We start from the raw sequence: 115,343 nt of genomic DNA on the forward strand, positions 1-115,343 counted from the left end.
ACAAAATCCGCCTTGGCTGTCGCGGCTTTTCTCCACTCCGGTCCTCCTATTTCCCAGCTCCCGTGCGTAAAGCTCATCCAACGATTAGCGGTCTTTCCCGCCACCGGAAATACTTCCGCAGATGCGTTCCTTCCGGGCTTTTCTATGAAAACATGTCCAAGGTCATTTCCTGGAAAAAGCAAATTCTTCCTTGAAATATAGAGTCAAAATCCCCCTGATTTTACACTAGTGCGTCCCCCATAAAAGACGCTGGAAATAAAGCAAGATTAAATCATATCCAGGGCTTTCAAGTTCACCAATTGCTCACGGAATATCCTTGTGTATGCCATCCCAATTTAACAGAAACCACACAAGTTTTGCCTACAATGGGGGCAAATACATCAGAGGAGGGAACAGGCATGAACTTTCCTGTTGTGGAATTTCCCTGGCTGGGCAACGGTACAGTCATAGCCATTATTGCCATTGTTCACGTCATCGTCAGCCACGGAGTGGCCATTGGCATTACGACGCTGATGGTTTCCATGGAGCATCGTGCCATCCACACAAACAATGAACAATTGGAGCAAACTGCAAGAAAAATCAGCAAATGGGTTTTAATTTTCACCACTACAGTGGGCGCTATGACGGGGGTTGGAATTTGGTTTTCAACAACTGTTATTCAACCGGATTCAATCGGCTCATTGTTGCGCATCTTTTTCTGGGCATGGTTTGTGGAATGGATCGTTTTTGTCACCGAAGTTGTCCTTTTAATTATCTACTACTTCACATGGGATAAGTGGAAAGGAGCCAAAAAAGTCATTCATAACCGAATTGGAATTGCGCTCGCCATTTTTTCTTGGATTACGGCCGCTATCATTACAGGTATTTTATCCGCCAAACTCACACCCGGCCGCTGGACGGAAACATTGTCTTTCTGGAATGCGTTCTTTAATCCAACGTATATGCCGTCGCTCGCATTTCGGACATTTATCGCTATTATTCTCGGTGTCGCTTTGCTGTCATTTCCTATTAAAATATTTATTAAAAATAAAGAATTGCAACAAGAGATTTTCCGCGTTTTTTCCTTTTGGACCGCGATTTCATTGCCAGGCTTATTAATTACCGGCATATGGTATTTGCAAAGCATTCCGCAAGAAGCATACGACATGATCGTTTGGTCAACTGGTATGACTAAAAATACATTTACCATTATGAATGTCCTTGGGCTTGCCGCTTTTGTCATCTTTGCCTTCTGGATGGTGTTAAGACCGAAAAAACTGCCACTCCTATTATCACTGGCGATTTTTGGAACATCCATGGCCTTCATAGCAGAGTTTGAAGCGGTCCGTGAATCTGTACGAAAGCCATTTATCATTTACAACTATATGTATGCCAACGGCGTTCTCGCAAAAAATGAAGATTTGTACCGTGAAGAAGGCTATTTAAAGCACTCTACTTTTTCACCCGTCAAAGAGGTCACTTCAGACAATCGCGCACAAGCGGGGATGGAACTGTATAAAGGACAGTGTATGGCATGTCATACAGTGGACGGCTGGAGAGAAAAACGCGCTTTTTCCAATAGGCTGAATGGTTGGGATGAGGAAAGCATCGCTTCCTACATTGAAACCCTCCATGAGACAAGGCCGTTTATGCCGCCATTTGTCGGTACAGAGGAAGAAAAAAAAGCCCTTGCCCATTATTTGTCTAAAGTGACTAAAAAAGAGCCGGTGACGGCCGTTTCGGAGGGAAAATGACATGCTGAACCTGTTTTCCATCATACCCAAAGATATCGAGCTGGCGATTCCGGGAAACATTGGATTCTTTGAATTTTTAATCGTGCTCAGCTTCTTGCTGCATATATTATTTGTCAATATTACAGTCGGCTCTTCCGCACTTGCCGTATTTCAAGAAATAAAAGGAATCAAGAAAAAAGACAAGCTGTTTGATGATGCGGCTTTTCAACTGGCAAATCATACATCTGTTTTAAAAAGTATTGCTGTCGTATTGGGTGTAGCACCGCTTCTTCTCATAAGCGTCATCTATACACAATATTTCTACGCCTCAACGATTTTAATCGGAAAAGCGTGGCTCTCGCTAATCATCATTTTAATTGCCGCCTTCTTGATCCTTTATGCATACAAATTTTTGTGGGATCGTATGGCCACTGGTTTCAAAAAAGCGTTTCATATTGTCATAGGTGCCAGCGGCAGTCTATTACTGCTTTTCGTTCCGCTGATTTTCATCGTAAATGTCGTTTCCATGCTTTATCCGGAAATGTGGGAAGGGTCCAAAGGATTCTTTCACGGCCTGTTCTATTACCCGCAAATATGGCAAAGATATTTCCATTTTATTTTGGCCAGCTTTGGTGTGACAGGCATTTATCTATACTTTTGGAACGGCCGATTACAGAAAAAGTTGAACATGAAAGCAATGGATCAGACAGAAAGGCTACAGACGGGAAAGCTATACAAGCACGGGAAAAAACTGGGCTTGCAAGTGGCCATTTGGGCAACGCTGCTGCAATTGGTGTTTGGCACAATCCTTCTCCTGAGCTTTGAGCGTTCTATCATGCTGCTTTATATGGGAGACGATATGTTACTCACAACTCTATTGGTTTCATCCATTTTCCTGACGCTCGCCATGGCCTTTTTCTTATACAAGTTGCAAAAACACGATGTCAAACGCTATTTTGTGCTTGCACTATCGTCCTTCCTGCTTGTGCTCAGCATCATGGGTTGGATGCGCCATGAATTAAGAGAATCGTATTTGAAACCTTATATTGAAGAAAATCCGCGGACAGTACATCAAGCAGACCGTCCGTAACGGATTGCCGACATCATCAATGCAGGGTGGGGAAAAATATGTTATTTCTCCCCCTGTTCACAAAGATGAAGGCCGATTGTTTCCGTGAATCCCATAGTTCTCGGATTGTTTCATTTCAATCCGGGCGGAAGAGAATAACAATAGACCTGACGACATCCGTTAAAAATAAAATGGATAAAAGGCCGATGACCGTAAGGGTATCAGCTAAAGAACCCTCAAACAGAAAAGCCCCAAGAAAAACGAGAACGAGCCCAATATAAGCCCCCGGATCAGAAAACCTCTCAAAAAAAATATCTTCGTCAATCTGGATTTTTTCCTGCAAGTCCCTATCACTTTTTATCAATTCGTCTATGGTTACATCAAACAGCTCACTAATCCGAATCAGATTTTCAATATCGGGATACCCTTTATGATTTTCCCATTTATATACAGCCTGTCGAGACACATTCAATTCCTGAGCCAATTTTTCCTGGGACATGCCGAAGTCTTCTCGTAACTTCTTGAGTTTATCACCAAATTCCAAAAAATCACCTCCATAACATAAGCCTACACAAGTCAGAGGATAAATTGAATAAACGAAACGTTGCAAATGTCAACCAGCAGTTTACATACTGTCTCCTTATGGTAAAAACTCTTGCCCTCTGCTCATTATGAATGGAAAAAACCCTGGAAATAATCCAGGGATATGCAACCATTCATCAATCGCCAAGTATTCTATTGATAGCAATTTTCGGACGAAGTGCCCATACCGATAGCGGCTCATCCAACAAACATGCGTTATTTGCGCTTGTCCCCATCACCCCAAAAATTCGGTGGGGCGACAATGCCGAAACAACTCCAGCATTAAATCTTGGTCATCGTATTGGGAAGCTTCAAAGCGGCTCATGAGCCGCCCATTGCTCATGACGAAGATGATATCAGCGGTTTCGACGGCAACATCCAGCTGATGAGTGGAAAATAAAACGGAAGTTCCTGATTTTTTCACCTTTGAAATAATCTGGACGAACGTGGACATCCAACGGGGATCAAGTCCGTTTGTCGGCTCGTCAAACAACAACAAAGAAGGTTTGCCCATGATAGCTTGGGCGAGAAGAAGACGTTGTTTCATACCTTTTGACAAATTTCCGATCCGATTTTTTCGTTCGTCGATTAATCCGACCGTTTCCAGAGCGCTAGTTACATGGTCCTCGTTGAGGCGGCGGAGTTTGGCATGATATAACAGCCATTCATTGACTGTTGCCACAGCTTGAAAATGATAGTCATCAGGCATGTAACCAAGCGAAGCGGCGTAAGCATAACGGTGTTGGCGATGTTTGAGTCCATTTACCTCGATATGGCCGTCCGTCGGAGGTAAAATGCCGGCTATCATTTTAATCAGCGTGCTTTTTCCCGCACCGTTTCCTCCACATAAGGCGATTGCCTCCCCTTTTTTAATGGAAAAGGAAAGAGGTTTGACCACTTCCGTTTGTTTGTAGCGTTTAACGACGTTGGTGACATTGACGACGATGTCAGAGCCCATGTTTTCGCTTCCTTTCGGTCTTCATGATGGCAACGGTTAAATGGAAAGAGACAAAGATCAGGACATACAGGGCAAGCAAGACATGACCCATCCGGCTGTTGAGCGCGGTCATTAATTCATAGTACGGTTGGCCAAAAATGGCTCCCCCGCCCAGCCAGTTCGTAAACAAAATGCGCAACACTTCTGCGGGATTCAGCAGTGTAAACAATTGTAGTGCCGCCGAAACAACACCAAACGGCAAAAACCCAAGGACACCAATCAGCAAAGAGGGCCAAACCATGATCAATACAAACCAGACCGCAACAGCGGCCATCAGGGATTGCCAACGTGTAGCGGAAAAAGCGCCGATGGCGAAACCGAGTGCCAGAAAAACAGCGGCAAGCAAAACAGTAAATAGATACAGCAAAAGAAATTCGCGCAGCGACATCGCCACTCCCGCAAACAGCCCTATCATGTTGGCAAGTCCAAAGCTAAACGTAATGATGATCCACTGAGCCGCATATTGTCCGGCAAATTTCCCCACAATATAGGATGCTGTCGTTAAGGGGTACGCCATTACCAATTCAAAGCGCCTATCCTCTTTTTCTTGCGTTAAGGACAAAGCTCCCAAAAACAACGTCATTAAAGGCAGCAAATACAGAACAATGTTCATCATGGTTGCCGAAAGCTGTGTATAGCCCGCCATCCCATCAACTTGATGAAGTATGAGAAAGATCATTACACACGTAAAAGTAAATAAGAATAAAAAGGTATAAAAGGAACGCTGCTTTAATGCAGTACGCCATTCATGCGCGAAAACGGTCAACATATCCATCCTTTATTCTCCTTCAACATCAACACCCTGTTTTTTACAACAACAGCAACCTCCCTGCACATTCGGCAGCGAAGGTTGCCCCAATAAGGTTTATTCGTGCTGTTCCCCGTCATCTTGGCCATGAACCTCGTGTTCATGATCATCACCCTGCTCTTTTTCATCGCCGCCTTTATCATGACTGCCCCCGTTTCCATGATCTTGCTGGCCGTGATCCATCATTTCCTTATTTCGCTTCCAAGAATGACTTTTTAAATCTTCTGCCGTAAGCAATTGGCCTTTTCCTTCTTTTTCAATGAGCGCTTCCGCGTCTGCTTTATCCTTAAATGAGTACATGCCATACGCCATCGGTGTTTTGAAAGATGCGTCATATACATATGTCGCATCATCATATGAGATCCACTCTTTCGTGTCAAAATCACGGACAAACACGGCTTCGGTTTCTTTATCATCATTCTCCAACAGCCAGTCTTTCACCATACAGCCAATATCGTCAAACATTAACGTTTCCCCATCTTTCAGGGCTATTTGTGTCGCAAACTGATCATCGGCGACATTCATATGGCAGATGTCACACTTATCAACTCCTTCATCGACTTCTTTTGGCTCCACCGCTGCTTCTTTTTTCCCACATGCGGCCGCCACAATAGAGATGGACAGCAATAAAATAAATAAATACATCCGTTTTTGTTTCATTGTCATTTCCTCCCAATTATAAAAAAGGTCGTACTCGCGCACAAAAAGATCAGGCTCATCCATATTCTCCCGCTATAACGCGTTTCAGACGACTTTGTTTGCGCCATCACCGGTTTGGCCCGGGGCGCTTCATCAAAAACCAGCTGTTCCGGATCACCCTTGAACACTTGTTTTAACAATGTGATTCCCGGGGCATGGAACAACAACTGATAAGCAGGGTTTTTTTTCACAATCGTTAAAAAATAGGGATCGAGCGGATGGCTTAGCTCACTGCTTCCGTCCCCGTTTACATCTAGTACGGCGGCATCGTCCCAATAATTGTTGCGGACATCATTCGAAAAGATACCAAATGCCTGGCCGGGAACAATGTTGGCGATAAAGTCATTTCCGGTTAATGTATTTTGAGTGGCTTCTTTTACCTGCAAGCCAATAAAGTTCATCGCGATCTCATTCGATATGAACCGGTTCTGCTCACTGCTTTCCAAGTAAACTCCCACACGATTATGGTTTAAGCGGTTAGAGTCAAAGACCGAATCAAACACATTAAATACAAGCAACCCCTGGGCATGGACATGCCTATCATTATATGACGCATCGTTTCCCTTCACTTCAACACGCTCCGACTCCATGATCATCAATCCGGTTATATTATGACGGGCATTGTTTTGCAAAACTCGTGTTCCTTCGGTAAACATCAGGTGGATACCATAACGGGAATATGTAACCGTATTTTGCTGAATGACATTATAATGGCTGTGGTCGACATAAATGCCGTCTTGGACATTTTGAATAGTAGATGCCGTAATGGTGTTTCGATGAGCTTGATAAAGATCAATCCCATTAAAAGCGTGTAACTCGCCTTCCGCTTCCGGTTGCCCAGTCACTTGGATGTTTTCCAACACATTATCCGCGGCCTGGAAAAGTTGGATGCCAATAGAATTTGTTTCCACTTTCATATCGCGTAATTGGTGCTTCATCCCGGTCATTTTAACCGCAGTTTCCGCCTCTGAAGACAGGCTTTTCACATGGATATTTTCTAATTGAACCCCTTGTCCTTCTATCGTGATGGCTGGCTGTTTGCCCGATGCCTGAATGATGGCCGGTTCAGTCGCTTTGATCGTCAATGGCTTCGAAATGATGACTGGACCCTTATAGATACTACCATCCAATGAAATGGTGCCATATGGCGGAGACTCGTCAATCTGTTGTTGTAAAGAGGTCGAGGCATATCCGGAATGAACCGGCAATAGAAACAACCAAGCAAAACACGCCAAGATGAAAATCCGCATGAACCACTCCTTCCTTTCCAAACAGCCCTAGACAGTTTTGATGTCGTGGTTTATGAAGTACACTGTATCGCTAACATATGTTGCCAATGTGATAAACAAATGACAAAATAGCAACAAAGACATGATAGAGCGGCTTATGCTACTGTTCGTATACTCCGGAGACTTTTAAGCTTTTGGATTAAAAAATAGCATCGACTTGTTTGTCATACGTATTGTTAAACGATCATCATGAAGGTGAAATTCATTTCTCACTAACACGCAGTTTTGATTTCGGCCGCTATCCCACTTTTTCACGAAAAGCGCTTAAAGAAATGAACTGAAAGCTAAAAAGACAACAATATGAATAAAGATAATAGGAAGGTGATATTCGAAATGGAGGATAATTGGTTTCTAGTAAGCCTATTGTATAAATCAGTGAAGTCAGGTGAACAAAATGTGCCTCCTGAACTAGAAAAGGCTTGGACATAAGTTTGAAGAAATATATGAAGAAAGACATTATTTAATTAGAGCAAAAGATCGAGATCATGCCGAATGGAGTGGTAAGCAACTCGGAAGCCAACATGAACATTCCTATAAAAACATTTACGGTGAACAAGTTTTATGGAAATATGAGAGGTTATTAGAATGCTATGAGGTTGATGAAAAATTGGGAGATGGAGCAGAAATATACTCTCGTTACATTGTCAGCCCCAAGGGTACTACTCCTAATGAAATAGTCGAGAAATATTCCAGAGGAGTGAATAAGGTAATCATTCAAACCGCTGAATACAACGAAAAGATGGTGTGAAAGGAACTCGTATCGGATTAACCCCCGTATTTTGGACATGGTTACTCTTAATCTATCTTTTTCTTAAAATAGCTCTCTATTTCTTGATTTTGGATTCTGTGCTTCTTGTCCGCCACCATTGACCTTGCTTTTGTCCGTGTAGCGGTATCCATGCAGGTTAGCGAAAATAAAAGCCTAGAGGCTCGCCTGCAACAGATGGTAACACGGACAAGTCGATTCTAAGTATTCGTTGGCGGGGCCCCGACCCCTTCCACCGCCTACTAAGAATCGGGCGCTGCGGTAAATGGCAAGCAGCTGCGCTGTGGCTCCTTTCGTAGCCTGACTAGGATTCCTATCGGCCCTGACTCCCTCAAATCGATCACACGCGAACCTCTTTGATTTCCAATTTATGATGCTTATTTTGTTCGTAAAACTCCTGAGGTGATAGGTCCAAAATACTTGAATGCATCCGTCTTTCGTTGTAGAAGACCATAAAATCCGTGACAGCTTCATAGGCTTGCGCATAGGTTTCAAACTGCCACCTTGAGAGGCAATCATCTTCAAAAATTCGATGAAAAGATTCAATATGGGCATTCATATTCGGCGTTCTTGGCGGAATTCTTTCATGTTCCATATGGTATTTTTCGCAAAATTCCTCAAAAGTATGGGAAACAAACTGTGGCCCATTGTCTGTTCGGATCACTGGTTTGATCGCTGCGTTGAATTGTTGGCGTCTTAACAATGCTTGTTGAAGTGCCTGGACGGCATCTTTAGCTGTACAGCTTAATCCGTTATGATAGGCGACAATTCCACGGTCATATACATCGATAATGGACATGACGAAGAAAAACCGGTCTTCCCCTTCGATGTAGCCGTATTTGATATCCGCTTCCCATAGTTGGTTTGAGTCTGTTATCGTACGGTTTCGTGCCAGTTTCCTAGGGTGTTGGGTCTTCTTTTTGCGTTGTGGACGCAGGATACCCAGCTCTTTGCACAACCGGTAGACTTTCTTCTTGTTGATGACAAGGCTATATTCGCGGCGAAGCCTCTTAGTCAGTTTGCGGTAGCCATAGTTGAAGCCATCGCCTGCAATTTCCTCCAGAAGGAATTCTTTGATTTGTTCGTCTGATACTTTTCGTCCGTCTTCTGTGAAGGAATAACCTGGTGCTGGACGTCCCTCACTCACTTTTTTCTCTTCCACACGGTAGTTCTTTTGGTAATAATAGGTGGAACGAGCGATCCCTATGACCTTTAGCACCTTAGAAATAGAATAGCCTTTTTGAATCCAGTGGTCGGCTACTTCAATTTTTTCAGCAAGTGAGGGTTTTTCTTTTTTATAATGTCGCGTAAAATCGCGATTTCAAGGTCTTTTTCACCAAGCAATGTTTTAAGCTTTTCATTTTCCTTGGATACTTCTTTCGGGTCAAAATCTGGTAAAACAGCGACATCAACATCACCATATTTTCCGTCTTTATATTCCCGCACCCAACGGCATACCATGTTGGAATTCAGTTCATAACGGCGGGCAACAAGGCTGTTATTGCCTGTCTCCTGGGCCTCTTTGATGACTTGTAATTTAAACTCCTTGGAGTGTTTGTTTCGTGTCATGTTGTTAGCCTCCTTGGTACATTAAGCAGTATATTATTTTTTACCCTTATTGTCCAAGTTCATTTAGGGGCTAATTAGGTATCACCTTCTCCAAACAGGATAGCTCATTGGCTGAAGCAAACAGATTTAGATAGGGCAAGGTACATTCTGGATTGAATCAAGAGTTGACTCTAGATTATGCGGCAAGCCAACTCCATTTTATTGTACATCACTAGCCGAGCTTCTTGATGTGTAAGTCAAGTTCATAAAAACAAGCGAACGGCAACAAAGATTACTCTTTTTCGTAACGCTCCAGATAAAACGCCAGCGCCTGATTCAACCATTCCTCTTCTTCCTCTGAAAACGGCGTAATTGCCCATTTTTCCAATTCATCGTTCGGCATCTTTTCCATGGGTGGCAAACGCTTGAACGTCTCTTCCCCTATATATTCGAGAACCGATTCTACATACTCCTTGAGGAATTGCTGAACTTGCGCATCTTCTATCGGCCTGCCGTAAAGTTCCTTCACACCTTTACAAAATTCGATATACGCCTGATCAAGCGCAAGTTTCTCTTGCTTTGTTTTACTGAAAACCGAATCAAGGGCGTCTTTGGGAATAGATTTTTCTGCCCATTGCCGTTGTTCTTTCTCTGTTTGGAAGGCCCGAATCAAGCTCATCAACACCGCGCCATCCACCTCTTCCTGTTGTTCCAACAATTTCATTGTCCGATCAATCGTTGTTAACGTCGTTTCTATTCGTTCTTTTTCCGCTTTTAAGCTCTCTTTTTGTAACTGAAGCGTTTCTTTAAGCCCCAGATCAAATGATTTCTCCGTAAGCAACTTCTTGATTTCTTCCAATCGATAGCCGAGAGATTGAAACGTCACAATTTTTTGGAGCTCGCTTGCATCTTTATGACTGTACAGTCGATGACCTGAACTTTTATCTTTCCTGGGAGTCAACAAATTCATCTCATCATAATAATGGAGCGTCCGAACCGGAATACCCGTTTTTTCCGAAAACTCCCCGATACGATAAAACTTTTCCTGACTCATAAACGATCTCTCCTTTCCTTTTTTGGCATCTCATTCATTCACCATTATAAAACCTACGGTTACTGTAGGTTCAAGGGATAAATACCATAAAGAGAAGAAGAGTTGTACGTTGGTTCACTCTTTTTTTGTATGGCTCAGCTTTTATATTCCATTGAAAATAAAAACCCTTTGTTTTTCCGCTGAGTCGTACATTTTCTTATTACCAAAGATTTATTCAATCACCATGTACGATCATTTTCAGGTTAAAATAAGGCCATCTTTTATTCGAAAAGCTGCAAATACAATCGTTAACCGACAAAACTTCTGCATTCTCATAAAAGTCAAAAATGGTAGTAATATGTATAGCCAGTTTTAGAAAAAAAGAGTCTGCTAAATCTCAAAAAGCAGACTCTTTGGAATTTGAACATACTGGCCTAGGTGGTTATTTTTATTTTTCTATATGTCTTTTATTTATTGTTAATATCGTCGTTTCTTCCCATTCTTTCCGTTGACAAAATACAGTTTAGTGAAATAACCGTAATATGCTTGCTATTTCCTCAGGACGATGGAGTTTACATATTCAAGACTTTATTTGTGAAGCACTATATAACTTGGCAAAATGCTTAAAGTGTAATTTTTTTGACTCAGCTGCGTGCTTTCAATTGCGGTTACTCGAATATAATACTGACCTGAAATTAGATTTTCATACGTTACGTAACCTGAGGAATCCATAGGGACTTTCCTTAATTGGTTGTTGACCAGTCGATATAGCTCGACTTTATAACCTGCCTGTTGAGATATAGAATCTAATGTCAGTTGGATCCCTACATAACTCTTAGATTCGGGAACCGTAAAAGAAAACCAGTCATTATCCACTAAAGAATCCATGGACCGCATATTAATTTTGGTTGGTCCTTGGGGGATGGAAGGTATCGAGAACTTCAAAGCAGTTCTTACGTTTTCATCTGGCTCATAAATGTCCGAATTTTTATTGATACCTACATGCATCGTAAATGGTTGGTCGGTACTCGAACCTTTTTCAGAAACGACAAAAGCGGCATATTCTTTCTTCTCTGATGTGTTATAGTCACCTACGTTTTCAGGCGCTGTCCCTTCCGTGCCGTTTAGATAGGTACGATTTTGCGATACGTCCACCAATGTCATAGATAAATTATCAGGGTTTACTTCATAAAGGTATAAATCATAGTCTAACTCGTTTGAATTTGGTGAATCCAACTGTACATTCAAGACATGGCCTGGTTCAACAGTAATAGGATATAGATATTTATATTGTCCTTCTTCTGTCAAATAGTCAGTGAAGTTTAAGTACAATCCATTTTGATTCGCAGCGTCAGGCTCTGTTAATTGAAGTTGCTCCGCTCCCTCAATGCTGTTCGATTGCTCCATTTGAAAAGAACGATCTAAATCAGTTAAATCACGTGGTTGAGGAACAGAGAAAGATTCAATATAATTTTCAGACATTTCCCCATCTTTTTTTACTTGAGCGTAGGCTGATGAAGTATTCGCTAAAAACAAAAATAAACTGCAGACAATGAGCAAATAAAATAGTTTATTAAATCTGATTTTTGAAGTCAATTGTAATTCCTCCTCATTTTTTATAATAACCATGCAACACTAAACAACATTTTCCTCCTTTCTCCATTTGTAAAAACTTTTAAAATAAACTAATTTTAAAAGTATAAATCTATTATAAACTAAATTCCAAATAAAATTAATAACTTTTAATAATTTGTATTTTATTTATTTATAGAAAGTGGTATAAAAAGAGAATGCCCCCTACCATTTCTAGTATATAAAAAGCGCTAAAAAACCTCGGCCATAATGGAATAGACTTCATTATAGCAAGGACTTGTATTGATCATGTCCAGATGGAAATGGAGTTGGTTTTTGTCTATTAGACTGATCAAAAAAACCGGAGAGATGACTTTTGAAATATACAGACAAACTAATAATCGCATTGTATATTTCGGTTTTTTATTAGTTTTAGGGATTTTACATTTATCAAATGAGTGAATTTCAACATTGTTTTCTAAGTCTAAAATACTAATATTCTATATATTCATAATAATAGACAGATCCTGCCTCCGGGATTAGCTTGCGCCGAAGGTCCCGCAGAAGCGAAGCGGCGAGGAAAAAGCAGACTAGTGGAAACCGTCCGCCTGTAGAAATGCAAGTATGAAATCTGTAACATTGGCATGTTCGCTTTTTTAGGCATTACACAGAATGATGAAATAGGTTCAAATGTTAATGAACACTGCACTTTAGATCATTGTAAACTTTTACAAGATAAAAGAAGTCAATAAGCGCAAGAAATGAATTTGAAATTTGCTTTCTATTAGGTAAGCAGTGGATTTTTCGCCGCCTGATCATCTGAGCAGCAGCTTTTTCAAGTCATTCCTCTTAAAAGAAGACGGGGATTTGTACTCTATCACTCAGTGGTATATCATGGAAAGTGTTCTCCATTACGCTCTGTAGATGCTATACGGAGATTAAGCAAGGAGGAAAATGGTCGTATGAACCTTGATGCTTTTAGGTATTTTTTGGAAGTAGCCAAACAGAAAAACTTCAGCAATGCGGCACAAAAGCTATATATATCCCAACCTGCTTTGAGCCAGCAAATTGTGTCGCTTGAAAAGCAACTTGGTATAAAACTGCTGCGCAGAACAACAAGAAAGGTTACCTTGACGGAAGAAGGAGAATATTTATACAAAAAGCTTGCATCTTCTTTTGAAATGATCGAATCAACCATTCAATATATCAAAGAAAATAAAATCGTACCAAAAGCAAAAATGAATATTGCGACTGTCCCGACGGCTGCGAGCCTGTATATTCCCAATCTGTTTAAAAAGATGATTCTCGAATTCCCCGAAGTGGAATTTTATTTGCATGAAACGACCTCGTCCCAAGCGATTGAATTGGTCAGAAATGACAAATACCATCTCGCTCTTATTCGTACCCCCATCCAAAAAAACGAGATGTTGAAAGAGGGGATGAAGATGGTGGAGTTCAGCAGACAGCCCCTTCAACTTGTCGTGTCGGTGGAGCATCCGCTTGCCTCCAAACAATCAATTCATTTGGAAGAGGTAAGAGACGAAAATTTCATTCATTATGATAAAGAACAGGCCTCTTCTCTCCATCATCTTGTGGAAAGAGCCTGTACAATGGCCGACTTTACACCAAAAAGAATTTGCACGGTATCCGAGCTATTTACCGCCATCAACTTGGTGTCTAATAATGTTGGTGTAGCTTTCATTCCAAAAGAGATGGTCGATATTTTACAAACGGGAAAAATCCGGGCTCTGCCGATCAGCGATATGGAGTTATCAAGCTCCATTTCGGCCATATGGAAAGATGATGACTATTTGCCGTTACTCACCAGCCGTATCTTGGACATTCTGCAAAGTGATTTTACCATCTGATATTTTAGCTCTGCAAATGTACATACTGGCAGAATAATTCAGTTTATGTGGCAAGCCGCTTAAACAATGACATGTAGGCGCGCAGATATAGTCAATACAGTTCAGCTCAGTTCAGTTCAGCTCAGATTCAGTCAGCCCTCGCGATGATGCAAAGGGCGATTTTTCAACCCATTTCCCCTTGAGGCGGGCACGATCATTATGCCTTGATGACCTTTTATCTGTTTGGGCGGGGAACCACTTTTCCTTTGCAAAAATAGGAATTTGACGAACAACTTCATGCCAATAGAGCCCAATGTTAAAAAGGGAAAAATGCCATTCCAAATCAAAAAGCCGTTACTTCCCGAGTTTATGTCCAGGAAAGTAACGGCTTATTTAAAAATAAACAATCTTCGAGCTTACCAATCTATCCAACTTTCAATTACTGTTTCCGGGACTTTCTTCTCCCCAAATAGACAAATCCACCACCGACGGCGATCAATCCAATGCCAATGACAATCAAGTTCCCGATGGATGTAGCCGTATTAGGAAGCTTGTCCCCATCTTTTCCTTCGTTACTCGATCCTGTTGAATCTTCTGTTTGACTGTTTTTGTCTGCATCAGAAGAACCATCATTGTTACCATTCTCATTTCCGTCATTTCCTTTTGGTTGATTGCTGCCGTCATTGTCGTCTGGCTTTTGTCCATTACCTCCATCACCATCGTTATGATCTCCAGGTTTATCACCTTTTCCATCTCCAGGATCTTTCCCGTCTCCCGGACCTTCTCCGTCTCCCGGGCCTTTTCCGTCTCCAGGATCTTCTCCATCTCCCGGATCTTCTCCAGGGGTTGTTGGGTCTTTAGGATCTGTCGGGTCTGTCGGTTTTTCAGCTTCTGGATGATAAATGGTTTCATGCTCAATTTTTTTACCATCAGCAGCTAATGTTACAACAAAAGGAGCGTCTGGCGATAACGCCTCTTTTGTCGTAAATGTTAGGTTGTAGTTGCCTTTATCATCAGCAGTAAACTCATCGATATACATTAACGTGTTTGAAGATTGTTCTTTTCCTTCAAAAACGGATAATGTCATCGTTTTATTTGCACTATTGCTATCTTGACCGGTTATTGTAAATGTCCCGTCGTTATTATGAATCGTTTCTGCCTTTAAGGTTAAAGGAGTGATGAAACTAATGAGAACCATAACGACAAAGACATAGATCGTTTTCTTCATCGGAACCTCCATCTATTCATACTTGGCGAATCTAGTATTTTAATACAGGTAATTGTCGGTTTTCATCCCAGTGCCACACATGTTGGAAATCCCACTCCAACGTTTCCTCATAAATCGTTTTACTCGCAAGTCCTTCTCTATCAATGCTTTGACCTTTTTCATTTGTTGGAGACTCAGTTGTAACAGCTTCTTGATCAACAGTCATATCCGCTACGGCGAAATTGTTCGTTAACGTCGCTGTATGTCCTTTAAAAACTCTTCCAACGATTCGATTCGCGTGCGAGCCTGCCGTAACAGAAGGGTTTAAGGCAATGGCGCTTTTTACAACTGTGCCATTATAGCCATATCCTGTAATACCGCCGGCATTGCTTTTCTTTGCTGTAACAGAGCCTGCTGCATATACCTTTTCTGTTACACTGCCGGCATTCGTAATCCCGACAACTCCGCCTGCTTGACTGACATTCGCGGTTACATCAGCATGCGAGTAACTGTTTTTGATCACACCATTGGAATATCCTACTATCCCTCCAACCGTGTTATCACCAGTGATGGAACCAGTTGAAAAGACATTTTCAACTATTCCATTGTTTAAGTTGACGACCATTCCGGCTTGAGCCGCACCTTTTTCTCCAACAACTTTCGCATCTATCATTCCAATGTTTTTAATCGTTCCACCATTCAGTTGAAATAAACCGCCGACATTGGAATGGAAATGACGGATCGTTTTATTGTTTCCGTTCAACTCACCCATAAAAGGTTTTTCCACTGTGTACGATTGACCTGTAAAATCAAGATCATTATTTACGATATATTTCTCATTTGGAAACTGATTCAGTACTTGGAAATCAGCCGCAGTCTTGATCATATAGTATCCATCTTCATTCTGTTCCAGTGAAGGCCGTTGCGGATGACTATTTGGATCAATATACTCTTTATTGGCAACCAATAATGGGCGTTTCGCAACATCATCCCAAGTCCACGTTCCATTAAAATCCCAGCCAAGCTCGTTTTCATACAATGGTTGACTCGCTAATTGTTCTATGCTTTTTCCGAGACCTTTTTCATTATTCGCCGCTTCATTTGTAACGCCCTCTTTGCTAACGGTCATATGATGATTTGCCACATTATTGACTAGCGTTGCCGTATGGCCAGCTTTCACTCTGCCGACAATTCTGTTGGCATAAGATATCGTATTGACCATATCGTTTAAAGCAACACTGTTTTGCAGCGTTGTTTCTTTATACCCATATCCACTAATTCCGCCTGCATTTGAACTTCCCGCCGATACAGATCCGGCCGCATAACTATTTTCTGTTATACTTTCTGTGTTTGTAATACCGACAAGTCCTCCTGCCTGCTTAGATGTTGCTTTTACATGAGCCGTTGAATAGCTGTTTCTAATTTGACCGTTCGAATAGCCGACTAAGCCGCCGACATTTGAGTTGCCTGTCACTTCACCCGTTGTAAACGAATTTTCGATTACACCGTCATTTACATTGATTAATATTCCAATGTTATCACCAGCAGCCTCCACTTTAGCGTCAACAACACCCATGTTTTTAATGGTACCTTTGTTTTGATCCATAAACGCTCCTTGTTTAGATGTATAATGAAGAATTTTCTTCCCATTCCCATCGAATACACCTGTAAAAGCGTTCGAGCTATTTAATGGAGCCGCATTCGCTACATTCGAAAAATCAAGATCTTTGTTGAGCTTATACTGTTCATTTGGAAACTGATTGAGTTCCTGTAAATCTTCAATCGTTTCGATCATGTAGAATCCATTGTCATCTTTTTGAAGCGCTGGTCCCTCAGCTTCCTCTCCTGGCTCTTCCTCGACATCCTCTCCCGGTTGTTCTTCTGTTACTTCGTTGAATGCCAGCGCGGGCCTATTATTTTGTGGATCCCATTTCCATATTGACGCAAAATCCCAACCCAATGCCTGAATATACGTGTCTTTGTTTTCTATTTCTTCTTTCGTTTTACCTAATCCTCGTTCATTGGTTAATGAGTCTGTCGTCACGTACTCATTTTCCATTGATATTCCCTGATATGATAGATTATTTTCCAACACCGCTATATGTCCTTTATAGATTCTCCCGACAATTCGGTTCGCTCGAGAATTGGTAGTAATAGACTTATTTAACGCTGCTGTATTTCTGACAATCGTTCCATTATAGCCATAGCCCGTGATCCCGCCAGCATTACTCGTTCCGGCAGTTATGGCTCCTGTCGCAAACACGTTTTCTGTTAAGCTGCCGCCGTTTGTTATACCTACAATACCACCCGCTTGACTTACTTGGGCGGTTACATCCGCTGTTGAATAGCTATTTCGGATCGTAGCATTCGAATATCCTACGATGCCCCCAACTGTATTTTTTCCGACAACCTTTCCAGTCGTATACGTGTTTTCAACCGTTCCATTGTTCACATTGACTAGAATGCCCGTTTGCGGTGCTCCTTCTTCCCCGATAACATTTGCATTTTCAATTCCGACGTTTGTAATCGTTCCACCATTTAAATGGAATAAAGCGCCCGTTTTCGACTCCATATTTTTGATGATTTTACCGTTCCCGTCAAATGTGCCTAAAAACGGCGAATCTATATTTAAAGTAGTAAACGTATAGCCGGAAAAGTCCAAATCATTTTGTAAAATATAGTCTGCTTTCGGAAAAAGATTGATCATCTGTAAATCTTGTACAGAAGTGATAATATAGGATCCATTTTCATCTTTTTCAAGTGAAGGTTCTTCCGTATTTTCATTTACCTTTTCTTGATTGTTTTTCAGTAATGGACGTTGCGCACCTTCATCCCATATCCAAACGTGGTCAAAGTCCCAGCCTAATCCTTTCTCAAATGTGGCTTGATCGGCCATTTGCTCTCTTGACTTTCCAAGTCCTTTTTCATTATTGGCATCTTCTTTCGTTATGCCTTCTTTGCTCACCATCATGTTATCGTAGGCGTAGTTGTTTTCTAATACGGCTTGTTGATCACTTCTAATCCGGCCCACAATTCGGTTGGCCGCACTCGTCGTAATGACAGAAGTATTGAAAGCAAAGTTATTTTGAATCGTTGTATCATTGTAACCATAACCGCTTATTCCACCTGCATTGGAGCTTCCTGCCGTTACAGACCCCGTCGCATAACTATTTTCTGTCAAACTAAAGTAGTTTGTAATACCGACTAATCCGCCTGCTTGCTTCTCTTTTGCTTTTACAGTTGCAGTAGAATAGCTATTTCGAATCGTTCCATTAGAAAATCCTACTAAGCCGCCGACATTCGATTGACCCGTAATTTTTCCAGTCGTATAAGAATTTTCAACCGTTCCATTGTTCACGTCGACTAAAATGCCGATGTCATTGGAATGAATATCAATATTTGCTTTTAGTACAGCAACATTTTTAATCGTGCCGTTATTCACATTAAACAATCCTGCGCCTTGATCGCCACTCGGAGTCGTGATCTTCACATTTGTAATGGAATGCCCATTTCCATCAAATACTCCACTAAATGGGCTATCTCCTGATCCGATTGCTTGTAACGACTGCCCTTCGCCATCAATGTCAGCTGTCATCACATAATGGCGATCAGGGTAGTAGGCCATTTTCTTCATATCTTCTAAACTGTCAATCTTATACGGATTTTCTGCTGTACCCTCACCTTCCATTGCTTCCCTTACTACCATAGAAGGCACAACAGGTCGCTGATTTGAAAAATGATCCCAAACAAACAGCCTGACCGTATTCTGATCGGTAAATTTCATTGGTTCATCAAATCGTATGACTTGTTCCCGGCCTTTTTGTTCTAATTCTACCTCTTTGATTTGGGAATCGAGTAGTTTTTTACCGGATTGGTCATACTTGGCGGCAATCACCGTCACTTTATCTAGTGACCCGGGATGATTTAACAAGCCAACTCCTTTAAACATTCCGTTTTCCACATCAACACTTGATAATTCTATATGATTTTCAGCTTGTTGGATGGTAAATTCGTCAATTGTATCTCCAGCTTGGTTATACGCTTTAACCGTTAGCGATTCGGCGTTTGCTTCCAAAATCATCCCTGTCGGGACATTTTCATCATACACAATATGATCCCAGAAATAGGCTTCATTGTCATAATATTTCGGTCCGGAAGAACCCATCGTAATATGAGTCGTACCTAAATTCATCGCTTCCTGACTATTATCCATTTTGCCATCACGAATCGTGGAGCGTTTATATACATGATCATGCCCGCCAATATACAACTGCACGCCAAGCTGTTGCAATTTCTTCGACATAAGTGCGCGATCGGTACTCATACCAGGATCATCACTATGCGATCCGCCAAAATAAGAAAAGTGACCTGTCACAATTTTCCACTTTTTATCCGTGGAACGCATATCTTCTTCCAACCATTTTAGTTGTTCCTTGTTCAGATCCATGGAATTAATAACGGCAATATGAGCATCTCCATAATCAAAGGAATAATTTGTTTCTGGAAACGTCCCTTTTCCATTTTTGGGAGTATTAAAATAATGCGCAAATGAACTAGCATCGGCATCTTGCATGAATTCATGGTTTCCTGCCATGTTTGCTGATAATAAATCAAAATCTTTATAAACATGGTCAAAAACATCAGACCAAAAATCCGCTCTTCCACCTTTGTCAACAAGATCGCCAACTTGTAACATCAGCTTTCCATCGGGATTTTTGCCACGAATCATTTTCAGCGTGTCGGTAAACAAGGAGAAGCTTTCCGGATTTCTATCTGGCACTTGCAAGTCGCCCATCACATAAATTGTCGTATCATCAGAATCGGGTACCGTTTCAAACGAATTTACCGGCCCCCATGGACCGTTTTTCGACACACCATAACGATACTCATACTTTGTCCCTTTTTTCAGCTTGTCTATATTGGCTTCATGGGACGCTAAAATTCGGTAATTACTATTGTCGATATCTTTTCCATATGCCGATTCAAAATAAGAAACATCAGCTTGAACAACTTTTGCCTTTTTCCAATCTGTTTCAGATGCTTCTTTATATTGAACATAAGATTGTTTCACGACTTTATCTGTCACTAGATTAAGGCCAACAGCATCATCTGTTTCACCTACATGGACAACAGGTGAAAATTCCTGTAAAAGCTTGTCCGCATCTAGTTCTTTATCATCGACTACCATTCGCTCGATCTTTACTCGGGAATTGCCATTTGAATCGGTCGCATAGTAGCGAACAAAGTACTCTCCGTACTCTTTAATCGTAAAACGGTTATCGTTTACTTCAACGAACCCTTTTGAATCGAACACTTCCACTTTCACCGACGGGTTTTCACCACTGTCATCTGTCGCCGCCGCGTTAGGAATGGTTACTGTATCTCCAAGTTTAACAGTGCCGGGAAGCTCTTTCTCTACCGTAATCTCCGGAGCGTAATCCGTTCCTGCTGTTTCTTCCCCAATCCAGATTGGCGCACTGATAATCTCATCTTGATCTTTTTGAAATACCCGTACTAAAAAATATTCTCCATTTTTACTAGAAACCGTTTCATCGACAGTGAATGTATTGCTATTAATATCCGTATACTCTTTTACAATTTCACCATTATTTTTGTAAATCGTTACTTTCTCGATATGATCTTCTTTATCAGGATCCAATAGATCAATATGTATGTCTAATTCTTTTGTATCTTTCGGTAAAATCGATCCCATCATTTTCTTGTTGGCAGAATATTTCAAGTCAAAGTTTTCGTCAAATGAACTGTACGTTCTGCGATTTTTCAAGGCATCGTAAATGCCTTCCCTCGTTAATTCTTCTGTCCACAAACCGGTAAGGCCGGGGTGATGTGCTGCCCAATTGGCTTGATGTTCATCCCCTGAATAAGTTGGCGAAACATGCCAGCCATTATCTAATGCTTGTATATAAGTATTAAAATAACGCGACACTTTATATTCAAATAATGAGATTCGATCATCCACTTCTTTTGTTATATGTTTAAAGCCAAAAAAATCACCCTTTCTCATGGCATCAGGATGATTAAACTGGGCAATCGCATCCGGATCTTCACTTAATCTGCCATAAAATGTAGGCAAATCATAACGTAAAACGCCCATGCCAAATTGTCCTGTTGCCCCTTTTCCATACGTTCGCGGGAACCATTCCGTATTAAATAAATTAATATGCCCCGCATTATCATACCAAGTCACTTCGATCCCCGGAACAGTGACGAATTGATCGGTATTATAATCATCATGCTGTTTCCGTGTTAGCTTATACTCTTCCGAATAAGAGTCTTGATATCGTTTCAAGTAATCGTTTCCCGAACTGATATCAAACGTAACATCATGCTCTGTCGTACCAAAAAAGTCGTGGTTCGTGTGCTTCTGTACATATTCAAAAGCATCTTTTGGAAATTCTACCCCATCACTAATCGAGGTGTGGGCGTGAATTTCCCCCCGATATAATTTCATCCCTAAATATTCCGCACGACTATTCTCATTTTTGGCTGCATTTGCCTCATTTTGTTGGACGAACATTATCTGGGCAAATAATGAGAGGAGAATAGTGAAAAATACTATTTTATAAGTATTGTGCTTTTTCACCTTGTCATAGGTCATAATAATCTCCCTTCTTTAAATGAATTACAACTTCTTAATTTACCAAAACATGGTTAACTGACCGTAAACGAATTGTATTATTCCTGTAAAAAGGGTGTAACAAACAAGCCGGGATGTGGATGCTTTTATTCGATAGAGCACTTTTGGCTTGTATGGTGCCGCTAAAGCTACTTTTTCCTCTAAGTCCTTTTCAAAAAGCAAGCGCCCTCTGGCAAAGCATGCTAATTTGGGGAAATATGGTAAACATCTCTCTGCATACTCAAACCTTTTGATTTGGAGGGAATACCTATTCGTTTTTCCGATCTATAAGGGAACCTTATAACCATATAAGATATATGTATTTCCGTACCGTTAAAGGCGGTGCTACGATTGGTTAAAAGATATAGAAAGGGTGCATATAAAAGATGAACGTATTAGTATTTGGCTTGGGGCCAATCGGCATAGAAATCCTCCGCAATGCCTATCAACTCAATCCCCATTCGGTTATTGGGGCAGTGGATATAGATCCCAATAAAGTGGGGAAAGATATCGGAGAACTCAGCGGGGAAGCTGACAGCGGAATCAAAGTGGCCGACAATGTTCAAGACGTCGAAAAAAGAAAAGATAGTCAACCGGTGGCTATCCATGCCACAGGTTCCAATTTAAAACTTGTCTGGCCGCAAATCAAAGAGCTTTTGGACAATGGTTATTCCGTTGTCTCTACATGTGAGCAGCTTTCCTACCCTTGGCATGCCTATCCGGAGCTTGCCCAAGAAATCGATGAGTACGCCAAGTCGAAAAACTTGACTGTCATCGGCACCGGCATTAATCCGGGCTTCATTATGGACACAATGGCCGTCTGCTTTTCGACTGTTTTGACGAGTGTGAAAAAAATAACCGTCATCCGGAACGTCGATGTCGCGAAAAGACGCATACCTTTACAAAAAAAGGTCGGCATCGGCATGTCAGAGGAAGAATTCCTCTCTTTGGCCAAACAGGATAAAATCGGTCATGTCGGCTTGGAAGAATCGGTCAGATTGATCGCCTATGCACTGAACTGGAAGCTGACAGACGTGAACAATACGATCGAACCGACCATTGCAAAAGACCAGGTTCATACCCCGCTCACACCATTGAACACGGGAGATGTTAGCGGTCTTCACCAAGTATCGCGCGGCAGAACCGCTGAAGGCTTCGAGATACATCTTGATTTAACAATGTCTGCCGGTATTGAGCAAAAGGACGAAATCATCCTTGAAGGAAATACCACCCAACGGATCGTTGTGCCAGAGGGCATATTCGGCGACACATCCACCGCCGCCATGGCTATCAACACCGCCAAACGGATCGACGCTATTCGGCAACCGGGACTGCTCACCATGGCCGACATCGGTCTGCCAAGATTCACGTACCAGCCGTCATAAAACATGTAAAGCAGAAGGTTCTCATGCCGCCTCATCTTAGTGGCGAGAACCTCCTGCTTTTTGTTTTATCATTTGAGCATCATTTGGAAAAAAATGGACCCAATGCCGCCCTAGAATAAAAACAGCCAATCATTCAACAATAAACACATGGAGGTGGCACAATGAACAGAAGAGACCCGATCAAAAATGAAAAAAGAGTCGTAACAAGCGTCAATCCACAAGGATATTCAGAAGATAAAGCAAATCAGGCGCCCAAAACCAAACTGGAAGAACGCAGCAAAAAAAGCAACACGAAAATGTAACGAAGAAGGTGATTCCCATCGATCACACATTAGGCTATTTGCGTGAAACAATGTCCAACTATGATGACGAAGAGTTCGGACGGCAAATATACAAAAAACTTGTAAGCCAGCATTACAAAAATGAAAAAGAATTCGTCGAAAAGTTGGGAGAAGAAGAGACAGATTATTTAAATTCCGTCCTAAAAGAAGAACTGAAATATGCCAGGCAGGCGCAAGATGAAAAGCGCCTAAAAGAATTAAATGAAGTATATGAAAGATTAACGCCGTAACCGTGAAGGCGGCCAGCAGAAAAAACTTATCATATTAACTGTTAAAAAACTGCGTACAACATTGCTTTCGATCAGGACTATCGCCATCACATGGTGCTTTATGTAGAAAAGGGGTGCCCAATAAGCCGATTTTTCGGCCTGCGGACACCCCTGTTTCATTTCAACACTTCCGAGTTTGATCGATCATTTCCTGCTTTTGCATGAAGCTTTGTTCATTGAATATGTAAAAACAACTCTTGTATCGTATCATACGACTGTTTGAGCCGTTCCTCATATTGTGGCATATCCCAATTCTCCCAAGAGTACCCCTTCATCTTCAGGAGCCGGCCCTCTTGAACCGCTGGAAATGAATCAATGACATTGCCTCCATTTTCAACATATAATGCCCCCACGTTTATTTCATCCACGAAAGCACTGGCATTCATGCCATCTTTATAAAGATCTCCCACAAACTCTTTCTGACTGGGATCTTTTGCTTGGATCAACAGCCACGGAATTCTCAATTCCAGCATTCCTTCGTCATTCCGATAATAATCCGCCAACGAGTCGTAATCTTTGGATGATGGATTGCCATTGCCTTCCTTCAGCTTTCCGGTTTCATAGGCGCTGAAAGGTAAAACTGTATGTTGTTGGGGCAATGTTAATTCTTTGTTAAGCGCATATTGGATGATGGAAAACTCCCCGCTGTTGTTGACCGGTTTTGGACCTGCTTCAATCATGCCCAATTGATGGCCATACTGATAGGTAAAAAGATTATAATAGGCATCCACTTTCATTCTCGATTCTTTTTTCCTCAAGTCGATGATGAAATCAACGCCATTGGAAAAAGAAACGTTATCGATACCCTTGATCAAATCATTCCCTTGATTCGGAGCAACATCAAGCAGAATCACTGGATCACCTTGTTTGGTCAGATCATTATCCAACCGGATATATAAATACCTTTCATCATGATCGACATATAATGCCTTCAGGCCGCTGTATTTTTGATAAAGCGGCTTGGATTTCCAGTCTTCTGCCACCCCGTCCACCTGAATGCTGTGGCGGTCAAAGCTTAATAAACCAAATTGCTGTTCATTCGTTTGCGCATTCGACCAATAAGGCCGGCGATTCGGGTTGTCATAGTCCATCGTATTCCACGTTCGTTTAAACCACTCATCCTGCCACGTGAAAATAAGGCCTCCCAGTAACTTTTCCGCCATGATATCTTCAAACAAACGCCGAAGAATCGCTCCTTGCTCTTTCTCTGACAAATTGCCCTGATTCCAGCCAAATGGGTTAGCATGGGTCAGTCCCCGTGAACTGGGCACGCCAAACTCGGCAACCAAAATGGGCAGCCGGTGTGCATCATGCAGCTCCGATAAATAGGCCGCATAACTGTTTTTTTCACCCCGGTGATCTACGTAAGACAAATAAGATTCATCAAAATTAAAGAAATCAGGATAATAAGGATAAATATGATAAGACGCAAATTGCTGCGTTTTGTTCATTTCTTTTTTTGTATGAATCACATTTGGATTCACACTGACAAGATCTTCATCTTCATTCGGTTCCGCCGGATGCTCTAACAAATCGGTTGTTACCCAGTTCGTAAAGCTCATGGGCCGAATGTAGCGATATTTGTCCACCTCATATTGTGTGATGAAGTCCATTTGTTGCGCCAACCAATGTTCAAACGGCTGTGCATCCTTTGTTTGAAAATAGGTTCCGTCATAATCTCCTATGGAAGCATGAACGTTATTCGTATTTTGCACCATATGCGGATACCATTCGATACCCAGTATCCAGCCAATGACAAACTCGGAAATATCGGCCCGATAGACACCGGAAGCATGGCCGGGCCTTTCTTCGACGATTTTATTGCCATGAATGACATCAACGATCGTTTTCATTTCTTCTTGGAATTCACGCAGATTCTCTGTTTCAAACGCATCCAGTGATTCTTCTAATTTTTCCTCATTGATCCAAACACCGTGGAAAAGGTAGATTTTCTCTCGATGTTTGTCATTATAGCGCTTCAAAGCCCGATAAAATCCCGGAGGGTGGAGCGTGTATACGCGTAATGTATTGGCATTCATTTTCCCAATTTGTTCAAACCACCTATAATACTCCTCCTCTGTTATAGCAGCTTCCCCCGGAAAAGCACCAGGTTTCCCCATCCCCATGTTAACTCCCTTAATGACAAGGGGCTCCCACTTGTTGCCCTTCAGGATTTCAAAAGAATCTTTGTTTACCCGGGCATTGTATGTCAATTTGGCGGATTTTTTTCCCTGAATGACCTCTTCTTTCTCGGCAAACGACTTTAAAATAGACTCCATCATTGGAAAATAAGTAGACCAGTAAAAAGCTTGATCGGAAAACGTTTGTGCCATTTTATAAATTGACTGCAAACCTTTCATTTGGTAAAAGCGGGGAACATCCGCCATATCATTAAAATCTCCGGCAAAATAATAGCTGGAAGATGGGCCGTGTTCCCTAGATAACACCGCAGCAAATTCAGCCGGGATGTCATGCTTTTTCAACAACTTTTCACCTTCATCCGTCAGATTCCAATCATAATTGGCAAGCACTTTGGCGTCACTCTTCGGCTTGACAATATCAAACCAATATTCATAGTCGGGGCTGTCATCCAAATGGAATTGCTTCCTGCCTTCTTTGGTAAAAGAAACACGTATCCCTTTTTCCCGCAAATGTTTGTCCATTTCCAGCACGACAACTTGATTATCCGTGTCATTGACCAAAAGAAAACCCGCGCCGCTGTAATTCCATGCAGTCCCGTATTCTTCCAAAATCCACTGCGGAATTTCCTTGTTTTTTTGCGGATCCAATTCATCAAAATAGCGGCCATTCCAGCCTGACCAATCCAGCCCCAAATAATCGGTAACACTATTTTTTACAGCTTCATGGGTAGGCGACGCAAATGTATTATATTCCGCGATCAGCAAGCTTTTCTCTTTCTTGCTTAGGCGATCCACAATGGCAGCCCATTCTTCCGAATCGAGACCGCCGTATATTTCACCTGAACGGGAGCCTTCCCGTTCTTTTTCAATCCATGGCAAATCTTCATCATATACCCCATATGTATCTGCCAAATAAATGACGCCATATCGGTCATAATTGTCCGGAAGCGCACGTATATCATATGCTTTTTCTTCATTATTTGGCACAAAACCATAGTAATCGCTTGCCGATTGAAATGGTTGATTTTTATGGTCCGTATATTTTAGATGATTTAACAGCCAGGTGATGCCAAGATGTTCACGAAATGTTTCGTTTGGAACTGTTTTATCAATGATCGCTATATGCAGCTTCTTGCCCGGCTCTGCCAACCATAAAAGGATCGGCAATAGTAAACATATGATGATGACGAGCCCCAAGATGTAAAATCGCTTCATTTGGACTTCCCTTCCCCGGATAGACCTACTCGCTCCATATGCCCCCACTCTTTTTTCCCCAGTAAAAAGGTGATAAATCCTTCACATTTATAAAATAAAGTGATAGGTCGATACCAAAACATTTCCGTCAGGGATATAAATAGGAGGCGCATGAGGTCTTTGAACTTTGGATATGTATTCATCGTCCATGCTTCAAGCAAAATCGTTGCCACTGTAAACAATACGCCATATAAGACAAACAGCAAGATCAACAGGATAGCAAACTCGTAATAAATATCGCCTAAGAAAAAAGCAATCACGATATAAAAATAGCCTGCCAACTCAATCAAAGGCCCCAAACATTCGACAAACCAGAAATATGGAAAAGAAACCATGCCGATGGCTCCAAACTTGGGGTTTAAAGTCATTTTTCGATGTTTCCACAGACTTTCAATCAACCCCCTGTACCACCTTTTCCGCTGATTTCTTAAAGACTGGAAATCTTGCGGTGTTTCGGTCCAACAGACCGGATCCGGTACAAATTGAATTCTTTTCTTTACTTTCTCTTCCTTTAGACGCCGATGTAGCTTGACGACTAATTCCATGTCCTCTCCAATCATATCCGTGGAATAACCTCCAACCGCAACGACCCATTTTTTGGAAAATACACTGAAGGCGCCTGAAACGATCAACATTAAATTAAATGTGCTTAAAGCAATCCGGCCCATCAGGAAGGCTCTTACATATTCAACAACCTGCATAACAACAAGGGCATTTTTCGATAAATCCGTTTGGAATATGGCCCCCAATTGAACATCAAGCCCATTGGCAATCCGGATCGTTCCGCCTGCGGCTATAACTTCATCATTGGACTTAATGATGGGATTCATGACACGCAACAGGGCGTTTTCCTCCAAAATCGAATCGGCGTCAATTGTGCAAAAGTAGGGATATCTTGATGCGTTAATCCCTACATTTAAGGCGTCCGCCTTTCCCCCGTTTTCTTTTTCAATCAACCATACATTCGGATGAATGTCCGACTGATAAAAATGTCGAATCGGCTTCGTCGGAATATGGTTCGCTATCGTTCCCTGAACTTCCTTCATTCTAAATTGCTCTATTATTTTTCTCTGTGTATTATCAGTAGAACCATCATTTACGATGATCAGCTCTATTTGCGGATAGCGCAGACTGAGTATGGAATGGATGCTGTCGATAATACCCGCTTCTTCGTTGTACGCAGGAACGATAATGGACACCGGTTTTGAGTAAAACGCATCAATATCATCTTCATCCACTTCATTTTTATCAATTAAGTATTGCTTCCTTAGCTGGATAAATGCCAATATCAGCATACTGCCGTATGTGACAATGACAATCATCATATAAAAGATGATCGTTCCCGAAAAGAACTTCATTAACAATTCCAGTAAACTGCCCATGTATGGCGACAATCCCTTCCAAGGATTAATAAACCTGCTGTTCTCTTTCCAGCATGATAGTGTGAGGGTCCATTTTCAGCGTTTTGGCTGCCTCCTGACGCACCCGCCAAGCCTCGTCCGCCAACAATGTTTCCAAATAAGGAACAGAGTCACGGAGTGGCAAATTCCCAAGTACCTTCGCCGCCATGAGCCGCTCTTCCCATATCTCTGACGAGATAAAGGGTGTATACTTCTCTATTTGGTGAAGCGTGCCGATTTCATGAATCGCTTTTAAAGAGCGGATGCGGATTTCAGCGTCCTCTTCTTTTAGAAGGCTTTCTAAGAAAGGGACAGTGCCAATCTCCCGTTTCATTCCCAAGGTGTTAATGAAAGCGTATTTGCACGTTGAGGATAACTGATGAAAATTCTTGATAAGCTGCTTCAAGACAGAATCATCCGCAGTCTTGAATAGTTTCTTACATTCATATTCCGAAAATAAAGGCGGTTTCTCCAAAAATTTTTTTAAAAACAAATCCGGCTTGAATAGCGAATAGATTTTTAGCAGTTGAAACTGCTCATCTGGAGATAATTTCTTTTTTTCCATGCTGATACAATGATCAATTAAGCTGTCTATATGAAAATCAACGACCCTGTACAGAGCGTTCATGCGAATGCTCCATTTTCTGTTGGCAAGCAACTTCCCGTAGTGGTCTTTCATAGATTCATTGGAAAACAACTTGATTTTTTCACGAATCAACGGATCGGAGACATTTTTTATATAGGACAAAAAAATTTGTTCGACTCCGTATAGCTCATACGTATTTCTCGGCATCAGTGATTCCGGAAAGGGGCCGCTCCCTCTTACATAATGATACCAAGCGTCTTGATGCTCCTTTATGTAAGCTGCTTTTTTCCTTTCCCGCGCTACTTCCATTGCCCGGTTCGAGAGTAAATAAATGGAAAATACAAGCAAAAAGACGGAAACCACCAGCATAAACTGAATTAAAAGATCAATCGACACATCCATCATGACCATAGCCTTTCGAACGTTCTTTTGATTTGGGCTTCAAATAATCGCAAATGAAATGGTTTCATTACATATTGATCTACTCCATGTTCATAGGCATAGATCATGTCTTCCTCCGTTTTTCTTTTTGTCATCATATAAATGATGATTTTTTTATTATTGGGCAGATTGCGAAGCGTATACAGCACTTCTAACCCATTTTTTCTTGGCAAAATATCATTCATGATCACCAAATGTGTATGACTCGACAAATATCGTTTCGATTGCAGGAAAAGATATCCATCAGAAAACGTCTCAATTTCAATCTCAAAATGTTTTAAGGACAAACCCTCCAAAGAGTTCTTTAACACATTTCGAAAAATCTCATCTTCTTCCAATATGCTAATCTTTACTGTTTCTAGGTGCTTCGCCTTATAATGATTCACATAAACAATTTGCCATTCCTTGTTGGCGTGAACCAAGGCGTTTCTTCCATGTTCAATCAAATCCTCCAATTCCACGTCACTATTGCCAATTTCAGCGATGCTGGCCAAAAAAGCCGCATCATACTGATTAAATAAGGGAATCACTTTCAGTTGTACACGAGATTGGAGACGTTCAAGAAAAGCCTCTGCCTCTTTTTCTCCACTATGGGCAAGAATGATGCACCATTCAAATGGGGCGGCCAGTTTAAAAACAAGATCGGTCTGCCTGATTTCATGTTGTAAAAACAAGGTCATTTCTTGCTCCGCATACTCCAAATCCTCTGCAGCAAAAATCGACTGATCAAAAACGGAAAGGACGATGGCGGTGATCGTTGACCTCGTTCGCACAACATTGGCTTTATAAATATCAAAAAAAGATGTTATATCCAAAGAGGAACTCACATGATGAACGGCGGATGGATTCACTTTACTCTCCCTCAATTCCAAAGTTTGTTTCGTGTGGACTTCGTATATCGCTTTAACTGATAGTTTGCCCCATGGGGTATATACGATCTCATGCTGAATCATATAGAGCGCGACAATAAAAATGCCTAAAAAGTTATTGAAACTAATTATTTCAATCCAGACACTCATATAGAGTGCGACGTAAACAAGCGCATAGGCTGTAAAGAAAACTGCATTTCAATCCACGCACTCATAGCACTCGTTTTGTATGGACTGGCCATTCAACTATAAATGGACAGAACAAACTCCTGCAATAGTGTATCACCAATCAGACAACTGTGTCGATCATTATTTTTCATGGAGAATGGCAAAAAAATCTGCCGATGCAGACATGCTTTTTTATGGAAATCGAAAAACAAGTGACAAGTTGAGGCATTGAGGCTGATGTGTCAACAGGCCTCTCCAGCCGGCAAAAAGGTGATGGCAATTTTGCGTAATTTGGCTTATTATCCGAAATGCTCTTCACTTGGCGCTTCCTATCTGTTTGGATGATCAGTCCCCTTTTTATGAGCCAGCAATGATCTCTTTTATTATAAACGACAGTGTTATATTTCATATTATGGAAAATAATGCTAACCGCGACAGCGACAGCGACACTTCACTGCTAACAGAGAATATGTGAAACAGATCGAAGCTTCTTTGGGAAATGAAAGAGTGGGGATAACGAAACAATGAATGCTATTCATAAATTTTGAAAACCGTTGATCGTATAGCTTCACTGTTATGATAAAAAAAGCAGCACAGACTTTTTAGCCTGCGCCGCTTAAGTGAACATGCTTTTTGATCTTTCATTCTTAGATGACTTTTACCGGGCGAAGTTTGCACTGGTCTCCATGATTCCTTCTTTTTGCTACCTGAGTAGCACGGGATTCACTTTGTCGGCCTTCTCATCTGCATGTTTCTCAATTTAAAAAAGCAGGAAAAAATTCATTTTTTCCCATACAGCTAGAATGAACTTCGTAAGCTCACATTTACCGAAACCATCATTTTCTTTTGACCAAGAAGTAGAACTTCTCAATGGCCAATTTCATTGACACCGTTGGTATTCACACATACACATATCCTCATCTATTGGAAAAAAACTCTAAAGGAAAGAGAACAACCTCCGGAATATATGTGACGGCAAATAATACGGCAATTAATAACGCGATTTGTGGAAATAAATGCCGGAACATCTTGGGCACCTTGATTTTAGCTATTGATGCTGTAACAAATAAGCAAACTCCAAGAGGTGGCGTGACCATGCCAATTGTAAGGTTAACCGCCATGATAATGCCAAAATGGATTGGGTCGACTCCTGCCGCTAAAATCATCGGCAAAAATAACGGTGTAAAAATGGAAACAGCACTAATCGTATCTATAAATGTACCCGCAATTAATAAAACGATATTGATGATGAGCAATAGCAAGATGGGATTATCCGATATACCGCCCATCATTTCTATCAATTGATTGGGTATTCTCTTGAATGAAAGAAACCAAATAAACAAAGAAGCTGTCCCGATTAGAAACACGATCGCCGCCGTTGTTTTAGCTGTATTTAATAGAATTGGCCAAAAGTCTTCCATTCTTATTTCTTTATAGACGAACATTCCGATAAGTAACGCGTAAACGACAGCAACAACACCCGATTCTGTGGGAGAAAATATACCACTGACAATCCCGCCTATGATAATAATGGGCATTAATAAAGCCAGTACAGCATCTTTTGCTCCCCTCACAATTTCTTTTACCGTTGCCCGCTGTTCACTGGAGCGATAATTCTGTTTTCTCCCGACAACATAACTATACGCCATTAAAGCAATTCCCATTAAAATACCGGGTATGACTCCGGCGACAAACAGATCCCCTATCGAAACACTGGCTATAACACCAAATAGGATTAACACAATACTCGGTGGGATAATCGGGCCAATCGTTGCCGATGTGGCCACTAAGCTTGTTGAAAAACCGATATCGTACCCTTCTTTTTTCATGGCTGGTATCATCATTCCGCCTATTGCCGCAGCCGCTGCTATCGCTGTACCGGTCAAGGCAGAGAAAAACATGCTTGCTAAAACTACAACCATTGCCAAGCCCCCAGGTAATGGGCCAACAATTGTTTTAGAGAAATCAATCAGTCTTTTAGAGATCCCGCCTTTTGTCATTAATTCCCCCGCCAAAATAAACAATGGCACAGCTACTAGGGTAAAGTTATTGACTCCGCTAAATACCCTTCTCGGAAGGTTAATGAGAAGGCTTGGGTCGGTAAATAAAATCCCGATAATTGAAACAAACCCTAATGAAAAAGCAATCGGAATGCCTATCACTATAAGGATTAACAATAAAGGTATGAGCCAAATCATTTATACACCTTCTTAATCTGATAATATAGCATGAAAAGCGCACTAATGGGAATCGCCATATAAACATAAGCTTTTTTAATAGGCACCATACCCAAAACTTGTCCTGAATCAAAATTGTCCATCACAAGCCCGAACCCAAAATACAATAGACAAACGATGACCACAATAACAACCGTAAACTCTAACGCTTTAAATACCTTCTCAATCATTTTGGGCATATTTTCAAAAATGTTCACCTGTAGATGCTCACTGTTTTTAATGGCCAAAGCGGCACCGAATAGGACACTATATACAAAACAAACCATTAAAACTTCTTGAGACCATCCCAGTGGCTGCTTGAATACATACCTGAAAACAACTTGTAAAAAAGTAATGATGACAACCGCCGACAAACAAATGGTAATGATTATTTCAAGTGCCCGGCCAAGGTAATCATCTATTTTTTTAAAAGACATCCGATAACCTCCCAGCCAACAAAGGAGATTCCGGGAAGGAATCTCCCAAAAAATCACTTTGTCTTTTCAATCTTTTCGATCAGTTCTTCCGGCACTTCTTTTACCGCCTCTCTTACCTCTTTCGTGGCATCTTTAAAGAGCTCCCGATCAGGTTCGGTAATCGTTACACCATTATCCTCTAGCTTTTTGATAATCTCGCTTTCTTGTTCTTCCAGCGTTTTTCTTATAAAATTAGTTGTTTCATCCACTGCATCTTGCAGGATTTGTCGCTGCTCTTCGTTTAAGCTTTCCCAAACACCTTGGTTGATCACAACAATTGCCGGATTATAAGTATGTGCCGTTAACGATACATATTGTTGCACTTCATAAAACTTCATTGAGTCTATAGTTGGCAACGGATTCTCTTGACCATCCACCAAGCCCTGATCCAATGCGGAGTATAATTCATTAAAATCTACAGGAGTGGGACTGGCATTCAAGGATTTCATATGAACTTCCCAAACAGGTGAAGGTTGCACTCGTATTTTCAAACTTTTCATATCTTCCGGCGTTTTTATCTCTTTTTTATTATTTGTCAAATGTCTAAAGCCTACTTCCCACCAACCTAGTCCTTTCATTTGATGTTGATCTACATATGTAAATAACTGCTCTCCTATTTCTCCATCCAATACTGAATAAACATGCTCACGGTCTTGAAATAAATAAGGGATGCCAAAAATGTTCATTTCCGGTACAGTATTCGCGAAAGAACTATCAGGGGCAACAGTTGTTATTTCAATGGAGCCATCCATTACTTGCTCAATCGCGTCCGCTTCACTGCCTAAAGTGGCGTTTCCATGTATTTCGATATGAATAGAACCTTTTGATTGTTCCTCCACCAATTCTTTAAATTTTTCTGAAGCAATATTATATTGGTGTGAATCAGACCCTACATGGGCCAGTTTCAGCGAAATGCCTTCTTTGTCGTCACCGTCATTCCCACCGGTCTCATTTGTATTAGAGCATGCACTTCCCAATACGAATAACAATAATAATAAAGCAGTAATGATTACGTTTCTGATGCTCATGACTAACTCCTTTCAGCTTCTTTGCTTACCTTTATTTGTGGCGGACCTCAAACATGATGCACCCGTTAGGCGATTTCCAAGGCCCATGCCGCATACCGGGCGGCCTTGATGCCGCCATGCCTTTCGTAAATTCTTTCCTTAAAGTCAGGTCTATCACTGAACCTTCTATAATGTATATATGTTCCCAATATTCGTGATATTGCATCCCGTTTGGAGAAGTATCCACCCCCGGCTCAAACTCTAATACCCTAACCAGTTCTCTTTCCGAGTCCTTTGATAAGATTCTTTCCCATAAACCTTTTACCTTTCCCTCTATTTGTTTACGTGGGAACGCTTCATAAGTTGTAAATTCAAACTCTTGTCTACCCATTTACTTTTACATCCCTCCAAAGATCAATATAAGTCCGGCACCCGGCTTTTGAAGATAGGAACCTCCTTTCTCACTTGAACTACCTTTGATAGATTGACATCCTGTACTAAAGTCTCTTCTTGATTGTCTTGTCCTTGCTTTAAAATATCCCCCCAAGGGTCAATGATCATGGAGTTCCCAGCATAAGTAACATCATCTACATTCCCGACGGCATTACAAGAAATGACATACATTTGATTTTCTATCGCCCGGGCTATTTGTAACGCTGTCCAATGATACTTGCGTGGCGTTGGCCAGGCTGCCACCACAAACAATGCTTGTACCCCTTGTAATGCCAGAGATCTGGCTAACTCGGGAAACCTTAAATCATAACAAATAATGATCCCCATCTTGATTCCATCCAATTCAAATACCTCGACCGCCTTTTTCCCGCCCGTTACATATAAGTGTTCATGTAACATGGGGACTAAATGGATTTTACTGTATTCATAAACAACCTCTCCTTCCCTATTGAAAATGAAGCTTGCATTATAAATATTTGTCTCTACGTTATGAGGAATGGAACCGCCGATTATATTCACTTTATATTTTTTGGCAAGCTCGCTTAAAAAAGATTTCGTTGGTTCTCCATCGGGCTCTGCAAGGGCTTTCAATTGTTTGAGTTTAAATGAAGAAGTCCACATTTCCGGTAAAACAATCGTATCCGGATTTTCTTCTTTCATGACTTTTTCTAGCCAACTTTGTACTTTTAACCTGTTTTCAGCTGGTTTTCCACCAATCACTTCCATTTGGTATATGGCAATTTTCAAGTTTGAACACTCCCCAATAAATTTTTAATTGTATATTCCATTAAAATGTTACGTTTATGAATAGGATCGGTAATTGTCATTCTAAATTGTTCTCCATATTTAAACCCGCACTTTAATGGAACAGTTCCCGAGAAAAAAATCGAGTTCGCCAACGGCACGCCCTTTCTTTCGAGGAATTTCATAATATCTTCAAGTGAAAGGATCGATGATATTTTGTCTTTTTGATAAGGTATCCATCGATGATTGATGTAAATATCAGAGGATAGTTCCAGCAAATCCCAATGTTGAATAACATCTTTCAAATTCCAGGCTTTTGTTGCAAAAGGCTTTTGACAAACTTGCTTTGATTTATGAATATCTGTTGCCTCCAGCTCTCGATCCGTATGATCACTGCCGACAGTTACATAAATTTCATCTGTTCTCCCGCCAAATATGATCACAATTTCCGCTTCGCCGCTTGTTTTGTCCCCGACCACTTCAATCACTTTATTTTGAGTGACATTATTTAAACTGAGTGGATAAAGTGTCGGTATCTCTATCGGTCTTGGAACACCTATTTCTTCCAACTCTTTAATATGATCCATCGTTTTCTTCTTATCTCTTCCGGCATATCCAATGGCATAAACCCGGCTAATGGCCATTTCCTTTTTCTTGCCATTTAACGCCAATGAGAATATTTTTTTATCCATGGCTGTCTCCTTCTCTTTTTTGTATACGCTTTCACACAATTTAAAAAAATCATCAATCCGTAAAATTCCTCACACTATCTACAGTAGACAATAAGTGGTTCTCCATCACTTTGATGGCAAGCTCACCGTCTTTCGATTCCAAAGCTTTTACAATATCCAAATGTTCTTGAATAACCTCGGTAATCCTGCCTTCCTTCATTAAAGCTGTATGCCCCATTAATCTGGCCATATTGTATAGTTCGGATAAAAACTGCTCTAATAGCTCCTGACCTGCAAACTGCAATATTTTCCGGTGAAATAATTGATCCAATTCTATGAACTTAATACTGTCATTACTAGCAATCACTTTCTCTTGCCGTTCAACAATTTTATATAATTGCCGCACTTCTTCTTCAGTAATGATGTCAGATAAAATTTTTATGCCTTGTACTTCAATAGATGTTCGTAAAAAAATGATTTGATCCATTTCTTTTTCTGTAATCTCTCTTACTTTGAAACCTTTTCTAGGAATGTGAACCATCAATCCTTCATTGATGAGGTCAGCAACCGCTTCTCTGACAGGAGTTCTTGAAGTATTTAAGGAATTGGCCAACATTGTTTCTGTGAATATTTCCTTATGACTCAGTTCTCTGACAAGAATCGCTTTCTTTAGTTGCTCATAAACCATCTCTTTCGTTGTTTTTCTATGTATAGGTTCCATCCCCAACCCTCGTTTAACATCCATCAAAAACGCCCCATTTTTTTATTTTTTGTCTGCGTACTCTGTATGATGTGTTATGTATACATAATACATCAATAAATATAAAATTGTCAATATATTTATTGATTTCTAATTCAATCGCTTTTTTTGCGTAAAATAAAATACAAAGCTGCGCACTTCGCATGTGTGCAGCTTTGTATTGATTGCAGACATTCATCCATGGCTATACTTGGCAGAATTCATGAGAACGGACCAAAAGGATGACCTCTTTGCAGTCTTGTCAGACAACTTCTCCTATGTCCGGCACAATCGCTCTCACAGCTGCCCGCGCGTCCTTGTTTGTTCCCATTTCTTATCGCTTTAGAGTCGAGCGGCTATCATTCGGCGAAGTCTGATCCTTCGCTAAAAAATAAACGGGCCGCCCCGCATTCCGGATTTGGCTCAACTGACGAGGATTTCCTGCTACACTTCATCTTCCCGTATACCCAAGCTCCATGGATATGTTCCTTGCCGTTTCTTCCGTTTTGATTTGAGCATACTTTTTATGTTCACCAGACAGTCTGGTGACCGGCCCGCTTACACTTAACGCGGCGACAACACTTCCCTTCCGATTATATACAGGATAGGAAATTCCTACCGTACCGACATCCTGCTCCCCATAGCTGATGGAGAAGCCATTACTGCGTATTTCCTCTATTTTTTTTAATAACTCTTCGGCATCTACCACTGTATTGTCAGTAAACCGCTCGAAGCTCATTTGCGAAATCACTTTCTCCTGCTCCTGTTTGGGCATATAGGCAAGAAGCAGTTTGGGGCCGGAACCAAGTGACAACTCGGACCTTCTCCCGACTCTTGTATATAAACGCAATGCATGGTTGCTTTCTACCTTTTCAATATAGACAGCTTCATTTCCTTCGCGAACAACCAAATGGACCGTTTCATTAATATCGGCCTGCAACTTTTTCATAAGAGGCTTTGCGACTTTGCGAAGCTCCAATTGATCTGCGACAATTCCGCCCAACTCCAACAGTTTAAGCCCTAATCTATAGCGCACATCTTGGTCCGAATGCTTGTTTTTCGTTAAAAATCCCATATATTCAAGCGAAGAAAGCAAACGGTATGCTGTTGGTTTAGGCAAGCCCGACCGTTCCGATATTTCACGTAACGACAAGTCGGTTTCACCTTCCGTAAAATAATCCAATAACTGTAATGCTTTCACAACACTCTGATTCATAGTCCCCGCTCAACCTCCCCTAAAACCTGCCATATTCGTTCTCTCACATTGATGCGTAATATGTGACGGCTTCGTTAATTTACTGACGCTGATGATCACGATACACGCGGAAATCAATGTTGGTATCATCTGGGCAATTCCTTTTGAAAGTATGTCTGCCGCCTGTAAGATTCCTGCTAACCACAATGGCAATTCCGGTTACAAACCGCCCCAAGCCGCTTCTTTCGTTCCGAAAATACCATGCTCATTATCATAATAAGCCCTCCTGTACCGCCAGCCATTACATGGGCAATTCATCATTTCCATTATATAGGAAGGACGCCAAATTCCAATAGGAACAGACAAAGCCCCCAAAATGATGACAAGCAGTTTGGTTATAACGAGATTTGCCAGGGTATATGAAACCAATCTCAAAAGCGTCATCAGCTTCCTATCATGCCACATCACTCTCGCTGATCAACTATGCCGCACGGCGCATAAAAGTTAGCTCTCATTCCCGCCCGCAACCTTCGTGTTACGAGTGTTCGTTATTTTAGCGGAAAAAGCGGTTCCGGAATCAGTTATGCTGTTTACTCTTTTGCCTGATAGAGTGAATCGTGTCATTCAATGAGATTTGCTCGGGATTCGTCAGCACCTCAATCACGACGGGGCTGTCGGAGGCAAGCGCGTGTTCGATCGCTTTCGTAAATTCAACGTTTGTTTTAGCCCTAAAGGCTTTTACCCCGAGCGCTTCGCTCACTTTTGCAAAATCCACATGATTTAACTCTGTTCCGATCACCCTTTCAGGGTAGTGCATCTCCTGGTGCATCCGGATCGTTCCATACATACTGTTATTAAAGATAAGGGCAATAACCGGAACTCCGTATCGCACTGCTGTTTCAAGCTCTTGGATGGTCATCATAAATCCGCCATCCCCCGACAAGGAGACGACCACTTTATCTGGATGGGCCAATTTCGCCCCAATGGCCCCAGGCAAGCCATATCCCATTGCTCCAGATGTGGGTCCGATATAAGTGTTGGGCTTTTCAAAACAATAAAAGCTATGAAGCCATCCAGCAAAGTTCCCCGCATCATTTGTGATGATGGCACCTTTCGGAAGCTTCTCCTGCAAAGTTTGTATGACACCTCTCATCTTGATCCAATCTTCATCTTCATTCAAATCCTTCAGCATGTCTTGCTCATAATCCGACCTGCGGCTCTTCGTCCAATCTCCCCATAATGCGTCAATATTTATTGTTAGCAACTCTTTTAAAGCGGATGTGGCATCTGATACAATCCCTATCTGGGGGTTACGTACCTTTCCCAATGTGTCGTAGTCTATGTCAATATGAATTAATCTTTGCTCAGTGGTTGGAAAACGATAATCCTGAGTGGTGATTTCCGAAAGACGGGTTCCTATCGCTAAGACGACATCGGCTTCTTTCATTGTGTTTATAACGGAAGGAAATGTACCCAATCCCGCATGGCCGACATACAGTCTGTGGTTATTCGGAAAAACATCTTGGCGGCGAAATGATGCTACTACTGGAATATGAAGCTTTTCTGCAAATTCAACGAGCAACCGTTCCCCATGAGAGGCAATGACCCCGCCTCCCGCTATAATGACAGGGCGTTCTGCATCACCCAATAATCTTTCCACTTTCTCCACCTCTTCCGAAGTTGGACGCGGAGAAGGAACATCCACCGGAGGTCCGATATTCATAACCGCTTCTTCACGGAGCACATCTTCCGGAAGCGAAACGACTACAGGTCCCGGGCGTCCTGACTGGGCGATTCTGAAAGCGCGGTGTATAAGCTCTGGAGTCCTTTCGGCATCTTTAAGTTCAACTGTCCATTTAGCTATATGGCCAAAAAATTGATCTAAATCGACCTCCTGAAACCCTTCACGCCCGCGGAATTTACTATGCACTTGCCCCAGAAAAACGACCATTGGCGTAGAATCTTGGTAGGCAGTATGAATTCCAATCGCCAGATTGGCTCCGCCCACACCTCTTGTAGCCATGGCCACCCCCGGCTTTCTCATCGCCTTCCCATAGGCATCCGCCATAAACGCCGCTCCGCCCTCATGCCTCGCGGAAATCAGTTTAATGTGTTGCGAATCGTAAATACTGTCCATCAAGGGCAAATAACTTTCTCCCGGAACACAAAATACGTGTGAAATGGTTTCTAACTCCATGCATTTCACGATGGCATCAGCCACTGACATTAACTTGGTCATCATGCATAACCCCTTTTTAGTCTATTTCCTTTCAATACAGTACAACTCTCTCATCAATGAACAAGTTCATCCGCCGTTCCTAATGGCTGCATTTGCAAACGTCCGCAGTCCATGGAATGACTCCGCTTTCAAAATATCTGTTAGCGATCTTTTGGAAACGGCTTTCCAGCTACGGCTCCTTCATAAACTTGCATTCCCTTCTCGTACTCCATCTTTTCTGACTGACCTGTTTGATACGCCACCTTTTTTACTATTAGATTCCGAATGGACTTCTACTAATGCCGCTTATTATGTACATCTATTATTTCCTGTTATAGCAACCAAGGGGCAGCGCGGAGTCTTTAGCGCTTTAAAAATCCGGGTCCTGTCATAACTGTTTTTCTGTTCATAAAACCCAATGAAAAGACCTCCTTATGTCATGCAAACCCATAGTTTCATTTATTGAAATGATATTTCATTTTACGAGTCAAGTATAACAACTGATTGTATAAAACTCAATCATTTTTTTCTTCAAAGATTGTCTTTTACCTTTACAAAAAATTTGACCTTTGGTTAAACTCGTTTAATTTCAAATAATTCCAACTATTCCTCGTCCTCCTCATCTTCCTTAAATATGGCAAACCAGGTGAGGGCATAAATAGCCGCAACCAGCGGAGACAATAAGGCAAAAAATGCATATGGCAAATAAGCTAATGTCGAAACACCCAAAACCCCGGAAGCAAAAATGGCCCCAGACGACCATGGAATGACAAATGTAGTAATGGTTCCGGCATCTTCTAAAGTTCTTGAGAGAACCCGTTTTGAAATGTTTAATCCTTCATAAGCCGAACGGAACATTTCACCCGGTATCATGATGGCGACATATTGGCTGGCTGATAGCATATTGGTTAAAAAACAACTGAATATGGTAGTAAGAATCAATTTGGCCTGCGTATCTACAAAAGAACCCATTTTGCCTAAAATGACAGAAATAACACTTGCTCTCTGTAAAATTTCACTGAGGCTAAACACAAGGATGACTAATGTTGTGACAGTAAACATACCTGAAATACCGCCACGCTGAAGAAGCTTATCGACATCTTCTACACCTGTTTGATATACAAATCCGTCCATGAAAGAATTTAATATAACGCCGGCCCCAAAAGACGGCTGAAAAATAAAGGCCGTCAAAACCGCCGCTAATGAACCCATATTTAAGGCAATAACAGGCGGAAGTTTTTTTATGATGAGAAAGATTGTGAACAGCGGAACCAATAACAACACTGGATGAATCGTAAAGTGTTCCATTAATGTTTCCGTCATGAGTTCCGTTTTTCCCGAATTGTCATCACTCCCGTACCTTAACCCCAAAAGCCAATATAAAATACAAGAGATGAATACTGCGGGCAGAGTTGTATATAACATGGAATGAATATGTTTAAAAATATTGACTTCCGCTACTCCCGAGGCCAAGTTTGTCGTATCTGAAAAAGGCGTCATTTTGTCCCCGAAGATCGCACCTGAAATGACCATCCCGGCAATCATCGGTGCTTGTATCCCCATTCCAATACCAATCCCTATAAAAGCAATTCCCAACGTTCCAATCGTTGCATAAGAACTCCCGGTAAAATACGTAACGATGCAGCAAATGATAAAACCTGTAATGAAAAAATAAGAGGGACTTAATATATGCAAGCCATAATAGATAATTGCCGGTACAATGCCCGATACAACCCAAGTCCCTATAATCATCCCAACACTCATAAGAATCAAAATAATGAAAACAGAGTTTTTCGTTCCCTGTATGAGATAATCTTGAATTTCGACTAATGTGAATCCATTAAATCTCGCTAATAAAACGATGAAAAATAGGGCGATAACAAACACGCTGACGACAGAAAATTTAAACTAGGCCAATGCCACAATCAATACTATTGCAATGATAAAGATATGAGCTAATGCATAAGCAAATGAAGTATCTCTCCCATTCTTCATGATCATACTTCCCCTGACTTTTTTATGTAAGGCCGTTCATACAGAAAAAAGTTCCAAACTTCGTATCAATTGAATCTTAGTGTGGATCTAAAATAAAGTTCGATAATTTATAAAAAAGGCTGATCATTTATAATAAAGATTGATAAAAACATCTATTTTATTGAGTATTTCTTTGTTCAATAAACGCGCCCTTATAATAGAAGAAGATTTTCGAATAAAATTGGATTTATTATGTTATTATTGTTTTGAGATTTTGTAGAAAGTTGCCATCTAAAGAAGCAGAACAGAATAAATGGATTTTTGTGGTGATGTAGAGGCAGATTGATAAAGGATGATGCACAAATGAAAAATATTTTTAATCAATTGCATTCAGAGGAAATTTTAAACCGTATTGACAAATTAAGTCCAGATTCACAACCACAATGGGGAAAAATGAATGTTTCCCAAATGCTAGCGCATTGTTCATCTTTTCAAGACATTGCAATGGGAAATTCTTTTCCACCAAGGGGTTGGTTAGGAATAATAGTAGGGAGGTTTGCAAAACAAATCATGTACAATGACAAGACATTGCCCCATAACATGTCTACTATTCCAACCATTTTGATTACAAATGATAGAGATTTTGAGACAGAAAAAGAAAAGCTTAAACAAAAAATTACCATATTCCAAAATAACGGACCAGAGAAGTGCACAACTCATCCGCATCCTTTTTTTGGTAAACTCACTTCTGAGCAATGGGGTAAAGGAATATACAAGCACCTTGACCATCATCTTAAACAGTTTGGAGTTTAGTTAATCACAAAAATAATCAAACTTTTTTATAAAAGGATGCTTCAATTGAATATAGAAAAAGCGTGTTTTGATCAATCTTCTTTCAAAACATGCTTTTTCTATTTGCTCTTTTATCAAGGTTTATTAAGTTAAATTAATCAAACTTTATTCCAAGGCTATACTTAGCAAATCAAATACAAAAGAAAGGAGCACTGTAAAAGAACTTATTCTAAAGCGACAAATGCGGACCCCGTCACTCAAATCGAGTCCTCTCCCCCAATTGAAAAGGTTCTGATAATCGCGGCATAGGGAGCGACAAAGCATAAGTGGGGTTAAGTTTAGTTTCGATCCAATACTCATATAGGGAGCGATTGGCGGGGCTTTGGCGGACGCAAAAATTAAACTCTAAAATGAACTTTTTCTCTAAGCGTTCTTGTTATCCCCCAAAACAGAAAGCGATATAAAATTACAAAACCAACAAACAAATAAATAAATTCGAAAATAGAAAAAGGCTCATAATCTATGAAATAAGAATTAGCATATACCAAAATCAAAGATGAGAGCTCTGTTAAAGAATCTTTTAATCCATTTTTCTTATATAAACTTCTTAACGATTCTAAATTCAAAAAGTCATGAAGCTTCCCACTGCACCAACCTTTCATAAAGCCAAAAGCTAACAAATAAATTCCTAAAGCAGGTCCAAAAGACAGATCTATAAGTCGTGTCACCAAGCAATAAATGATGGTGAATAAAAATAAATACACGTTATATGCCCCCTTTATTTACTAGCAGTTTGTTCAAAAATGTAGACACACCTAAAAAAGAAAAAACGCCTTATAATAGACGGATAAGTGCTACCTTGTACAAATCCGTTACAAAAGGATAGCTCTACGGAAAGCATACACTTTTTACGCCACTTGGTATACGAAATCCCTTTTGGGAGAAGCTTTTTTTACAACATGTTTCTATATGCCCTGCTGCAAGAATACCAGGGAATAAAGGCAATAAGCGATGATGCTCATCAAAAGCTTCGTAAACAATGAGTACCGAGCCATATTCCAGAAAAAACAGTCTCGTTCATGCCAATTGTCTTTTGTACATCTGGCAATCACTTACACAGTATTCGCATGCTGGACTTTCCTTTGCAGAAAATGATACATGCAGAGTCCCCATTCAACCGACATACATTCCCATTCAATAGAGTCATATCCTTTATTACTAAATGACATTTTTGATGGCAAGTCTATAGTATCGAATCTTAAAAACATTAAAAAGGTGAGTGTGCACCTGCATTACTCACCTTAGTGTTCTTATGCTTTGGAAATAATCATGGAATATTCACATTATAAGTCAAACTCAATCCAGGAATATTCCTGCCTAGCCAAACTTTTCTTATATTTTTTTCAACTGCACGTTTTACAGCAGCTGCTGTACCAGCAGTAATAAGACCTGGTACACCAGCAGTAATGGGATTAACAGCAAACTTTTTAGCATACCACCCTACATAACCTGCCGCAAAAGCACCGGCAGCCCATCCATTCATCTTACGAACTTTAGGACCTAAGTTAATGGATATACCAACAAATCCATAAGGTTGAACTTTTGAAGTTTGTTCAGGTTGTAATTCATCAACCGCCAGTAACATTAGATGAGCATCTTCCTCTGACACTCCTAACTCATTAACTAACGTATCACGATCAGCCGCAAATGTAAGGTTCCCATCTTCTAATTGTTTAACGCATAATCATATACGGCTTTTCCGATCTCTCCCAACACATCCAATGCGGTTTTTGAAGAAACATTTTCTGATAAAACGGATATAATCATTGTCCGTTGTCCCGTATATAAAATACCAGCATCATGTTGGCGGTTCAGATCCCATCCAGTCTTATGAGCCAGTTCCCACTTCGGAATCTCTCCGGCGATTTTCCCGGATGGACTTGGAAGCTGTGATGGAAGACCATTTCTATATTGCTGCCATTTCATGATTTGAATCATTTGTTCACATGCATGCCGGGATACAAGTTGACCCGCGGCCATTTTTCTCAACATGAAAGACACATCAGCCGCCGTAACGATATTTTGCAAATGCTCATGTGCTGGATAGACCATCAGCTTCCGTTGAAAGCGGCTGTTTTTCATCCCCGCTTCCAATAAAGTTTGCTGTATCGCTTCCATTCCGACCAGATCAATGAGCATGTTTGTAGCTGTGTTATCGCTTTGAACGATCATAAGAACCAATAAATCATATATGGATAACTCAATGCCGGGTGTTACGTATTGCAAAGCACCCGCACCACCGACCTGATCCCCTTGATTCATGCTTACACAGTCGCTTAATCGCAGTTGCCGATTTTCCGCGGCGGAAAAAACGGCTGCCATTATCGGAATCTTAATAATACTTTCAGCAGGGAATGGTGTATGTGCCTCATATCCCCAACTGATATCGTTCTGTATATCTTCTATCATGATCCCCCAATCTCCGCCCGCTTGCTCCATGAGTTTTTTAACTCGTATTTCCACAGTTTTCATTTACCAGTCTCCTAATGATGGTTATGTGTTGATGGTATCAGATGATCTCTTCGAATGATTCGTCCTGCTGTTTCTCCCATGTATTTTCCATCTGATACAGTCCATTTTCCATTGACGAAAACGTGACGAATGCCTGATGGCAACTGATGTGGATTTTCAAATGTGGCACAATCCATCACTGTGGCCGGATCAAAAACAACGAGATCACCCCAGTACCCTTCTCGAATCATCCCTCTATCTTTTAAGCGCAGTAATTGGGCAGGCGCACTGGTCATCTTCCGAATAGCTTCCGGAATGGAGAAGATTTTTTCTTCCCGGCCATACTTGCCCAATACGCGTGCAAATGACCCATATAGTCTCGGATGCGGCTTTCCGCCGAACACACCGTCTGATCCGACCATCTGCAACGGATTTTTCATCACTTTCGTTACGTCTTCTTCAACGCCCCAGTGAATGATCATCGTAGCCGCAGCTTCCTCTGAGATCAGCAAATCCATTGCGGCGTCTGCTGGGTCCTTCTGCTGTATCTCTCCTATTTCTTGTAAGCTCTTGCCCTCAAATTTCTTGTTTTCATCCAAAACGACAGAGGCGATGACAATATGATCCCATCCATTATTTCTGACCGGATTATCGTACTCTCCATTATGGAGCATTTCTTCCTTGATTTTTTCACGTAGATGCGGTTCCCTTAACCTGTTTAAGATGGCCTTTGTACCGCCCGCTTGCGCCCAAGGAGGTATAATAGCCTGAAGCATCGTGGAAGCAGCCGTATATGGATATTGGTCAAACGTCACTTCGATTCCTTCCTGCCGTGCTTCTTCTAATTTGCGCAAAGCCTTTTCGAGCTTATCTCTATTGATTTTCCCGCAAACTTTAAAGTGGGAAATATGCAAGCGAATACCCGATATTCTCGCAGCCTCTATCACTTCATCAAGCGCTTCTAAAGACAAATTGCTTTCATTTCGAATATGAACAACAAAGCAGCCATCATACTTTGCGGCTCCCTTGCATATTTCAACCAGTTCCTCCAAGTTTGCATAGGCACAAGGAGGATATTGGATTCCCGAAGATATTCCAAAAGCGCCCTGACGCATTCCCGCTTCCACCCATTCACGCATTTCCCTGCACTCTTCTTTTGTTGCCTGGCGACCTTCAAATCCCATCACAAGCGTCCGAATATTGCCGTGCGGAATTAAATAAGCCGCGTTGCCAATCATATCGGCCGTCTCCAAAAAGGACAGATATTCTTCGATCGTTTCCCACGGCCAGTCCCCGATATCTCCGTTTAGGCCTTTTAACTGTTTCTGCCATTCTTGCTTTGTATGCTTCGATACAGGAGCAACAGATATGCCGTCTTGCCCAAATAATTCCGTTGTGATTCCTTGAAGCACCCTTATTTTATGGATCTCCGGATTGGTGCATAACAAATCGGAATGCACGTGCGGATCGATAAAGCCGGGAGAAACGATGCAGCCTGAAACATCAACTTCTATTTCCGCTTGTTCAAAGACGAGTTTAGCCAATCTGACGATTTTTCCTGAACGGATGCCCACATCCAGTTTTGTCCAAGGATTTCCGGTCCCGTCACATACCATCCCATTGCGGATAATCACATCATACATAGTTGGTGTCACCTTCCCATCATTCCTATCATCTTTAATCCTGCCTCAAGATATCCGATTTCCCGCCGCCAGATCAGATCTGGCGGAAACATCACTCTCGTATACAGGGGTGGGTATCGCGCTTTTCGCTCCCCAATAATAAGTGACAAGAGATATCAAGCTACAATAATTTGATCCCATGGAGCCGCAATCCAGCCATTGCCGCCAAAAGTACCGGCCCAACTCAGTATGATCATGATGACATTGTAAAAAACGAGCCATCATGCGGCAGTCATTTGTATCCTCAAGAGAGAACCCGGCTTTTTCTTTCGTTTCCATATAGCGATATATGCCACACTCCAATAATTGATGAGGAAAAAGACGATTAACAAAAATAACTGGTAAACCATCCAACCGCAGTTTGATTTTGGGAACCAAGAGACGGCCACCACACGTACATAGGGATTGACAAGTTTTTATATCCATTATTGGCTATTTGTGTGCATACTTCAAGCTTCATTATCCAGTATGTTTTGCTCATATGGAAGCCTTGAATATTCAGCAAAAAAAAGAGCCTGTCCCCTGTAAGGACAAGCTCATATGTTCCAATTACTTTTTAAACAACCTCGGCAACAATTCCTTCGGCACCACAATCCTCACTGTTACGAGCGGGTTTACGATCTGGCTGATCCGCACGTCACAGAGCATGCTCAGAAGCCTGTATGCTTCCTGGAATTCGAGCGACAGCTCTTGTTGCAAATGCCCGACAACGCGTTTCGATCCCTTGCGAATCGCTTCGTCCAACGTTTTTGCCGAGGCTAAAAACATGAAGGAATCCGCGGTTTCAACGACAGGAGCTTCAAGTGTCCCGCCTTTTACCGCTCGTACCGTTAATGTCGTCCTGCCGCCAATTTCAACACCGGTTCCATCCAATTCTCCATCTCCCATGGAGGCGTGAAGATCACCCAGGGCAAATAAAGCGCCATCTTGGAAAACCGGAAAATACAACTTGCTTCCTATCGTAATATCTTTCGTATCCAAGTTCCCGCCATGATCTCCGGGTGAAGCACAATGGACACTTCCGGAGGCTGGAGCCACTCCGATAACCCCAATCATGGGCCGCACGGGAAAAATAAAGTCTTCCTTAAAACAAATTCGCCCTTCTTTTACCGGCAAGATTTTGGTCGTCGGCTCCTCAATATGGTCACCCAAAACGCCCAAACCTTTGGATGTGACCATTATCCCACGGGGATCAAGCTCGATTTCCTCGATGTCAATTTGAAGCACGTCCCCCTTTTCCACGCCATTGACGTAGATTGGACCAGTCGCCTGATTCATCGTTTCCAAGTTAATATCCGGACGAAGCACAGTTTCACTGTCAATTTGGCCCCCATAACAATCATGGGTTTCAACGGTGATCGTCTCCTGAAGACGGACGTCTGTAATCGGCTCCATATTTGCAGAGAAATGAGTGATCGTTCTATTTTTGCTTATAAACCTCATATCCCGTTCCTACCAGCCTTTCGGAAGAACGTTAAAAATACCCAATAGCGTATAAATACCGGCACCGGTATATAAAGCAATGATCAAGGTTTGAATAGCAGGATGCGCTAGCTTACCGCATGTCCACTCCGGTTCCTTTTCTTGTATTTTCCTGGATTTATTCAACATCATGACTGGCACAATGGCCATGATGATTCCGGCAAAAGCGCCTGCAATAGACAAGGCATCTACAAACCCGACAAAACCGCTATAGGCCAAAATGAACGGTGGAACAGCAACAACCGCCAATACAATGGCACGATACTTCTTATTCGTTTCCGATGGAACTTTGAAACGGTCGATAATGTTTGTAAAATAACTTTGTCCCAACGCCCAGAAAGACGTCATCATCGCCATTAAAGCAAAGCCGTTCGCTGTAAAAAATGCCCAGTCTCCCAGCATTTCCGCCCAGGCGATCGTAACAACCTCTGTTACTTTATCAGGACCTGTCAAACCAAGCGCCGCCATTGGCACGAGCGTCAATAAAATACCTGTGATCGCCATACCGATGACAATGGCGCGCGGCAAGTTTTTAATCGTTTCTTTATCATAGCCGCGTGACAACTCAGGCACAATGTATTGCGCCAAAAAGGCAAATACGGTCAAACTGAAAACAGGGATGGCAAATTTTGGATTGGTATAAATAAGATATTCCGCTTTCAATCCCGGGCCAAAGACCGATGCCAAAATTAAAATAAGAACTAACACAAGCATCCCGAAGGTTATTACTTTTTCCGCAACCCCCGCAGCTTTTAACCCCAACCAAATAACACCGACAGCCGGAATAAAAAAGAGAAAGCTTCCCAATACATTCGGTATACCGAAAACTTCAGCCATTATTTGGCCGCTTCCAGCCGTATAAGCAATCAATGCTCCAAGCGAGTTGACGGCTACAGATAAAAAGATCAGCCAAGATCCCAGGTTCCCGACATATTTTTCCGCTAAACCACTTAGCTGCAAGTTTTTCTTTGTCCGAAGCGTCGTCTCCGCAACATAAAGCATTGATATTGTTGTAAGAATACCCGCCACAATCACCCAGAAAACGAGCACGGGCCATCCAGCATTTTTCGCACCGTACGCTAAACTCAAAATGCCCGCACCAATATTGGCACCGACAATTAATGCAATCCCTTCCAACAGGGTCAATTTCGTCCGGACAAGTGCGGACTTCCCATTACTATTTGACTCAGACAATAAAACCTCTCCTTTGCTTCTAAAAAAATTCTATGATGTCAATTTGTCTTTAAAAAAAGATACAAAGAACATTATATCAAAACAAAAAAAATGAGACCGATTACATTGAAAGGAATTTTTTTTCGTTTTTTTCCAACTCTCCCAAAACCCTTTCATATCAATAGTTTTATCATTTCCAACTGTATATAAAAAATGAATTCAAAAATTTTTCATCAATACATTTTCGCCTTTTCGCCAAAAATTTGGATCCTATTTTCCACAATTTCACAATTCAGTTCTATTTTTTAAAAGGAGACCGTTTAGTCCATCCTCCTTTTTAGCCACTACACAAAAACACCTCAAATTTAGCCTTAAACATTGGATACAGTTCGAAGAAGGAGAGGACGGTTATACGCGGACAGAAAAGATGATATAAAGTGAAACTTCATTCAGTAGGCGTTTTCTTCCATCTCTTACTGAATGTTAGTTGAACGAATCGAGGTGCCGCTTTCTCCCACTTTCAACTCAGGTCTTGAAGTGGTGTATATGGCACCTTACATGCGGGATAAAGTGAAACTTCATTCAGTAGGCCTCCTACTGAATGTTAGTTGAACCAATCGGGCATTTAGGTGCCGTTTTCTCCCACTTAGACCTTTTGTATTCACTCAAGATTTTGATGTGGGAGGCTTACGGCACCTTACATGCGGGATAAAGTGAAACTTCATTCAGTAGGGCTCCTACTGAATGTTAGTTGAACCAATCGGGCATGTAGGTGCCGTTTTCTCACACTTAGACCTTTTGTATTCACTCAAGATGTTGAAGTGGGAGTCTTACGGCACCTTACATGCCGGATAATTGGAATAATGAACACAATCGAAATGTCAGACGTGGGCGGAAGCGCTTCTACGGCGGAAGAATATTCATAACTACAGTCATTTATAAAATAGAAATGAGAAGAGAGAGTTTCAAAGCACGTTATTGCACAGCATACAGCGAAAGAAGATTTGCTGGAAAAATTTATAACGATTTCATATTTTAAAGAAAACAGAGGGCTTATTTGCTTAGGTTGTAAACAATTCTTCCAGGCCAGGGATTTTTATGGTGACATTTATTTGCACGCAACTCCAATCTTTCTTGTTTCTCGTCAATTCAAGCGTAAAAAATGGGATGTCCACGTGTGTTTTTTTGTGGTATCTACATTATGGGGGCAGGAATCCATTTTCATTCATGGGTTGAGAGCGAAAGATCATGAACGTTTTTTTATATGCAAATTGTGTGTCCCTTACATTTAGAATAGAGCCAACAGAAAAAACCCGGGACTATCAATCCGGAGCAAATGTAAAAAACCCCAGATTCAATCTGGGGAAGATATCCTTAATAGCCACTTCTATGAATCCACTTCACACCAATCCACAATCGTAGCCGCTATAATCTTAGCAGCTTCAAATATTTTTTCAATGTCAATCGCTTCATTTGGATAATGGGCAAGACCAGTCGTTCCGGGCCCAAACACAACGGTTGGCGTATCGCCCACTTGTGATAACAAGCCGCCGTCTGTCCCCCAAGGCGCCGCTTCGATCACAGGGTCTTCGTTCGTTATGGCTTTAAAGTTGCTGATCAAAGAATTCATGAGCGGATGATCCGTGGCAATCTCTCCCGGCACCCACCGTGCCCCGAACCATTCAATTTCCACGGGATGATCTTGAAACCATTCATCCTTCTCAGACAGCTTCTTCATCCATTGCTCCATTTCCGCTTGAACTTGTTCCATCGTTTCATGGGGAGCAATGCCAATTCGTCCCTCCAATTGCACAATGTCCGGAACAGAAGAAGGCCAGTCCCCGCCTTTTATGACTCCCATATTAATGGGAACAGGAATCGGGATATTGTTGTACAACGGATCGGTGATACGGTCGTTTCTGACTTTTTCCAATTCCTTTATATGTTCCGTCACGATGAATGTTTTATCAATCGCGCTAACGCCATGATATCTTGTGCCGCCATGGGCCGTTCTCCCCGTGATGATCAGGCGAAACCATTTGGAACCTTGCTGCTTAGGAAAAATTTTCATGTTGGTCGGCTCTGGAATAATGGCAGCATCTGCTTTATAGCCTTTCAAAATCGCGTCTAACGTTCCCGCGCCGCCGCTTTCCTCCTCCACGACACTCTGAAAAATGACGTCACCTTTCAAACGGATATCCAAAGATGTAACCGCATCCAGCGCAATCATCAATGATGCGTTGCCGCCCTTCATATCCGTGGCACCGCGACCATAGATTTTTCCGTCGACAATTTTGCCGCTGTACGGATCGTCGTCCCATTGTTCATGATCCCCTTCAGGGACAACATCCACATGGCCATTTAAAATAATGGATTTCCCGCCGCCCGTTCCTTTTAAAACACCCACCACATTGGGGCTGTTTTCAAATGTTTCCCGGTTTGAATAAAAATAAGGATGTTGTTTCAATCTGTCCCCATCCAACTCCCAAACGTCGACATCCGAATCAAGGCTGTTCAGAAAAAGGGCCACATTGTCTTGCACTTCCTTTTCATTCCCCTGCGTGCTCGCCAATTGAACTAATTTTTGTAAAAATTTAATATGGGCCTCTCTGTTTTCGTCGATCCATTGATTGATACGATGTTTCATCTCCATGATTTCCTCCCTAGAAAAAATCCTGTATAACTCAATGTTAAACTATAAAGTCATATTTTCATAGATCACTGTAATTCCCATACCTCCGGCCATGCACAAGGTCACCAAGCCATATTTCGTTTTTGAACGGATCATTTCATGGATAAGAGTGACGCTTAATTTGGCGCCAGTTGCACCTACTGGATGTCCAAGCGCAATGGCTCCTCCGTTCACATTTACCCGGCTTTCATCCAAGCCCAACTCTTTTATAACAGCAAGTGCCTGGGCGGCAAAAGCTTCATTTAACTCAATTAAACCGATATCATCAAGCGTTAAGCCCGCTTTTTCCAGTGCCTTTTTCGTTGCAGGAACAGGGCCGATTCCCATGACAGAATGGTTTACCCCGGCACTTGCATAAGCTTTTATTTTAACGAGCGGCCGCAGTCCCTCCTGCTCTGCGCGATCCATGGACATCATCAAAAGTGCTGCCGCCCCGTCGTTCATGGGGCAAGCATTTCCTGCTGTGACGAGACCACCCTTTTGAAAAACCGGGTTTAATGACGCCAGTTTTTCCAATTCAACGGATTCTCTTACACTTTCATCTGTTGAGAAAAATTGAATGCCTTTTTTTGTTTGTATTTCCACTGGCACGATTTCATCCGAAAATATATTTTCCTGAATCGCCCTGGCCGCCTTCAGATGACTGTTATAGGCAAAATAATCCTGCTCTTTGCGGGAAATTTGATATTCTTCCGCAAGCCGTTCGGCGGTAATTCCCATATGTTCATGTCCAAGTGAACATATAAGGCCGTCTGCCATCAGCGCATCTTCCATAATGATGTTGCCAAACTTGGAACCCCAGCGATTTTTCACTATATAAGGAACGTTACTCATACTTTCCGTTCCCCCGGCAACAATAACTTCATTTTGCCCGGCTTGAATGGAAGCCGCCGTATTTGTGATAGCCTTTAAGCTTGAACCACATGCTTTTATAACGATATATGCCGGCGTTTCTTCAGAAAACCCTGCTTTTTGGGACGCAATTCTAGCTGAATTCAACCCGCCGCCATGTACGTATCCATGTCCAAAGACCACTTCTTCCACACCGCTTTTGGGGAAAGCTGTTTTTTCCATTAATTTTTCTAAAACTTGCCTGCCAAGTTCAACTGCTCCCACGTTTTTTAACGATTTGCCAAAAGCGCCGGCTGCTGTTCTAACGCCTGCTACGATCACTGCATCTTGCATCGTGAAATCCCTCCACTATTTTACAAAGTCGGGATCAGGGAAATTCCCGCTATTTTACAAAGGATGAACCTGAAAAATTACTGCTACTTTACAAAGTATGGATCTGAAAAAATTATTGCTATTTCACAAAGTATGGATCTGAAAACTCCGCTACTTTACAAAATCGGCAACATGAAGTGCCGCCCCTGTAGCATTGATCACATCTTCCACTGTATAAGGTTCCTTAACTTCTATTAATTGCAGCCCTTGATCCGTAACCTCGATGACTGCCATATCTGTGATAATCAAATCTACACACTGTTCTGCAGTAAGCGGTAGCATACATTTGGGTACAATTTTTGGATTGCCATGTTTATCTGTATGATTCATCAATACAATGACTTTCTTCGCTTTTTGCGCTAAATCAACTGCGCCGCCCATACCGGACACAATTTTTCCAGGAACAATCCAATTCGCCAAATCCCCGTTTTCACTAACTTCAAACGCCCCTAAAATCGTAATATCCAGCAATCCGCGGCGGATAATACCGAATGCAATCGTACTATCAAAGTAAGATGCACCCGGTACAATAGTAATTGGAATTCCGCCGGCGTTACATAAGTTAGGATCTTCCTCACCTTTTATCGGAGCCGGCCCCGTACCCAGAACGCCATTTTCAGCATGAAACATCACGTTACTATTCGATGGAATATAATTGGCAACGAGAGTAGGTATCCCAATGCCCAAATTGACAACCATTCCATCTTTGATTTCTTGTGCGGCCCGCTTTGCGATCGCCTCGCGTACGCTTACTCCCATGCCCATGCCCAATTCACCCCTTCACTTTTTACGACCATATCGACAAACGCACCAGGTGTAACGACTTCCTCCGGATCCAGCCCGCCGACCGGTACAATTTCTTCCGCTTCCGCAATCGTAACCGTTCCAGCCATCGCCATGAGCGGATTTGTATTTCTTGCACTCTTATCAAAAACTAAATTGCCAAATGTATCCGCTTTTTTCGCATAAACGATTGCCACATCTGCGGTTATCGGCGGTTCAATCAAAAATGTTCTGCCATTGACCCCCACTTTTTCTTTCCCTTCCGCAACGAGTCCATTCACACCGATATCGACTAAAATGCCGCCCAAACCGACACCCCCGGCCCGGATTCGTTCCACTAACGTTCCCTGCGGAGAAAATTCAACATCTAATTTTTTCTCATGCATCAATTTTCCTGCATTCGGATTAGACCCGATATGTGATGCCACGAGCTTCTTTGCCCTGCCTTTTGTTATCAACTGGCCGATCCCAATATGCGGAAACCCGGCATCATTGCAAATTAAAGTCAATTCATCAATGCCGCTTTCTAAAATCGCTTTGATTACAGTCGGCGGATTTCCGATTCCCCCAAAGCCGCCAACCATCAGAGAGGAACCGCTTTTTATATGTTGAACCGCTTCCTGTATCGATTGTACTTTTGTCATCATCGACGCTCCTCTATTTATTAAAAGATATATGGATAACCTTGTAATCATCCTTATTCAACAATGCATTCGCTCACATTTGGCTTAAAAGAATCATTTACCGCGCGCACGGACCTTGTATCAACTTCCGGTAAATTCTGCTTTGTCGGGAATACTCGCCACTTCTCGGAAATATTATCAGTTTTTTGTGAATGCTAACAATTTTCACATAATACGATCAGCTTCCTGGGAATACTCGCACTTTTCCGTTAATACCATCAGTTTCTTGGAAACACTCACAACTTTCCGGGAATACGATCAGTTTTTTGGAAATACTCACCAATTTTCGGATTTACTCGCAACGTCCAGATTTACTAACGAATTTTCCATTTTACTCGCCAATTTCCAACTTACTCTCCACTTTCAGAATTTACTTCCGATTCCTAGAATGATCAGGACTTGCTTAATTTCTTGCAAAGGCCCCCAGAAGTTCCCTTTCTACCTTCCGAAGCGCCGCCGCAAATCTCGTGACCAACTCTTCCACTTCTTCTTTTCTAATGGTAAGAGGCGGTGATAAAATGATCGCGTCACCGGTAATCCCATCTACACCAGCGTTCGCTGGATAAACGAGGAGCCCCTCTTCGAAGTTGGCCCTTACGATACGATTAACGAGGTCACATTCTCGGGAAAAAGATTTTTTCGTTAGCTTGTCTTCCACAAACTCAATGCCGACAAATAATCCTTTCCCACGGACATCACCAATGATTTCACTCGTTTGCGCCAATTCAGTTATTCGCTTTTTTAAATAAGCACCCATACGGGCGGAATTTTCCACAACATTATATTTTTCCATATATTGCAAGACTGCCAGCGCGGTTGCCGCAGACTGCGGGTTGGCACTGAAAGTATGGCCGCTCATGATGCTTTTCGAACCGTTTAAAATCGGCTCCATTACTTTTTCACTCACGACAGCCGCAGCGATCGGCGTATATCCCGCCCCCATACCTTTTCCGGTCGCCATAATATCCGCCGTGATCCCGAAATGTTCCATTCCGAACATCTTTCCAGTTCTGCCTACACCTGTCATCACTTCATCGGCTATAAATAAAATGTCATATTCATCACAAACGGCTTTCATTTTCCGAAAGTATTGATCAGAAGGAGTCAAAGCACCGCCCGCAGCACCGACCAGCGGTTCAGCGATAAAAGCGGCGATATGTTCTTTGCCGACCCGCCATATTTCTTTCTCTAATTCCTCCGCATAATCGTCGTCACATTCCTCTATCGTTCTGCCATTGGCATCCCGATAATAGTAAGGCGCCGAAACAGATGGATAGTTTTCCAGCATAGGCTCAAAACGTTCTCTTCGCTGGATATGGCCAGACATGGACAAGGCTCCCATCGTAATGCCGTGATAGCTCATCCATCTCGAGATAATTTTATTTTTTGTGTTCCTTCCTTGTTCCTGCCAATATTGAATGGCAATTTTCATTGCCGTTTCCGTCGCTTCAGAGCCGCTGTTCACAAAAAAAGACCAGTTTAAATCTCCTGGTGATATATCGCTCATTTTTTTCGCTAACTGTTCCGCCACTTCCGTGGTAAATTGCGAACGGTAAACGAAAGAAACCTTTTTGGATTGCTCCGCCATAGCGTTAATCACTTCTTGTACACCATGTCCAATGCTGGCGGTGACAGCTCCCGAAGAACCGTCAATATATTGCTTCCCTTGATCATCATATAAATAAATCCCTTTTCCATGCGTAATGAAAGGGTATTCGTCATGTAAGACAGGCTTAATTAAATATGTTCGTTTCATATGTTTTCCACCTCAATCTTCAGTTCAATTTCACATATATTTTCATCATGTTAGAAAACGTTTACTTCGCAAAAGTGATAATATATGTATAATAAATTATAGCTAACGCCATCTGGACTATCCATTCGACTAAAATGTAAAAAACATCGGGCTTCATTGTACTTTGTGTATAAAAATGAAAAGTAGGAGTTGTCTAAAATAGCGATCAGCATTCATAAAGCGCTGCAACTGCCCGTTATGAAAAAGACAAGGTTAGTGGCAGGCCATAAGGGGATTGAAAATAATATCAAGTGGGTCACCATCGTTGAGGTGCTGGAAGATATCGGCAGGCTCCAGTACGGAGAATTTTTAATCACAACGGGCTTTGGACTATTGGAAAATGAGGAGCGGATGGAAGCTTTTCATCGTTTGCTCAAATCAAAATTACTGTCGGGAATCGCCATCTATACGAGTTTTTATATGAAAGAAATACCAGCCAGTTTTATTGATCTGGCCGATCAAAATGATTTGCCTTTAATTGAAATTCCCACAGATATAAACTTTTCCGAAATTACGAAAGCCATTTTGGAGCAAATCGTCAATAACCAAATGCACCTGCTCGAGCAATCGGAAAATATCCACCGGGAACTAACGAACCTTATCTTAAATGACCAAAGTTTGACCGATGTCACGCTCCGGCTGTCTCAATTAACCGCAGCAAGCATTCTTATATACAATGAGTTTTACGACATTATTTATGCCAATCAAAAGGATGAATTCCCTGCCAACAAAACCATCATTTCCCTGAATGGCCGACAGGTTAATATATCAAAACATTTATTAGCCAGTTTAGAAAAAGAAGCCACAGTGAACGAAACAATTGAACAGCATATTTTCACCATTTACCCCATCATAGCCAAACAGTCCTGTTACGGCTGGATCGTCATGATAAAGCTGGAAGAAAGCTGGCAAGAGCTTGACGATATTGCGATTGAACAAGCCGCACCGATTTATGCTATGGAATTTTTGAAAAAGCAAGCGATTGAAGAAACACATTTACGCATTCAAAGTAATTTTTTAGACGACATTTTTAGTCAAAATTATATAAGTGAAAGAAACATGATCGACCATGGATTGAAGCTGAATTACGACCTTTCGTTACAACAGGCTGTTTTTCATTTGGCATTCAAGAATTTTGAAACCATTGATGACAACTTAATAGACAGGCTATATCATTTAACCGAACAAATCCTTGTTCAGAAAAAGAAACAGCACTTGATCCAGTCAAAATTACATTCGATTATCTTTTTAACGAATGTAACGGGAGAAACGAAAGAAGACAAATATAAATATTGTATTTCTTTGGCAGACGACATATTGAAAAATTGGCATTACTATTTTCCAAATGTTGAATTGGTGATCGGGATTGGAACAGACTACAATCAAGTGGATGAATTAGAGAAAAGCGCACGGGAAGCACGGTATGCGTTCAGATTGTGTGATTTAATCGGTACGGAAGCGCAAATTGTCCATTATCAGGATTTGGGAATGTATGATCTGTTGTTGAAAATGAGGAGAAACGGGATCCATTTAACATCCATCTATAAAGACCATATTAGCGGGCTGCTCAGTGAAACGGATAAAGAAATTGATCTGATTGAGACGTTGGACAGCTATTTTAAAAATAACCAAAGCATTCAAAAAGCGGCGGCAGAACTGTATATTCACCGTCATACGTTAAGATACAGGCTCAATCAAATCGAAGTCAAAACCGGGCTTGATATAAAATCGACGGAAGATCTGATGAAATTAAAGCTTGGTATTATGGCATATAAGCTGGTTGCCATATTGGATAAATAAAAGCATTAAGGGAAATTTGACAGCCAAGCTCAAAGGCTTCACGATAAACCCCTTTATTTAGCGAAGTAAAGGACAATACATACCGTTAATGAAAGCATGTATTGTCCTTCTTGTCATTTTTGGGAAATATCTTCACCAAAGTATTTTTCACTGATTTCGCCATAGGTTCCGTTTTCTTGAATTGATTTTAAAGCCTCGTTTACTTTTTTCAATAATTCTTCATCATCTTTTTGAATGGCTATCCCCATTTGATCTAAATAAATGGGTTCACCAACTTGTTTAATTTTCAAGTTATTTTGGTTGACAGCATACATTCCAACAAGTCGATCCGTGATGACGGCATCAAGACGCCCCTTTACCAACAAATCCTGCAGCGCGGTAACATCACTGTCGTATGTTTTGACATCATCTGTATATTCTTTTGCATTTTCTTCAAAAGTACTGGAAACGACCACACCTATCGTCTTTCCTTTTAAATCATCCGCGTTTTTAATGGAATCATTGTCTTTACTGACGAAAATTTGAGCACCTGACTCATAATAAGGGTCTGTAAAATTCACTTCTTTCAATCTTTCATCTGTAATCGCCATACTTCCGATAATGGCGTCAAATTTATCTGTTTGCAAAGCGGCGATAATGGTTTGCCAGGGATTCGTCACCGGCTTGGGATTCATGCCCATTTCTTCTGCAATCGCCGTACCAATTTCCACATCAAACCCGACCAACTTATTGTTTTCGGTATAGTTGAAAGGCGGATATAGACCGCTCGATGCAAAGACAAAATCCTCTTTTTGCTTATTTTCGGTACCGCTTGCCGCTTTTTCGCCACTTTCCTTTGTACCGCAAGCAGCCAGTCCTACCAATAGAATTGCCATCATTATTACGAAAATTGATCTTTTCACGATTGTTCCCTCCCTAAAAAAATGAATGTATGTTACAATACTTTTCCTAAAAATTGTCTCGCTTTTTCGCTTTTTGGATTTGTAAAAAATTCTTCAGGAGTGCTTTCCTCTGCGATGACTCCTTGATCCAAAAATACAATTCGATCCGCCACTTCACGTGCAAAGCCCATTTCATGTGTGACAACAACCATCGTCATGCCATCTTGCGCCAATTCTTTCATGACGTGTAATACTTCTCCCACCAGTTCGGGATCAAGCGCTGATGTAGGTTCATCAAATAGCAGTACACGAGGATTCATGGCCAATGATCGCGCAATCGCGACCCTCTGTTTCTGTCCTCCCGACAGCTTATCAGGATAGACATGAGCCTTGTCCGCCAAGCCGACCTTTTCTAACAGTTCCATTCCCTGCACGGCGGCTTTTTCCTTTTCCATCTTACGGACAATAACAGGTGCTTCGATAATATTTTCAATAACTGTTTTGTGGGGAAAGAGATTAAAATGCTGAAAAACCATCCCAATTTCTTCGCGTATTTTATTTAAATTCATATTGGCCGAATCAACTTTACTATCTTTAAACCAAATTTCACCGTCATCTTTAACTTCCAAATAATTCAAGCATCGAAGGAGAGTACTTTTTCCTGATCCGCTTGCTCCGAGAATAACAACGACTTCCTGACTTTTAATTTCTAAATCAATTCCTTTGAGGACGTGTAAATCCTTAAAGTACTTATGCAAGTTTTCAACTTTTATCATACTTATACTCTCCCCGTGTCTAGGTGTTTTTCAATTTTGTTCGTAATGAGTGTGAAAATAACGATCAAAATTAAATAATAAATCCCTGCAATCGTGTAAAATTCAAGCTGTCTAAATGTGGTGGCCGCCTGGCTCATGGAAAGATTGAAGATTTCTGTAATTCCAATAAATGCTACAAGTGAAGAGTCTTTTAAACCGATAATAAATTGGTTCCCCAACGAAGGTATGGAACGCTTGAACGCCTGAGGAAAAATAACGCGCCTCATTGCTTGCTTTTTCGTCATGCCAAGAGATTCTGCAGCTTCCATTTGTCCCTTATCAATAGACTGGATGGCCCCCCTGAAAATCTCGGCAATATACGCGCCGCTGTGAATCGCCAGCGCAATCGCCCCGGCCCAAAATGCCGATAAAACCACAATTTGCGTAATTCCGAAATATAGCCACATGATTTGAACGATGAGCGGCGTTCCACGAATCAGACCAATGTAAATGTTTGCAAGCCACGACAGCATTTTCTTATGAGAGATTTTCATAAGTGCGACGAACAATCCAATTACGCTAGCCAACACTAACGAAACAACGGTAATTTGCAAAGTTACGAGAGCAGCCTGCATAAAGCCGCTAAATGTCGATATGAAACTATCCATAAATTGACCCATGATCACATACATCCTTTTTTGATTTCTTATAGGAAAACGATAGCGCATACATTACAGAGGGAAAAGTGAAGACGCTAGCATTCCAAAAACATATTTATATATTACCAACAAGATGATAACGATTTCATTATCCAATTCATCATAATGTAGAGAGTCTTTTTATACGTGCTGTATAAGTGGCATATGAAAAAAAGATATTTGTAGTATTTTGGAAATTTGGCGAGGATTTTTAAATTTGGGTGAGGATTTCCTTAATCTGGATAGTATACCGCTCAAAGTGAAGTGGACATAGCTTGGATGTGGATAGGATTTCTAATTTATGGAAAAACCACGTATGGCTGTAAGGTTTGGGAAGGATTTTCACTTTCTCGATAGTATCCATGCCAAGTCGGAGAGTATTTCTTCTGAAAAAATCACGCCGCTCAAGGTTCTAAATAAAAGAAGGTTCGGCCAAAAGCTGAACCTCCCACTCTGGGTTATGCTTAATATAAAAAGTAAATCAAAACACTTGTTACAGCTCCAACCAATATGCTCAGCAAGATACAATAGCCCATAATATCGCGAATATGAAGTCCCACAACTGATAGAATGGGCAATGCCCAAAATGGTTGGATCAAGTTTGTCCAGCCGTCTCCCCATGCGACCGCCATCGCCGTTTTGGAAGGATCTACTCCAAGTTCAATTGCAGCTGGGATCTGCAAAGGACCTTGCAATGCCCATTGTCCGCCTCCGGATGGTGCAAATATGTTTACCAAACCGGCCACCCAATAACTGAAAACATTGAACGTCTCGGGTGTTGCAACGGAAATCATCCCATTAATCAGCAGTTGCCCTAACCCAGAGCTTGTCAATATCGCAATAATACCAGCGTAGAAAGGGAATTGGAGAATAATAGGTGAAATCGACTTTGACACATCCATAAAAGCTTTTGCATATTGCCCCAATGAACGATGTAATAATAAGCCGAGTGATAAAAAGAACAGATTAATAATGTCCAAGTCCAAGTCTCGTCCGCCTGCAAAAGAAATAATTGTATAAAAAATGCCAATTGTTCCAATCAATATTCCCAAAATAGGAGTGTATTCCAGTTTCAAGGCTGGCGTTAATTTGCTTGTATCAGTTTCCTTACGAGTAGATGGCCGCTCTTCACCATCTTTGAGTTGATAACGAATCATATTTTTCTTTGGAGACATTAAGATAATAAAAATCGACATGGTCACCACAAGCGATAAAAAGATAATGATTGTGGAAGAGTGAAATAATGTCTCTGATGTGGGAATAACCCCCATCACTTCTTCCAAAAAGTGACCTTTTGTTGCAATTGTTAATCCAATTGAGCTGGAAATTCCTCCTGGAAACAATATAGTGGCTGAGTAAGCGGAAGCTACGAGCAATGGAAAATGAGCGTTTTCATTTCTTTTCCCAATTTCTCTAGCGATAATCGCGCCGACTACAACGGCCAAGCCCCAGTTAATGTAATAGGCACCTGCTGAAACAAGAAAAGTGATCAAGTAGGCTTTCCAAGGTTTGTTTGCCAATTTCGCAAGGTTAGCCAAGCCTCTGTTCATAATAGGTACTGAAGCTAAAGTCATTCCAGTCATTAATAACAGGGCCATTTGCATTGTAAAAGCCAAATAGGCCCAAAATCCATCTCCCCAAGCTGAAACAATCTTGCCGGATTCAGTTGGATTCATTAACAAAGCAATGAAAAAAACGAATACAGTCATAAGAACAGCAATCACAAAAGCATCCGGCAAATACCGTTGAACAACTTTTGCAAAACGATCAGCTACACCTGCTAACATATTTTTCCCCCTCCATTTTCTAGTTTAGATTACATCATAAGATAAACTTTTATAATGCGTAATTATCTGAAAGTATGAAAGGGAAAAGATTTCTTATACGCGATGTATAGAATGTGACTAAAACACATCCTCATCTCCAAAAAGTTCTTATTGCAATAATAAATAAGCTCCCCGGTATTTCAACTGATAAGAGGCCGGAACAGAACCCTAAAATGAGTAAACCGCATGGAATCAAGTTTAAAAACCTGAATTCCATGCGATTTTATTGTCACGATTTTTACGAATATCAATCAGCTTTCAACTTATGTCCCACCCCCTCCTTTTTGATGTATAACTGAATATTCTTCTTTATCTGAATCTATAGACATATCTATTTCCAGTTCCCTTTCCAATGGAAAGTTCGAGCGATTCCCGCTCAGTCCAACGTTTTATTCCATATTTCCAAGCCAATTGATTGATCCCATCTTGATTTGACACATATAGATGCAAGTCTTATTTACTTTAAAAAAACCACTTGCCAATTCCTCACAATCATTCAAGCCGACCACAGGTTATTAAGAAGATAGTAACAGCAGCTATGACAGGCAGTGCCTTTTCCAATGCAAGCTGAAACTCTGATCCACCTTTCACTGCGGACAGCTTTGAAACACGTTTACTGGCTAAGCGTTAAAAAGTAAACTTCAAGAGTGGGCATTTTTATGGTATCCATCCATTTTTTTCAAAACATGTTCTGAATTTTTCTTAGTCCTGAGAGATACAACATACATAATGATAAATGATAATGGTAACGAAATTAGAATCTCGGAGTTTTGCGGCAGTTCGAAAAGTGTAAATGCAACTAAAAAGCTAATTGCCCCTGAAAGCATTCCGGCGATGGCTCCCGATGTATTGGCTTCTTTCCACCATATTCCCAGCAATAATGGGACGAAAAAGGCAGAAACCATTAGCCCCAGAGCCGCTGTATAAAAGACCATTAAAAATGCCGGGGGATTTAGTGACAGTAACATGACAGCAATCCCAATGACCCATGTTAGTATGACGGAAACCTTTAATATTTTCTCCTTTCCTGCGTTGGGATTTATCACTCCACTGTATAAGTCATAAGCAACCGCGCTGCTTAGCGCCAATAATAATGAGTCTGTTGTTGACATAATCGCGGCTAATATGGCTGCAACGATGATTCCCATCATGACAGGCCCAAAAAACTTTTCCGCAATGAGAAGCATCCACATGTCTGAAGAATAATTCTCCATAACGGATTGTCCCAAATTTGCAACATGCGGAACGACTGTGTAAGCCGGAGCGATGACAACAAAAGCATACACGAGTGTTGTATAATTTAATGTTAATTTCGCAGACTCCGCATTATCAGATGTAAATATACGCATAATCAAGTGCGGGGTTACACTAATAGCGGCAGCCCATGTAACAAATGCCCCTATATAGGTTAAAACGGAAAATGATTCACCGAAGGTTCCCAATGTCGGATTTATTTCAGCCGCATGAGCTATAAAATCGGTCCACTTCATTGGTAAATGGGCAATTCCTGCTACAATAATGGCCAATGTTAACAGTAATGTTAAGCCTCCCTGAAGAACATTTGTCCAAGTGACAGCCAACATTCCTCCCAGCGAAACATAAAAAATAAAAACAAGTGCAATAATGACCAAGCCCCATTCGTAAGGCCAGCCCGTGATATATGATGTAACGAGACCTCCCGCTTTCATTTGTGACATTAAATACATTCCTGAACCAACAATGATGATCACTGGAATCAAAACTTTTAAAAAGACACTTCCTTCATATCGGTCAATGAGAAACTCGGAAATTGTAATTTTTCCGGAATTTCTCAATGGCTTTGCCACTAAAAGGCCAGCTAACATAAATCCTACGGAGCATCCAATTCCAAAAGAAGTAATATATGGAAGTCCCAGCTCCCATGTCGTTCCTACACTTGCCATAAAAGTTCCGCCGCTGCCGGCTGCCGAAAGCAGCGCTATCGAATTAACTACCGGCCCAATTCTTTTTCCAGCCGCATAATATTCATCAATTCCCGAATCAGAAGATGATACTTTTTTTTGCGTAATAAGACCGAGTACCACTAAAAAAATGAAATAAATCATAACAATAATCAATTCAGTCATTCTCATAAACCTTACCTCCCTTTCTAATCCTTCTCATTGGGAGAACCTTTTTTTAATAGAAAGAAAATAGGAATTCCAACCGCCGGTATGAGAAATTGTAAAAGTTGTGCTCCCCACACCCAAGATGAAATATTTAAAATTTTCTGGTGATAAGTCCATGGTAAAAATAAAATAATGATATATATAATCATCCCTATCAAAAAGATCTTTTCATAGGTTGGCAGCGAATACCAACTCCCTTTATTTTTCATATATGATTCACACTCCTTTTATTGACCAAAGTCATCAATCCGTTTCCATTTATACTTGGTAATGAGCTGTAACAAAACGGCAAACCGAAAACGGGGATGTGATGTAATGTGCCATGGATCACTTGGCGCATTGTGGACAAAGCTTTTCATTACTGAATAAAAGCTCCCTTTAGACTGCTTTTTAAACTTGCATGACAGTAATGTGATTCCACTGTGTTGCTTTGATATCCCCATCACATTTGTAAAAATCCTTGTTAAAGGATCCGCAGAAACATAAATAAATTGAATATGAAAATCCGGAGTGCGGATCAAGATTTTTTCATGTTGATCATCATACATAAAATGGGGATGAGATGTAGATATTTGATAGGAAATACCTCTACTTTCCAAAATTTCCTTAAAAAGGCGAACAGATTTTTCTTGGGAAAGTCCCATATACACTTCCCATCTTTTTACAGTTGATAGCATCACATCACATCCAAATTGGTTATTTGGTAAAAAACGCCACATTTAGTTTTAAACACAGGATCGCTCAAGTGTATAGAGCGTATCCTGTGCTTTTTATCCAAAGAACAAATGCTTTATTTCCAAACTTGCTTAATAACCCTTGCAAAATTTCCTCCGATAAATTTATCTACATCATCATCACTATATCCTCTTTTTTTCAATCCCATCATGACATGATCCAATTCTTTAGATCCTTTAAAATCCTTCGCATGCGCCAATGAAAAATCTTCACTTACACTTGAATAATATTTCCCTACTACTTCCGGATATAATGTAGCTTGTTCCAGCACACCAGGAGTATCAATCTTATCATCTGGAGGTGCATCGCTGCCGTACCCAACGTGATCGATTCCTGCCAAATCAATCACATATTCAACATGATCTAAATAATCATCGAGAGTCGGCTGTTGATTGATCTCGCCTTTCCAACAAAGTGGCGCCCAAGGGGTTAAACCCATCACACCGCCTTTTTCAGCAAGCAACTTTATTTCTTCATCGGTTTTATTTCGCGGAATATGACTGATTCTCTTAACATTGGCATGAGAAAACACTACCGGGCTTTCACTCTCCTGAATAGCGGAAAGTGTTGTTAATTTGCTCGAGTGAGATACATCTATTAACATACCTAACCGATTCATTTCATGAATCATCTCTCTGCCAAAATCGGTTAAACCACGGTCAATTGTTTCCGTGCAACCGGAACCAATATAATTTGCTTTATTATAAGTAAGTTGTACGACTCTTACACCCATTTCATAAAAAGCACGTAAATTATTTAAGGAATTACCTATGGGATAAGGTTCTTGAAAAGTTAAAATGATAGATTTTTTTCCGGCAGCGGCATTCTTTTGCAGTTCAGCATATGTTCTTGCCACACCTAATGTCTTTTCCTGCTGATCAACGACATTATATATGTTAGCAATAGAACGGATTGTTTCCGAAAATCCTTCAAATGAAAGCAATGTTAGAAAGAAAGCATTCATTTTAGACTTTTGGACCGATTCCGAACACCCCTCAAAATCACCTACTGGATACATGCATCCGTCAATAACCAATTGTTGATTGTCTGATTCCATCACCATTCCTCCTTCTCAACTTGAACAGAACACACTCTAGCTTTTGCTAATTTTGTTTATTATAGAATGCCATTATTAATATGTACAATATTCAAATAGTTTTGTTATGATATAAAATAAATATAGTTCAAAAGAAATGAGGCATCGTTATGGAACTTCGACATTTAAAATATTTTGTCACAGTTGCCGAAGAATTGAACTTTACAAAGGCGGCAAGCCGTTTAAATATGAGCCAGCCGCCTTTAAGTCAGCAAATTAAGCAATTGGAAAACAGTATTGGTGTAAAATTATTGGAACGCAGCAATCGAACAGTGGAATTAACGGATGCAGGAAGAGCTTTTTTGGAGAAAGCGTATAAAATACTCATAGATATAGAAAAAGCGCGTGAATACACAAGGAAGATTTACAAAGGGGAAAAAGGACAATTATCAATTGGATTCACCGATTCAGCACTCTATGACCTGATTCCCATTATCCAATCATATCAAAGCGTGAATACGGAAGTAGATATAACGATGCATCAAATGAGCACCGTTGATCAGCTTAAAGCATTACAAGAAGAGGAAATCCATATTGGATTCATTTGTACCCCTATTCAAAAAAGCAACCTTCATATCATTCCTATTCGCAAACAAAAATTCGTTGTAGTCCTTCCAAAGTCGCATAAGTTAGCCCAATCAGATTCACCCATTAACATTCAGGAATTAGTAGATGATACATTTATAGTTACCCCCAGAAAAGTGAGCCCTGTTTACTATGATACGGTTATGTCTATCTTTCATAAGATGAGTTTTGTTCCAAAGTTGACCATAACGGCACATATTTCAACGGCGGTTATTGCTTTAGTTTCATCAGGATTAGGAATTGCACTGATTCCTTCTTCCATGAAAAATCTCCAAATTGCAAGTGTCGTCTTTAAGGAACTGGATTTTAGTCCCACTATAGAAACATCTGTAGTATGGCGCTTCAATGAAAAGTCTCATATCGTCAACAGTATTGTCACATTGCTTAAGCAGTATATTGCAGAAAACACATCCAAACATAGGTGATAAAAACGTTTTTATTGGCAAGCTATTCCGGTATTTTTTTCTCAAATCGGCTCTGGTACTTTACCAAAAAGCCGACCAATGTGCCCAAAACGCGCCGACCAACTTTATTGAAAAGCCTCTGCCATCTTTTTTGCAACTACACACTTTCATTTATTCGTTTTGTAAAGTGAAAAGATATTTGATAGAAGGAGAAAAAGCCCTTGAATGCAAAGTGTATAACATACAATGAATTTGGCAATCCGAAAGACGTATTAAAAATCGAATATAAAAGCATTGATCCCCCCAAAAATGACGAAATCCTTGTTCGCATGCTCGTTCGGCCCATCAATCCTTCTGACTTAATCCCGATTAAAGGGGCATACGCCCATCGAATTTCACTGCCGGATATACCTGGCTATGAAGGAGTTGGCATTGTAAAAGATGTCGGGTCATTTGTATCCCGGCACCTCATCGGAAGGCGCGTGTTACCTTTACGGGGAGAAGGCACATGGCAGGAGTTTGTCAAAACATCGGCGGAATTGGCTGTTCCCGTTCCTGACTCCATTGATGATATGACCGCATCGCAAGTATATATTAATCCCGTTACGGCTTGGGTCGCATGTACCGAAGTTTTACGTTTAAAACCAAATGACATTTTACTTGTAAACGCCTGCGGTTCCGCCATCGGTCATATGTTTGCCCAGTTTGCAACCATATTGGGTTTTCGCTTAGTTGCGATCACCAGAAGCAACCAATATACCGAAGACCTTCTCCAGCTTGGGGTCTCCCATGTAATAGATACTTCCAGAGAACCGCTGTATGAGACAGTCATGGACATAACAAAGGGGATGGGGGCGAATGCGGCTATCGATTCAATCGGAGGCAAGGCTGGAGAGGAACTGGCATTTTGTGTTCGACCTAATGGCCTATTTTTAGCGATTGGCCTTTTATCAGGCATCCAAGTAAACTGGAAAAACATTTACAATGAAGCCAAATTGCAAGCAACAATGTTCCATTTACGAAACTGGAATAAAAAGGTGTCAATCGACAAATGGCAACAAACCTTCCAATTGTTATTCAAACTCTTGGAGGACCGGAAATTGCGCTTGGCAAAAGTGCATTCCCAACACGATTTATCGAATATAAAGCAGGCTATTGATGCTACGTTAGAACCTCGTAAAGGAAAAGTGTTTTTAACGAGTGATAAAAATTAACGGGCGCCCTCATGTTGGTCATGAACATTTTTCAAAGATGCTACTGGGTAACTGAAAACAATTATTCTAAGGAATCGGAGGAGGGCTTTATGAAAAAGGTATTGCTCATTGTAGCTGTTTCGGTAAGTGTAGTACTGCTTTCTTTATATGGAAGCTACCAGTATTTGGTACATAATCATGAAAAAAAGAACTGAAAATGAAGAAAAAAGCAGAACCGGCAGGTGTCCCCAGCGAAGAATTTATCGAGCAAACGCAACCAATTGGTGGTATAAGCTATAAGGTTTAGCTTGGTGAAAACCCAGCACAAGAGGCCGTCATTGCTGTGTTGCATAAAATGACTCACCTCAGCAAAGTAAGAGCCGAACAGAAGTGGGGGCTATCCCTGAAACGATTAACGATGTGCTTGCAATCGTCTCAAAGAGCCATTTTGTTAAGAAAAGAAGAATGTCTCGCCCTACTTGATGGAGACTTTTCAAGAGGCGACGAAGATCATAACTACCTTTGGAGTTATCAAGGTGGTACGATCGGTAAAGTATATCATTATGTCGGAAAATGAAGAACAAGAGTTTATGAGAGATTATGTTAAAGAGGCAGGAACTACAAAAAAGATTGACCATATGATGCAGGTAAAACAAAAAGGTTCTATGTCAAATGTTGGGGTGGAGTGAGATGGAATCTCACCTACCCAACATGACTTCCAATTTTTTTATACTTATGTAAAAGAAGTATTCTTGCCCTTGCCCTTAGGAAGTTCCTAAACAATAACTGGCTTCCCCAACGCCTTTCGGACAGCTGCTTTAAAAGAAGGGCTCATATCCATAATGACCACTTCCACATTGGTTCCATGTTTTTGGAGATAATCCTTGATGGTCTTCTTTTTTCGGTTTGGCAAGATATCAATCGGTTCCTTTGTCTCCCCGTCAGCAATAATCAATTGATATTTTCCTTCCTTTGTATCTCCCTTGTACTCATCGATGGCGATCACCCTGGGCAGTTCTTGAACCTCTGTCATTTCCTTTACGGCCAAACGATCAAACCTGCGCATGACAGTTGATACGGAGACACCAAACTGCTGGGCAGTTTCCTTAAATGTCTTCGCTTGCACGATCCGAACGGATACTGCCTGATTCCACTCGATAGAAAGCCGTTGATATCGATGAACAAAAGGATTGTCCTCCGCAAATCTCTTCCCGCACGAACAGGCATAGCGGCGCTTTTTGTAGAAGAGGTACGTCAACCGTTCAAACCACTTTAAATGTTTGATCTTTTGGATCCGGTAATCATGAATTTTCTTAGTCCTTTCCCCACAGCTGGGACACTTATGTACCTTGACAGCCATTTCTACATGAAGCGCAATACGATCTTCCATTTTCTCCACTTTTGTGATCCATACATCTTCAAGGCCGGGGATTTTTATGGTAAAATTCACTTGCACGCAACTCCAATCTTTTCTTGTTTCTAGGCAATTCAAGTATAAAAGAATTGGATGTTTGCGTGTATATTTTTATGTGCAAATTATGTGGAAACCCCAACATTTAGTATAGAGCCAACAAAAAACAGCATTTGCCCAAATAGAGACAACTGCTGTCTTTTATGTATAGCTTTTACACCGTGACTTTTCTCAACGGATTAAAGGGGGTAAGATCCAAGTCCAGTTCATTGCCAAGCACAAGATTAGCCGCTGTTAGTCCGACATACGGCCCCATCGTCAAGCCCGAAGCACCCAAACCATTGGCAATAACGAGCCCCTCCATAGAAGGAACAAGTCCAATCAAAGGTGAAAGTTCTTTGCCAAATGGCCTAAACCCGATTCTGATTTCCTTCAATGTGCCGTTGGCAAGACCGGGAGCGATTGACAATGCTTTATCAAGCACTTCTTTTACACCAGATGCCGTAACACGGTAATCGAATCCCGCTCCTGTTTCCCTTGTTGCTCCCACGACTACTCTGGAATGATCAAACGAAACGAGATAATGATCATTTTGCGGGAGAATGACGGGCCAATTGGAAGTGTCGTGTCCTGGAACTTCTAAATGGATGATTTGTCCCCGTTGCGGTACGATGGATACATCTATCCCCAAGGGCTCCAGCACTTTGGAAATCCACGCTCCTGCTGTCACGACAACAGCGTCGGCGGAAATGAATTGACCTTTCACACGGACACCAACCACTTTACCATCTTTTGCTTCCAGATCGGCTTCTCCTGATTGGTAAAGGGCACCATGCTTTTGGGCTGCTCTGTTCAGCGCGTCTCTCATCAACTTCCCGTCTACCCGTGCGGCGCCTGTAACATATACAGCCCCGAGACCGCTGTTTAAAGGCGGAAAAAGCGCTTGTGCCTCGGCAGGGGACAAACGGCGAATTTCACCCACTTCCGGAGTTTCCGATTGCCGTTTTCTAACCATTTGTTCGATTGCATCCAGTTTCGCTTCATCACTATTTACGGCCATCGCTCCCACTAAACGATAGCTGACATTTGTTTCACCATCTTGTCCCAGCATGGATATAAGTGAAGGATAGTAACACGCCCCCGCATTGGCAAGCGTATACAGATCCGGATGGTTGTCATCTCCGCTTGAAATCCAAGGGCAGACAATCCCGGCTCCCGCTGCTGTCGCCTGGCCTTCATGGAGATAGTCCACAACCACAACCTCCACGCCTTCCCGCGCTAAATGGTAGGCCGTGCTTGCTCCTACAATACCCGCGCCTACAACGATTACTTTCATTTGTTCACGCCCTTTCCCATTTCATGTTGCATACTCTAAGCCAGATCGTGCTTCAGCTACGACCTTACGGCTGAAACAAAGCGATTAATGTCAGATGCCTGACTAAAAAACCTGTTATTGCTTGACCAATAGATGCAATAATTCACTCGCATCTTTTAACAACTGGTTGAGTGAAGCGCCTTCTTCCTGTCCTTTTTCATAAACGAGTTGCAAAACCTCTTTAAGAATCATTTGTGACTCATCGACCATGCAAACGCACTCCCTTCTAATGAAGTGGTCCTTGTTCATTATAAAAGAATAAGAGATTATTCACAGTTTATTCATCTTGGCTTGACTTGGAACAGAAGACCCATCACCGCTTACATTATATATAAAAAAGGAGAAAATGACTAAATAAAAAGCAATGAAGCAAATTGATCACTACGATTGTTAAAAATTTCTCCCAATCTTGTTTTAGTTTTTGCAATTTAATTACACCTATTGAAATATAGCAACCAATTGAGGTGAAAAATGTAAAGCAAGACACCCCGTGTTAGTTATAGTTGTAAATAAAAATAAAGGAATGATTCAAATGGCAATACCTATTATCGAATTGGAATTTGGACGTAAACTGTCAAAAGAAAAAGCATTATTTGTATTTAATGCATATTAAGCCAAATATGGAATTTCAAAAATAAAATTCTAAGATTTATTTTAAAGAAGATGCTATTACATTTTGGCAGCTAATAAAACAGAATTCGTTGCCCCGGTTGATGAAAATATTGTAATCTCATTACTCGTGTTGTACTGAAATTCGGCAATGCGGTCGTTTGTTAACAATTTTTACTAAGAAGTTGTAACAGCTGCGGTTTTAAAGGAAGGCGAAAACAAACTGACAACTTTTATAAGTTGAAATAGAAATTCCTTATACTGGAAAATCTATTGAATCAATGGACTTTGAAAAAGGCCTCCCGAATCATGCAAATTATGTTGAAGGTCAATCTTTTAAAACTGTTAAACCTTTGTATCAATGGGGCGATGGTTGTCCTGGATATAAACATTGTGGAAGGAACTGTGGTGATCGTGGAAAATATGGTGGCGATAAATCCATATGATGTTTGCTGCCCTACTCACGATCGTTATTGGTCAAGTTATGGAACTAATGACTGCCAATGTAATTGCAATTTCATTGCTTGTGCAAAGAAAAACTGGTTCTATGCCCCGACGGTATTACACTTAGTGTTATTGGCTTGGTTTCCTCGTAAAAAATTGCAAATGTTCATTAAAAAAACACCCCCACTTATTTATAGGCGGGGGTGTTTAAGGGTTTTTTGTTTTTTTAGCTATATAAAAAGTCAAGACGGTAAAAATAACAATGAGGTTTTATGTAATGTCAGACATTTAAGGGGTAAATTAAAAAGATAGATAGAGAAGTAAAGAATTATCCTCTATCTATCTTTTTTTGTACTACAAATGCCATATTTTACTACAAAAAGAATTTTTACTAACGCACCCGTCAGTTTAAGTAAGAATTTTTATTACGATGATTGCCATAATCCTCCTGAACCAGGTTAAAGCCATATGCTTTATAAAAGCTAGTTTTGTTTTCCTCGTATGACACCGTTACAATTCTTAATCCAAACCGTTCAGACTCTCGCAATAATTCCTTTACCAACTCAACTCCAATTCCCCGTCCTTGATACTGAGGATGAACGATTATATCTTCCATATATCCATGTTTTAAACCCTTTCCACAAACATACCCAAAGGCAATCAGTTTATTATTTTTACCTCTAACCCCAGCCCAGAAATTACAACGTTCAAACAATATTGGGTAATCATCATCTCGTCTACCCCAACCAATATGTTCTCTTAGTTCAGGTACTTCGTTATTAGATATTGGAATGTTTATAATAACTTTATAGTTCATATATACTAAACAACAATGCTAATTTCTCTTTGAAAGAGTCCTATTCCTTATTCCACTAACCTGCCCCTTTAGTGGAATAAAAAAAGCTGCTGATTTGCAGCCAGTTCGAATCCCAAAGGAAAGAACCCGTTAGTGTAAGTACATGTTTCACATACTGAAAAAGCAGTCGAACACTCAAAACTAATGACATTACCTCATTGCGTTCTCTAATATCTTAGTTACACATTTAGTTTTACCCTCGCTATAAGTAGCTCGGTCTTTTGCAGTCTTCGCCAATTCATTTTTTAACTGTTCATATTCATTAACTGCCTCTGGATTGTTACGAAGATAATTTCGAAATAACAAATGTCTAGCTAATTCTGTACTATCTTTATTACACACATATAAGGTTGAAGAATTGATCTAAACTTCCTGAAAAACATTAACAATTTCCTTCTTTTTCCATTCCAGATAAGACACGCTCCAATACAGCCAATGCTTCCGACAACTCTGCATCAGTAATGACCAAGGGCGGCAGCAGTCGTATTACATTCCCATATGCCCCGGCCGTCAGGATGATCACACCATTTTCATAACATTTTTTCACAATGTCTTTCACCATTTCAGGGTATGGTTCCATCGTGTCCTTATCTTTTACGATTTCAATTCCGATCATCGCGCCAATTCCTCTTATTTCACCAATGAACGATGATGAATGCGCCAAGCGCTTTTTGATTTGTTGACCGATTAGATTAGCTCTGTCTGTCAGATTCTCTTTTTCTATTATTTCCAACACTTTAAGGCCTGCGATACATCCTAACGGACTCCCTCCCAAAGTCGTTCCCAGTTCCTTTTGTTTTGGAGAATCCATGATGTCCGCTTTTCCAGTAACAGCTGCCAAGGGGATTCCGGCAGCAATTGATTTTGACAGTACTGTTATATCGGCCTCTACATCAAAATGTTCCATGGCGAATAATTTTCCTGTACGGGCAAAGCCCGTCTGAACTTCGTCGGCTATAAAAACGATGCCAAATTGATCACACAGCTTTCTGACTCCCTTTACAAATGTTGCGGACGGAACGACCAGTCCGCCTTCTCCTTGGACAGGCTCCATCATAATGGCCGCAACATCCCGCGGGTCAACCGTTGTTTGAAATAAGCGGTGAAAACTGTTGAGCAATTCCTCATCTGTCGTTTGCTCATCACGGTAAGGGTATGGATAGGGAACCTTGTATACATCTGTCGCCATCGGACCAAAACCTTGTTTAAAGTCTTTCACTTTACCTGTCAGTGACATCGTCATAAAGGTTCTTCCATGAAAGCTTCTTTCAAAAGAAATAATACCTGGTCGTCCGGTAAATCGCCGGGCAATTTTGATGGCGTTTTCAACTCCCTCTGCGCCACTGTTCAAGAAAATCGTTTTTTTAGGAAATGTTCCTGGGACTAAGCGATTAAGCTTTTCAGCCAATTGAATATAAGACTCATACATAGTGACCGGAAAAACAGGATGAATAAAGCAATCGAGTTGCTTTTTCAGCACCTCGACGATTCCGGGTGGTAAATGTCCAACATTTAAAGTACCAATACCTCCAGCCAAATCAATGAAACAATTCCCATCCATATCCCTTATTAAAGCACCGGAAGCCTCAGAGACTCCGATTGGAATATTGGTGGAAATACCATTGGGAACAGCGTCTTTGCGCTTCTTCCATAAGTCTAATGAGCGCGGCCCGGGAATGGTTGTTTTTATTTCAATAAATCCCAATGAAAACTCCCCTTTCCACTTTCATTCAATGACAGTCCTTACAATTTTACTTTTGAGTAAGCAATAATATGTACTCTATACATTTTCGTTTCATTATTTGAAATATTATTTCATTTTTTGAGTTAATTATAACAACGAAAATAACAAAATTCAATATATTTTTTATATTGTCTTACAATTGATATAAAACTAAATCGCAACACACCGAATCATTTTGATGCTTTCTTTTAAAGGAAACTGGACGGAGCGCGGAATTTTATTACATCGCATCACTTCCATCCCGATATATGTTACGGCTCAAAAAAGAGGCGCCCCAATTAAACTGAACGCCTCTTTTCTTTTTCAAGTTCAATCCATATTCGTGATTTTTATTTGTCTGGAGAAGCCTTTATCAGCCCGTTTATAAGGCCGTTATTTACTCCGATTCCTTCGATACCGGAGCGTTCATCTCTTTGGGCGTGGCCCGATACACAAAAAATGACATGATCAATGCGATGACCGATAGGCCAAGAGCAATGAGATAGACAAATTCAACGCCTTCCACCATTGATGCTTTGATCGTTGCAGGATGAGTCGGGGCCTCTGCTTTTTCCAGAAAATGAGCTTGCTTGGCATTCATCAAACTGATAAATACCGACACGCCTATCGCACCGGCAATCGGCTGCAAAGTGGTCATGATGGCCGTCCCATGGGGATACATTTTTTTCGGCAATTGATTCAGGCCATTCGTTTCAGCAGGCATCATTACAGCCGATATCGAAACCATGAGCAACATATAACAAGCAACAATTACCCAAATTGGTGTTTGCAAGCTTAAATTACTTAATATAAACATCGTTGCGCATAATAGCATGGTGCCGGGAATGAGCAGGTTACGCGGTCCCAATTTATCAAACAGATGCCCCATTGCCGGTGACAAAAGCCCGCTTAACAAACTGCCCGGCAATAAAACCAAGCCCGCGGTCGCAGCCGTCAACGCCAACGGTCCTTGCATAAAGACCGGCAAAATAATTTCCGAAGAGAACATCGCCATCAAAATAATTAAAAATAAGATGACTCCGAGTGTATACATGGGAAACCGAAATACTCTGAGATCAAGCAGCGGTTCATCAAGCTTCAACTGCCGGAAGGAAAACAAGGTGAGTGCCGCGGCCCCAACAATAATCGGCAGGTAAACGAGCGGATTGAGGAATCCAGCATCACTTTCACCAAGCGAACTGAAACCAAATACAATGCCGCTTACGCCAATCGTCGATAACACAATGGACAATACATCCACTTTCGGCTTTGTGACTTCTGAAACATTGATTAAATACTTATAAGCAAACAAAATGGAAAACAAAGCAAATGGAATGACAACAATAAACAAATAGCGCCAACCCAAATATTCTACAATAACTCCGGATAATGTCGGCCCGATTGCCGGGGCGAACATAATCACCAGACCAACAATTCCCATTACCGCTCCGCGTCTATGAGGCGGATACAGCAATAAAAATGTATTGAAAATGAACGGTGTCAAAAGCCCGGTTCCAACTGCCTGAAGTAACCGGCCGACCAACAAAATGCTAAAATTAGGGGCAACAGCGCAAACGACCGTGCCAATTGTGAATACAATCATTGTCCCCAAGAACACTTGCCGTGTCGTAAACCATTGCATCAATACAGCTGATACAGGAATGACAATACCCATTACCAACATAAAACCGGTTGCCATCCACTGCACAATCGTCAAGGATACGCCAAATTCCTGCATTAACGTCGTTAGCGCAATATTTAACAACGTTTCATTTAAAATGGCAAAAAAGGCGCCGATGATTAATGAAAGCATAATTGGCAACACTTTGATATTGGGATCTTCTGATAAAAATTCATACTTGCTTTCCACACATATCGACTCCTTTTTACAAATATTTTTCCATCCTTGAAACATTTACTTTACAAACACAAAAAACCTCCCGTCCTTTTCTGAACAGGAGGCAATGAGACCTTATAGCAAAAAGAAGACACTTCGCCCTTTTTAACTATAAAAGCACATAGCTAATCCTACCCAGAAAAGCACTGTTACAAACCATTCAATACCCAAATAAGAATCGACCTTTCATGCAGAAGTGATCCGAATAGTTCATAACAATGTTTTTTCTTGAAATAGGATTAGAAAATCATGTACTTTGTCCCCTTCCGATTGAAATAATATTCATTTTATACAAACTTGTCGACAAGTGTCAAGTATTGATGAGGAGCCCGGCTACATTGGTTGATTTTTCAATATTCAGCTTTCACCTTTGGGTATTTAGGTTTTGGCAATCGCAATTATACCAAATAGCCGGCGCCCTTTTTCGCATTTAACAGCAACTTTACTTATTTTTTTCTTAAAATTAATAATTTCTTTTTTTGCTAAATGATCTTTCAATGATGGATAAAGTGAAACTTCATTCAGTAGGAGGTTTCTTCCTTCTCCTACTGAATGTTAGTTGAACGAATCCGGCATTTAGGTGCCGCTTTTCTCCCACTTAGCCCTTTTATATCACCTCAGGTCTTGAAGTGGTGTATATAGCATCTTACATGCGGGATCTAAAAGCTCATGCAAGCTTTTTTATGAATCAAGATTCGACACGGGCCCGATTATTGCAGATTTCGTACGTGCCTTTCCAAGGCTTGAGCTGTTCAAATATGGAACTGGCAGTGAATACATCCTCATCGGCCAATCTTTTTCCAATTATTTGCATTCCAACTGGAAGATGACCTGCCAAACCAGCAGGAATAGAAGCAGAGGGGTGTCCCGTGAAGTTTGTAAAGTAAGTGAGGCACCAACCAATTAACCGATTCATTTCAATTCCATTTATGTGAGAAGGCCCCTTTGTCTCCCCATCATCCGCATTATCCACTGGTAGACAAGCCAAAGTTGGCGTCATAATGAGATCATACTCGTTGAAGATCTTTTGAATGGAGTCAAAGATTTCTGTTCGGATGATTTGGTCATTGATGATATCTGTTGCTTTCATATGATGGACATATTCTGACCAGTAAGTAAATTCCTCGGGAAGGTCATCTCGATCATTCTTTAATAAATCCAGTCCTTGCTGCTTTAAAATTTCGAATGTTGCGATATTTGCAGTCATCATCATTCGACACCAGCAATCACTTAATTCCTTTTGGTCTCTTTTGATACCGAATTGCACCTCTTCTACATGCGCGCCAGCATCTTCAAACAGTTGCACAGCACTTTTCACAACATTCTTGACTCTTTCGTCTACCGGATACACATCAAAATCCGGGCTGTAGGCTATTTTCCATCCTTTCATAGATTTATGGAGGGCTCCCATGTAGTCCACCTTGCTGTTTACACTCAAAGGATCCCTGGAATCATAACCTGTCAAGGAGGCCATGCCAATGGCAGCATCTTCAACCGTTCTCGTTATCGTCCCTTCATAAAGAAAAGGACTCATACCGCCAAAAGCATTCGGCCTCATGACCATTGGAACTCTGCCATAGGACGCTTGATAGCCGTATGTGCCGCACCAGGCAGAAGGAATACGAATCGATCCACCCCCATCTGTACCTTCCGCAATAGGGATCAACCCATCCGCCACTGCAGCGGCACTTCCTCCCGAAGAACCACCACTATTTTTTGTTACATCAAATGGATTTTTTGTTGGTCCAAACAATGGATTATCGCACGTTCCTCGAAACCCCATGATAGGGCTATTTGTTTTACCTACAATAATCGCACCGGCTTTCTCCATTCTTTCAGCATACACACAATAAAAATCGGCTATATGGTCTTTTAAAGCGGGAATACCTCCATATGTGGCGGGCCAACCGGGTTTAAAATCAAATAAATCTTTTATAGCAGTTGGAATACCATGCAGAGGCCCCAACTTTTCCCCGGCCATCACCATCTCTTCAGCCTGCCTTGCTCTTTCTCTAGCTTCTGAAAAATTCAAGTAAACAAATGAATTGGTCTCTTGGTTGCGGGTCTCAATTCGCTTGATGGTCGCTTCAAGCAACTCAACAGGCGAAAGTCTTTTCTCCCTGATAAGTTGTGACAGCTCTGAAATACTTTTATACGCGTACTGACCCATGAAATGCCTCCTTTATCGGAATTTTCAATCATTATACCATACATGTAAGCGGTTTTATATAGTGAAAGCAATAATAGGTCATGAAGCATTGCTTTAAAAAATGTAACCTTGAAAATTGCCATAGTCTTTTTCTATCAGTAAGCTCTTTTTTCATATTTAGAAAGTTGTTATTTTCGGGTTTGCCCATAAAAAACTGCGGTACCAATTGTTCGCTCAACCATTAATACCGCCGTTTGTTGCTGACTCGTTTATATTTTACTCCTCCAAATACGCTACTATTTCATCCGGATTCATATCCGCCAATCCTAAATCCGACAGCCTGACAGCCCTCTCCCTCAAGTCTTCCTTTACCAGTAAGGACGCCATATCAATGAGTAGATTGCAACACCTCATATGAATACCGAGCTTTTCGCCAAGTTCAACCATCGGATGTAAACCATAAGGAATATCTTCATATATATAACGATGATTTAATGTGACGGGAGCTTTTTCGCATTGATAGACCGGGTTTTTTTGAATGCTTTTATATAAGGTTGCTGCCTCCACCCGATAAAAACGGCGCAGCAAATCAAGTGCGGGAGACAATTTTATCCCTAAGTGACGTCCCATTACCAACCGCTCTTGTTCCAACTCTTCCACAACATTCACGACTGATGGTGTGGCACCTTCAAGGAAAAAGGCAAATTCCCCTTCAGATTCAATTCTCCCCGCATTTAACAGTGCGATCGGCACGTGTAAAATCGGATTGCAATTGTTCAAAGTTGTCACCAACACACTACCGGCAATCTTTAATTGCGGATATACTTCACTAAGTCTGTCTTTTACAATGGCCGAATCACTCGAAGGCAGAGCCGAAAATTCCAGAGATTCCTTGATTTTCCTAATTTGAACATGTCCCGGTGCCGTAGAGTGGCAAGTATAAATGAAAGATTCCGTTTCTGCGACATACACTTTTTTATTCATGCCCATATCTCTGAAAATACTCCTGCATTCCAAAGCTCCCCAATAACCCGGACAAAGCATAATCACTTGTCCATCTTGTAAATAAGGCGCAATCGCGCGCGCCACTGTCCGGTGTGCGCTTCCTGTTGTCGTGATCATAATGACATCCGTATTTTCCATGGCATTTTCCAGATTGGTTGTAGCCTTTACTGGAGCGAAACCTTGGATAAACCCTTCGACTTCGATTCCACCTTTTTCATTGATTCCTTCTATTAAACTTTCCTGAATATCATATAAAGAAATGTTATAACCCAATAACGTTAAATGTGCCGCCATGCTTTGACCGCTATTTCCGGCGCCAATAATTGTAAACTTCAATGTCTATCCCTCCTTAGGCAGATAACGATTCATTGGATTTTTTATTTTTTCAAACGGAAAATCCTCAATACAAGATCATCCCTAAAATAGTGGCCACTCCTTCCGGACGATAAGCAAAATGGGAGAAATTCCAAGCAACGAGCAAACAGCTATGATGAAAACTTCCTATCTGCCACCGCTAAGGCAAATCGCAAATCACATAGTCGCCGGAGCCTTTAGACTAGCCGACCAACATCGTTCCTATCCTTGAAAACGATCTAATCTGTCACAAAAACAAGGCTATGTCACATCTTGAAGTCCTGCATTAAATATAGGTTCCTATTTTCATTGCGGTAGCCACTCAAAAATAATGTTTGCGAAACCATCATGTGGAACTAGAAACAACTGATGCCACCCACAAAACAACTCTTTTTCCTCTTTCATTAGCTGGATTGAATAAACATTCTCACCTTATCGCCCCGGATCAAACTGTCGGTTAAAATAACCGGTTTTCCCGATAATGTTTTACCAACCCGTGTTATTTTCAACCCTGGTTTGTCCATATTCGTTTTCAACATTCCCGCTTCCGCTGAATTTAAAAGAACAGGCTCCATATCACTCTCCGCATTTGTAATGGAAATATGGTATTTCTCGTTCAACAAATCATATAATCTTCCTTCGATAGAATGGTTTGTCAAATTAGGCACACATGCTTTTTGGATATAAGAAATTTCCAAAGCTGCCGGTTCAGTATGAAAAAAGTTGATTCGTTTAATCTCATAGACGATCTCATTTAGCGCCAATCCCAATGCTTTTGCCACTGAAACAGTACAAGGCTTTTCAATTACATGAACCATTTGTTGCTTAAAGGCCCATTTGCTTGAAAAATTGAAGTTGATCAGTTCACCTTCGATTTTCGGTTGCGATACAAAAGTTCCCTTACCTTGATATCTGACAAGTACACCTTCCCGAACCAATTGAAGGATTGCTTCTCTTACAGTGGATCGGCTCACTTGAAAGATGTCCGCGAGCTCAATTTCATTTGGGATTTGGTCTCCCGGTTTCCATACACCGCTTGCAACTTTTTCTTGCAATACTTTTTTAATATGAAAATATAATGGAAGTGCCTGATCAAATTTGTTCGTTTTCAATATTTCCACTCCCGGGTTATTTTGTCATTTTACATGTAAGATTCTAGCTCCTTTTTAAAACGGCCGATCGTTTCTTCGAATTGGAGCATCCACTTTTTATCTTGTTGAATCTTGTGATTCAACTTTTCCAGTTGCTTTTTCACTTCCATAAAATCCGTCTCTTCTTGCACCATTTTCGCATTTACATTTTTGACAGAACGTAAAACGTTTTCAATTTTTTCTTGAGAGATAAAAATACCTTTTCCTAGCACATCAATGGATGATTGTTCGATGAATCTGGAATCTAACTGATGGAATGTACGGTTTTGCTGTAACATATTGTTCACCATCGAACCGATTATTTGATGGGCTTGCCGAAAAGAGATGCCTGCTTCACGGACAAGCAGACCTGCCAGCTCGGTAACAGTGGAGAAATTACGGGATGATTCGCTCTGCATCTTCTTTTCCTTAAAATCAATCGTTTGTATTGTCTCTAACAACAACTCCAATGCTGTTCCCACTTCATGCAAGGAATCCCAAAAAAGCTTCGTACTCTCCCCTGCCAAGTCCTGGCAATGGGCATATGGAATGTTGCTCATGCAACCGATGGCGGAAACAAGGGCTGCCAACACATGTGATGACTTTGCTTTTATACGTTCCAAAGTAACCAGATTCTTTTTATGCAACGTTCTACCGCTGGAAGCAGTTGCTGATTCCCCGACCGTAACGATGCCATATTCATCTGTAGACCAAATATGTAAATCATGGCACAGACGATTGATATGATTCATGAGAATATTCATTGCAGATAGAGCTTCCAACATATAATCACGAGATGCGATTCCATCCAATGAATTGGTCATTGATTCCGCGAAACCCAGTAACTCGGCAGTCTTCTTCCATTTAATCGGAAAAGCCGTACCTGCCATCGCATCTGATCCCAGGGGAGAAAGATTAGTCTGTTGCAAGGCCCTGCCCAAGCGGGTAAAGTCTCGTTCCATTGCATGAAGGATCGCCGAAAAATAATGACCCAATGTAATCGGGACCGCAGGCTGCATATGTGTATAAGCGGTAAAAACCATATGACAATGATAGTCAGCAAGTTCTAACAAGGCGCCGCGCAGCTTTAATAACAGAGCGCATAACCTTTTTATGCCTTCACGGCTGTTCATCCTCGTGACAGTCGCATACAGATCATTTCTGTTTCTGCCTTTATGCAGTTGTTCGGCAACCTCTCTCCCGACTTTATCAACCAATTTCTGTTCAATATAGAAGCAAAGGTTCTCCAAGCGATGATCAATCTCAAACTGTTCGTTTCCTTCATTATGTATTTCTTTCAGTGACCGCATGATCTCTTTACCTGTTTCTAAGTCGACAATGCCTTCGGAAATCAGCATTGATACATATGCCTTATTCACATCAAGCATATAATGAAAAGACCGTTCCGCTCCTTCATCAATAGGTTCAAATAGATAACAAATCACTTTTTCCGACAATCCCGAAGCATACCTTTCTCCCATCTCAATCCACTCCCTCTTTAGCCATTACATTGTTTGAATGACCGAACAATTTCATTAAAAAAAGGGTATTGGAACTTGTGCCTCACATCCACTCAAGACTTGCTTTGAAGTAAAACAGAATTTTTCACAGGCTAATAGATTTTCCATTCATTACATTTATCGTCTCCTTTCCGACATTTATGAATTACAAATCTTTAACCCTGCGTTTAATCCGCTTTCAAAAAAAATGTCGACACCGGCACATCTAGTTTGGCAGCGATCAACTCCAGCTCGGCTGTAGTTATTGGGCGCTTGCCTCCTTCCTTCATGCTGTACGCTTGCACGGTAATACCAAGAGCATTCGCTATCACAACTTGTTTTATATTTTTGGCTGTCCTGACCTCTTTAATTTTTTTGTGCAACATTGTGATATCACCGCCTTTTCAACGTAAAGTTTAAACGGCTACTTTTATTATATACACGTACCGTTGAAAGTCAAGTGCACTACTAAACTTTTTGTTAAATCTACTTAACACAGCGTTTATTTTGGGTAAACTATAAGTATAATGTATAAAATGGTGATGTATGATGAGCTTAGGATCTCGTTTGAAAAAAGAAAGAGAGAAAAGAAATTGGTCCCAAATTTATGTGGCTAAAAAGATTGGAATCACAAATGCAGTCTTATCGAACTATGAAAGGGACTATCGTGATCCTGACACTGACACACTAAAAAAGTTAGCCTTATTATATGGCGTAAAAACGGATTATTTACTCGGTATAACCGATGATCCCACTGGATCTGAAAAAGAAGATGATGATGAGTATCCAACAGTCATCAAAGACCCTGAACTTGACCGCTGGCATAAAGAACTGCCTAAATCCGATGAAGAGGATTTGCGTAAGCTAAGACAAATGTGGAAAATTATCAAAGGGGAAACAGAATAAGCGGATGAATTTCTCACGTGCTTCAATGTTGATGCCAAATCCACCATTCTCCCATTACATATGATAAGCGGGCACTTCCGCCCAAATTTGGCGAGCCACGCACTTTCTTGAAAGTAAAGAAAAGACAAGAGTGTAACAAGTTTTGCCTTTCCTTCACTTCTGGTCGCATATACACTTCGTTCATTGTTTTACCCAAAGATGGCTTTGGTCGTTAAAAAGAGAATAGAAGGAGCCATTAAACATCCAAGACCTGTATAAAATGTTGCATACAAACACCTCATTCTTTTTTAGGATGTTGAAGTACACCGAGAGAAATTAAGCGTTTATAAAATAGTTATCATCAGACCGTAGTCTAAAAGGTTTATCATAAAACAACCAAAAGCAAGCCTCATTTGCTGTTGTAGCAGATTCCCAAAATCGATTTCCGTATGCTAAAAAGGCCGATTATTTTTTCCCGCCCTTCAACATCCACGCCTTCTGGGAAAGTATGGCTGTGTTCCGAAAATGACTTTCGGTTACAGGCATGTCTCTTTTATAGGTATACCGAATACAAAATATTAGAGCATGCTGCAGCCGCCGTACTAAATTACTGCTTTCCCATCTTAAAGATGGAAGAAAAAAAGCTGTACAAAGCGTCACCGGCAATAAATCCGGCGGCCATAACCGTCATCAACTGATGATCTTGGTTTCTATTGATCTTATACATCATAAAGCGGATGAAAATACCGGCAAGCACCGCCCATCCGGCAATGGGATTTATTAATAATAATCCGGTTGCAAACAGAACCCCCATCTGTCGTTTAGGGCCGCCAATCATTTGAAGCAACGCCCCGGGTATAGCCCAAATTATGAGTTGAGTCGCTATTTGGGGAGAAACACCGGATTCAATAGTAGCCGCATACACAAAATTAACAGGCGGGATTAAGTCTTTTTCAAAATAGCTTTGAAAGGATACAAAAACAACTGTAACCGTTACCAAAAAAGCCAGGACAGCGGCATATAATTGCTGCTTTCTTCCTTCCTTTTCAAAAGTTGGGTCTGTACCATTCCCCCGTAAAATGTAGCCCGTTTTTAAGTCATAGCCCATATCAGCAAAAGCAACGCCTGTTGAAGCACTATAGCCAACTAAAATAGCCAAAGCCTCTTTTGGAAAACCAATGAGAATGCCGATGATTAAAGTAATAAGCGCAACCGCAAAAGCCGGAAACCATCCTGCATGCATAGCTGCAATCCCTACGATTAATTCATGAGCAAAAGCAGCAAGCGTCGCAAACAAAATAAAACCAATTAACATCAAAATCGACATATCCTGATATATGCCAGATATCAGTGCCATCAAGACAGCAATGATAAGATAGGCAAGTGTACCGTTTCTAAATCCTTGGGCAATATCTTTTTCATTTCTTGAATACCTATTGACCGATTCACCGTTTCCCTTTTGCTCTTGTTTCTGGAATATTAACATGCATACTTGAGCCAATGCCACGATCCCGGCACCTATCATAAAACCATGAGGTATATAATAATCGTTTATATCACTTCCGAATAAAGGCACTGAATATCCCCTGAGCAAGAGACCGATACCAAACATTGTTAACGCCCAAATATTTCCTATAAAGGCGACACCAAAAGCGGACATCGGAATCTTGGCGATCGAACCCAAAATTCCAATAACAATACCTGCTCCTAATACTTTAGCCCTTTTTCCACCTTCATCACCCGCCTTAATTGCTTCGGCTGTTGCAATACCCGGTGGCCAGGCTTCTTCTGCCGGGAATATTTTTGAATCAAAAAACTTATATAATAAAATGGCATCGACAAACATCGCAAGCGTTACACCTATAAACAAGGGCAATATTAGCTCGGGCATCCCCATGACAAAGGGAATGCCAATTGGCAGCAGTAAACTGCTTGCTGCTCCAAAAGTTGCGGCCGAGATGGAAGTTTGAATCATATTCTGCCGATGGACAGATTTAAAACGAATAAAATGCTGAATGGGTATTCTGGCAATCATCATAGCGAAAATTGCTCCAATGATGGATGTATTTGCGGAAATACCTAATGTTGTGATTAATTGCATCCCGATGACTGCTCCAAAGATAGCCGTAAAAACGATTAAAAAAATCGTGATTGGGTTAAAAATAGTTGGATGTTTTTTTCTCAATATCTATCTCTTCCTTACCAATCATAATGATGAATCACCTTTTGGATCGTTTTTGTTTCCTCTTTTCCATAATGGCGGCATTTCTTCTTATCCAGAAATGCGGAACGTTTTTCCCCTGGATCAAAAGCTGATAGACGCAATGCACGTCCATCCCCTGGAAAAATAACGTCATTTATAAAACAATCAAATCATGACTGACGGTCATGACATTTTCTATTCCTGCTTCGGTTACAACGATGTTGTCTTCTATTCGAACCCCAAATTCATTTTGAAGATAGATACCCGGCTCAATTGTAAATGCCATGCCCGGACGAATCTGATCATCGTTTGTTTGCATAATATAAGGATCTTCATGGGCATCCAAACCAATTCCATGACCTAACCGATGTGTAAAGTAGTCCCCGTAACCGGCTTGGGAAATGATATTTCGGGCGGTTGCGTCAATGTCACCGATCTTTTCATCAATCTTAATAGATGCAATTGCTTCCGTTAGCGCCCTTTTGACCACATGATAAACTTCTTTTTGTTTAGCAGAAATATGTCCGATCCCGATTGTTCTAGTCATGTCGCCTACATAACCATCTACAATCGCCCCAAAGTCAATGACAATAAAATCCCCATCTTCAATCGTCTTGTCAGATGCTCGGCCATGTGGCAGCGCTCCTCTATATCCCGAAGCCACAATCGTTGAAAAAGGAGTGCCTTCCGAACCTCTCATTCTCATTTCGTACTCTAATTTGGCCGCAATTTCCTTTTCTTGTACTCCTATCTGAATAGTTGGTAAAATAGCTAATAAACTCTCCTCTAAAACAGAAACAGCTTTTTTGATACTCTTTATTTCTTCTGAATTCTTATATTGACGCATCTCTTTCAATAGATTCATTGCATGAACAGTTTGCCGCATGCCCAATTCATGTAAGAATTGATATTCAAATAATCGCATCGTATTTGTTTCAACACCGACTCTGCTATAGTGTTGGGCTAAACTGCTTCTTACATCATCTAATAAGGACTGAGGACCTTCATCATCAGAATAACTTAATATACAATCATCCTCGCCCAGCATGAATTTCGTTTTTTCAACTTCCGGAACAAAGAAAATACCTCTTCCACTGCGCTCTAAAAAATATAATGTTAACCTTTCACTTTGTTTCAGTTTATTTCCAGTCATATAATATAAATTTGAACCCGGAACCAATACCAATAGCTCCATATCAAATTCCTTCATATATGCGAGAGCGGCTGCTTTTCTTTTATGAAACATTGTCTGCCTCCTTCATAGTAGATTTAAAATAGCCATGTAGAGTGCGGCAACTCACTCGTATTTTTTCAAATATGTTTCATTCTGATTTCAATCCACGACTCATGTAGAATGCGACGGGTATGATGAAAAAGGTGTGCCGATCCGCGAAAATTTCAATCCACGCAATGATGTAGAGTGAGCCGTTTCATCTAGATATGTGATTACGGCGGTGACCATTATTTCAATCCACGCACTGATACTGAAATAGGCCATCATAGCGAATAGATGTAATCGCTATCAAAATCCATATCGTTGTCAAAAATGTAAACTGTTATTTTCATAGTCATACAGTTTACTCGTTGTCAATTGAGCCGTCTTCCGCAAGCTTGCCAGCGTTTCCGCCATTTTGATGCCCGCAACGATCGGGTTAATAATCGGCATTTGAAACTTTTGAACCAACTCATCTTCTAATCCCGATAAAGCTCCACACCCTAAAATAATCACTTCGGATTTATATATTTCAATAGCTTCTTTTATAAGCTTCGAAGTAGAAGAAAGCAGTTCCGCCTGATCGATCTGATTCAATTGTTGGACAGTCAAATCTAAAGATTGCCAAACACTAATATGATCGCTAAAACCGTATAGCAACATATTATCTTTCATTTTAGGCAAGTTTTTATCCCTGCTTACGATGATGGCGCTATTATGCCCATATACTTGAGCGAGTAATATGGATGCTTGTGAAATCCCAATAACCGGTATATTTAACAATTCTCTCAGTTCCCTCACACCCGGATCATAAAAGCATGCAATACTAATGGCATCGTAGGAGTTTAATCGCTCTTTATCTTTTATCATCAGATCAATCGCCAAATGCTCATAAGTGTAATATTCCAAATCTTTCGGCCCTTCTTGATAAGTGATGATGTCTAATTGAGTATCCGGGAACAAGTTGGGGGTCAATTTGCTTTTTATATTATTGATTCTCTCCTTGCTAACATTGACAGGTAAAACATGTGCTATTTTCATAAGGTTCCCTCCTATTGTTCTTTAAGCTTTTTTAAATATATTATGGTAGAAATAATAACTAACCATACTGATGATAAAAGCATTTAAAGCTGGTATAAATACAGGAATGATGAATGCTGAAAACCCACCGATCAACCAACAAACGATACTAGGCCAGTAGAAGTCTCCTTTTTCTCTCAGTTGTTTTCCAGAAATGAAGAAATAATCTGTTATGATGATAGCGGCGACTGGTGAAACAAAAGCTGCCAATATCCCTAAAAACGGTATAAAAAATTTGATAATACCGCCTAAAGCCAAACTAGTTCCGACTACAGCCACGATAAAAGTCCACCAAAACCTGCTCCAACCAAACGCCTTTGTTAAAGCCAATCCAGCACTATAAGCAGCTACGATTGTCGTAGTCCATTGCAATAACACAACCAATATCATGGAAAGCGCCGGTAATCCCAAAGCCGCGAGCACTTTCGAAACATCCCATGGTTCATCTATTCCAATCGTTGTAGCTGTAAGCGCCATCATTGATCCGACAACAGTTAAAGCCACTTTTGGCGTTATTACGCCCAGTATCCCAGTATACGAAACATTCCTGACGTTACTGGGAATCCACCGCGTATAATCAGGTGAAAAACAAGAACCTGCCACCGAAGCTCCCAAAATAAGATTAATCCCCCAAAATAGCGACTGGGTCGTACTGGGCTCATAAGAAAAAACGCCGCTCATGCTCGAAATGCTCATCACTTTGAAAAAGCCTAACAATGTAATAAGCAAGATTGCCGGTATGCTGATATAATCCAGCCATGCCATGCTTGTCACTCCAAACAATGCCGGAATCACAAATAATAATCCTAAAATGACGATAAATAACTTAGTAAAATCTCCAACATGTAGCATTTGATTAAAAGCCTCTGCGGCAATCGACACTTGCACTCCATACCAGCCAAACGCCGGCAAGACAGAAATAACCATCCCGGTAGTAAAGTTCGTAGCTTTCTTCCCGAACACATACTCCCCCAAGACATAAGTGTTTAACCCTTCTTTAGCGCCGATATACCCCATGGGAATAAAGAATAATAATACAAGCAACACACTTCCCACAATTGCTGAAACGATGGAGTTTGTTAAATTTAAGCCCGTTATGAGACCGCCGCCGGCGGAAAAAGATGAAATAGCGGCAGTCATTCCAAAATAGATTGCCGCTATACCAATCCAAGATTTCTTTTTAGAGTCTGGTATTCTCTCTTGTACATACATCTCTTCTTGTTCTTTATTGCTCCTCGCCATCATAAACCCCCTATTGTTTGACATCCTGGATTGGATTGACTTGACGTTCTTTACGATCTTTTTTCAGATACTTGAATGTTAGAAAAAATTATAAATAATTTGTTGAATCTCCCGCGCTCCTTCTTTTATGATGTCCAACATGTCTTCTTTACTTTTATGTGTAAGCCGATATTGAGGCCCTGCGGCCGTAATAGAAGCGATGACTTGTTGATGTTTATTAAATAAAGGAACCGCCAGTCCGAATACTTGGTCTGTATATTCACCGTGCGTATAGCACCACTTTCTCTCTTTAATTTCTTTTAACTCATTCAATAAAGCGATTTTGTCGGTAGTCGTTTTTTCAGTGTACCTCGTTAGTCCTTGATCGATAATGGCAAGCTGTTCTTCTTCCGGCAAAAAAGCCATAATGACTTTGCAAGAAGCGCCCACATAAAGCGGTGTTCTAGTGCCGATTGACACCGAAAATTTAATTCGTTCCTCACTCTCGGCAATCGCCAACGTCACTCCGTCATTATTTTCCTTCCAAGTTAAAAAGATGGATTCTTTTGTTTTTGCCGCTATCTTTTCCATAATAGGCAAAATATCTTCTGTAATAGACATTCTTTCTCTAATGATTTGGCTAAATTCAATAAACTTTAAGCCCAGCTGATATTTTTTCGTCTCGGCATCTTGTGTTAAAAATCCATTCCTTTCATATGTTTTGACAATTCGATTGACAGCTGTATGGCTTACATCTAATTCTCTGGCTAGCTCCCTGACTCCCCATGCTTTCTTTTGCGCAGTAAAACAATTTAATACTTGAATGGCATTATCTAGTGTTTTTAACATCATCATGATCTCCCTCCTGCTCTTTATACTAATTTATCAAGCCCATTTCTTCTAGTTTGTAATAAAGAGCAGGAATGGGTATTGATGATTACACCTCTTTCTTATAAACCTTTCTGGCATCAGCCAACGAAATATAACCATTTTTCACATCACTGATCACTTGTTGTAAGGGCCGTTCTTCAGGGTTGCCATACCCCCCTCCAGTTGCGGTAGCCAACTCTACAACATCGCCTTTATTAAATTGCAAGTTTTTCACAATTCCCGTAGGCCCTACTTTTGTGCCATCCTTTCTCGTTACTTTAATGTAGCTTTTCTCTCCCTCTTTACCGCCATTCACACCCCAAGGAGCATATTGATGCCTTCCAAAACTGATGGATAGTCTTTGCCCATCACTTAAAGCCCTGTATGTCCGAATCACACCTGAACCGCCAATATATTTTCCAGCTCCTCCGCCATCACATCTTAAAGCGTATTGTTCTACTAGAACACCATATCTGGCTTCGGCAACTTCAATTGGGATGTTATACGTTTCTCCATCCCCCATACAAAATTGCCCTCTTTGTCCATCATGGTCATGAGCCGCACCCCAGCCGCCAACCGAAGGTTCCACTAATAAGAACGGTTCCTCTGTTTCAGGATGTGTGCCGCTTATTAATACCGAGGAAACAGATAGCAAGTGCCCGGCCGGCAACTGATCCGGAATATACGGGGCCATCGCCTTCCATATTAAGTCCGCGCCCCCCAACCTGCCCTCAAAGTTCATCGAAACGGGGGCAGGTCTTTCAGCAGAAATAATGGAACCTTTATCCGTTATAATCTTTAGAGGGTGAAAAATACCTTCATTTATATTTTTCGTTGGATGAATAATCGCCAAGTACATCACTCTTACACTTGCCATCAAGCCATAATAAGAGCAATTCACCGGAGACTGAACTTGTTTATGGCTGCCTCGAAAATCACATATAAATTCATCATCCGTGATGGTCACTTTTACCTGAATAGGATATGGACCTCCAGTATTGGGATCATCCTCTATAAAATCGGACGCTTCGAAAGTTCCTTTTGGCAATTTTGCCAATGCCTGTTTTGATAATATTTCTCCTTGCTGCAGCAAAAAGTTGATGGATTGGATAACGGCTTTCTTTGTGTATTTTTGACAAAGCTCTTCAAATCTTTTTCTGCCTGTTCGCAATGCGGCAATTTGCGCCCACATATCACCTAATGATTGTTTGGGCAAACGAACATTTTGCTCAATAATACTGACAACCGCCTGGTTTACTTTCCCGCCTTCAAATAATTTAACACCCGGCAACTGAAGGCCTTCTTGATAAATTTCGATAGAATCATTCGTAAAAGACCCCGGGTCCTTTCCACCCACTTCTGTCCAATGACCCTTGTTCACTGAAAAAGCAACAATCTCATTTTCGAAGAAGATGGGCATGACCAAACCTACATCTGATAAATGAGAACCCCCTCCCACATAAGGATCATTGATGATAATCACATCACCATCTTGCAAGTCTTTTCCATCATCATAAAGTGTCAATACATGCTGCACCATCGGACTTAGCATACCGATAAAACTAGTTACCCCATTGCCTTGGCTGATCAAATTCCCTTTGGCGTCTGTTAAACCACACGCATAATCCAAAGCTTCATAAAACATGGGGCTCATAGATGTTTTTGCCAACGCGATAAACATCTCATCTCCGATAGACAATAACGAATCTTTGATCACTTCAAGCAAAAATGGGCTTGGGCTTTCAATCTTTTCGGAAAACATGTTCATACCCCCGTTTCAATGATTAAATTGCCGTATTTATCAACCGTTAACGTTTGGCCGGGATACAGTACTGTCGATGTTTGTTTCTCTTCTATAATGGCTGGACCTTGTATGACGGTATCTGTCCCTAAATATTCCCTGGCATACACATTCGTTGGGAGCCAGCCCTCCTGTTCAAAATAAACATCCCGCACCTCTAAAATGGGGTTTTGCCGTTTTGAAGCCATATCTATTTCTCGCGGGCTAATTTTATCCACTTGTCCAAAACCCGTTACATGAATATTGACGATTTCCGTATCGGTGTCAGGCAATTTAAACGTATAATGTTGTTTGTGTAATTCATGAAACTTCTCGATGATTTCCTGGCGATTTTCGTTTGACCAATCGCCATTAGGAACAGGAACTTTGACCGAGTGTTCCTGGCCGGCATATCTCATATCCAAATATCTTGTGAACAAAATGCTGCCAGCTTCCATTCCCTCTTCCATAAACTCTTCAGCAGCCACTGATTCTATCTCTTTCCACTTGTGATTCAGTTTCTGTAAATCCAACTGTTCAAAAGGCTCCACATAAGTCTGTATATAATCGCGCCTCAAATCTGTTTGTAGCATGCCCCAAGCTGAAAAAACAGCAGACGAAACCGGAATGATTACTTTTTTAACCCCTAATTCTCTCCCTAAAACAGCGGCATGCATGGACCCTCCGCCGCCATATGCAATCATGGCAAATTCAGATGGATCATAACCCTTCCGGACAGATATTAGCCGTAAAGCGTTCAACATATTGGAATTGGCAATTTGGATAATGCCTAATGCCCCTTCCTCTGTTGACACTTGGAACAGTGCAGATACTTGTTCCTTCATCACTTGCTTTACTTTTTCCATATCCACATCGTAATCGAAGTTTTTGGGCGATAGTCGCCCTGTCACCAAATGGGCATCTGTTGTAGTAGGCGATTCTCCTCCCAAGCCGTAAGCAACCGGTCCGGGATAAGCGCCTGCTGACTGCGGCCCCACCTGCAAGGAACCTAATTCGTCAATCCAGGCAATGGAGCCGCCGCCATTTCCGATTTCGACAATATCAACCACTGGCGCTTTTATCGGGTAGCCGGCGTTCGTATCTGTCTTTTCGATATAATAATCGGTCGTTATTTTCACTTCAGATTGGTGAATTAAGGAACATTTTGCGGTAGTCCCGCCAATATCAAATGCAATCATATTCTTTTCTCCTATCAATTCACCCAACACTTTCGCACCGTAAATCCCCGCGACAGGCCCCGACTCTACCATTTGAATCGGGTCATTTTTGGCATGTTCAAAAGTCGTGGACCCGCCATTAGATTGCATAATGTACTTCGTTCCATCAATATGAATATTTTCCAGTTCAATTTTCAGGTTATTAATATACTCCGTTGCAATGGGCTTTACATAAGAATTCAATACTGTTGTATTCGTTCTCTCGTATTCACGCCATTCTTTTGATACTTCAAATGAAGCGGTTACATATACTTCAGGCCAATGCTTTTGAATGTACGCTTTCGCCATTTGTTCATGTATAGGGTTTTTATAAGAATGCAAGAAAACAATCGCAATGGCTTCAACGCCTTCTTGTCGAAAATATTCTATAGCTCTTTTTAAATCGCTTTCATGTAATTCAACTAAAACCTCGCCTTTGTAATTCAATCTTTCCGCCACTTCAAGCCGCAAATGCCTTTCAACAAAAGGCTTCGGTTTTTTATATTTGAAATTATAGAGATCAGGCCTGTTTCCCCTCGCTATTTCTAAAACATCTCTCATCCCTTGGGTCGTAATTAATCCTACTTTTACGCCCTTTCGTTCTGTCAACGTGTTGATGACGACTGTAGAACCATGAATGAACATGTCAATTTCACCGGGAGAAATCCCGCTCTTTTGTATGGCATTTAATATGCCCCTTTCGTACCTTCCGGGGGTGGTGTGATCTTTGGCAATGCCAAACTCGCCATTTTTTTTGATATAGACTAAATCTGTAAATGTTCCTCCGATATCTGTTGCAACTCTCATGTTATGCACCTCTCATAAAGTGTACCGATAATAGAACCAGTGGTTCTAAATTTAACTTTGTGTTATTCATTATAATACCAATTCAGAATAATGCAAGAGGTAAAATAAAATGAAACTTCATTCAGCTACTGAATGTTAATTGAGCCAATCGGGCATTTAGCTGCCGTTTTCTCACACTTAGACCTTCTTTTGTATCAACTCACGTCTTGAAGTGGTGTATAGGGCACCTTACATGCGGGATAAAAAAGATAAATATGGTAATAGAAAATTCTTGTTGAATTTTATAAAACAATGCGAAATCTGCGAAAGTTGCATAAATGAAAAGCACAAAGAGTGTCACCCACATTTACGTGCATGGGATATGTAATAATTACGCGCCAGTCTTTTTCAAAAGGGAAGCATAGTAGTGAATATGACGGAAACCATTCATTAGATTCGCCTAGTAAAATTAGGATAATCGTCTAAGCTGGTAAACTGCCCAATGCGACTGGAGGCAGACATGAAGTATTTAAAAGGCATTCCGCCGACTTTGTGGAATCAAGAAAGAAGAGGAGGTGAAGATGACATTTTATAAAAAAGAGACTTTTCCCTTCACGACACGGGTATTGATTCTGTTGAAAACGTTCCTTTATGCGGCGTGGACCAGACCATCCTGATTCAGGCAGATGACCCAACCAAACCTGTTTTGTTGTTCATTCATGGGGGATCGTCCATGCCAGTTCCGAGAGTTGCGTCCCGCGTCCGGGTTGATGTGATCACCCTGGCAAAAGAACTCGTATTAGTTTTTGGGGATCAACGAGGGGCAGGTAAATCTTATCATCAATCCATTCCACCTGAATCTATAAGAGTGGCAAAGGGCTTTAACAAACATAGTTTGTATATCAGTTTGAGTGATGAGGAGTAACTGGGTAAATTGGAAATTACCTGCCCTTTATTTTGAGAAGAGGCAAGCTAGATACATTTTATCTTGCCCATCTTAAATGAACGTTTAATGAACGTACTATTAAAAAACTGGAACTACTATCAGAAAGCACCCATGTAATCTTCGATATTAATAAGAAATTAAAAAAACTGCTTTTCCAGCCGGGAATCATCAGCTTTTACAACTTTTTATGATTATGAAAAGAAATATTTTCTCGCCGATTCTTGATATGCGCTTTACCAACATAGAGAAATGCGGCTATTAGCAATAGAGACAGGGAAAGAAATCCGAATGTAATGACGACCTTTTTAAAGCCAATCATATCGAGTAATAGACCTATTGTCACCAGCGATATTTGTAGTACAGTTCTTTCAATCATCGACTTAAATGCAAAAAAACGACCATGGAACTCATTGTCAATCGTTTCTTGGCATAGAGTATTAAAAATAGGGTTAAAGATCCCATAAGAAAGACCAAATAAGGCAAACGCGATAATTGGAAATAAAAATATATGAGAAAATGAAAGTAAAAATTGAACAATGACAATAAAAAAACTTACAACCAACATACTATATATACGATTTTTATGTTTAATTTTCTTACTTATAAAAGTACTAGAAAGAATGAGAGAAACTCCTTCAACAGCATATAATATTCCCTTCATAGAAGGGTTGTTTTGAATAGTACTTATTTGAACGACAAATAAATTAAAACCCGCAATAAAAATAATCGGGATGATAGATAAATAGAGCATCATTTTAACATCGAATGTTTTTGATATTACTGAAAATATCTCTTTGAATTCAACCTTTTTCTTTTTCTCCCTTTTAAAGCCAGTATCTTCGACTTTTAATAAAAATGTGATGATGAAAACAAATAAGAAAGCTACAAATGAAACAGCATAGAGGAAATGTAATGAAGCAAAAGCCAATAAAATTCCCCCCATCGTTGCTCCAAAAATTCTTGAGAGCGTTACAATATTCAAGTTCAGTGAATTAGCTATAAGCAAATCTTTCTCTTCAGTTATTTCAACAATAATAGCTTGCAACGCGGGCTCAAAAAAAGAAGCTGAACAGCTTACACCAATACTATAGGCTAACATCCACCAAACTGATTCGGTCATTAAGGCAATGAACATAAACCCAACAGACATTATTCTCATTATACCGACAGTTAATAAAATTTGTTTTTTAGCTACACCATCAATGAGTCTGCCAGCATATGGACCAATTAATACACTACATACACTGCCTGCCACCAAAAATATAGATTGTAAAAGATGTGATTCCACATTTCTTTGTAAAAATTGCAGATTTCCTATCAGTCCAATCCATAATGCCAATTGGAATAGTAATTGACTCGTCAGTACTATTACTAAATTTCTGTTTTTAAATATGTTTGTTTTAAAATTCATTACATCCTTCCTTTACAAACCTTAGCTTAAGATCAAATGCTAGAGACTCATTTGATCTATATCTAATCCCTTGATTTCACTTTATTTTTAATTCCTCTTCGACATATCGCTCAGTTAAGTGACCTGAAAAAAATATCCTGGCCCAAATGGTTTGAAAACAGACACTTATATCATCCAATATGGGTATTATCTTACTTTTTGTAATTTTCGTAAAGTGATTATCCTTAAGAAAATGAAAACGAATCTTTTAGACTATTTTAGTTTTGGATTAGCGTGTTGCAATATGGTTTACGGTTTACTTTTTCAAAAGTGGGACAAAACGATATAAAGTGAAACTTTATTCAGCTACTGAATGTTAATTGAACCAATCGGGCATTTAGGTGCCGTTTTCTCCCACTTAGACCTTTTGTATCAACTCAGGTCTTAAAGTGGTGTATAGGGCACCTTACATGCGGGATAAAAATGAATAAACCGCATGAAATCAAATGTAAAAATCTTGATTTCACGCGGCTCTATTTTCACTGTTGTACAAATATCTTCGTTTTCAACTGATTATGTCCAAGTCGTTTTCGAATAATATTTCGATGATTGATCATTCAACCTTGTTGATCTACGATGCTTTTCGCCTCCGGAAGTAGAGCACTCCACCAATGAGTAACATCATAATGCCCAGTGCCAGCCAGTTATAAATTGATGTGGCGGTATTTGGAAGCTTGCTCGATTCTGCATGATCAGCTTCACTTTGTTTCGTTGTACCCGCTTTTCTGCCATTTGCGTCTTTTGCTGATTTTTCACCTTCAGGACGCTTTGATTCTTCTTCTGGCTTTTTAGGCTCTGTTCCTGGTTTTGAAGAATCTTCTTCAGGTTGCTCTATTGGATCTCGTGGTTCTTCTCCCGGTTTATCGGGCTTCTGCTCTGTTTCCCCAGGTTTCTCCCCTGTTCCAGGTTGCTCAGGTTTTTCCTCTGGATCTGTTGGTTTCTCCCCTTCTCCCGGCTGCTCAGGTTTTTCTTCCGGGTCTGTTGGATTTTCTCCCTCTCCTGGCTGTTCAGGTTTTTCCTCCGGATCTGTTGGTTTTTCCCCTTCTCCCGGCTGTTCAGGTTTTTCCTCCGGATCTGTTGGTTTTTCTCCCTCTCCCGGCTGCTCAGGCTTGTCAACCGGCTGTTTGGTTAACGTATGGGAATCAATTAATTCATTGTCAGTTGTATAGGCTTCAATTTTTATTTCATTTTTATTGACTGCTAAAGAAGTGTATACTTGCTTGTTTTCCGCATAAAGCACGTCTACATAATCATGCTTTTCTCCAGGGTAAAATTTAGGTCCTGCTGATCCGCCAATAATATAAGATGTGCCTGTTCCATCTTTCTGCGGCTTGCCATCCTTCATTGGGTAACTCCGCATATATGCATGGTCATGTCCTGTTAAAACTAAATCCACATTCAATCCTTCTAAAACGGGAGCGAAAGTCTCAATGGTTGCGTCCGTTCCTCTCTTTGGGTTGCTTTTATATGGCGGACGGTGGAATACAGCAATATTCCAAAGCTTATCTGAGTCTGCTATTTCTTCTTTGATCCACTCTTGTTGTTCTTCCATATCTTTAATACCGAACTCGGAATTCAACATAATAAATCGTACATTCCCGTAATCAAACGAGTAGACAAAGTTTTCCTTGCCTTTAGGTCCATTTTTAGGATAAGGGAATAATGTTTTGTACGTATTTTCTCCATCTCCATACACATCATGATTCCCCATTACTGACATGAATGGTACTTTACGAACCAATCCTTCGGACGCTGTTAAAAAATCATTCCATTGCGCTAATTTATTGCCTTCTTCTACAATATCCCCGCCATGAATAGCAAACTTGGCATCAGGATATTTTTCTAGAGCTGATTCATATAGCTTTGTCCATAATGAAAAACCAGCTTGGTCGTATGCTTGTGTATCCGCGAAAAGCAAGAAACGAAATGGATCGTCGGCCGCGGCATTTTCTGTTGTAAATGTACTTACTTCACTCCAGCCTTCAGCGGTTCCATCTCCCACTCTATATTGATACGTGGTACCCGGGGTTAATTTGGTTGCTTCTGCATAATGTTGCATAAACTCGCCAATTTCATCAGAAACTAATGTTTTGTTTCCTTTAAATCGAAGTACATGTTCACTATCGAAACCTGCTTTATCTGTTTTGGCAACTACTTCTAAAACAGAAGTATCAACGGCAGTATTTGTCCGCCATGTTACATGCTGGGTTGTTTTCGGATCATTCGTCCAAGTTAACGTGATCTTCTCAGGTACAGGTGTTCCAAGCTGTGGAAGAACTTTAAATGAAAATACCTGGCTAACTAACTTCCCTTTGCTGGCTTGTAATTTTAATGGAATCTGGGCCAATGTAAGCAAGTCTGTTTTACTTTCTCCATTTACATCTGTAGGATTCAAAAGAGAACTCCATTCTACTTCCTCTACATCATCCTTTGGCACATGAAAATAACGTTGTTGGCCATCCGGCATATAAATCCGATAAAAATCAAAGCCTTTGTATGGAGTCTTAGCGACAGGAATATATGTCCCTGCTTCCACTGGCTGGAAAGGCTCCCCAGCTACTCCGCTTCCGCCTTTATAAATATGTGTTGATTTTTTCACTTGAATGAGCTTCTGATCTCCTAAAATATCGACTTTAGCCCCTTCAACCGGCTTTCCTTCCTGATCTACCACTTTAAAGGTACTTGGTGTATGAAGAGATTTACCTTCCACACTAAGTGTCAACGGTTGTGAAATCTTATTTTTATACGCTTTTGCATAAAACGGAATGGTACCTATTGCTTCATCCACATACGTTTGTGTGCCATTGGCAAGCGCAATCTCGAAGTCTCCAGACGCATCAATTCCTACATCGAACTTGAGTGTAGCAAGAACCTCATTGTCGGAAAGAGCCACATCTTCTAGGTTGTCCCATTCTAAAGTGATTTCTCCAGTCTCTTCATTAACACTGTTTTGTACAACAGATTGTTGTAACTTTTCCGGAATAATAGCTTTTGGCTTTTCTCCCTCTTCACTATGAAACTGTAACAAATTGCTGTCATATGTCAGAACCATCTTCGTCCCGCTCAATGCTTTAGCATGTTGCATCGTTACTTGCACTTCAAAGCTCGAACCAGCATAGATTTTCTCCGGTCCTTTCCAGGCAAATGCTGGACCACCATTAGAAACATAAAATTCCCAGCTTAGAAACTTATGGTTTCCTGCTTGATCAAACACTTCGATTCTGGCACGGTTTAACCCTTCAGCGAGTGCCTTTTCGGGTTTATAGGAAACTACACCTGTTTTCGCATCATATGCAACAGACACTGGCTCGCCATTAACTGTTAAAAAAATCTTTTTCGGATCAATGCCTGAACCATTTTCATCGCTGACCACAGCAGTAATTTCAGGCTTATTGGAATAGGCGATTTCACCGTCTGCCGGTTTAACATTTGCAATGGTTGGATTTGTTACATCTTCATCTGTATCCTCATATACCGCACGAATTTGATCAATATATATACTTCCGGCTGATTTGGACTGATCACTAGTTGCCATATAACGAATCGCTTGGCTGCTCATTGTATAAGGTGCTTGCCAATTATCCGGAATTGACGCTTCTACATATTTCCAACCTTCCCATGTTACGCCATTAGGATAGCTATCCGTATAGTCGATATTAAAATTTTCGCCATTAGCATCGGTGAGCTGTTGTCTTAACCAATGTTTGTGACCATCACCATAAACCCACATACCGATTTTCTTTGGTTTTCCCGGTATTTTGATTTTTTCTCCTAAAGACGCATAAATGCCTGATGTGCCTTGCGTGTTTAAAAAGTCATAATCCAATTTTAAAGCTTGTTTGCCAAACCTTACCACTTCATTTGATATACCAATATTGACTTTATTGTGCCTGGCTCCGCTGACAGTCCAACTTCCCAGCCCTTGTTCAAAATCTTCCAAGACAATATAGGGCTTATCAACTGTTTCTTCCGCCACCTTTTCCTCTTTGGCAGGATCTGATGTATTCAACTGCTTATTCTGATTATGTATATCTTCTTCGCTTTCCTTATTATGTTTAACTTCTTCGCTTTCCTTTTTGTTAGGAGTAATTACTTCGGCTTGTTCCTTTTTATTTTCTTCTGTATGAGGTACCGCTTCTTGTTTTGGTTGTTGCTTTTCTATACCAACAGGCGCCTCTTTACCAGCTTCCGGTTGACCTTCTACAGATAGGTCTTTTTCCTCAAGTATTTCTTCCTTATTTTGTTGTTGATCAACTTGTTCTTCCGTTTGAGTTGCTTGAGGTGGGTTTTCCATGCTCTCCAACTGATCAGCCTCAGCATAAACCCATCGTACATTACTTCCTATTTGTGTAAATACAATTAAGAAAATAATTGTAAATATAAATAATTTCTTTTTCACAGAAACATTCTCCCCCCAATGCGATAATGGTTATACTTTGTCAATAATCGACAGTATTTAACATACCATCACAAGAGTAATGATTTGTTAAGCTACTATAAAGTTCATGTAAAAGTTTCGTTTATCCAACTAACCCTATATACCTGCCTCAAGTATTCTCATAAATTGGCAAATGATTTAAAGCCATTACCAAAGTCACAAATGAAGAGAATTAACCAAGGGGAGGGGAATATGTCGAAAAAAGAGGAGAATTTTAGGCCATAATATGGGAGTCTTTCAAAAAGGCAGAGTGTTATTCAGATGACGGGAGTACTTTTATAAAGTAGAGAGTATTAGCCTGATGACGAGAGTACTTCAAAAAAGAACAGACCATTCCTTCAGATGACGGGAGTACTTTTATAAAGTGGAGAGTATTGGCCTGATGACGAGAGTATTTCATAAAGTAGCGAGTATCCCAGAGTTAGCAAGAAATATTTTTAGATGATCAGGTAACATCTCCTGCAACATTACTCATCACCTTCGTAGGCGTAGTTGTAGACAGATTGATCAGCCCCAGAAAAATGCTCAAATGATACGCTGTAGACAACGCCGCTCCTGGTGATGACCATATACGATATATATTAGATTCGTAAAAAATTGATATATTCGGAAAATATTACAAAAAGAGGGCTTATCCCCTCTCCTTGGTATTACCAAGTTTTCACACTCACACACCGAACTGATATATAAGTGACTTCCAAATCATTCAATATTCAATTTTACCCAAAATATAAGCAGCTACCAAACCAATGATAAAAGTCAAAATACTAACGAATGTTAATGTCAGATTTGCAGGCCATCCAGGAAAAATAACGAAAAACGATCCAATAACCATCCCGATGATAACTGCAAAAGTACTTATTCGATAATGAGTTAAAAAATAATGAATCACTTTACTCATTATGATAATTCCCAGGGCAATTCCAGCTCCAGTGACAGCAATGATATCAAGCTTAAAATTGCTAATAGCGCCAATTACAGTCGGATAGACACCAATTACCAATAATATAAATGAACCGCTGATCCCCGGTAGAATCATAGCAGAACTGCCGATGAATCCGGAAACAAATAACAGAAAATATGTTGCAAAAGTCATATTCTCTATCACGGCTCCTTCACTTTCGTTTAAAAAAGCGAGTGAAGCGATTAAAATGGCGCCGATGACCAACAGGACGTATTGCTGTGCTTTAAATGTACTCTTTGCACGTGCTTGGCGAAACAAAAAAGGTAAAACGCCCAATATTAAACCAAGAAAAAAGAAGTAAGTCGGTCCTGGATGCGTATGAAGCAGCCATTCCATAAGCCGACTTAACGAAAAAATGGAAAGAACAATACCTAACCCGAGAGGAATTAAAAAGCTTAATTGTTTTTTCCAACCTTTTGAAAATACTCCATTAATCGCTTCTATAAGCCGATCATAAATTCCTAATAGAACGGCAATCGTTCCGCCACTCACGCCTGGGATCACATCACTTGCTCCCATCACTATACCCCGATAAATATTTTTCCATTCCATGTTTGAAACTCCCTTATTTATATTTAGATTAAGATTTACCTCACATGAAAAATGTTCCAGAAAGATCCAATGGACATGTAGTAAAATACGCGAGTGTCCAGCATAGATAAGAAGATAGCGCAGACTCCAATAGTCAACATGATTGTCTTAATAAGGTGCACGGACATGTTTTTAAAGGGATTCCCTGAATTGGTTGCTTCCCTCTTGGCACCTTCTTCGCCACCACCTTGTTTCATCAAGTCATCCAATTATGTTCTTATCTTCATCACTCTGTTCCAATTGATTGCCATATCTAGTCCATCACCCTAATTTATCTACAAGCTATTTATGCGAATATGATTAATATAAATTAATGCAACTGTAATTGCAATTCAGTAGCAAAAATGAACCCCAAGTGGATCACTTCGAAAATTCAATCCAACTGGATTTTTCAAAAGTAAATTATATCTACTTTTCCTTTATATCTCTGAAATTAACTGTTTTTTTCCTTGTCACGAATGGCCCCCTAAAATAAATGATCCCTTGAATTTTCACCTATTCTCAAAATTTGATAGCCGAATAGCTTTACACTTTAGAAGGGATTCAGATAGACAGATTTTTTCATGTTCTGCCCATGCTATAGAACAAACTGGCTAATATTGGTAAAAGGAGAGTATGATCATGCGTAAGATCTCCACTTGACTAACGTGCGCTCATCCTCCCGTATCTCTCATATTGTTCTTCGTCCAGCTTATCCATTAGGTGGGGGTCGAATAATGGGTCTTCGTCGAATAGAATCAATAAATTTCGACTCTCTAATTTTTTTGGTAGCTTTCCCTCCGCATTCGTTTTCCCTTAAGTATTTGATTCATTAAAAAAATAAAATGATTTTCAGGAGGCTGAGACACAACCAAATCAGCTGATGAAAAAAACGAACCATAAAGTGAAACTTCATTCAGTAGGGCTCCTACTGAATGTTAGTTGAACCAATCGGGCATTTAGGTGCCGTTTTTCTCCCACTTAGACCTTCTATATCAACTCAGGTCTTGAAGTGGTGTATATGGCACCTTACATGCGGGATAAAATTGTACTAGTGTATAATACGCAAGCTTTTAGCGTAGTAAAAATATGTAGACTCCTGCGGGAATAGCTCGAGCTGAAGATCCCGCAGGAAAGTGACCTTTGCTTTCCGAGGAAGCTGAAGCCGGGCCCGCGGAAAGCGAAATATGTTGACGTAGCGATGATAGGAAATAAACCGAACAATTATAAATTAAATGTTCGGTTTTTACTATTTTGTATTTGCTTATTTCCCAGCCTCTTGATAACACAATGCCTTGGGAACATTCAAGTAAAAATTCTTCTTAAATCATTCGATCCTCTTTTGATCATTTCTGTATGAGAATCCCAAAAGATTGGACCTCTTCTTCGGGTGGGGATTGATAGCCTATTAATTTACTATGCGTCCAATTCATTTTATCTTTTATTTCAATCAAGAATTCAGCATATTTAAATGCCGCCAACCCTGAATCAATCACTGGAATCCCCAACTCTTGTTGAATTTCATCAAACGTTCCAAATTCTGCTGTACACCCTAAAACAATGATATCCGCCCCATCTTTTTCAATAGCTTCTTTTGAGGCTTGCAAAATTCTTCTTTTCGTTTCTTGTAGATCTTTTTGAAATTCATGCACTTTTAAATCGACAGACTTAAAAGAAACGACCCTTTCACCAAATCCATATTTCCTTACGTTTTCTCTCATCTCAGGTATACACTTTTTTTCACTGACAATGATAGAAATCGTTTCCCCAAGAGTTGATGCAATATGAAGGGAAGATTCTGCTGGAGCGGCCACAACCATTTTTCTGCTAATTTCTCTGCTCGCTCTTAAAGCGGTATCATAAAAGCATCCAATAATCGCGGCATCATAATTTTCCTCTTCCGCTTCTCGAACTCTTTGTATGATTTTCGGCATCACCATTGCCTCATACGAATGGTATTGTAAGTGGCATGGTCCCTTCCCGTTTTCTAAAGAGACTACATCTACACTGGTATCCTGTAGCTTGGAATTATTTAACATTTGTTGAAATTCATGATTAAAAATATCTGTATGAATAGGATTTATAAATAAAATTTTCTTCACTCTTGATCATCTCCTCATCTTTTATACGAAATTTTCTTCTCAGAGCGGGGACTGGTACCCAATTCATTTACTATGGGACCAATTCATTTTTCCTTTCATTTCGGTCAGTAATTCCGCATATTTAAATGCGGCCAATCCTGAGTCAATTACTGGTATGCCTAATTCTTCTTGAAGCTCTCCATACATGCCAAACTCGGCCGTACAGCCTAAAATGATGACATCTGCTCTATCCTTTTCAATGGCTTCTTTTGAGGCTTGCATAATTCTCTTCTTAGTTTCTGTGAGATCTTTCTGAAATTCATGGACTCCCAGGTTGACAGATTTAAAAGATGTTACTTTTTTTGTAAAACCGTAATGTGAAACATTTTCCTGCATTTCAGGAATCCACTTTCGCTGCCCTACTATAATAGAGATAGATTCCCCTAAAGTAGCGCCAATATGAAGAGATGATTCAGCTGGAGCAGTGATCATCATATTTTGACTTACTTCTCGTGCCGCTCTAAGTGCCGTATCATAAAAGCAACCAATCACCATTCCGTCGAAGCCTGCGTTTTCTGCTTCTTTAACCTTTTTCACAATATTAGGCATGGCGATCGCCTCATAGCAGGTATACTCTAAATGCTGGGGACCAACGCCCTCAAGAGAGGATACTTCAATCTCTGTCTCTTTATTTTTATATTGTTTTAAGATTTCAAGATAAGGCTGATTAAAAATATTGGTATGGATAGGATTCAGAAATAATATCCTTTTCATTCTGCCACCTTCTCGTTTGGCGTCTTTTTAATGAATTTATGATAGACAGTATACAAAACAAAACTAATGATAAAGCCATTTACAGCAGGTATGAAATACGGGATTAAATAAGCTACAAATCCCCCAATCAGCCAAGTGATAATACCAGGCCAGTAAAAGCCTTCTTTTCGATTAAATTGTCCTTTTGATACAAAAAAGTATTCACTGATTAACACACCGGCAACTGGTGAGACAAAAACGGCAAGCAATCCTAAAAACAATAGAAAAAATTTGACAATTCCAAATATTGATAGTGCTGTACCAACTATTGCGACGATGAGTGTCCACCAAAATCTACTCCATCCAAATGCTTTTGTCAGTGCTAAACCCGCACTGTAAGCTGCCACGATATTGGTAGTCCATTGTAGCAAAATAACAAATATCAAGGCAATGGCTGGCAAACCTAAAACCGATAAGACTTGCGAGATATTCCAAGGTTCATCAACCCCAAGCGTTGTTGCAGTGAGTGCCATCATGGCTCCTATCAACGTTAATATAATAAGTGGCGCCACTATGCCAACAATCCCTGAAAGAGAAACACTAGAAACCTTTGGATGGGTCCAACGAGTATAATCGGGCGCAAACGAAGCACCTGCCACCATACTTCCTATCACAATATTGATTCCCCAAAAGAGAGATTCTGTAGTAGCAGGTTGATACGATAGTACATGGGATAAATCCGAAGTATTAAAAACTTTAATAACCCCTAAAATGGTAATCCCCAAAATAGCGGGAATGCTTACATAATCCAACCAAGCCATGCTGGTGATCCCGAACAATGCCGGAACAACAAATAGCAAACCGATAATAATCATGAATAGAGGCACTAGATTTGTATGACCCCCAAAAGCCTGATTTAATGCTTCTGCAGCAATTGACACTTGTACACCATACCATCCAAAGGCAGGCAATGCCCCTATCACCATACCTGTTGCGATGTTGGTTCCTTTCTTTCCAAAAGCCGCTTCTCCAACCATGTAAGTGTTCAATCCCTCTTTTGCGCCAATCACTCCCATCGGAATATAAAAGAGACAAAGTAAAATGGCTGTGGCAATACCTAATGATAGTAATGCTTGGGTGAGTGTTAAATTCACAATCAGACCACCACCAGTTGCAAAGGAGGAGATAGCTGCTGTCATGCCAAAAAAAATCGCCGCTACACCCAGCCATGACTTTCTATCTTTGTATGGAATGGGGTTTGTAGAATAATACTCTTCACTTTTAATTACATTGCTCTCATTCGTGGTCGCGATTGTCTTTTTAACGGCTGTATCTCCCATACTCTTCCTCCTTTGATAAATCACATTTTAGGAATATAATGAATTTTTGAAATTCTATCATCTTGAAACTATTTTTTTTCTATTCCAGCAATAGAATAGGAAAACTTTTTCTCCTATTCTATTGCTTTTATTAAAACATCAAGCCTTAATGAAGGCGTATACTAATTCACAAGCACTTTTACTTTTATTCACGCACCAATGCTTTTCTCCGGCTGGTATATAAGATGCCTCACCCGCACTTATTTCAAAAGGATTTCCTCCACTTTCACCAGACAAACTACCTTTCACAATATAAGCGTACTCATGCTCTGTATGGCTTGTCGTTCCTTCTTTTGGCAAACGTTCTCCGCTTGGTATGGAGACAAAGCCAAAGTCGATTTCTGCTCCAGGAAATTTTTTTTGAAAAAGACTTTTCACCGTTTCTTTTTCACTAAAATCGGGTTTTTTTATATTCATTGTTTTCCCTCCAAATGTCTTTCAGGCAGCTCTTTATATTCAAACGTAAGCGGATCTACTTCTACCAAAAAATGCTCTCTTGCCTCATCCACTGTGAAATAACCATTTTTAACGTCCTGAGCAACTTTTTCAGCAGGCCGTTTTCGAGGGTTTCCATATCCACCGCCTGTTCCTGTCATTAAGCGAATCACATCATTCTTGTTAAGCTTATATCGAGGATAGACACCATAAGGCCCATCAATTTCTCCGTTTGATTTATGAATATAAAACTCATTTGGCGAACCATCATTGCCGCCTTTCATGCCCCACGGACTGAATTTGTTGCGTCCGTAAGTAATAGTGGCCGCTTGATCATCCGACAATGCCCTGTAAGCTCGAATGACACCTTTACCGCCGATATATTCTCCCGCACCAGCCCCAGTGCCATCCTCACGCAAGCTGTATTCATCTACCCGTACCCCGTATCGCGTTTCAGCCACCTCTATGGGAATGTTATATGTTTCTCCATCCGCAATACAAAATTGTCCCGAAGCGCCATCTTGGCCTTCGGCCCCACCCCAGCCACCAACCGATGGTTCGACAATTAAGAACGGCTCTCGGGTATCGTGATGATTGCCGGACAAGGTGACAGAACTGACGGATAAATGATGGCCAGCAGTGAGACGATTAGGCAAATGTGGTGCCAACGCTTTCCAAACTAAATCCAAACTGCCCAGCAGCGTTTCAAAATAATTAGAAACAGGAACCGGCCGTTCCGCAGACATGATCGATTTTGGATCAACTAATACTTTTAAAGGGCGAAAGACACCGTCGTTGACATCCTGCTCGGGATTGGTAACAGCTAAGAAAATGACTCTTACCGCAGACATCAAACCTGTATAGGAACAGTTCATTGGACCCGGAACCTGTGGATGGCTCCCTCGAAAATCGCATATAAACTCATCATCCGTAATCGTAACTTTCACTTTAATTTTAAATGGGCCATTCCCCATACCATCGGTATCAATATAATCTTCCGCCGTAAATACACCCTTTGGAAGCTTTTGAAGTTCTTGGCGGGACATCGTTTCACCGTGGTCTAATAAGTAGTCAATCGCAGCCAAGATTGTCTCCCGGCCATGCTTGCTGCAAAGTTCTCTTAACCGGCGATCACCTGTGCGCAAAGCCGCCACCTGTGCCCACATATCGCCCAATGAAAGATCCGGAAATCTTACATTGGATCGAATGATTTCAACAATGCCCTCATTTAAGGTGCCTGCGTCATATAGCTTAATACAAGGAAACTGCAAACCTTCTTGAAATATATCGACCGCATCGTTTGTAAACGAACCGGGATCCTTTCCCCCTACCTCTGTCCAGTGGGCTTTATTGGCGGAAAAAGCGACCAGCTTGCCTTCAGCAAATATAGGCATCACGAGGCCAACATCAGATAAATGAGAACCCCCGCCATTATACGGATCATTAATGATGATGATATCCCCTGGCTTCAGCTGGTCGCCAGGATATTTACGAAGCGTTTCCTTCACCATAAATGTCAACATCCCAATAAAACCTGTCACACCATTTCCTTGAGTAAGTAAGTTTCCCTCTGAATCAGTCAAGCCGCTTGCATAATCAAGTACTTCGTAAATAATGGGACTCATGGATGTACGAGCCAGTGCTACAAACATTTCATCCCCTATCGCCAAAAGTGAGTCTTTCACAATTTCCAGCGTAAAAGGATCTACTTTCATAGTTGTTGTCATACTACCTTTCCTCCATTTCAATAATCAGGTTCCCATAATGATCTAAATGTAGTTTTTGATTTTCATATATGACTGTTACAGCTGATTTTTCTTCTACGACAGCCGGTCCCTGAATTTCTACTTTTGGCGGCAGTTTATCTCGGTCATAAATCGGCGTGTTGACCCAGCCTTTGCCCTCATAATAAATATCCCGATACTCCTTTTTAGCTTCCTCTACGTTCCCCGATCTTGTTATTTCCGCAATTAAAGGCTTCGGTACTTTTCCGAGAGCAATGACATGGAGGTTGACAATTTCCGTGGCGGTTTCTTCCAATTTAAATGTATAATTTTTTTCATGGAGTGCATGAAATGATTCAATAATGGACTCTTTGTCCGCTTGGCTCCACTTTCCATTAGGGACGGGAACCTTCACCGTATGTTCTTGACCCAAATAACGCATATCTGCAAATCTTTGAAAAACAACATTGTCAGCACTCATTCCCTCTTCTTGAAAATGATTGAATGCATGCTTTTCAATATTGTTCCATTGCTGGTCCATTTCTTCTAAAGAAAGCTCGTCCATACGCTTTATATACGTTTGGATATAATCGTGTCTTAGATCAGTCATTAACATACCCCATGCTGAGAAAACCGGAGAAGCGATTGGTACAATTACCTTTTTCACGCCAAGTTCTAATGCCAGTGCAGGAGCGTGCATGGACCCGCCCCCTCCAAAGGCCAATAATGTAAAATCTTGGGGATTATACCCCTTTCTGATTGATATTAATTTCAGTGCATTTAACATATTGGAATTTGCGATGCGAATAATCCCTAGTGCAGCTTCTTCCGCAGATATGCCGAAATGATTGCCTATTTTTTGTTCCATTGCTGATCTTACTTTATCTAAATCTACTTTATAGTCGAAGTTTTTCGGCGATAAACGACCCGTTAACAAGTTGGCATCTGTTGTAGTCGGTTCCGTTCCTCCTAATCCGTAAGCAACTGGGCCCGGGTTTGCGCCAGCAGATTGTGGTCCGACTTTCAATGCTCCCGCTTTGTCAATCCATGCAATCGAACCGCCTCCATTACCAATTTCCACAATGTCCACAACCGGAGTTTTAATGGGATACCCGGCATTTCGGGCATTCTTTTCAATGTAATAATCTGTAGAAACTTTTACTTCGCCATTTTCGATGAGAGAGCATTTTGCCGTAGTTCCCCCTATATCAAAAGCGATAATATTCTTTTCATGAATCAGTTCACCTAAAACCGCTGCCCCAAAAATCCCAGCTACCGGGCCGGATTCCACCATGTTAATGGGGGTTTTCTTTACCTTGTCAAATTTTGTGGTTCCTCCATTTGATTGCATAATATATCGTTGCTTAATATCGGTTTTTTCATGTAACTCATGATCTAATTTATCGATATAAGTAGTGGCTGCCGGCTGAACATATGCATTTAAAACAGCAGTATTTGTCCTTTCGTACTCTCTCCACTCTTTCGTAATATCACTTGATGCCGTAATCAATACTTCCGGCCAAAGTTCTTTGATTATATTTACGGTCTCTTTTTCATGTTGTGGATTGGCATATGAGTGTAAATATGATACGGCGATCGCTTCCACTCCTTCCTTTTTAAAATAATCCACACATTTTTCAACTTCTTCACGAAGAAGCGGCGATAATACTTCGCCTTTATCATTTGAGCGTTCACTTACTTCCAGGCGCAAATGTCTTTCCACAAATGGTTTGGGTTTTTTATAACGAATATTATATAAATCAGGTCGGTTCCCCCTGGCAATTTCTAGCACATCACGAAATCCTTTCGTGGTAATCAAGCCAACTTTCGCTCCTTTTCTTTCAGTCAAGGCATTAATGATAACCGTTGTTCCATGTATAAACATGGAAATCTTCTCAGTATCGACCTTTGCTTTATTCAGTACATCCATTACACCTTTTTCAAAATGAGGCGGGGTGGTATGGCTTTTTTCAATCCCGACCCGGCCTTTCTCATCGACATAAACAAGATCCGTAAAAGTACCACCTATATCTGTAGCAACCCTCATTATATATCCACCTTTCTCTTGCCAATTCGTTATTTAAAATGATGTGACTTTCTATGGGGAATATTATTCCTTAATCTTGGGATATTACATGAACCATTCATCATCCTTCTATACATTCAAAACGGAATCTACATTTTTAAGATTAGCTCTTTCCTCAGGTGACAACTCTAGTCTCGGATAAGGCGCGTTGTCTCCTTGATGCATTTCTCATCTTGAGCGCCTTGGCAATCACTTCGGAAGCGCTTTCAATAAGCGGGTCAAGCGCATCCGAGAACCTTCCTCCTGCCACCAATACGTCACAATGCTGTATGGTTGTCCCTCCTCGTTGTGTAACTGGTATCTTTTTTATTCTTGCAATTCATATGCCAAAACAGATAAACAGCCATTCACCGTTTTTCATAGGTCAACTTTGTATATTCCAAAAGTTGGTGTGCATTATTTTTTACAGAAACTGTCTAATTTCTTTTACAAGATGAAAAAATTAGACATCATGCGACACATATTGCGGCATTTCGGCAGTGGAGAAAAAAGTATAATGGTGACCATGACGCTTCAAGATGGACAGCTCCTTATCTTACAAACAAAATCGTCCCTTCCCGTAAAATGTAAGTATCACATCAACATTTTAGAAAAAGACGATTTGGGAGCCATCGAATTCGTTACTAAAAAATTCTAACACATAGATCACAATTCCGTAGAAGCAATGAATATGCATTGTTTTTTAACCTACATTGTTATTCCAAACAAAAATGAAAATCTGGATAGTGTTTTTCGATTGTTGTCTTTAATTTCTATCAAATATTCCAAAACAACGCGCCTCTTCTAGTGGAGGACTTTCGTATCCGTTGACTTTGCTATGGCCCCATCCCAATGTTTTATTGATCTCAACGAGAAATTCAGCGTATTTTAACGCGGCAATACTTGCATCCAGCACCGGCACACCCAACTCTTTTTGCAGCTCTTCATAAAATCCAAGCTCCGCTGTGCAGCCTAAAATAATCACATCCGCATGGTGATTCTCTATCGCGTCTTGGGCGGCATGGCGAATTTTCCACATGGTTACTTCATGATCTTTTTGAAAATCTAAAACTCCGAGCCCAACAGACTTGAATGTTGAAAAACGCCTTTCCATTCCATACTCAAATATATTTCTTTTGATTTCCGGGATTGTTTTTTCCCGCCCCACAATAATCGCTATATTTTCTCCAAGCGATTGGGCGATAGTAAAAGAAGCTTCAGCGGGTGCGGTAACAATCATATTGTCGGCAATTTCCCTGCAAGCTCTTAGGGCGGGGTCATAAAAGCATCCAATAATAACGCCGTCAAACTGATTGTCTTGTGCTTCTTTCACTGTTTTAATCAAATCGGGTATAACCATTGCCTCATAACAACTGTACTCAACATGTTTCGGACCTTTTTTTTCACCTAAAGATGTTACATGAATGTCGATATGATCATATTTAATTTTTTCAAAATGCTCTTTAAACGCGTGTAAATAACTATTATCATATACGGGATCTATATATAAGATTTTCTTTTGCATTTATGCTTCTCCTTTTTTCTTTGAAGTAATAACGTGATACAACCAGTAAAAGGCTCCCCCTGCAATTAAGCCATTGATTGCTTCAATAAAATAAGGGAAAAAGTATGCGAATACGCTTCCAAATATCCAAGAAACAATCCCGGGCCAGTATACAAGATCTTTTCGAACGAGTTTTCCTTTTGCCACTAAGAAATAATCACTCATAATAACCCCGGCAACGGGTGAAACAAAGATAGACAATAACATAATAAAGTTGATAAAGTGATCAATAATGCCAAACATCGCTAATGCTGTTCCGAGAACCGCCGAGATAAAAGTCCACCAAAACCTGCTCCAGCCAAATATTTTCTCCAATGCCAACCCGGAGCTATACGCTGCTGTAATATTGGTTGTCCATTGTAAAATAATGACTAAAAATAATGCCACGACCGGAAGGCCCAAAGCATGCAACACTTCGGCAACATTCCATGGTTGATCAACGCCCAGTGTAGACGCTGTCAAAGCCATAATGACACCGACAATAACTAGAAGGAGTTCGGGTGATAAGCCGATAAATCCAGAAAGCGCTATTCCTGAAGGCTTTTTATGTGTCCATCTAGCATAATCGGGTAAAAATGTAGTCCCAATAATCATGCCGCCAACAGATAAGTTAATTCCCCATAAGATGGATTTTGCCGTTTCCGGTTCATATGCAAACAAACCATCCATTCCGCCGCCTATATGAATCGCTTTATACAGACCAAATCCAACGATAAATAAGATGATGGGAATACTAATAAAATCTAACCAAGCCATACTAGTGATTCCGTACATTGCCGGAATTGCAAATAAAATCCCCAAAAATATCATGATCCAAGGCGTTAAGGCTTCGGGACTTCCTAATCCAAGGGATAACGCATCCGCGGCTATTGATACTTGAATCCCATACCATCCTATACTTGGGATGATCGTCACAACAAGGGCGGTTGTTAGCTTGGAACCAAAAGCACCAAATGCCCCTTCACCAATGTTGTATGTGTTTAAGCCTTCTCTCGCCCCGATGATTCCCATCGGCAAAAAGAACACAAGTGTCAAAACACAATAGGATGTGATATTGGAAACAATCGCTTGACTGAGTGATAGACCGGTAATATAGCTTCCCGCAGTAGTAAAAGAGGACAGTGATGCTGTCAATCCAAAGTAAATCGCAGCCACATGAAGCCAATGCTTTCTTTTATTCAACGGGATCGGTCTATTTGCATAATAATCTTCTAATTTTCTTTGTTCAGCGGCCATTATGTTCCCCCATTCATATAAGCAAAGGATAAAGTGGAAAGGATGATTCAAATAGCAATCAGACCTTGATCGCAATGACAGCGTCCTGATATCCGCTTGTATTTGGCAGAATAATCGTTTTGTATAGAAAAAAACGCAGCTCTGTCGACTTCTGTCTCTCCTATTCTGCTTTACTCATATTCTTAAGAAATTGCTTTCTTTTCTCCGTTTCCCGGATAAATCGGCAAGTTTGCCTGTCCATCACTACACCAAACTTCTCTTCCGCATCCTCTACAGAAAAGTAACCATTCTTAACATCTCTGATTACTTGATTGACAGGCCGCAAATAAGGATTTCCATAACCGCCGCCCGTTCCAGTCACAAGCTTCAATACATCCCCCTCACGTAAAGGATATCTGGCATACATTCCATACGGTCCATCAGAAGTGCCATCGCTTTTCAGGATATAAAATCGGTTTGTCGATCCTTCTTCACCACCGTTAACTCCCCATGGCGCATACAGATGTCTGCCATAAGTGACAGTAGCCTTGGCCTGGTCAGACAAAATCCGGTAAGAGCGGATAGTGCCTGCCCCGCCGATGAATTGTCCTGCTCCTTTGCCATCACAGTTCAAACGATATTCATCAATCATGACCCCGTACCTGGCTTCTGCGATTTCTGCGGGAATATTATAGGTTTCTCCGTCTCCGATACAAAATTGTCCTCGTTGACCGTCATGCTTCTCACCCGCTCCCCATCCTCCAACCGAAGGCTCAACCAATAAATAAGGCTCTCCGAAATC

At 40.8% G+C, this 115,343-nt stretch carries 90 protein-coding genes and 1 pseudogene (1 of these 91 running past the window's edge); 13 read left to right on the top strand and 78 right to left on the bottom strand.

Annotated elements, in window-relative coordinates:
* Positions 1-398: 398 nt before the first annotated feature.
* Both NST31_RS07840 and NST31_RS07845 read left to right on the top strand, forming a co-directional pair.
* Positions 399-1,733 (top strand): c-type cytochrome, encoded by a 1,335-nt coding sequence (locus NST31_RS07840; RefSeq protein WP_339164874.1) that lies wholly within the window; start codon positions 399-401, stop codon positions 1,731-1,733.
* Position 1,734: 1 nt separating this feature from the next.
* Positions 1,735-2,802, top strand: a complete 1,068-nt coding sequence (locus tag NST31_RS07845) for a cytochrome c class I (protein ID WP_339164875.1) — start codon at positions 1,735-1,737, stop codon at positions 2,800-2,802.
* Between the two features lie 115 nt (positions 2,803-2,917).
* Here NST31_RS07845 and NST31_RS07850 read toward each other — a convergent pair whose 3' ends face one another.
* The 8 genes from NST31_RS07850 to NST31_RS07885 all read right to left on the bottom strand — a co-directional run bounded on the left by NST31_RS07850 (position 2,918) and on the right by NST31_RS07885 (position 12,099).
* The gene (locus NST31_RS07850) at positions 2,918-3,325 is read right to left on the bottom strand and encodes a helix-turn-helix transcriptional regulator (protein ID WP_077111477.1); all 408 of its coding nucleotides are present in this window, start codon (positions 3,323-3,325) and stop codon (positions 2,918-2,920) included.
* Positions 3,326-3,598: 273 nt separating this feature from the next.
* Entirely contained in the window at positions 3,599-4,321 is a 723-nt protein-coding gene (locus NST31_RS07855; protein ID WP_339164877.1) for an ABC transporter ATP-binding protein, read from the bottom strand.
* Entirely contained in the window at positions 4,311-5,135 is an 825-nt protein-coding gene (locus NST31_RS07860) for an ABC transporter permease subunit (protein WP_339164878.1), read from the bottom strand. The genes NST31_RS07855 and NST31_RS07860 overlap by 11 nt, the downstream gene beginning before the upstream one ends.
* 90 nt (positions 5,136-5,225) lie before the next feature.
* Positions 5,226-5,828 (bottom strand): nitrous oxide reductase accessory protein NosL, encoded by a 603-nt coding sequence (locus tag NST31_RS07865; RefSeq protein ID WP_339164880.1) that lies wholly within the window; start codon positions 5,826-5,828, stop codon positions 5,226-5,228.
* Positions 5,829-5,830: 2 nt separating this feature from the next.
* Entirely contained in the window at positions 5,831-7,117 is a 1,287-nt protein-coding gene (locus NST31_RS07870) for a NosD domain-containing protein (protein WP_339164882.1), read from the bottom strand.
* 1,145 nt (positions 7,118-8,262) lie between these two features.
* A protein-coding gene (locus tag NST31_RS07875; protein WP_212951973.1) for an IS3 family transposase occupies positions 8,263-9,491 on the bottom strand; the annotation gives its coding sequence in 2 pieces (ribosomal slippage) (positions 8,263-9,203 and positions 9,203-9,491; 1,230 coding nt in all).
* A 271-nt stretch (positions 9,492-9,762) separates the two neighbouring features.
* Positions 9,763-10,524 (bottom strand): MerR family transcriptional regulator, encoded by a 762-nt coding sequence (locus NST31_RS07880; protein ID WP_339164883.1) that lies wholly within the window; start codon positions 10,522-10,524, stop codon positions 9,763-9,765.
* 567 nt (positions 10,525-11,091) lie between these two features.
* Complete coding sequence (locus NST31_RS07885; protein WP_339164884.1) at positions 11,092-12,099, bottom strand: hypothetical protein; 1,008 nt, start codon at positions 12,097-12,099, stop codon at positions 11,092-11,094.
* Between the two features lie 938 nt (positions 12,100-13,037).
* Between NST31_RS07885 and NST31_RS07890 the strand changes: the two genes are divergently transcribed.
* Complete coding sequence (locus tag NST31_RS07890; RefSeq protein WP_339164885.1) at positions 13,038-13,943, top strand: LysR family transcriptional regulator; 906 nt, start codon at positions 13,038-13,040, stop codon at positions 13,941-13,943.
* A 418-nt stretch (positions 13,944-14,361) separates the two neighbouring features.
* Here NST31_RS07890 and NST31_RS07895 read toward each other — a convergent pair whose 3' ends face one another.
* Positions 14,362-15,150: an LPXTG cell wall anchor domain-containing protein gene (locus NST31_RS07895; protein WP_339164886.1), complete on the bottom strand. Its 789-nt coding sequence runs from the start codon at positions 15,148-15,150 to the stop codon at positions 14,362-14,364.
* Positions 15,151-15,181: 31 nt separating this feature from the next.
* The gene (locus tag NST31_RS07900) at positions 15,182-21,748 is read right to left on the bottom strand and encodes a metallophosphoesterase (RefSeq protein WP_339164887.1); all 6,567 of its coding nucleotides are present in this window, start codon (positions 21,746-21,748) and stop codon (positions 15,182-15,184) included.
* Between the two features lie 404 nt (positions 21,749-22,152).
* Here NST31_RS07900 and NST31_RS07905 point away from each other — a divergent pair, with 404 nt between their 5' ends.
* The 3 genes from NST31_RS07905 to NST31_RS07915 all read left to right on the top strand — a co-directional run bounded on the left by NST31_RS07905 (position 22,153) and on the right by NST31_RS07915 (position 23,722).
* Positions 22,153-23,151: a hypothetical protein gene (locus tag NST31_RS07905; RefSeq protein WP_077111485.1), complete on the top strand. Its 999-nt coding sequence runs from the start codon at positions 22,153-22,155 to the stop codon at positions 23,149-23,151.
* Between the two features lie 161 nt (positions 23,152-23,312).
* The gene (gene sspL / locus NST31_RS07910) at positions 23,313-23,453 is read left to right on the top strand and encodes a small, acid-soluble spore protein L (protein WP_077111486.1); all 141 of its coding nucleotides are present in this window, start codon (positions 23,313-23,315) and stop codon (positions 23,451-23,453) included.
* Between the two features lie 17 nt (positions 23,454-23,470).
* Entirely contained in the window at positions 23,471-23,722 is a 252-nt protein-coding gene (locus NST31_RS07915; protein WP_077111512.1) for a sporulation protein, read from the top strand.
* A 212-nt stretch (positions 23,723-23,934) separates the two neighbouring features.
* Here the strand turns inward: NST31_RS07915 and NST31_RS07920 are convergent, their stop codons facing one another.
* From NST31_RS07920 to nhaC, 16 genes are all read right to left on the bottom strand, one after another.
* A complete protein-coding gene (locus NST31_RS07920; protein WP_339164888.1) occupies positions 23,935-27,117 on the bottom strand; it encodes a hypothetical protein in 3,183 nt (1,060 codons plus the stop codon).
* Entirely contained in the window at positions 27,114-28,538 is a 1,425-nt protein-coding gene (locus NST31_RS07925; RefSeq protein WP_077111488.1) for a glycosyltransferase, read from the bottom strand. The genes NST31_RS07920 and NST31_RS07925 overlap by 4 nt, the downstream gene beginning before the upstream one ends.
* A gap of 25 nt (positions 28,539-28,563) precedes the next feature.
* A complete protein-coding gene (locus tag NST31_RS07930) occupies positions 28,564-29,547 on the bottom strand; it encodes a HEAT repeat domain-containing protein (RefSeq protein ID WP_339164890.1) in 984 nt (327 codons plus the stop codon).
* Positions 29,544-30,602, bottom strand: a complete 1,059-nt coding sequence (locus tag NST31_RS07935) for a response regulator (protein WP_339164892.1) — start codon at positions 30,600-30,602, stop codon at positions 29,544-29,546. The genes NST31_RS07930 and NST31_RS07935 overlap by 4 nt, the downstream gene beginning before the upstream one ends.
* A gap of 935 nt (positions 30,603-31,537) precedes the next feature.
* Entirely contained in the window at positions 31,538-32,818 is a 1,281-nt protein-coding gene (locus NST31_RS07940) for a TRAP transporter large permease (protein ID WP_205179230.1), read from the bottom strand.
* Positions 32,815-33,273 (bottom strand): TRAP transporter small permease, encoded by a 459-nt coding sequence (locus NST31_RS07945; RefSeq protein WP_077111492.1) that lies wholly within the window; start codon positions 33,271-33,273, stop codon positions 32,815-32,817. The genes NST31_RS07940 and NST31_RS07945 overlap by 4 nt, the downstream gene beginning before the upstream one ends.
* A 53-nt stretch (positions 33,274-33,326) precedes the next feature.
* Positions 33,327-34,340, bottom strand: a complete 1,014-nt coding sequence (locus NST31_RS07950) for a DctP family TRAP transporter solute-binding subunit (protein ID WP_339164895.1) — start codon at positions 34,338-34,340, stop codon at positions 33,327-33,329.
* 31 nt (positions 34,341-34,371) lie between these two features.
* A complete protein-coding gene (locus NST31_RS07955) occupies positions 34,372-34,710 on the bottom strand; it encodes a hypothetical protein (protein WP_339164897.1) in 339 nt (112 codons plus the stop codon).
* A 23-nt stretch (positions 34,711-34,733) separates the two neighbouring features.
* The gene (locus NST31_RS07960; protein ID WP_339164898.1) at positions 34,734-35,519 is read right to left on the bottom strand and encodes a carbon-nitrogen family hydrolase; all 786 of its coding nucleotides are present in this window, start codon (positions 35,517-35,519) and stop codon (positions 34,734-34,736) included.
* Positions 35,516-36,208 (bottom strand): DUF2848 family protein, encoded by a 693-nt coding sequence (locus tag NST31_RS07965; protein ID WP_339164899.1) that lies wholly within the window; start codon positions 36,206-36,208, stop codon positions 35,516-35,518. Before NST31_RS07965 ends, NST31_RS07960 begins: the two co-directional genes overlap by 4 nt.
* Positions 36,209-36,260: 52 nt before the next feature.
* Positions 36,261-36,932 (bottom strand): GntR family transcriptional regulator, encoded by a 672-nt coding sequence (locus NST31_RS07970; RefSeq protein WP_236017048.1) that lies wholly within the window; start codon positions 36,930-36,932, stop codon positions 36,261-36,263.
* 445 nt (positions 36,933-37,377) lie between these two features.
* Positions 37,378-38,142 carry an IclR family transcriptional regulator gene (locus NST31_RS07975; RefSeq protein WP_339164902.1) on the bottom strand — a complete coding sequence of 255 codons (765 nt, stop codon included), beginning with the start codon at positions 38,140-38,142 and terminating at the stop codon, positions 37,378-37,380.
* 9 nt (positions 38,143-38,151) lie between these two features.
* Entirely contained in the window at positions 38,152-38,334 is a 183-nt protein-coding gene (locus tag NST31_RS07980; protein WP_339164904.1) for a hypothetical protein, read from the bottom strand.
* 6 nt (positions 38,335-38,340) lie between these two features.
* Positions 38,341-38,565, bottom strand: coding sequence for a hypothetical protein (locus NST31_RS07985; protein WP_077111498.1), 225 nt, complete (start codon positions 38,563-38,565; stop codon positions 38,341-38,343).
* 133 nt (positions 38,566-38,698) lie between these two features.
* A complete protein-coding gene (locus NST31_RS07990; RefSeq protein ID WP_339165502.1) occupies positions 38,699-40,360 on the bottom strand; it encodes a thiamine pyrophosphate-dependent enzyme in 1,662 nt (553 codons plus the stop codon).
* Between the two features lie 582 nt (positions 40,361-40,942).
* The gene (nhaC, locus tag NST31_RS07995) at positions 40,943-42,226 is read right to left on the bottom strand and encodes a Na+/H+ antiporter NhaC (protein ID WP_339164906.1); all 1,284 of its coding nucleotides are present in this window, start codon (positions 42,224-42,226) and stop codon (positions 40,943-40,945) included.
* 450 nt (positions 42,227-42,676) lie between these two features.
* Here nhaC and NST31_RS08000 point away from each other — a divergent pair, with 450 nt between their 5' ends.
* Positions 42,677-43,126, top strand: coding sequence for a DUF1569 domain-containing protein (locus NST31_RS08000; protein ID WP_339164907.1), 450 nt, complete (start codon positions 42,677-42,679; stop codon positions 43,124-43,126).
* Positions 43,127-43,503: 377 nt separating this feature from the next.
* Here NST31_RS08000 and NST31_RS08005 read toward each other — a convergent pair whose 3' ends face one another.
* The 12 genes from NST31_RS08005 to NST31_RS08060 form a co-directional block, all read right to left on the bottom strand.
* The gene (locus tag NST31_RS08005; RefSeq protein WP_339164909.1) at positions 43,504-43,869 is read right to left on the bottom strand and encodes a hypothetical protein; all 366 of its coding nucleotides are present in this window, start codon (positions 43,867-43,869) and stop codon (positions 43,504-43,506) included.
* Between the two features lie 563 nt (positions 43,870-44,432).
* Positions 44,433-44,750, bottom strand: coding sequence for a hypothetical protein (locus NST31_RS08010; RefSeq protein WP_339164911.1), 318 nt, complete (start codon positions 44,748-44,750; stop codon positions 44,433-44,435).
* An 80-nt stretch (positions 44,751-44,830) separates the two neighbouring features.
* Positions 44,831-45,637, bottom strand: a complete 807-nt coding sequence (locus NST31_RS08015) for a serine hydrolase (protein ID WP_339164913.1) — start codon at positions 45,635-45,637, stop codon at positions 44,831-44,833.
* An 11-nt stretch (positions 45,638-45,648) separates the two neighbouring features.
* Positions 45,649-47,259 carry a D-aminoacylase gene (locus NST31_RS08020; protein ID WP_339164914.1) on the bottom strand — a complete coding sequence of 537 codons (1,611 nt, stop codon included), beginning with the start codon at positions 47,257-47,259 and terminating at the stop codon, positions 45,649-45,651.
* A 45-nt stretch (positions 47,260-47,304) separates the two neighbouring features.
* A complete protein-coding gene (locus NST31_RS08025) occupies positions 47,305-47,676 on the bottom strand; it encodes a hypothetical protein (RefSeq protein WP_339164916.1) in 372 nt (123 codons plus the stop codon).
* A gap of 171 nt (positions 47,677-47,847) precedes the next feature.
* A complete protein-coding gene (locus tag NST31_RS08030) occupies positions 47,848-48,741 on the bottom strand; it encodes an acetamidase/formamidase family protein (protein WP_339164918.1) in 894 nt (297 codons plus the stop codon).
* Positions 48,742-48,750: 9 nt separating this feature from the next.
* Positions 48,751-49,974, bottom strand: a complete 1,224-nt coding sequence (locus NST31_RS08035; protein WP_077111504.1) for an amino acid permease — start codon at positions 49,972-49,974, stop codon at positions 48,751-48,753.
* A gap of 1,366 nt (positions 49,975-51,340) precedes the next feature.
* Positions 51,341-52,606 (bottom strand): peptidase, encoded by a 1,266-nt coding sequence (locus tag NST31_RS08040; RefSeq protein WP_339164920.1) that lies wholly within the window; start codon positions 52,604-52,606, stop codon positions 51,341-51,343.
* A 42-nt stretch (positions 52,607-52,648) separates the two neighbouring features.
* Positions 52,649-53,830: a thiolase family protein gene (locus NST31_RS08045; protein ID WP_339164922.1), complete on the bottom strand. Its 1,182-nt coding sequence runs from the start codon at positions 53,828-53,830 to the stop codon at positions 52,649-52,651.
* Between the two features lie 150 nt (positions 53,831-53,980).
* Positions 53,981-54,634, bottom strand: a complete 654-nt coding sequence (locus NST31_RS08050) for a 3-oxoacid CoA-transferase subunit B (RefSeq protein ID WP_077112992.1) — start codon at positions 54,632-54,634, stop codon at positions 53,981-53,983.
* On the bottom strand, positions 54,619-55,296 hold the full coding sequence (locus NST31_RS08055) for a CoA transferase subunit A (protein ID WP_339165503.1): 678 nt from the start codon (positions 55,294-55,296) through the stop codon (positions 54,619-54,621). Before NST31_RS08055 ends, NST31_RS08050 begins: the two co-directional genes overlap by 16 nt.
* 442 nt (positions 55,297-55,738) lie before the next feature.
* A complete protein-coding gene (locus NST31_RS08060; RefSeq protein WP_339164923.1) occupies positions 55,739-57,091 on the bottom strand; it encodes an aspartate aminotransferase family protein in 1,353 nt (450 codons plus the stop codon).
* 189 nt (positions 57,092-57,280) lie between these two features.
* Between NST31_RS08060 and NST31_RS08065 the strand changes: the two genes are divergently transcribed.
* Positions 57,281-58,930 (top strand): PucR family transcriptional regulator ligand-binding domain-containing protein, encoded by a 1,650-nt coding sequence (locus NST31_RS08065; RefSeq protein WP_339164924.1) that lies wholly within the window; start codon positions 57,281-57,283, stop codon positions 58,928-58,930.
* A gap of 113 nt (positions 58,931-59,043) precedes the next feature.
* Here the strand turns inward: NST31_RS08065 and NST31_RS08070 are convergent, their stop codons facing one another.
* The 7 genes from NST31_RS08070 to NST31_RS08100 all read right to left on the bottom strand — a co-directional run bounded on the left by NST31_RS08070 (position 59,044) and on the right by NST31_RS08100 (position 67,029).
* Positions 59,044-59,832: an ABC transporter substrate-binding protein gene (locus NST31_RS08070; protein WP_077112990.1), complete on the bottom strand. Its 789-nt coding sequence runs from the start codon at positions 59,830-59,832 to the stop codon at positions 59,044-59,046.
* A 32-nt stretch (positions 59,833-59,864) separates the two neighbouring features.
* Positions 59,865-60,587 (bottom strand): amino acid ABC transporter ATP-binding protein, encoded by a 723-nt coding sequence (locus NST31_RS08075; protein WP_339164926.1) that lies wholly within the window; start codon positions 60,585-60,587, stop codon positions 59,865-59,867.
* A gap of 2 nt (positions 60,588-60,589) precedes the next feature.
* Entirely contained in the window at positions 60,590-61,246 is a 657-nt protein-coding gene (locus NST31_RS08080; RefSeq protein WP_077112988.1) for an amino acid ABC transporter permease, read from the bottom strand.
* A gap of 482 nt (positions 61,247-61,728) precedes the next feature.
* On the bottom strand, positions 61,729-63,051 hold the full coding sequence (locus tag NST31_RS08085; RefSeq protein WP_077112987.1) for a TIGR00366 family protein: 1,323 nt from the start codon (positions 63,049-63,051) through the stop codon (positions 61,729-61,731).
* 680 nt (positions 63,052-63,731) lie between these two features.
* Entirely contained in the window at positions 63,732-65,201 is a 1,470-nt protein-coding gene (locus tag NST31_RS08090; protein ID WP_339164927.1) for a sodium:solute symporter family protein, read from the bottom strand.
* 263 nt (positions 65,202-65,464) lie between these two features.
* Positions 65,465-65,914 (bottom strand): hypothetical protein, encoded by a 450-nt coding sequence (locus tag NST31_RS08095; protein WP_339164928.1) that lies wholly within the window; start codon positions 65,912-65,914, stop codon positions 65,465-65,467.
* A 113-nt stretch (positions 65,915-66,027) separates the two neighbouring features.
* Positions 66,028-67,029: a membrane dipeptidase gene (locus NST31_RS08100; protein WP_077112983.1), complete on the bottom strand. Its 1,002-nt coding sequence runs from the start codon at positions 67,027-67,029 to the stop codon at positions 66,028-66,030.
* Positions 67,030-67,178: 149 nt separating this feature from the next.
* Between NST31_RS08100 and NST31_RS08105 the strand changes: the two genes are divergently transcribed.
* From NST31_RS08105 to NST31_RS08115, 3 genes are all read left to right on the top strand, one after another.
* Positions 67,179-68,078, top strand: coding sequence for a LysR substrate-binding domain-containing protein (locus NST31_RS08105; RefSeq protein WP_339164929.1), 900 nt, complete (start codon positions 67,179-67,181; stop codon positions 68,076-68,078).
* Between the two features lie 200 nt (positions 68,079-68,278).
* Positions 68,279-69,271, top strand: coding sequence for a zinc-dependent alcohol dehydrogenase family protein (locus NST31_RS08110; protein WP_339164931.1), 993 nt, complete (start codon positions 68,279-68,281; stop codon positions 69,269-69,271).
* Positions 69,272-69,786: 515 nt separating this feature from the next.
* Positions 69,787-69,939, top strand: coding sequence for a hypothetical protein (locus NST31_RS08115; RefSeq protein ID WP_339164933.1), 153 nt, complete (start codon positions 69,787-69,789; stop codon positions 69,937-69,939).
* A gap of 89 nt (positions 69,940-70,028) precedes the next feature.
* Here NST31_RS08115 and NST31_RS08120 read toward each other — a convergent pair.
* From NST31_RS08120 to NST31_RS08175, 12 genes and pseudogenes are all read right to left on the bottom strand, one after another.
* Positions 70,029-70,700: pseudogene (locus tag NST31_RS08120) on the bottom strand (ISL3 family transposase); the annotation flags it as partial.
* Positions 70,701-70,875: 175 nt separating this feature from the next.
* On the bottom strand, positions 70,876-71,997 hold the full coding sequence (locus tag NST31_RS08125) for an FAD-binding oxidoreductase (RefSeq protein ID WP_339164935.1): 1,122 nt from the start codon (positions 71,995-71,997) through the stop codon (positions 70,876-70,878).
* Between the two features lie 114 nt (positions 71,998-72,111).
* The gene (locus tag NST31_RS08130; protein ID WP_268920972.1) at positions 72,112-72,246 is read right to left on the bottom strand and encodes a hypothetical protein; all 135 of its coding nucleotides are present in this window, start codon (positions 72,244-72,246) and stop codon (positions 72,112-72,114) included.
* A gap of 1,246 nt (positions 72,247-73,492) precedes the next feature.
* A complete protein-coding gene (locus tag NST31_RS08135; protein WP_139345688.1) occupies positions 73,493-73,906 on the bottom strand; it encodes a GNAT family N-acetyltransferase in 414 nt (137 codons plus the stop codon).
* A 189-nt stretch (positions 73,907-74,095) separates the two neighbouring features.
* Positions 74,096-74,287, bottom strand: coding sequence for a GrpB family protein (locus NST31_RS08140; protein WP_077112977.1), 192 nt, complete (start codon positions 74,285-74,287; stop codon positions 74,096-74,098).
* A 40-nt stretch (positions 74,288-74,327) separates the two neighbouring features.
* Entirely contained in the window at positions 74,328-75,650 is a 1,323-nt protein-coding gene (gene gabT / locus NST31_RS08145; protein ID WP_339164936.1) for a 4-aminobutyrate--2-oxoglutarate transaminase, read from the bottom strand.
* Between the two features lie 415 nt (positions 75,651-76,065).
* Positions 76,066-77,544 (bottom strand): MDR family MFS transporter, encoded by a 1,479-nt coding sequence (locus NST31_RS08150; protein WP_253191908.1) that lies wholly within the window; start codon positions 77,542-77,544, stop codon positions 76,066-76,068.
* Positions 77,545-78,253: 709 nt separating this feature from the next.
* Positions 78,254-79,735, bottom strand: coding sequence for an amidase (locus NST31_RS08155; RefSeq protein WP_339164937.1), 1,482 nt, complete (start codon positions 79,733-79,735; stop codon positions 78,254-78,256).
* Between the two features lie 255 nt (positions 79,736-79,990).
* Positions 79,991-81,055, bottom strand: coding sequence for an NAD/NADP octopine/nopaline dehydrogenase family protein (locus NST31_RS08160; protein WP_339164938.1), 1,065 nt, complete (start codon positions 81,053-81,055; stop codon positions 79,991-79,993).
* 422 nt (positions 81,056-81,477) lie between these two features.
* Complete coding sequence (locus NST31_RS08165) at positions 81,478-82,185, bottom strand: GntR family transcriptional regulator (RefSeq protein WP_077112974.1); 708 nt, start codon at positions 82,183-82,185, stop codon at positions 81,478-81,480.
* A gap of 29 nt (positions 82,186-82,214) precedes the next feature.
* Positions 82,215-83,684, bottom strand: coding sequence for an argininosuccinate lyase (gene argH / locus NST31_RS08170; RefSeq protein WP_077112973.1), 1,470 nt, complete (start codon positions 83,682-83,684; stop codon positions 82,215-82,217).
* Between the two features lie 206 nt (positions 83,685-83,890).
* Complete coding sequence (locus NST31_RS08175; RefSeq protein WP_077112972.1) at positions 83,891-84,088, bottom strand: helix-turn-helix transcriptional regulator; 198 nt, start codon at positions 84,086-84,088, stop codon at positions 83,891-83,893.
* Between the two features lie 163 nt (positions 84,089-84,251).
* On the opposite strand from NST31_RS08175, the gene NST31_RS08180 reads away from it, so the two are divergent.
* Positions 84,252-84,608 (top strand): helix-turn-helix domain-containing protein, encoded by a 357-nt coding sequence (locus NST31_RS08180; protein WP_077112971.1) that lies wholly within the window; start codon positions 84,252-84,254, stop codon positions 84,606-84,608.
* A 188-nt stretch (positions 84,609-84,796) separates the two neighbouring features.
* Here NST31_RS08180 and NST31_RS08185 read toward each other — a convergent pair whose 3' ends face one another.
* The 9 genes from NST31_RS08185 to NST31_RS08225 form a co-directional block, all read right to left on the bottom strand.
* Positions 84,797-84,889, bottom strand: a complete 93-nt coding sequence (locus tag NST31_RS08185; RefSeq protein WP_236017047.1) for a hypothetical protein — start codon at positions 84,887-84,889, stop codon at positions 84,797-84,799.
* Positions 84,890-85,194: 305 nt separating this feature from the next.
* On the bottom strand, positions 85,195-86,772 hold the full coding sequence (locus NST31_RS08190; RefSeq protein WP_339164939.1) for an OPT/YSL family transporter: 1,578 nt from the start codon (positions 86,770-86,772) through the stop codon (positions 85,195-85,197).
* A 14-nt stretch (positions 86,773-86,786) separates the two neighbouring features.
* Positions 86,787-86,912: a hypothetical protein gene (locus NST31_RS08195; RefSeq protein WP_268920969.1), complete on the bottom strand. Its 126-nt coding sequence runs from the start codon at positions 86,910-86,912 to the stop codon at positions 86,787-86,789.
* 32 nt (positions 86,913-86,944) lie between these two features.
* Positions 86,945-88,036 (bottom strand): aminopeptidase P family protein, encoded by a 1,092-nt coding sequence (locus NST31_RS08200; RefSeq protein ID WP_339164941.1) that lies wholly within the window; start codon positions 88,034-88,036, stop codon positions 86,945-86,947.
* 294 nt (positions 88,037-88,330) lie between these two features.
* A complete protein-coding gene (locus tag NST31_RS08205) occupies positions 88,331-89,044 on the bottom strand; it encodes an aspartate/glutamate racemase family protein (RefSeq protein ID WP_339164942.1) in 714 nt (237 codons plus the stop codon).
* 21 nt (positions 89,045-89,065) lie between these two features.
* Complete coding sequence (locus NST31_RS08210; protein ID WP_339164943.1) at positions 89,066-90,325, bottom strand: cytosine permease; 1,260 nt, start codon at positions 90,323-90,325, stop codon at positions 89,066-89,068.
* Between the two features lie 78 nt (positions 90,326-90,403).
* Positions 90,404-91,159 (bottom strand): IclR family transcriptional regulator, encoded by a 756-nt coding sequence (locus NST31_RS08215; RefSeq protein ID WP_339164945.1) that lies wholly within the window; start codon positions 91,157-91,159, stop codon positions 90,404-90,406.
* Between the two features lie 82 nt (positions 91,160-91,241).
* Positions 91,242-92,942: a hydantoinase B/oxoprolinase family protein gene (locus tag NST31_RS08220; RefSeq protein WP_339164947.1), complete on the bottom strand. Its 1,701-nt coding sequence runs from the start codon at positions 92,940-92,942 to the stop codon at positions 91,242-91,244.
* On the bottom strand, positions 92,939-94,978 hold the full coding sequence (locus tag NST31_RS08225) for a hydantoinase/oxoprolinase family protein (protein WP_339164948.1): 2,040 nt from the start codon (positions 94,976-94,978) through the stop codon (positions 92,939-92,941). The genes NST31_RS08220 and NST31_RS08225 overlap by 4 nt, the downstream gene beginning before the upstream one ends.
* A 712-nt stretch (positions 94,979-95,690) precedes the next feature.
* On the opposite strand from NST31_RS08225, the gene NST31_RS08230 reads away from it, so the two are divergent.
* A complete protein-coding gene (locus NST31_RS08230; protein WP_339164950.1) occupies positions 95,691-95,882 on the top strand; it encodes a hypothetical protein in 192 nt (63 codons plus the stop codon).
* 196 nt (positions 95,883-96,078) lie between these two features.
* Here the strand turns inward: NST31_RS08230 and NST31_RS08235 are convergent, their stop codons facing one another.
* The 12 genes from NST31_RS08235 to NST31_RS08290 form a co-directional block, all read right to left on the bottom strand.
* Positions 96,079-97,314 carry an MFS transporter gene (locus NST31_RS08235; RefSeq protein ID WP_339164952.1) on the bottom strand — a complete coding sequence of 412 codons (1,236 nt, stop codon included), beginning with the start codon at positions 97,312-97,314 and terminating at the stop codon, positions 96,079-96,081.
* Between the two features lie 610 nt (positions 97,315-97,924).
* Entirely contained in the window at positions 97,925-101,752 is a 3,828-nt protein-coding gene (locus NST31_RS08240; protein ID WP_339164954.1) for a metallophosphoesterase, read from the bottom strand.
* Between the two features lie 745 nt (positions 101,753-102,497).
* Positions 102,498-103,307: a DUF368 domain-containing protein gene (locus tag NST31_RS08245; protein ID WP_339164955.1), complete on the bottom strand. Its 810-nt coding sequence runs from the start codon at positions 103,305-103,307 to the stop codon at positions 102,498-102,500.
* Positions 103,308-104,671: 1,364 nt separating this feature from the next.
* Complete coding sequence (locus NST31_RS08250) at positions 104,672-105,427, bottom strand: aspartate/glutamate racemase family protein (RefSeq protein ID WP_339164956.1); 756 nt, start codon at positions 105,425-105,427, stop codon at positions 104,672-104,674.
* Positions 105,428-105,490: 63 nt separating this feature from the next.
* Positions 105,491-106,180, bottom strand: coding sequence for an aspartate/glutamate racemase family protein (locus NST31_RS08255; RefSeq protein WP_339164957.1), 690 nt, complete (start codon positions 106,178-106,180; stop codon positions 105,491-105,493).
* Positions 106,177-107,499, bottom strand: coding sequence for a cytosine permease (locus NST31_RS08260; protein WP_339164959.1), 1,323 nt, complete (start codon positions 107,497-107,499; stop codon positions 106,177-106,179). The genes NST31_RS08255 and NST31_RS08260 overlap by 4 nt, the downstream gene beginning before the upstream one ends.
* A 138-nt stretch (positions 107,500-107,637) precedes the next feature.
* Positions 107,638-107,955 carry a cupin domain-containing protein gene (locus NST31_RS08265; RefSeq protein ID WP_339164961.1) on the bottom strand — a complete coding sequence of 106 codons (318 nt, stop codon included), beginning with the start codon at positions 107,953-107,955 and terminating at the stop codon, positions 107,638-107,640.
* Positions 107,952-109,700 (bottom strand): hydantoinase B/oxoprolinase family protein, encoded by a 1,749-nt coding sequence (locus tag NST31_RS08270; protein WP_339164962.1) that lies wholly within the window; start codon positions 109,698-109,700, stop codon positions 107,952-107,954. The genes NST31_RS08265 and NST31_RS08270 overlap by 4 nt, the downstream gene beginning before the upstream one ends.
* Position 109,701: 1 nt before the next feature.
* On the bottom strand, positions 109,702-111,744 hold the full coding sequence (locus NST31_RS08275) for a hydantoinase/oxoprolinase family protein (protein ID WP_339164963.1): 2,043 nt from the start codon (positions 111,742-111,744) through the stop codon (positions 109,702-109,704).
* A gap of 784 nt (positions 111,745-112,528) precedes the next feature.
* Positions 112,529-113,287, bottom strand: a complete 759-nt coding sequence (locus NST31_RS08280; protein ID WP_339164965.1) for an aspartate/glutamate racemase family protein — start codon at positions 113,285-113,287, stop codon at positions 112,529-112,531.
* Complete coding sequence (locus tag NST31_RS08285) at positions 113,288-114,562, bottom strand: cytosine permease (protein WP_339164967.1); 1,275 nt, start codon at positions 114,560-114,562, stop codon at positions 113,288-113,290. It lies immediately after the preceding gene.
* A 160-nt stretch (positions 114,563-114,722) separates the two neighbouring features.
* Positions 114,723-115,343: the end of a hydantoinase B/oxoprolinase family protein gene (locus NST31_RS08290; protein ID WP_339164969.1), read on the bottom strand. 1,155 nt of this gene lie beyond the right edge of the window; 621 of the gene's 1,776 nt are visible here — the last part of the coding sequence; its start codon lies off the right edge, out of view; it ends in the stop codon at positions 114,723-114,725.

Origin of the sequence: Siminovitchia sp. FSL W7-1587 (assembly GCF_037963795.1) — a bacterium.
GTDB lineage: Bacteria > Bacillota > Bacilli > Bacillales > Bacillaceae_C > Siminovitchia > Siminovitchia thermophila.

Bases quoted from the DNA above. Each gene is read 5' to 3' on its own strand.
- NST31_RS07840 (WP_339164874.1), top strand. From the start codon at position 399: ATGAACTTTCCTGTTGTGGAATTTCCCTGGCTGGGCAACGGTACAGTC.
- NST31_RS07845 (WP_339164875.1), top strand. From the start codon at position 1,735: ATGCTGAACCTGTTTTCCATCATACCCAAAGATATCGAGCTGGCGATT.
- NST31_RS07855 (WP_339164877.1), bottom strand. From the start codon at position 4,321: ATGGGCTCTGACATCGTCGTCAATGTCACCAACGTCGTTAAACGCTAC.
- NST31_RS07860 (WP_339164878.1), bottom strand. From the start codon at position 5,135: ATGGATATGTTGACCGTTTTCGCGCATGAATGGCGTACTGCATTAAAG.
- NST31_RS07865 (WP_339164880.1), bottom strand. From the start codon at position 5,828: ATGAAACAAAAACGGATGTATTTATTTATTTTATTGCTGTCCATCTCT.
- NST31_RS07870 (WP_339164882.1), bottom strand. From the start codon at position 7,117: ATGCGGATTTTCATCTTGGCGTGTTTTGCTTGGTTGTTTCTATTGCCG.
- NST31_RS07880 (WP_339164883.1), bottom strand. From the start codon at position 10,524: ATGAGTCAGGAAAAGTTTTATCGTATCGGGGAGTTTTCGGAAAAAACG.
- NST31_RS07890 (WP_339164885.1), top strand. From the start codon at position 13,038: ATGAACCTTGATGCTTTTAGGTATTTTTTGGAAGTAGCCAAACAGAAA.
- NST31_RS07895 (WP_339164886.1), bottom strand. From the start codon at position 15,150: ATGAAGAAAACGATCTATGTCTTTGTCGTTATGGTTCTCATTAGTTTC.
- NST31_RS07900 (WP_339164887.1), bottom strand. From the start codon at position 21,748: ATGACCTATGACAAGGTGAAAAAGCACAATACTTATAAAATAGTATTT.
- NST31_RS07905 (WP_077111485.1), top strand. From the start codon at position 22,153: ATGAACGTATTAGTATTTGGCTTGGGGCCAATCGGCATAGAAATCCTC.
- sspL (WP_077111486.1), top strand. From the start codon at position 23,313: ATGAACAGAAGAGACCCGATCAAAAATGAAAAAAGAGTCGTAACAAGC.
- NST31_RS07920 (WP_339164888.1), bottom strand. From the start codon at position 27,117: ATGAAGCGATTTTACATCTTGGGGCTCGTCATCATCATATGTTTACTA.
- NST31_RS07925 (WP_077111488.1), bottom strand. From the start codon at position 28,538: ATGGGCAGTTTACTGGAATTGTTAATGAAGTTCTTTTCGGGAACGATC.
- NST31_RS07930 (WP_339164890.1), bottom strand. From the start codon at position 29,547: ATGATGGATGTGTCGATTGATCTTTTAATTCAGTTTATGCTGGTGGTT.
- NST31_RS07935 (WP_339164892.1), bottom strand. From the start codon at position 30,602: ATGAGTGTCTGGATTGAAATAATTAGTTTCAATAACTTTTTAGGCATT.
- NST31_RS07940 (WP_205179230.1), bottom strand. From the start codon at position 32,818: ATGATTTGGCTCATACCTTTATTGTTAATCCTTATAGTGATAGGCATT.
- NST31_RS07945 (WP_077111492.1), bottom strand. From the start codon at position 33,273: ATGTCTTTTAAAAAAATAGATGATTACCTTGGCCGGGCACTTGAAATA.
- NST31_RS07950 (WP_339164895.1), bottom strand. From the start codon at position 34,340: ATGAGCATCAGAAACGTAATCATTACTGCTTTATTATTATTGTTATTC.
- NST31_RS07955 (WP_339164897.1), bottom strand. From the start codon at position 34,710: ATGGGTAGACAAGAGTTTGAATTTACAACTTATGAAGCGTTCCCACGT.
- NST31_RS07965 (WP_339164899.1), bottom strand. From the start codon at position 36,208: ATGGATAAAAAAATATTCTCATTGGCGTTAAATGGCAAGAAAAAGGAA.
- NST31_RS07970 (WP_236017048.1), bottom strand. From the start codon at position 36,932: ATGGATGTTAAACGAGGGTTGGGGATGGAACCTATACATAGAAAAACA.
- NST31_RS07975 (WP_339164902.1), bottom strand. From the start codon at position 38,142: ATGAATCAGAGTGTTGTGAAAGCATTACAGTTATTGGATTATTTTACG.
- NST31_RS07985 (WP_077111498.1), bottom strand. From the start codon at position 38,565: ATGACGCTTTTGAGATTGGTTTCATATACCCTGGCAAATCTCGTTATA.
- NST31_RS07990 (WP_339165502.1), bottom strand. From the start codon at position 40,360: ATGACCAAGTTAATGTCAGTGGCTGATGCCATCGTGAAATGCATGGAG.
- NST31_RS08000 (WP_339164907.1), top strand. From the start codon at position 42,677: ATGAAAAATATTTTTAATCAATTGCATTCAGAGGAAATTTTAAACCGT.
- NST31_RS08010 (WP_339164911.1), bottom strand. From the start codon at position 44,750: ATGTTACTGGCGGTTGATGAATTACAACCTGAACAAACTTCAAAAGTT.
- NST31_RS08015 (WP_339164913.1), bottom strand. From the start codon at position 45,637: ATGAAAACTGTGGAAATACGAGTTAAAAAACTCATGGAGCAAGCGGGC.
- NST31_RS08020 (WP_339164914.1), bottom strand. From the start codon at position 47,259: ATGTATGATGTGATTATCCGCAATGGGATGGTATGTGACGGGACCGGA.
- NST31_RS08030 (WP_339164918.1), bottom strand. From the start codon at position 48,741: ATGAGGTTTATAAGCAAAAATAGAACGATCACTCATTTCTCTGCAAAT.
- NST31_RS08040 (WP_339164920.1), bottom strand. From the start codon at position 52,606: ATGGAGATGAAACATCGTATCAATCAATGGATCGACGAAAACAGAGAG.
- NST31_RS08045 (WP_339164922.1), bottom strand. From the start codon at position 53,830: ATGCAAGATGCAGTGATCGTAGCAGGCGTTAGAACAGCAGCCGGCGCT.
- NST31_RS08050 (WP_077112992.1), bottom strand. From the start codon at position 54,634: ATGGGCATGGGAGTAAGCGTACGCGAGGCGATCGCAAAGCGGGCCGCA.
- NST31_RS08055 (WP_339165503.1), bottom strand. From the start codon at position 55,296: ATGACAAAAGTACAATCGATACAGGAAGCGGTTCAACATATAAAAAGC.
- NST31_RS08060 (WP_339164923.1), bottom strand. From the start codon at position 57,091: ATGAAACGAACATATTTAATTAAGCCTGTCTTACATGACGAATACCCT.
- NST31_RS08075 (WP_339164926.1), bottom strand. From the start codon at position 60,587: ATGATAAAAGTTGAAAACTTGCATAAGTACTTTAAGGATTTACACGTC.
- NST31_RS08080 (WP_077112988.1), bottom strand. From the start codon at position 61,246: ATGGGTCAATTTATGGATAGTTTCATATCGACATTTAGCGGCTTTATG.
- NST31_RS08085 (WP_077112987.1), bottom strand. From the start codon at position 63,051: ATGTTAGCAGGTGTAGCTGATCGTTTTGCAAAAGTTGTTCAACGGTAT.
- NST31_RS08090 (WP_339164927.1), bottom strand. From the start codon at position 65,201: ATGAGAATGACTGAATTGATTATTGTTATGATTTATTTCATTTTTTTA.
- NST31_RS08095 (WP_339164928.1), bottom strand. From the start codon at position 65,914: ATGCTATCAACTGTAAAAAGATGGGAAGTGTATATGGGACTTTCCCAA.
- NST31_RS08100 (WP_077112983.1), bottom strand. From the start codon at position 67,029: ATGGAATCAGACAATCAACAATTGGTTATTGACGGATGCATGTATCCA.
- NST31_RS08105 (WP_339164929.1), top strand. From the start codon at position 67,179: ATGGAACTTCGACATTTAAAATATTTTGTCACAGTTGCCGAAGAATTG.
- NST31_RS08125 (WP_339164935.1), bottom strand. From the start codon at position 71,997: ATGAAAGTAATCGTTGTAGGCGCGGGTATTGTAGGAGCAAGCACGGCC.
- NST31_RS08130 (WP_268920972.1), bottom strand. From the start codon at position 72,246: ATGGTCGATGAGTCACAAATGATTCTTAAAGAGGTTTTGCAACTCGTT.
- NST31_RS08135 (WP_139345688.1), bottom strand. From the start codon at position 73,906: ATGAACTATAAAGTTATTATAAACATTCCAATATCTAATAACGAAGTA.
- NST31_RS08155 (WP_339164937.1), bottom strand. From the start codon at position 79,735: ATGGGTCAGTACGCGTATAAAAGTATTTCAGAGCTGTCACAACTTATC.
- argH (WP_077112973.1), bottom strand. From the start codon at position 83,684: ATGGGAGAAAGGTATGCTTCGGGATTGTCGGAAAAAGTGATTTGTTAT.
- NST31_RS08175 (WP_077112972.1), bottom strand. From the start codon at position 84,088: ATGTTGCACAAAAAAATTAAAGAGGTCAGGACAGCCAAAAATATAAAA.
- NST31_RS08180 (WP_077112971.1), top strand. From the start codon at position 84,252: ATGAGCTTAGGATCTCGTTTGAAAAAAGAAAGAGAGAAAAGAAATTGG.
- NST31_RS08185 (WP_236017047.1), bottom strand. From the start codon at position 84,889: ATGAGGTGTTTGTATGCAACATTTTATACAGGTCTTGGATGTTTAATG.
- NST31_RS08200 (WP_339164941.1), bottom strand. From the start codon at position 88,036: ATGTTTCATAAAAGAAAAGCAGCCGCTCTCGCATATATGAAGGAATTT.
- NST31_RS08205 (WP_339164942.1), bottom strand. From the start codon at position 89,044: ATGAAAATAGCACATGTTTTACCTGTCAATGTTAGCAAGGAGAGAATC.
- NST31_RS08210 (WP_339164943.1), bottom strand. From the start codon at position 90,325: ATGGCGAGGAGCAATAAAGAACAAGAAGAGATGTATGTACAAGAGAGA.
- NST31_RS08215 (WP_339164945.1), bottom strand. From the start codon at position 91,159: ATGATGATGTTAAAAACACTAGATAATGCCATTCAAGTATTAAATTGT.
- NST31_RS08220 (WP_339164947.1), bottom strand. From the start codon at position 92,942: ATGAACATGTTTTCCGAAAAGATTGAAAGCCCAAGCCCATTTTTGCTT.
- NST31_RS08225 (WP_339164948.1), bottom strand. From the start codon at position 94,978: ATGAGAGTTGCAACAGATATCGGAGGAACATTTACAGATTTAGTCTAT.
- NST31_RS08230 (WP_339164950.1), top strand. From the start codon at position 95,691: ATGCCAGTTCCGAGAGTTGCGTCCCGCGTCCGGGTTGATGTGATCACC.
- NST31_RS08235 (WP_339164952.1), bottom strand. From the start codon at position 97,314: ATGAATTTTAAAACAAACATATTTAAAAACAGAAATTTAGTAATAGTA.
- NST31_RS08245 (WP_339164955.1), bottom strand. From the start codon at position 103,307: ATGGAATGGAAAAATATTTATCGGGGTATAGTGATGGGAGCAAGTGAT.
- NST31_RS08255 (WP_339164957.1), bottom strand. From the start codon at position 106,180: ATGAAAAGGATATTATTTCTGAATCCTATCCATACCAATATTTTTAAT.
- NST31_RS08260 (WP_339164959.1), bottom strand. From the start codon at position 107,499: ATGGGAGATACAGCCGTTAAAAAGACAATCGCGACCACGAATGAGAGC.
- NST31_RS08265 (WP_339164961.1), bottom strand. From the start codon at position 107,955: ATGAATATAAAAAAACCCGATTTTAGTGAAAAAGAAACGGTGAAAAGT.
- NST31_RS08270 (WP_339164962.1), bottom strand. From the start codon at position 109,700: ATGACAACAACTATGAAAGTAGATCCTTTTACGCTGGAAATTGTGAAA.
- NST31_RS08275 (WP_339164963.1), bottom strand. From the start codon at position 111,744: ATGAGGGTTGCTACAGATATAGGTGGTACTTTTACGGATCTTGTTTAT.
- NST31_RS08280 (WP_339164965.1), bottom strand. From the start codon at position 113,287: ATGCAAAAGAAAATCTTATATATAGATCCCGTATATGATAATAGTTAT.
- NST31_RS08285 (WP_339164967.1), bottom strand. From the start codon at position 114,562: ATGGCCGCTGAACAAAGAAAATTAGAAGATTATTATGCAAATAGACCG.